The following is a 112,757-nucleotide window of genomic DNA, read 5'->3' as shown; positions in this document are numbered from 1 at the left end:
GCGCTGAATTTCTACACGCGTTCCGCGCTGATCGCGGTCGAGCGTTGCCTGATTCCGTTCGACTGCGATGATTTTTCGCGCCGCGCGCTCTACGCGCTGCTCGACAACGTCAAGGAGATTCAGCAGGACCACAATGCCGCGCTCGAAGTCGAGGGAATCGTGATCAACCAGTTCCAGCCGCGCGCGAGCCTGCCGGTGAAGCTCGTCGAGGAACTCGTCAGCGAGGGGCTGCCGGTGCTGGACTCGCGCTTGTCGGCGTCGGTGAAGATTCGCGAGTCCCATCAGTATGCGCGGCCGATGATTCACTACGATCCGCGTCATAAGCTCACCCAGGAGTTTACGGCCTTGCATCGGGAACTGGCCGGGTAGTCCGGTCGGCGGGGCCGATGCATGCCGCCGGCTCATGACCGGCTTAGGGTCGACTTAGGGCCGACTCAGGTCTCGCTCCAGACCCGCAGCAGATTGTGATAGATGCCGACGAGCGAGCGGCGCGACGCGTTATCGGCGTTCGTCGCGTTGAGCCGCTGGATCGTGTTGTCGAGTTCGAACAGCAGCGCGCGCTGGTTATCGTCGCGCACGAGGCTCTGGACCCAGAAGAAGCTCGCGAGCCGCACGCCGCGCGTGACCGGCACGACGTGATGCATGCTCGTCGCCGGATAGAGGATCGCGTCGCCGGCCGGCAGCTTGACTTCGTGCGCGCCGTAGGTGTCCTCGATTCGCAGTTCGCCGCCGTCGTACTCGTGCGGCTCGGACAGGAACACCGTGATCGACACGTCGGTGCGGACCTTGAGGCCCGAGCGCAGCACGCGCACTGCGCCGTCGATGTGCGAGCCGAAGGTCATGCCGCCCGAGTAGCGGTTGAAATGCGGCACGTACGCGCGATTCGGCAGCGCCGCGCTGATGAAGAACGGATGGCGCTCGGTCGCCGCGAGCACGCGGTCGGCGAGTTCGCGCGTGATGGGCGCTTCTTCGTCGAGCTGCTGGTTCTGCTTGACCTCCGCGCCGTGATAGCCGGCCGTCGCGCGGCCGTCGACCCACGGGCTGTCGGGCGCTTCGAGCGCGCCGCGGATGTAGCGCACGGTGTCGGCGTCGAGCAGGCTGGGAATCCGGATGAGCATGATGATTCCTTTGGCCCGGCCAGGCGGCGCGGCAGCGGCGCGCGCATCCGGCCGGACGCGTTCCGGCCTTAATAGAACCGGTAGTTGAAGGTAGCCAGCAGCGTGCGCCCGATGCCGGGCACCGAGCGTCCGCCGTCGGACGCGATCAGCTGGTCGTAATAGAGCTTGTTGGTGAGGTTCAGCAGGTTGAGCTGAACGTCGTACCGCTTCGTATGATAAGCCGCCATCGCGTCGACCCGAACGTAGCTCGGCACCTTCACGACGTTGTCGGTGGCCGGGTAGCGCGACGACATGTAGATCGGCCCGCCGCCGATTTCCCAATGCTCGACCGGCTGGTACGTGACCCACAGCGTCGCCATGTGGCGCGGCGTGTTCGGCAGCGTATTGCCCTGCGTGCCGTCGAGCGCCTTGACGATCTCGCTGTCGAGATAGGTATAGCCGCCGTAGATCTGCCACTTGCTGCCGAGGCGGCCGGTCGCGCCGATCTGGTAGCCGCGTACGCGCGTGTCGCCGTCGAGCGTATAGGTGCCGTCGCCGTTCTGCGTGCGGGTGTTGCTCTGCTCGATCTGGAACAGCGATTGAGAAATCGACAGATTGCCGTCGAGCAGATCCCACTTGCTGCCGATCTCGTACGACTTGCTGTGTTCGGGCGCGAGGTTCTGCGTGCCCGAGGTCAGCGTGAGCGCTTCGAGCGACGGGTCGAACGACGTGCCGTACGAGAAGTAGTACGACTGCCAGTCGGTGGGCTGATAGATAAGGCCCGTGCGCACGCTGGTGAAGTAGTTCGTCTGGCTGGCGTAGGCCGGCGCCGTCGTCGTGTTGGCGATGCTGGCCTGGAAGCGGTCCCAGCGCACGCCGCCGACCACTTTCCAGTGCTCGCCGAGCGAGATCGTGTCGTTCACGTAGGCGCCGAACGAATTCGCCGACGACTCCGCGAGGTTGTCGAGCGTCTGCACGGAGCCGGCCGGGCGAGGATTGTAGGGCGGGTCGAGCAGCGGCACGATCGCGATCGTGCCGCTGCCCTTCGGCATGCCGGGGCCGGTCACGCGATAACCCTGATTGGTGTAGGTCTCGTGGCCGAGATCGATGCCTGCGACGACCTTGTGCTTGATCCATCCGCTGCCGAGCGTGCCTTCGATATCGGTCGAGTTGTAGATCGAATGATTGTCGATGACGCGGTCGCGGCTCACGAGGCCGACGTAAAGCGACGAGAGCGGCAGGTCGGTGAAGTTGCCCGCCCCGAGTGCCGGCGAGTTGGCGAACGGGCCGGTAAACAGACCCCGCTTCAGGCTCGTTTCGCGGGCGTCGGTGTCGGTATGGCTGAGCTGCGCCTGATTGCGCAGCACGAAGCCGTTTTCGAACCGATGGATGTAGCGGCCCGTCACGGTCTGATTGTCCTGCAGGGTCCGGTCGTCGGTGAAGCCGTAGAAGGTCGAGCGGCCGACCGGCGCGGGCGCGCCGTTGACCGACTGCACGCCGTAGTCGGCCATGTCCCGGTTGTGCTGGATCAGCGCGGACAGCGTGAACTCGTTCGGCGTGCCGATCCCGAAGCTCACGGTCGGCGCGATGCCGTAGTCCTTGCTCGACATCACGTCGCGCGTGCCGTGCAGCGACTGGCCGAACGCGTTGATGCGGAACGCGGACGTATCGGTGAGCGGCTGGTTGAAGTCGACCGAGGTGCGATAGTGGTCGTCGGTGCCGATCGTCGTCGAGACCGAGGCCGATTTCGTCAGGTTGGCCTGCTTCGTCACCTGATTGATGACGCCGCCCGTGGAGCCGCGGCCGAAGTAGAGCGAGGAGGGGCCGTACAGGACGTCGATCGATTCCAGGTCGAAGGTGTCGCGATAGTACTGGCCGCGGTCGCGAAAGCCGTCGAGATAGATGTCGTTGTTGGCGGTGAAGCCGCGCAGATTGATGTTGTTGCCGATCACGCCGCCTTCGGCCGCGCCGATCGTGACGCCCGGCACGTTGCGCAGCGCGTCCGAGAACGACGTGACGCCTTGCGACTGCATCAGTTGCTGGTTGACGACCGTGACCGCCTGCGGAATATCGTGCACGTCGGTCGACACGCCGGTGATGTTCGTGCGGTCGGTCTGGAAGCCGGTGCTTTCCGCATGCCCCGTCACTTGAACCGTAGGCAGCGTCTGCGGCTGGCTCGATGCGCTGTCCGTTGAAGCGGCGGCAGAGGACGAGGCAACCGGGGACGATGCGGCGGCGGGTGTGGCGGTGTTCGTCTGCGCGAAGGCGGAAGTCGCGATGGGCGCGCAAAAGAGACCCATCACCGCAATAGCGAGCGGAGTTTTGGTCAGCATCTGGTATGTCTGGAGTGTGGATTTATTAGCCAACGCCCTGGCCCACGCTTTCCAGACTGCCCTCTGATTCGCCCCAGGGGCGAGTGCTGACGCTGCTGCGCAATGCGGCTTTACGGCGTTGTTGTCTTGGCACTCAACCGGTCTTGCTGGCTGGTCCGGCGTCGCGGGGAGCGACGGGACAACTGGCTTGCAACAGCACCTGAATGAGAATCGTTACTATGCCTTATGTAGTTTCTTAACTCAACAGAAATAATCTTTCATTTTTCTTTCTGTATTATTTCTGCATCATTTTCGCGTGAAGGCGGGTTTATTTCTGAATGGCCGGTTTTAGCGGTTGCATTTTTCAGATTGGATGGTTTTGCTCATGCGCTCTGTCGCGGCTGTTTTGCACATCGCGATGGCGGTGGGCAGCATCGAACCGCCGCCCCATTCATGCGAGGCCGATTTCTCGCATTGCGTGTCGCGGCGTTTTTTCCATGCGGCGATCTTTCTCTCCAGAACGGCTTTGCAGGCTGTCGATGATCCGGCCGTCGCATCCACGATGTGCGCCAGTTTCTGTTCCGCCACGATCTGATCGCGCCATGCGCAGAAATTCATATTGGTCTGGTTGTCGTCGCAATGGGATAAGGCCGCGCCGACCTCGCTCGCGGGCAGGCCGCTGCGCGTCGCGATCTCGCTGACCGGATCGGGGGCGGCGGCCCATGCGGAAGTGCTGATAAACGTCAGCGCGAGGATCAGCGGTTTCATCGCTGGTGTTGCGTGATGAACGGTGCGGCTTCTTCGCGGCGGCGATGGATTAAGCCTGACATGCTCACCACTCGGAGTTGGATGAGAGCAATCTAGCAGACCTTGCAAAGGGAAGCGCGTTTCGCGAACGATTTTGGGCCTTCGCCTATCAAGCCCCCAACGCCACGAACCGCTCCAGATGATGATCCTCATCGCCCAACTGATGATCGATCATCACGAGCCGCTTCGCGTAATGAGCGAGCCGCAATTCCCACGTCATGCCGATCCCGCCGTGCAGCTGGATGCACTCCTGCGCGACCAGCGTGCCGATCCGGCCGATGCTGTACTTTGCCGCCGACACCGCGCGCTCGCGCGCCTTGCGTTCGCCATCGAGCGCGGCGGCCGCGTTGATGACCGCCGAGCGTGCCTGCTCGATCTCGAGCAGCAGATCGGCCATGCGGTGCTGCAGCGCCTGGAAGCTGCCGATCGGCACGCCGAACTGCTTGCGCGTGCGCAGGTATTCGAGCGTGTCGTCTTTGGCGACATCCATCGCGCCGAGCGCTTCCGCGCACAGCGCGAGCACGCCGCAGCTCACCGCGTATTCGAGCGTCGCGAAGCCTTCATCGGCTGAGCCGAGTACGGCGTTCGCGCCGAGCGTGACGTGGTCGAACGTCACTTCGGCAGCACGGCCGCCGTCGATCTTGCGATAACCGCGCACGTTGACACCGGCCGCCTCGCGCGGCACGAGAAAGAGCGTGAGGCCCGCTGCGGCATCGTCGGCGCCGCTCGTGCGCGCCGACACCAGAAAGACCGCCGCCTGCTCGCCATGCTGAACCACGGCCTTCGCGCCGTTCAGGGTCCAGGCATCGCCGTGCCGCTGCGCGCGCGTCGCGCTTACGCGAGCGAGTTCGTAATGACTGTCCGGCTCGCCATGCGCGAGCGCGGCGATACGCGAGCCGTCGATCAATGCGGCCAGCTCCGCTTTCTGCGCCGCGCTGCCGCTGCGCGCGAGCGCGCGGCCGACGATCAGCGTATCGAGAAACGGCTCGACGACGAGCCCGCGCCCCAAGCTCTCGAACACGACGGCGATATCGAAACCGCCGCCGCCGAAGCCGCCGCTCGCTTCATCGAACAACGCGCCGACGATGCCGAGTTCCGCGAAGCGTTGCCACAGTTCAGGGCTGAAGCCATGCGCCGAGCGTGCGATGCGGTCGCGCGTCTCGAAGCCGTATTGTTCGCTGACGAAGCGGTTCAGCGTGTCCGCCAGCATGCGGCGGTCTTCGGTGTGCCGAAAATTCATGACGTGGGTCTCTCAGAGTCCGAGGATCATTTTGGCAATGATGTTCTTCTGGATTTCGTTCGAGCCGCCGAAGATCGACAGCTTGCGATTGTTGAGGTACAGCGCCGCCGCGCTCGCGGCTTCGTCGGGGCCGACCGGCACGCCGTCGAAACCTTCGTGCAGCGCTTCTTCGACGAACGGCTGCGCATAGGCGCCCATCGCGCGGCGCGTGAGCGATGAAATCTCCTGGCGAATTTCGGTGCCGCGAATCTTCAGCATCGAGCTTTCGGCGCCGGGCACGCCGCCGCCCGCGACTGCCGCGATCACGCGCAGGTTGGTCGTCTTCATGTTCTCGAGATCGATCTCGACGCGCGCCATGCGTGCCGCGAACGCTGGGTCTTCGGCGAGCGGGCGGCCATTGCGGCGCTGCTGCGCGGCGATCTGGCGCAGACGGTTGAAGGCGGCCACCGAGAAGCCGACACCCGCGATATTGGTGCGCTCGTACGTAAGCAGATATTTCGCGTAGGTCCAGCCCTTGTTCTCTTCGCCGACGAGATTCTCCGCGGGCACGCGCACGTCGGTGAAAAACACTTCGTTGACTTCATGCTCGCCGTCGAGCGTGATGATCGGCCGTACTTCGACGCCGGGCGTGTTCATGTCGATCAGCAGAAAGCTGATGCCTTCCTGCTTGCGCACATCGGTCGCGGTGCGCACGAGGCAGAAGATCATGTTCGCGTAGTGGCCGAGCGTGGTCCACGTCTTCTGGCCGTTGACGACGTAATGCTCGCCGTGCGCATCCTGGCCGCGCACGGCCGTGGTTCTGACCGAGGCGAGATCGGAGCCCGCGCCCGGCTCCGAATAGCCTTGGCACCACCAGTCGGAGCCGTCGAGAATGCGTGGCAGCCAGCGCCGTTTCTGCGCCTCGCTGCCGTATCGGATCAGCACCGGCCCGAGCATGTTGACGCCGAACGGCACGATGCGCGGCGCGCCGGCCAGCGCACATTCGTTCTCGAAGATGAATTTCTGCACCGCGTTCCAGCCCGGGCCGCCATATTCCTGCGGCCAGTGGTTCGCGAGCCAGCCCTGCGCGTTGAGAATCGCGTGCCACTCGGCCATGTCGTCGCGCGTGAGGCGGCGGCCGCGGTGCACTTTATCGGCGAGACGCCGCGGGAGCTTTTCGCGCAGGAAGGCCAGCACGTCGGTGCGAAACGCTTCTTCTTCGGGGGTGAAGTTCAGATCCATCGCGGGGGTCTTCCATCCATGTTCGTGGGGGCTGATGCGCATTCTGGAGTGGTCAACGTTGATTGACAATGGCATGCCCGATTGACAGACTGTCAAAATTATTTTGACAAAGGCGCCGCGATGGACGTCAATTCCCTGACCCTGCTCGTGGACATTCTCGACGCCGGCAATCTGAGCGAAGCCGCGCGCCGGCTCAAGATGAGCCGCGCGAACGTCAGCTATCACCTGAATCAGCTGGAGCGCTCGATCGGTGTGCAGCTGGTGCGGCGCACGACGCGCCGCGTCGAGCCGACCGAGATCGGTCTGCGCCTCTACGAGCATGGCCGCACGATCCAGAACGCGCTGCTGGCCGCGCGCGAGTCGGTCGCGACGCTCGGGCAAAGCCTGCAGGGCCGCGTGCGGCTGAGCGTGCCGAGCGGCTACGGCCAACTCGTGATGTCCGACTGGCTGATCGCGTTCAAGCGTCTGCATCCGGGCATCGTGCTCGACGTGATGTTCGAGAACCGCGTCGAAGACCTGCTGCGCGATGAAGTCGACATCGCCGTGCGCGTCATGTCCGAGCCGCCGCAGAACCTCGTCGCGCGCGACATGGGGCCGGTCAGATATGTCGCGTGCGCCTCGCCCGGCTTCGCGCACACGCACGGCATGCCCGCGACGCTCGACGACCTGCGCGCCGCGCCGCTGATTAGCGCGGCCGTGATCGGCAGGCAGTTGCGGCTGGCCGCGTATCTGCGCGACGAGCGCCACGAGGTGCTGCTCGAACCGACGATCATCTCCGAGAACTTTCTGTTTTTACGCGAGGCGCTGCTCGCGGGGCTCGGCGTCGGCATCGTGCCCGACTACGTGGTGCAGGACGATCTGCAACGCGGCGCGGTGCTGACCGCGCTCGACGAATGGCGCCTCAGCATCTTCGGCACGCACATGTACATGGTGTACATGCCGAACCGGCATCACACGCGCGCGGCCGCGACGTTCATCGAGTTCATGCTCGCGCAGGCGCACGGCGCGGGCAGGGGCGCCGCCGCGTGAGACGGGCGGCTATGCGCCGAGCTTGCGCCCGAGCGCGGTCCTGAGCATCGGCACGCCGACGCGCAGCAGCTTGCGTACGCCTTCATCGCGGCCGACTTTCTGCACCGCGTTGTCGATCATCGTCTGCATCACGTTGGCCGGATAGAATTCGCCAAACCGGCGGTTCGCGCCGCTCTGCTCGAACACGTGATGCAGGAACGAACCGGCAGGCGGACCGATGCGCTTGAAGAGCGCCATCTTCACGACGCGGTTGTTCCACAGGTGCAGCGTGTACGCGTCGGAGCACAGCGCCGCGCATTCCTCGAAATGGCGCGGCAGGAACGGCTTGTAGTAATCGTCGAAGTGGACCGGGTAGAACAGGCTCTCGGGCAAGCCCGCCTTGACGCCGTAGACCGCGGTCAGCAGGCGCGGGCCGGTGTCGCCCCATTTGATTTCGGTGCCCTGCATCGCCTTGACTCGCTTGAGCAGTTCGTACAGACGCGGCGAGTCGGGATCGAGCCGCAGTATCGCCGTGCAGATGCTGGACGGCGTTTCCTTGCCGATCAGGTCGCCCTTCGCGTTGAGATCGAAATCGCGCAGCAGCAGCATGTCCGTGTCGACCCAGATTTCGTCGGTCTTCGTGAACATCGCGAAGCGGAAATAGTCGGTGAAATGCGCCATCGACGGCACGCCTTGAATCGGAAAGGCGTTCAGCGTGTCGGGCGGCAGAATCGCGCGCGCGTCTTTCGCGCTCACGCCGGGCGGCAGATTGGCGATCGGCTCGTAGCTATAAAGCGCGACCTCGCTGCCATAGAGGGTGAACGATTGCAGACACGCGACTTCGTAAGGGGAGAGTTCCGGGCCGTGCCAGAACGATGCGAACCTTGCCTTGCTCATAAGCCATCCGTGGAAAAATCATCTGGCACGACCAGCCTGGTGGCCTCTCTGGATGCTAGACGCGCGTGGCACAGGTCTGACGTAAAGGGCCGTAATCGCACAGGAGTTGTCGCAAAACGTTGAATCGATCGGTGCGGTGCGAGGGGGTACATGCGATAGGGCGCGGGGGCCGCGCTTCCCCGGACGTAGCCAACGCCCCTGAACACGAGCGCCTGCACGCGAGTCCGCACCGACCCGCGTGCTACGATGCCCAGTCCCACTACGCACGACATCGGAGACCTGGATGCGTCCGGAAAGCGCCGTTCGTTTCGACAAGGAGTTCGCGCCGCGCATCGCCGAGGCGATCGGCGCATGTTTCGCGAAGACCGTGCATACCGAAGTGCTGCCGTATGGCGGGCACGGTCAGCCGACCCGCGTGCGGATTCATGCGACGCCGCTCGATGAACTCGGTTACTACGCGCATCCGCTGAATCTTTACCTGACCTGGGACAGCGACGAAATCGAACGACTGATGGGCGAGCAGGGCACGGCGCGCTTCGCCGGTTATCTCGCCGCGCTGCCGCGCAAGCTCAAGGCGTGGACCCAGGTGCGCGAACTCGATTTCCTCACGCATACGCAGGGCGAACCGGTCGCGCTGCTCGGCGGGCTCGATTTCGAATCGTAGGCAGGGCGCGCCGATCTACGCGCCCGGTTAGGCGCGTGCGTGCATCGGTAATCGGCAATCGGCAGGCCCAATAAAACAACGGCCGCTGCGACATCGATCGCAGCGGCCGTTGTTTTTACCGCGGGACTCGCGTGACGTCGAGCCGCCGTTTAGCTACCCAAAGCCGGATCGCTCATGCTGCTCTTGCCGGTTTCCACGTGACCGGCAAGGCGCCGCGCAAACGATGCATCGGTGTCGACCGTGATCGACAGGTCGTACCAGCCGTGAGCGTTGCGCAGATCGAGGTATAGCTGATCGGTATCGCCGCCGCGCACCGAATGCCGGATCGCATTGTGCGGATCGTACGCATTGACGATCGTGAACTGGCAACGCGCGCTGCCCGTGTTTTCCAGACGCAGTTGCAGATTGCCGTTGGCGACGTCGTAACCCTCGGCGATATCCGGTTGCGCGATCTCCTTGCGTTCCCACCAGCTGCTGCGCGCGACGACCTTGCCCGCGAAGCGGCGCAGGAAGCCGTTCGGACCGTGCACGGTGAAGTCGTAGGTGCCGTCCGCGTTGAGCGGCAAGGTGTCCTGCAGGTGCTTGCCGGCTTCGACCGTATAGCTGAGCGGCGCGGCGGCGCCGTTCGTCACGTAGACGAGGAACACCGCGCCCGCGCGGCCGGTATTGATGAAGCGCATCGTCAGCTTGCCGTTCGAGCCTTCGTCGGCGCGCACGAACAGTTCATACGGCAACGCGCGCGCGGGACGCACGCCGGGCTCCTGCTGCGGCACGGCCTGGGCCGCGGGCGGCTGCGGGATGTAATCCGGATGACGGTTCTGATCGGGCGGCACGTACGAGGTCGTGCTCGGCAGCGACGGCAGGTTGGCGTTCGGATTGCTGAAGTTGAAGGCCGAGGTCAGATCGCCGCACACCGCGCGACGCCACGGCGTGATGTTCGATTCGCCGAGGTTGTGATGTTCGCCGAAACGCTTTTCGATGAAGCGGATCACCGAGGTGTGGTCGAACGTTTCCGAGCAGACGTAGCCGCCTTTCGACCACGGCGAGACCACCAGCATCGGCACGCGCGGGCCGAGCCCGTACGGCGCGGCGGGCGTCTTCGCATCGCCGGGATAGATTTCGTGCGTGATGCTGACGGTCGACAGGCCGTTCGCGCTCGACGCCGCCGGGAACGGCTGCGCGAGGTGATCGAAGAAGCCGTCGTTCTCGTCGTAGTTGATGAGCAGCACGGTCTTGCTCCACACCTCGGGGTTCGACGTGAGAATCTGCAGGACCTGATCGATGTACCACGCGCCGTAGTTCGACGGCCAGTTCGGATGTTCCGAATAGGCTTCGGGCGCGACGATCCACGAGACTTGCGGCAGCGTGTTGTTCTGCACGTCGCGCTTGAGGATGTCGAAATAGCCGTCGCCGTTCGCCGCGTTGGTGCCGGTGCGCGCGTTGTCGTAGAGCGGGTTGCCCGGCTGCGCGTTGCGATACTGGTTGAAGTAGAGCAGCGAGTTGTCGCCGTAGTTGCCGATGTACGCGTTCTGCGTCCAGCCCCACGAGCCGTTCGCGTCGAGCCCGTTGCCCATGTCCTGATAGATCTTCCACGAGATGCCGGCGTTCTGCAGCACCTCGGGGTAGGTCGACCAGCCGTAGCCGAGTTCCGAATTGTCGATCACCGGGCCGCCGCCGCTGCCGTCGTTGCCGACCCAGCCGCTCCACATGTAGTAGCGGTTCGGATCGGTCGGGCCCATCAGCGAGCAGTGATACGCATCGCAGATCGTGAACGCGTCGGCGAGCTGATAGTGAAACGGGATGTCCTCGCGCGTGAGGTAGGCCATCGTCGTCGCGCCTTTCGCGGGCACCCACTGATCGTTGCGGCCGTTGTTCCAGGCCGCGTGCGTGGTGCCCCAGTCGTGCGCGAGATCCTGCAGGAATTGCAGGCCGAGGTTCGGCGCGGTGGGACGGAACGGCAGCACGTAATTGGCGCCGGCGGCATCGGTGGTGAGCGGCTGATACCAGACCGGCTGGCCGCTCGCGAGGTTGATCGCACGCGTGTCGCCGAAACCGCGTACGCCCTTGAGCGTGCCGAAGTAATGATCGAACGAGCGGTTCTCCTGCATCAGCACGACGATGTGCTCGACGTCGCGGATCGTGCCGGTGCAGTTGTTCGCCGGAATGGCGAGGGCGTTGCGGATGCCGGGCGGCAGCATGCTCAACGCGGTGAAGGAACCGGCGGCTTGCGCGGCCGAGCGCAGAAAATCACGGCGATTTTTTGAGGTCATGGTTCTGGCTTTGATCTTCGGTGGAGGAAAGTGCACTGCGAAGATGCACTGTGACGATGCGTCGCGCGCGGAAAGAGTGGCCGCTCACCGCGCGCGGCGCGGAACTCAATCCACGGTGTGGATGACGGGGCTCGCGAGCGGCGCGCGCGACGCATCGGCGGCGGACAGTGCCGTGCCGACGTCGGAAGCGGGGGTCGCGGGAGTCTGAATCGTAAGCGTCGCCGGTGCGGGGTCGGCCGGCGGCGCGGTGGCAAAGCTGTTGTTGCCGACACTGTTGTCGTTGGGGGCGGCGCGCTGTTCGGTCGTCGAGCCGAGCGTGCTCGTGTCGGCGGGAGGGTCGTCGTGGCTGCATGCGGTGCCGAGTGCGCAGAGCGAGACGATCGCAAAAGCATGAGCCAAACCGGGAGCCAAACGTTTGCACGGCAATGCACGACTCAGCTTCGGCACGAAGGGCATGTCACTCTCTCCAATGTGAGGAAGGGACGCCAAGGCATCGATGTGCCGAGGTCAGCGATGCCGCAGCATAATCGCCGATCCGTGTAATTTTTATGAAGTATTGGTAAGGAAGCGGCGCAGCCCTGTGCTGGTGCTGATGTCGATGGCCGCGCCGGTTGCTCTGGTTGCTTCCGTCGCGCGGTTTATCGCTGTGCTGCGATGAATGCCGCGATCGCGTCGTCGAGCGGGGCCGGTGCGTCGCGATGCGGCGAGTGCCCGCAGGCGGCGAGCTTGACGAGCTGCGCATGCGGCACGCGTGCGGCGATCGTGTCGATCTGCGCCATCGTGCCGTAGTTGTCGTCGTGGCCCTGGATCGCGAGCAGCGGCTGGCGAATCGAGGCGAGCGTATCGACAATGCGCCACTGTCTGAACGCGGGATTCAGCCAGATATCGTTCCAGCCATAGAAGGCCGAATCGACGTCGGCGTGGTGGCGCGCGAGCTTGTCGCGCAGGTCGGTGGTTTCGTAGAGCTGCTTCGTTTGCGCGATGCTGGCCACCGAGAGGTCTTCGACGAACACATGCGGCGCCATCACGACCGCGCCCGCGAGTGCCTCGGGATACAGCGCCGCGTAGAGCAGCGCGATCGAGCCGCCGTCGCTATGGCCGATCACCCACATGCGCCGGCGTTGCCGCGCATCGATGCCGAGCGCGTCGAGCAGCGCGGGGAGAATGTCGCGGGCCTGCTCGGTCATGAAATCGACCGGCCATTTCACGTGGGGCGCGCGCGGCGTCGAGAGTCCATAGCCCGGCCGCGAATAGACGAGCCCGCGCAGGCCGAGCCGTTCGCACAAGCGTTGCGGCCAGTCGCGCCACATCGACACCGAGCCGAGTCCTTCGTGCAGGAACAGCGCGAGCGGTGTGTCGTCTGCGCGCTGGGCCGCCGGTTCGTTGAGCCAGCGATACTCGATGCGCAACGCGCCATGCGCCGCGTTCGCGGGCAGTTCGGCAAAGCGGCTCGCGCCGGCGGGCGTAGCGGGAGTGGCAGCCGTTGCGGGGTTCGGCATGAATGGATCACCTTATGACTTATGACTGTTCGCGCAGCTTGAAGCGCTGAATCTTGCCGGTGGCGGTTTTCGGCAGATCGTCGGCGAACACGATGTCGCGCGGATACTTGTGCGGCGCGAGCCGTTCCTTGACGAAGGCCTTCAGTTCGTCGGCGAGTATCTCAGACGGTGCGAACTCGCGCTTCAGGACGACGAACGCGCGCGTTTTCACGAGCCCGCCGTGATCGACGCCGACCACCGCCGCTTCGAGCACGGCCGGATGCTCGACCAGCACCATCTCCACTTCGACCGGCGACACGTACTGGCCGCTCACCTTCAGCATGTCGTCGCTGCGGCCCGCGTAGACATAGCAGCCGTTGGCGAGGCGCCGGTACTTGTCGCCGCTGCGAATCCATTCGCCGAGAAACGTCGCGCGCGATTTCTCGCGATTGTTCCAGTACATGAGCGCCGCGCTCGGCCCCTTGATATACAGATCGCCGACTTCGCCATCGGGCACCGGCTGCCCGGCTTCGTCGCGCAACTCGACCTCGTAGCCCGGCACCGGGCGTCCCGTCGTGCCGTATTCGACTTCGCCCGGGCGATTCGACAGGAAGATGTGCAGCATTTCGGTCGAGCCGATGCCGTCGAGAATCTCGGCGCCGAAGTGCGCGGTGAAACGCTCGCCGACGTCGCGCGGCAACGCCTCGCCCGCCGACGCGCATACGCGTATCGCGACCTCGGCGCGGGCGGGCAGATTCGGCGCGACGAGCATGCTCGCGTAGAGCGTCGGCACGCCGCAGAACACGGTCGGACGATGCTTGACGAGGCGCGCGAAGATGGCATCGGCGGTGGGGCGCTCGGCCATCAGGATCGCGGTCGCGCCGACCGACAGCGGAAAGGTCAGCGCATTGCCGAGCCCGTAGGCGAAGAACAGCTTGGCTGCCGAAAACACCACGTCGCTCTCGACGATGCCGAGCACCGGCTTGCCATACAGCTCGGCGGTCCAGTACAGGTTCGCATGCGTGTGGACCGTGCCTTTCGGCTTGCCGGTCGAGCCCGAGGAGTAGAGCCAGAAGGCGATGTCGTCGCCACTGTTGGCGCAGCCCTTGAGGGCGGGTGGCGCGGCGTCGAGCAGGTCTTCGAAGCGGGCGGCGCCGAGCGAGGTAGTGGGCGCCGCATCCGCCGACGGCTCCGGCTGCGAGCCGATCAACTGGCAGCCGTCTTGATCGATGCTTTCGAGCGCCTGCGCGACGTTCGGCAACAAGGCCGCCGACGCGATCACCGCGCGCGCGTGGCTATGCGTGAGCATGTACGTATAGTCGGCGGCGGTCAGCAGCGTGTTCGCGACGACTGGCACGATGCCGGCGTAGAGCGCGCCGAGAAATGCGACCGGCAGCGACACGGTATCGAGCATCACGAGCAGCACGCGTTCCTCGGGATGCACGCCGAGCGTTCGCAGGGCGCTCGCGCAACGCCGCGCGTGTTGTTCGAGTTCGCCGTAAGTCAGTGTGTGCGTGTCGTCGATATAGGCAGGCTTGTTCGCGCGCGCCTCGTTCAGTTCGAACAGATAGCGCGCGAAATTGAAGAGCGGGGGTGGCGGCGCGGCCGCCTGATGCGCACTCGTTCGCGCGCTCGTTTCCAGCGGGGCTTCCATATTGTCTCCTCCATCGGTGGGCGCGGTCCGGCTGTTTGGCGCTCGTGATCCGCTCGATGCCTGATGCTCGCGTCGCCATGCGCCGCGCTGACGTTGCTGCCGCTATGGCTTGTGCCGTCGCGCCGGCGGTTTTATGTCGCGGTGAATTCGATCGCGCCTTGCGGCAGCAGATACAGCACGAGCGCCCGACCGTTCGCGACCGTCGGACGATGCGCGGAGCCGGGGCCGTACACGCACCAGCCGGCCGGATGGCCGTCGAACGTCGCGCCCTCGGTGAGTGGCATGATCAGATCGATTTCGCCGTGCGGATGCACATGGTGCGGACCGGCGATGTCCTGCATCGCGACGACGTCGACGGAAAAGCCGTGGGTCTCGGGCAGCGCCTTGAAGATGCGCCCGTAGCGGATGCCGCCCGCTTCGCGGTTGCACAGCCAGCCTTCGGCGACGCCGTCGCGGCAGGCCTGGGCGAGTTCGCGGAAAGTCGTGCTGCCGGCCGGCCAGGTGGCGTTCAGCCAGGCCGCGAGCGACGCGTCGAGCGGGCGCCCGTCAAGTTGTGCCGTTACGCCGGCGATCAGGTGCTGGAATTCTTGCGGGGACATGCGAGCCTCCAGAAAAGCGCGTTTACGCAGGGCAGACGTTCCACCGCCGGAACTTTGCTGCATGCGTGCTGCCGCGCTGTCTCCGTTACGCCGCCTGGCCAGCCGGCGGTGTTCTGATATTTCGTGAGCGTTTGTAGTTGAAGCGGCTTTTGATGAAAATTAAACTGTTCATCTAGTGCGTGTCAAGCACTATAGTGCATATATCGAGGTATCGAGGTCGCAAAACATGAATCGAAAATACTCCGCCGCACCGCTGGATGAAGCCGCCGCCGACCCGGCCCGCGCCGAGCGCGGCGAGCGTGAAGAGCGCGATCCGTTTCTGACCGCGATGGGCGAGCGCGTGCGCCTGCTGCGCGCGCGCCGCGGCATGACCCGCAAGACGCTCGCGGCCGAAACCGGCCTCTCGGAGCGGCATCTCGCGAATCTGGAATCGGGCCTCGGCAATGCCTCGGTGCTCGTGCTGCGGCAGCTTGCGGCCACGCTGAACTGCTCGCTCGCCGAAGTGGTCGGCGACGAAACCACGGCGTCCGCCGAATGGCTGCTGATTCGCGAATTGCTGCAAGGACGCGACCAGGCGGCGCTGCAACGCGCGCGCGCGGCGCTGGCCGAGATGTTCGCGCAGGCGCCGCGCGATCCGCACCGCAAGCACCGCATCGCGCTGATCGGCCTGCGCGGCGCGGGCAAATCGACGTTCGGGCGCATGCTCGCGCAGGAGCGCAAGGTGCCGTTCATCGAGCTGACGCGCGTGATCGAACAGCTTGCGGGCTGTCCGCCGTCGGAGATTCATTCGCTGTACGGCGCGAGCGCTTACCGGCGCTACGAACAGCGCGCGCTCGACGCCGTGATCGAGGAGCACGAGCGCGCGGTGATCGCGTCGCCGGGCGGGCTCGTGTCGGAGTCGGGCACCTTCAATGCGCTGCTGTCGCACTGCTTCACGGTATGGCTACAGGCGACGCCCGAGGAGCATATGCGCCGCGTCGTCGCGCAGGGCGATCTGCGGCCGATGTCGGGCAACAACGAGGCGATGGACGACCTGAAACGTATCCTCGCGGGCCGCGCCGAACTATACGGGCGTGCCGACATGAGCTTCGACACGAGCGAGAAGACGCTTGCCGACGCCTATCTGCAATTGCGCGACCGGCTTGCCGCGCGCCTCGCGGCGGAAGCGCCCGACGAGGCGCGGGCCGGCTGAGCGGTCGCTGGGGCGTCAGGGTTTGCACCTAAAAATGCACTAAAATTCTTTACTCGGATATGTTGATGCACTATTGTTCAAAAAAACAGATTCGCATCGTCCAGTCAGGAGACGCCCCATGTCCACAGCACACCCCGCCGTTGCGCCGGCCGCGCGGGTCGACTACCGCACCGATCCCTCGCAGTACCGGCACTGGAAGCTGAGCTTCAACGGTCCGGTTGCGACGCTCGGCATCGATATCGCTGAAGACGGCGGTATTCGCGACGGCTACAAGCTGAAGCTGAATTCGTACGACCTCGGCGTCGACATCGAACTGCACGACGCGATCCAGCGCATCCGCTTCGAGCATCCCGAAGTCAGGACCGTGGTGGTGACGAGCCTGAAGGACCGCGTGTTCTGCTCGGGCGCGAACATTTTCATGCTGGGCCTTTCGACGCACGCGTGGAAGGTCAACTTCTGCAAGTTCACGAACGAAACCCGCAACGGGCTCGAAGATTCGTCGCGCCATTCAGGGCTCAAGTTTCTCGCCGCGGTGAACGGCGCCTGCGCGGGCGGCGGCTATGAACTGGCGCTCGCCTGCGACGAAATCTATCTGATCGACGATCGTTCCTCGTCGGTGTCGCTGCCGGAAGTACCGCTGCTCGGCGTGCTGCCGGGCACGGGCGGTCTCACGCGCGTCACCGACAAGCGCAAGGTGCGCCACGATCGCGCGGATATTTTCTGCACGGTGGTCGAAGGCGTGCGCGGCGAGCGCGCGAAGGCCTGGCGTCTCGTCGATGAAGTCGTGAAGCCGAACCGGTTCGATCAGGCGATCCAGGCGCGCGCGCTCGAACTCGCCGCGCACAGCGATCGCCCAGCCGATGCGCGAGGCGTTGCGCTCACGCGTATCGAGCGCACCGAGCGCGAAGACGGCCTCGGCTATCAAACGGTCGACGTCACGATCGATCGCGCGAAACGCGTGGCGACCTTCACCGCGCGCGCGCCGCAAGAGGTGCAGCCTGCGGACCTCGATGCGATCGTCGCGGCCGGTGCGAACTGGTGGCCGCTGCAATTCGCACGCGAACTCGACGACGCGATCCTGTCGATGCGCACCAACGAACTCGGTATCGGCACGTGGGTGTTCAGGACCGAAGGCGATGCGCGCAACCTGCTCGCGGTCGACGCGACGCTACTGCAGCACAGGGACCACTGGTTCGTGCGCGAAACGATCGGCCTGCTGCGCCGCACGTTCGCGCGCATCGACGTGTCGTCGCGTTCGCTATTCACGCTGATCGAATCGGGCTCGTGCTTCGCGGGCACCTTCGCCGAATTCGCATTCGCGGCCGACCGCACCTATATGGCCGCGCTGCCGGCCAACGAAGACGAGGAACCGGCCATCACGCTGTCGGAAGTCAACTTCGGTCTGTACCCGATGGTTACGCAGCAGTCGCGGCTCGCACGGCGCTTCTATGAGGAAGCCGAACCGCTCGACGCGGTGCGCGCGCTGATCGGCCAGCCGGTCAAGGCCGTCGAGGCCGAGCGCCTGGGACTCGTGACCGCCTCGCCCGACGATATCGACTGGGCCGACGAAATCCGTATTGCGCTCGAAGAACGCGCGGCAATGTCGCCCGATGCCTTGACGGGTCTCGAAGCGAATCTGCGCTTCAATGGCCCGGAGACGATGGAGACGCGCATCTTCGGCCGGCTCACCGCCTGGCAGAACTGGATTTTCAACCGGCCAAACGCGGTGGGCGAGAAGGGTGCGCTCAAGGTGTACGGCAAGGGCAGCAAGGCGCAATTCGACGTATCGCGCGTTTGAGGCGCGTGACGCCCGATTGACCTCATCGCGCCGTCCGCCGATATGCGCTTCTCGCGATTGCAGCTTCTGAACAGGGAACCGACTCAGGGAACCGACCATGTCCACGATCAACTACAGCGAAAAGATTCCGAACAACGTCAACCTCGCCGACGATCGCGCCTTGCAGCGCGCGCTCGAACAATGGCAGCCGAACTTCCTGTCGTGGTGGGGCGATATGGGCCCGGAAGGTTCGCACGGCTACGACGTCTATTTGCGCACGGCTGTCAGCGTTGACACGGGCGGCTGGGCGCATTTCGATTACGTGAAGATGCCCGAGTACCGCTGGGGCATTTTTCTTACGCCGGGCGAGCAGGACCGCAAGATTCACTTCGGCGAGCACAAGGGCGAAGCCGCATGGCAGGACGTGCCCGGCGAACATCGCGCGAACCTGCGCCGCATCATCGTCACGCAGGGCGATACGGAGCCGGCCTCGGTCGAGCAGCAGCGTCACCTCGGTTTGACCGCGCCCTCGATGTACGACCTGCGCAACCTGTTCCAGGTCAACGTCGAAGAGGGGCGCCACCTGTGGGCGATGGTCTATCTGCTGCATCGCTACTTCGGCCGCGATGGCCGTGAGGAAGCCGAAGCATTGCTCGGCCGCCGTTCGGGCGACGACGACAATCCGCGCATTCTCGGCGCGTTCAACGAGAAAACGCCGGACTGGCTCGCGTTCTACATGTTCACGTACTTCACCGACCGCGACGGCAAGTTCCAGTTGTCGGCGCTGGCCGAGTCGGGCTTCGATCCGCTCGCGCGCACGACGAAGTTCATGCTGACCGAGGAAGCGCATCATATGTTCGTCGGCGAGTCGGGCGTCTCGCGCGTGATCCAGCGCACTGCGCAGGTGATGAACGAACTCGGCACCGACGACGTCGCGAAGATTCGCGCGGCCGGCGTGATCGATCTGCCGACCATCCAGCGTTATCTGAACTTCCACTACTCGGTCACGATCGACCTGTTCGGCGCCGATCATTCGTCGAACGCGGCGACGTTCTATAGCTCGGGCTTGAAGGGCCGCTATGAAGAAGGCAAGCGCGACGACGATCATCGCCTGAGCGAGCATGGTTACAAGCTGCTCGACGTGCAGGACGGCAAGCTCGTCGAGCGCGAGGTGCCGATGCTCAACGCGATGAACGAAGTGCTGCGCGACGATTACATCAAGGATTCGGTCGCGGGCGTCGGGCGCTGGAACAAGGTGCTCGAGAAGGCCGGCATCGATTTCCGCATGACGGTGCCGCACAAGGCATTCAACCGGCAGATCGGCACCTTCGCGGGCACGCGCGTGTCGCCCGATGGCCGCGTGATTGGCGAAGCCGAATGGGCCGCCAACGAAGCGAAGTGGCTCGCCACGCCGGAGGACCGCGCGTTCGTTGCGTCGCTGATGGGCCGTGTCGCCGAGCCGGGCAAGTTCGCGAACTGGATCGCACCGCCCGCGATGGGCGTGAACCGTCAGCCCGTCGATTTCGAGTACGTGCGCTTTAACTGAAGCGATGGCGGCAGGCGAAGCACGAGAGGCGCGTTGTATCACCAGGTGGAGGAAGTCATGAACGCTCCAGTGTCGATCGAAGTGTTGCGGCAGCATCTGATCGATCCGGAAATCTGCATTCGCTGCAATACCTGCGAAGAGACTTGCCCGGTCGACGCAATTACGCACGACGACAACAACTACGTCGTGAAGGCCGAGGTCTGCAACGGCTGCATGGCCTGCGTGCCGCCGTGCCCGACCGGCGCGATCGACAACTGGCGCACGGTGCTGAAGGCCGACGCGTATTCGATCGACGAGCAGTTCACATGGGACGTGCTGCCGGAGCAGAACACGATGGCGGTGCCGGCCGAGGAAGCTGCGCCCGCCGCGAGCGACGCCGCCGCCGCCGAAGCGGACGGCATCGAAGTCGATACCGTGCGCGGCGCGGTCGTGCCGCCGTGGTCGGCCGCGAAGCCGTACGTGAATCTCTACACGCACAAGACGCCGACCACCGCGACCGTGGTCGGCAACTACCGGCTCACCGACAGTGCGACGTCGAGCGACATTCATCACATCGTGCTCGATTTCGGCTCTATGCCGTTTCCGGTGCTCGAAGGGCAGTCGATCGGCATTCTGCCGCCGGGCGCCGCCGCCGATGGCCGTACGCATCATGCGCGCCAGTATTCGATTGCCAGTCCGCGCGACGGCGAGCGGCCCGGCTATAACAACGTGTCGCTGACGGTCAGGCGCGTGTCGCGCCAGCATGGCGATACGATCGACGGCGTCTGCTCGAACTATCTGTGCGATCTGAAGAAGGGTGACGTGGTCAACGTGATCGGCCCGTTCGGCAGCACGTTCCTGATGCCGAATCATCCGAACTCGCATCTGTTGATGATCTGCACGGGCACCGGCTCCGCGCCGATGCGCGCGATGACCGAGTATCGGCGGCGCAAGCGTTTGAAGGGCGCGACCGGCAAGCTGATGCTGTTCTTCGGCGCGCGCACCCAGGAAGAGCTGCCTTACTTTGGACCGCTGACGAATCTGCCGAAGGATTTCATCGACACCACGCTCGCGTTTTCGCGCACGCCGGGTCAGGCGAAGCGCTATGTGCAGGACGCGATGCGCGAGCGCGGCCCCGACGTCGCAAACCTGCTGAGGGATGACAACACCTATATCTACGTATGCGGGCTCAAGGGCATGGAAGACGGCGTGCTGCAGGCGTTGAAGGATATCGGCGAGCAGCATCAGCTCGACTGGGAAGCGCTGTGGGCGAAGTTGAAGCGCGAAGGGCGGCTGCATCTGGAGACATACTGACGTCCCGGAATGGCTTCCGGGACGGCGCATCAAACTCTCCGGCGACGCGCGGCAATGCGGGGGATCGCGTCGAATTCATGCGTCGCGGACTCGAGACGCGTTCTTTCTTTGCCGATCTGGCTTTCCATCGTGCCGCCCGGCACCGCTTGCCGCCTGGACCTGCTTCTTGAAAAAAACGACCGGTTTGCTACAGTCGGCCCATGCCGCCCGATAGCGCTCGCCAGCCGGCGCTCTCGGATTTCAATCCGGGCCACCGGCATGGCCAATCTGTTGGAGCCCTCGATGAAGCCGATTCGTTTGCTGGTGCTGGCCGTGCTGCTGCAGGTGGTCGCGAACCCAGTATTCGCCGGCGACAAACTCGCGCAGATCCGGACCTCGGGCGTGTTCCGCATCGGCACGGAAGGCACCTATGAGCCGTACAGTTTTCACGACGACGCGGGCAGGCTGACCGGTTTCGACGTGGAACTCGGCACGGCGATCGCGCAGCGTCTCGGCGTCAAGCCGCAATTCATCGAGGCCCGATGGGAAGGGCTGCTGGCCGGTCTCGACATCGACCGCTATGACGCGGTCATCAACGAAGTCGCCGTGACCGACGAGCGCAAGCTCAAATACGATTACTCCGATCCGTACATCACGTCGCACGCGGTGCTGATCGTCGCCTCGGACAACACGACGATCCAATCCTTCGACGACCTTCTGGGCCGGAAATCCGCCAATACGCCGACGAGCCATCTCGGCCGGATCGCGGCGGCGCACGGCGCGCAGGTGATCCCCACGCACGGCTTCGAGGAATCGATCGATCTGGTCGCCGGGGGGCGCGTCGATGCCACCGTCAACGATTCGCTGTCGTTTATCGACTACAGGAAGCGCATGCCCGGCGTGAGGCTCAAGGTCGTCGCGGTCGATACGTCGGGCGAGGACAGCGGCCAGTCCGCGGTGCTGATCCGCAAGGGCAATCCGAAGCTGCGCGCGGCGCTCAACGAGGCGCTCGCCGGCCTGAGAAAAGACGGCACATATCAGCGGATTTCGCAGAAGTATTTCGGTCGCGACGTGTTTCGTTGAGCGCGTGGCGCCGTTCTCGCGGGTGAGTCGGTGCAATGAAGCGGTGACATGAGCCGGTGAAACGAAGCCGCAATAAAAAAGAAGGGGCGTTGCAATTGCAACGCCCCCTCCCGATACTACCGCGCGCCGCACCGATTACCAGACCGGCACAGCGGACCGGCAACGCACATTACTCACGCGCCTCACACGGTTGCATCGCTCAAGGCCGCTTCGAAGAAGCGCTCCTGCGCTTGCGCATTGGCACGCGCATACGCGCGATTGACACCGCTGATCACCGCGCGGATCGACGCCGTCACGAGGTTCGCATCGACCCCGACGCCGAACGCGCTGCCGGACACCTCGGCGCCGGCCATTTCGGCGATCGCGATCGCGCGGGCGTCGGCGCCTTGCGTGAGCGCGCGTTCTTCGTAGTGCTGGATGCGCACCGGCACGTCGAAGGCATGCATCAGCGCGTCGAGCGGACCGTTGCCCGCGCCGGACAGCACGCGCGCCGTGCCGTTGATTTCGACGTTGAGCTTGATGTGTTCGCGGCCGTCACGCTCCGACAGGCTGTGGCCGATATAGCGGACCGGCTCGGCCGTGCTCACGTATTCCTGCTGGAACAGTTCCCAGATCTGCGCCGGCGTGACTTCCTGGCCGCTCTCGTCGGTGAAGCGCTGCACGGCCGAGCTGAAATCGACCTGCAGACGGCGCGGCAACACGACGCCATAGCTCTGTTCGAGCAGATACGCGATGCCGCCCTTGCCCGACTGGCTGTTCACGCGGATCACGGAGTCGTAGGTGCGGCCGAGGTCGCTCGGATCGATCGGCATATACGGCACTTCCCAGATCGCGTCCGGCTTCTGCGCGGCGAAGCCCTTCTTGATCGCGTCCTGGTGCGAGCCCGAGAACGCGGTGAAGACCAGATCGCCGACATACGGATGACGCGGATGCACCGGCAACTGCGTGCATTCTTCGGCCGTGCGCGCGACTTCGTTGATGTTCGAGAAATCGAGTTCGGGGTCGACGCCCTGCGTGTAGAGGTTCAGCGCGAGCGTGACCAGATCGACGTTGCCGGTGCGCTCGCCGTTGCCGAACAGACATCCTTCGATGCGGTCCGCGCCGGCCATCACCGCGAGTTCCGCGGCGGCCACGGCGGTGCCGCGATCGTTATGCGGATGCACGGAGACGATCAGCGAATCGCGGCGCTTGAGGTTGCGGTGCATCCATTCGATCTGGTCGGCGTAGACGTTCGGCGTTGCCATTTCGACAGTGGCGGGCAGGTTGACGATCGCCTTGTGCTCGGGCGTCGGCTGCCAGATATCGAAGACCGCGTCGCAGACTTCCTTGGCGAATTCGAGTTCGGTGCCGCTGAACACTTCCGGGCTGTATTGCAGTGTGAAGTGCGTGTCGGGCTGCGCGTCGGCGAGACGCTTCATCGTGCGCGCGGCCTTCTGCGAGAGTTCGATCACGCCGTTCTTGTCGAGGCCGAAGACGATCTTGCGGAATTCCGGCGCGGTTGCGTTGTACAGATGGACGATCGCGCGCGGGGCGCCGCGCAACGATTCGAAGGTGCGCTCGATCAGATCGTCGCGCGCTTGCGTGAGCACTTCGATCGTGACGTCGTCGGGAATATGGCCGCCCTCGATCAGCTCGCGCACGAAGTTGAAGTCGGTCTGCGAGGCCGATGGAAACGCGACTTCGATTTCCTTGAAGCCGATCTGCACGAGCGTCTTGAACATGCGCATCTTGCGCTCGGCGTTCATCGGTTCGAAGAGCGCCTGGTTGCCGTCGCGCAGGTCGGTGCTCATCCAGATCGGCGCGCGCGTGATGGTGCGCGACGGCCATTGGCGATCCGTCAAATTGATCGGCTTGAACGAGCGGTATTTGGTAGCGGGGTTCTTCAACATTTTCATCATCCGAGGGTGAGACCGTGGCAGGTGTCGACCGGACGACGAAAACGCGATACTGGGCCGCCGGTCGGAAACCGGGGCTGGGTCAGTTACTGGGGAATCAAGCGGTTGCTTCGGTGTATCAGAGAGAAGCGGACGCGCGCAGCAGCAGACCTAGCCCGGTAGAGCGGGCTAGTAGTAGCGATAGGGTGGTCTGGGCGCGGTACATAGGGCGCAATGGGAACATATTATCGGGATGGAGTCAAGGCTCGTGGCTCGTGGCTCGTGGCTCGTGGCTCGTGGCTCGTGGGGCAGCGGGCAGCGGGCAGCGGGCTTTGCGCCGTGGCGGTCCCGCACCGCGCCGTCTACAGCCCGAATACGACGTGCAACGTATCGTTGTGCACGATCGTCGATACGCCGATCGCGAGCAGGATCGGCGGCAGCAGCGCCGAGCCGTAGCGGCGCACCGGCGCGCCGAGCAGCGGATGCTCGACCAGCCATACGGCGCCGGCGCACCACAGCCCGATCATGACGACGAACACGAGCGATACGAGCGCGTTTTCGCCGGCACCGTGGCTCGCGTACAGCGGCACATAGACGGCGAGATTGTCCGAGCCGTTGGCGATCGCAACGCTGGCGACGGCCCAGCTCGACGAGCCGCGTCCCGCGGGCGCCGGGCTGTGGCGGGCGGCCGGAGCATGCGCGGCGGGCTCGCCCGCATCGGGCTCCGCGCCGTTGTCCTCGCGTTGCGCGCGGGCGGGGCCGAAGCGCTCCCAGGCCTTGCTCAGGCCCACGCCGATCGGCAGGAACCCGAGCAGGCCGACATAGCCCGTCGGCAGGCGCGCGAGCAGCGCGGCGAGCAGCAGTGCCGCCGCGACGAGGATCAGCGAGCCCGCGTACTGTCCCGCGATCACGCGGCGGCGCTCGGCGCCGGCTTCGGTCAGAAACGCGAGCAGGACGAACAGGTTGTCGATATTGGTCGCGGCATAGGCGACGATTGCGAGCAGGACGAGGCTGAACATAAGGAAACGGATCGATACAGGATGGCAAAACCGCGCCGGGCCCAGTGGCCCTTCCGCTGGACGGCAACGCGGCCGACCCACACGATGCCGATGCGATCCGGCGAGGTCAAGCGGCATGCGTCAGGCGGCATGCGTCAGCGCCGGCGGGCGGGGCCGTAAGCTACAATGGCCGACGGCTAAAAAACGGAATGTCGATGAAGATGCGGATTCTCCCTATCGCCTGTGTCGCGACCGCCGCCGCGCTGCTGACGGCCTGCACGATCGCTTCCCGCAACTCGGGCGCATGCGAGCAACTGATGCGAAACAGGCTGGCCGAAACGTCGTCGGATACGCTGCGTGTCGCGCATCGCGGCGTTGCGATTCGCGGCTCGCGCGTGGTGGTCGAAGGCTCGATCGAGCATGTGCCGAGCGCATCCGAAGTGGCCGCCTCGGCTGCGGCCGCGGCGTCGGCTCCGCGGGCAGCCTTGGCACCGGTCATGGCCTCGGCGACGAAGGAAGCCTCGGCTGTCGCCGTGGCGGCCAAGCCTGCGGCGCCCAAAAAGGTCGTGACGCCGGCTGCCGCCGAATGCACGTTCCACGGCGAAGAGCTCGACGTATTCCGCTGGCTCGCGCCCGCGAAGCTCGCGGCACCGGCGGAGCAGGCGGACGGCGCCGCGGGTTGAATCGACGGGAGCGCTGGTGCCAGGGCGGCACCGGTTTCCACCCCAGTCCTCTTTCCTCGCCGCCTCGGCGCTGAATCCGTCAGCGCGTCGGCACGCCTCCTCACTCCCTCAAAATGCGTAATACGGCCCGGCTCCGGCCGCCGTATTACGCGACGCGATTGCCGTATAAACCCGTCGCCCGTAGAAGAACGGCAAGCCCCACGCGAAGCCCTGGCTCGACGTGCCCGCGAGGTTGTCGAACGCGTTGTTCGACGACGCGAACAGCGTGCTCGCATTGCCGACATCGAACGCGACCGTGTTCGACACGCCATTGCTTCCTGCGATCGACGCGTTCGCGGCTTGCGTCGAGCCCGGGCAGTACCAGATGCCGCACAGCGGAAACTGCGACGAGTGGAAGAAGAACCCGTTCGAACCGCTGTCGAGATAGCTCAGCGTATAGGTCTGCCCGCCCGCGGTCGTGGTCACGTAGCCCGTCACCGAATTCGCCTTGATGACGCTCGCGCCGCCGAGCGTGTTGTTCGCCTGCGTGCCGATGCCGAAGATCAGCGAGCCCGACACGCTCGCCGCGCCGGCATCGGCGACGGCGGGCAGGTCGATCACGACGCCGTTGTTGTCGAGCGCGAAACTGCTGACCGGGTTGGTCACCTGCTGAGCGACGGCCTGCGCACTGGCCGTGCAGGTGCCGCTCGTGGTGCAGCTGTAGTACCAGCGCGGCAGCGCGGCGTTCGCGCAGCCGCTGCCGCAATCGACGGGGAACAGGCCCACGCCGAGAATGCCGTTCGAGTGCAGGCTCGTGACCGTCAGCATCGCCGGGCCCGCGTTCGCGCAGTCGGTCGGCGCGGCGGGCAGCGCCGGATCGGCGATCAGATGCACGGGAATCGCGGCGGCGAGCTGGCCGGCCATGCGCACGTCGGCGGTGCGCACCGAGCCCCACGCGTAGCCGCTGCCGAACACCGCGCATTCGCTTGCCATGCCGCCGCCCGATGCCACCGCGGGCAACGTAAAGCCCGCGGGCAGTGCCGACGCGAGAATGCGCAGGCCGTTCGAGCCCGTGTCGACCTGGATGTCGTCGATCGTCGCGCAATTGCTGGTGCCGGCCTGGCAGATCGTGACGCTCGTCGTCAGCATGTTGCGCGTCATGCCGGGCGATACGCCGACCGTGACCGGCTGCACGTTCGCCACGTTCGATTGCGGCACGCTCGTGTTCTGATTCGAATTCGACGTGCCGGCGCTGCTGGGCGAAGACGGCGTGCCGCCTGACGAGCCGGTTCCGGACGGGGTGGACGACGCGTTGTTCGAGCCGCCGCCACCGCCGCAGGCGGCAAGGGCCGCGCAGACGACGAGGGCGAGGGCGTAGACACGGAGAGCGGATTTCATGGCGGGGTGGGCATCGGGTGGGGCTGAAGGGCGGCTGCGCGTTACTGGAGATCGTCGGCCGTGACGCCGGCCGGCAAGGCCGCCGGCAGCCACGCGCGGCCGACGTAGCTGCGCATCGGGCCGCCCGATTCGACGATCACGTCGGGCCGCGCGATCCGCGACGCATGCAGGTTGCCGTTCGCGGACGCCGCGGCCGCGCCCGCCTGATACGAGCCGGCGTACTGGCCGAGTAGCGCGTGCAGGTCCGGCATGGTCGGGCCCTGCCACGTGTAGGCGACGATCTGGCCGGTGCTGGTCGCGTATTCGTTGAGGGTCGTGTTGCCGGCATCGGTCATCGTGCGCACGCGCAGCGCGCCGTTGAGGATCGTGCGCGAGGCCGCCTGGGCGGGCATCGCGCCGCCGAGTTCGGCATAGGCGCCGGTGCTGGCGCAGCACGCGATGAGCGCGAGCGCCGCCGCACGCGCGGACGGATAAAAACGGGCTTTGAACATGGCGTGTATGCCTTGCGGGCGGGGGCGCCCGGGCTTTATTGAGATACGAATGAAAAATAACAGCCGGGTTTGGCTTCCTGTGACGTGCCCTGTCAGGCGCCGCCACACGCAATCTCAAAATAAAGCGGGATGTATTGCTTAAAGCCCTTTCAGAACAAGCGTTTAACCACGACGTAAGAACATTCTTAACGCCGTCTCATGACTGTTAGCGACCGTTAAATTTACCCGATGACAAAGCAAATAGGCGGGAAAAAACGCGAATTTTTTTAGGGAAAGAGGCATGGCGCACAGACATCCAGAACGAGACGCCGCCGGTGCGATGGGTGGACCAACCTGCGGGCAAACCCCAGTTTTTGCACACGCTTGCCCGGGACCGGTAAAATGTTGGGTTGATCCACGGAAACTTGCCGTGGCGTAGCGGAAGGATTCCCCGAACATGACTGATCTTCGTCTTACCAGGCGGTTTGCAGTAATGCTGATGGCGGGCGGGCTGGTTGCCGGCTGCGGCACCTCGTCGCCGAACAAAATCGACTACAAGAGCGACTCCCGGTCGAAGCAGGTATCGCTCGCGGTACCGCCGAACATGATCGACGAGACGTCCGATCAGCGCTCGCTGCCGCCGCAGGGTGGCGAAACCTCGCTGTCCACACTGAAGCAGGTGCAGGCACAGGCGCCGGCGGGCAATTCCGTGGTGGTCGTGCCGCCGGTTCAGGGCATGCATATCCAGCGCGACGGCACCGAAAGCTGGCTCGTGCTCGACAACAGAACGCCGGATCAGGCCTGGCCGCAAATCCGTCGCTTCTGGCAGGAGCAGGGCTTCCTGCTTGTCGTCGACCAGCGCGACAAGGGCGTGATGGAAACCGACTGGAACGAAACCCATGCGCAGATCAACGACGGCCTGATCCGCAACACGCTGTCGAAGGCGATGGGCAACAGCTACGTAAGCTCCGAGCGCAACAAGTTCCGCACGCGTCTCGAAGCGGCGCCGAACGGCGGCACCTACGTGTTCGTGAGCCAGAAGGGCATGCGCGAGGCGGTCACGGGTGCGAACAACGATTCGAGCCAATGGCAGCCGAAGCCGAACGATCCGGCGCTCGAGCAGGAATATCTGAAGCGTCTGATGGCATCGCTCGCGCTGGCCGATTCGCGCGGCGCGGCCGGCACGCCGAACGCCGAGCTGTCGCCGGCGGGCGCGCAAACCGCGCCGAACGCGGCCACGGCGGGCGCCAAGTCGGCGGCGGCTGCAACCGCGGCGCAGAACGTCGTGCTCGCGGCGCAGCAGCCGATGCCCGATCCGGACGCGCAGAATACCTCGGCGCAGTTTTCGTCGACGGAACTCACGCTGGGCGAGCCGTATGACCGCGCATGGCTGCGCGTGGGCCTCGCGCTCGATCGCAGCAACTTCACGGTCAACGACCGCGACGCGACCCGCGGCCTCTACTTCGTGCGCTACGTCGATCCGAAGGATCTGTCGTCGGCCGAGCAGGGTTTCTGGAGCCAGGTGTTCCACGGCAAGAAGGAAAAGGTCGCCAAGGAGTATCGCGTGAACGTGCGCGCGGTGACGCCTAACCAGACGCGTGTCGCCGTCGTCGACGACAAGGGGCAGATCGACGACAGCCAGCAGGCGAAGCAGATCATGAGTCTGATGGCCGACCAGCTGCACTGAGCGACGTTCGCGCGGCGAGGCCGCCGATTCGGAAGACCGCCCGGGTGAATCCCGGGCGGTTTTTTTTCGTCCGTTCGTTTGCCGTCCCGTTGTCCGTTTGCCGTTGCGTCGCCGTCGTATGCGGCGGCTCGCGGTTCATCGCGCTCGCCGCGTCGTCCTGCGCAACCGGTCGAGCCGCGCATGGCTTTTGCTTTTGATCCTGACAGCGACAGTCACCGGCCAGGAGCGGAGCCAGCCATGTTCGACGTGATCCCTTACTGGATGTGGGCAGTGAGCCTGCTCGTTCTTGCCTTGATGTGCGGCGCGGTGTTGAGCGTTCCCGAGCCACGCGAGCGCGGGCGGCCGCTACGACGAATCGCATCGGCGCGGGCGAGGCGGCTGTAGCGTCGACCGGCCCCGCATCCGTCCATGCACGTCCGCGATGCCGGCGTTTTCGCCGTGTGCAGCGCACGTAACGTGACGTTACGTTGGTGACGTAACCCGCGAAGTTCTCCGCCTTGCCGGCCATGCTTCGCTTCCTTTCTGTTTGAAAGAAAAATATCAATATAAATCAGACAGTTGTGGGCATCTGCGAGGGCTTCTCATAGCTGGCACGCAAGCTGCTTTATAAGACTCATGGGGCCGGATGGGATACCCGATGCGCATGCGCGGCGGATTCCACTTGCGTTTCAAATCATTGCGGTGCCGGCGTGCGAACCGGTACCGAGCCCGATAACGGCCTGCGCGTTGCGCGCGGCCCCGGTGGCCCCGTCGCCTATCCTCGTAGGGCGACGGTTTTTGCCCGCACTCCCTGGGAGTGCGGGCTATTTTTTCGTACTCAGGATTTGCAACGTAGCGCCGGATGGCCGAAGCGGCGGGGCGATTGGCACCGCGCGGGCAGGAAAAGAGGCTGCGGACGTCGAAGGCGTGCGGAAACGGGGGGGGCCGGCTAGGCGTAGGCCTGCGGAACTGCCGCCCGGCCGCCCGGCGAAGCCGCACCAGTACCCATGCGCTCAGGTATCGGCGCGCCGCGTTCCTGTCCACGGCAGACGCTTCACGACTCCCGTTGCCAGCGCGGTACCCAGCAGAATCACAGCGCAACCTTCGAGCATGCCCGGCGACACGGCCTCGCCGAGAAACAGCGCACCCCACAGAATGCCGAACACCGGAATCACGAACGTCACGGTAATTGTGCGCGCCGGCCCGATGACCGCGACCAGATGGAAGAACATCATGTACGCGATGCCGGTGCAGGCGACGCCGAGCCCGATCACGGCGCCCCATGCGCGCAGCGAGATCGGCGCGGCGGGCCAGTCGATCACCGCGAGCGGCAGCAGCACGATCGTCGCGCCGAGCATCGTGCCGGCGGCGACGGTCAGCGCATCGACGCCGGTCAGGTAGCGCTTCGTATAGTTCGCGGCGATGCCGTACAGCAGCGTCGCGCCGAGCGCGGCCGCCGCCGCGAGCGCCACGGTCGCAGGTGTGGCGGGCGAGCCGTCGGGCGCCACGATCTGGTCCCACACGAGCATCAGCACGCCGAGAAAGCCGACCGCGAGACCGAGCGTGCGTAGCGTGCTCAGGCGATCGCGCAGCCACAGGAAACCGACCAGCGCGCCCCACAGCGGCGTGCTGGCATTGATCACCGACGTCACGCCCGCCGACAGCGTCAGCTCGGCATAGGCGAACAGGCAGAACGGCGCCGCCGAATTCAGGATGCCGACCACCAGCAACGGCAGCGCGCGCGTGCGCAGCAGCGTGGCGGACTGTTGCAGCGGCCGTCGCGCGAGCAGCACGATGGTGAGAAAGATTGCACCGATGCCGACGCGCAACGCCATCAGCGGCGCCACGCCGAAGTCGTTCACGCCGATGCGGATGAACAGGAACGACGCGCCCCACAGGGCGGCGAGAATCATCAGTTGCAACAGGTTTCTGGCTTTCATTGGAAGGGCGCCGCGCGCGGTTGAGTCGGGACGCCTGAGCATCGTAACAGCGCGATCGTGCGAAACGTTTCAGCGTGGAATGAAACGGCAAGATGCGGGAGAGGGGGCGTCCGGTGAACCCGATCGTAAGCGTTGCGCGGGCACGCGCAAAACGAGCAATTCTCACCGATATGTGAGAAAAACTACGATACGACGGGCGGAGAGGCCGGCCGTGCCCGTGCCGAACCGGCGGGCACGTGAAAAAACATGAGGTAAACCACAGTCTCAGGGGGCCGCGGCCGAAGCGCATCCGCTTCGACGCAGCGCCAGAGCCAGACGTGGACGCAACGCCGGTCAACCTCGACGCGGCGTCGCTGTCACCTCAATGCAACCTCAAGGCAACGTTAATGCAGCGTCAATGCGGAATCATCCACTGCAGGAAATTCTGCTGCGCCCACACGAGCACGCCGAGCAGCACCGTCAGCAGAATCGAATGCTTGAAGGTCTTCGCGAACACGACACCTTCCTTGCCCTTCAGTTCGGTCGTCGCGACGCCGGTCGAGATGTTCTGCGGCGAGATCATCTTGCCCATCACGCCGCCCGACGAATTGGTCGCCGCCATCAGCACCGGGTTCAGGTTGAGCTGGTTGGCCGCCACCACCTGCAGGTTGCCGAACAGGGCGTTGCCCGAGGTATCGCTGCCCGACAGGAACACCGCGACCCAGCCGAGGAACGCCGACACGAGCGGGAAGAACGGCCCGACCGAGGCGACGCCGAGACCGAGCGTGTAGGTGAGCCCCGAATAGTTCATCAGATAGGCGAGGCCGACGATGGTCGCGACCGTCAGAATCGCGATGCGCGTCTGCACCCACGTATCGGCGATCGCCTTGCCGAATTCGCCCGGCGACAGCCGCACGATGAACGCGGTGATGAGCGCCGCGACGAGAATCGCGGTGCCGGTCGCGAGCGGCTGGAAGTCCCACACCGCGCCGTACGGCGTGTTGTACAGCGTGATGAAGACGGCCTTGTCGAGACCGGGCCACGGCACCTTGACGTCGCCGATCGTGAAGATCTTCGCGACGGTCCAGACGATCACGACGACCGACACGATGATCCACGGATACCAGCCCTGCGCGCCGCCGACCTTGCCGCGCACCTCGTTGATGCGGTCGACGTTGACCGCGAACTTCGGATCGACGGCGGGCTTCCAGACGCGCAGGAACGCGATCGTGACGATCAGCGAGACCATCGACGACAGCACGTCGGTCAGGCTGTAGTTCACGTAGTTCGACGCGACGAACTGCGTGAGCGCGAAGCTCGCGCCCGACACGAGCAGCACCGGCCACACGCGCAGCATGTTGCGAAAGCCCGCGTAGACGGCGATCACGTAGAACGGCAGCAGCAGCGCGAAGAACGGCAACTGCCGGCCGACCATTTTCGCGAGCGCATCGGACGGCAGATGCGTGACCGCGCCGAGCACCGTGATCGGCACGCCGAGCGCGCCGAACGCGACCGGCGCGGTGTTGAAGATCAGCGTGAAGGTAAGCGCTTCGAGCGTCGGAAAGCCGAGCATGATGAGCAGCGAACTCGTGATCGCGACCGGCGTGCCGAAGCCGGAAATGCCTTCGAGCAGCGCGCCGAACGAAAAGCCGACCACCACGAGCACGATGCGCCGGTCGTTCGGCAGGTTGTCGATCATCCACAGGCGAAAGGCCGCGAATCGTCCCGAGCGTTGCGCGATGTTGTAGAGCAGGATCGCGGTGAAGACGATCCACATGACGGGCCAGCACGCGAACACGGCGCCCGCGGCCACCGAGTTGAACGCGAGTCCGACCGGAAACTGCCAGATGAAAATCGCTACGACCAGACCGATGACGAGGCCCGCGAGCGACGCCTGCCAGGCTGGCCTGCGGGCCCAGCCGAGCAGCGCGAGCACCGCAATGATCGGCAGCGCGGCGACGAGAAACGAGGGGAACAGCGAGTTGCCGACTGGAGTGAGTAGTTGATGAAACATCACGTCTCCTTCGTTGTTGTTGGGATCGACGCGTGGACTGCGCGTGACGGGCGCGTCGCGGTAGCAGGTAGATGCACCCCGGTGAAACGGGCGTACCGGGCATCGCCTGATTTAAGCGGGTGCTGCATGTGGCTTCCCCAAGAATAGAGCGCTGCGCGGCCGCGTCAAGCCGGGAAAGTACGGGCGTTCGGAATGGCGTGGTGCGATGGTTCACGCATGGCGCATGTCGGGCGCCGGGGGAGAAGATGAATCGCGCTCGATGGGCGCGCGAGGCAGAGCGTGAAGGAAGGCGCCTTCCGGGCGAGGGCGCATGAGCGAAAGCGCGCTTGGCGCGCACAGTACGCCGCGTCGGCAGCGCATGAAAAGCGGCGGGGGCGTGGGCGACTGACGCATGGACGGCGGATCGCGTCCACGCGCCTGCTCAATGGTTGGGAGCCGGGCGCCTGACATGGCCCGGCGTTCCAAACTGCTTCAATGCCAGTGCCGTCCCCACCCGCCGCCCCAATATCCGCCGACGCCGATCGCAATCGACGGCCCGTAATAGGCTGGGTACGGATAAACAGGCGGCGGATAGTACGCGGGATAAGGCGCGACATAAACGGGCGGCGGCGCGGCGACGGCGTAACCCGGCGACGAATTCTGCGGTGCCGTTTGCGGCTGTGCCGGCTGTGCCTGCTGCTGGGCCGAGGACGGATTCGACGGATCGTCCGGCGCGCCCTGCTGGGCCGTGGCCGGCGTGGCGTAGTACGACGAGTAGTACCCGCCCGGATAGTAGCCGGCCGGGTAATAGCAGCCCGACAAGGCGAGCGCGATGGCCGCGCCGCCGCCGAGTATGGCGACGCGACGCGGGAGAGGCGAAAGGGTACGGATGGACGGTGTAGATTCGCGCGGCGGCCACGGACGTGCCGAGCGAATGGTGTTGACGACGCAAGGCTTCATGACACGCTCCTCGATGACCGACGCCGCCATGCGCGGCGTCATTCAGAGGAGCTTACGCTTTTGCGATGGAAGCGCTGTGGCAAAACCGTAACGGCGTATTTCAGTTCATTTCAGCGTCTGCCCGAGGCAAGCGCTGAGGTTTCCGCTGCTGTCGCAGGCGCCCGAAGATAATTCGGTATCCTGTACGAATCGCCGGGTGCTATCGAGTACTATCGGATGCTATCGGGCGGATCACCTGCCGATCTGATTGCCGATCACCCCACCCACCGCCGCGCCGCCGAGCGTCGACAAGCCGCTGCCGCCGATCACGGCGCCGGCTGCACCGCCGACGCCCGCGCCGATCGCCGTATCGCGCGTACGCGCAGACATGCCGCCGCAAGCCGCGAGACTGGCGACGACGGTTGCAATAGCGGCAAGCGAGCCGATGCGATGGATCGTTTTCATGATGCAGACTCCGGGATTCGTTGGACCTGTTCGTTGAACCGGTTCGTGGCAGTGGGGCTCTCCCTGTCCTCGCCCCCGATCGCGGCCGCGCGCGTCGGCGCCGGTTGTGCGAGCCGGGCGGCGACGCGCCGCTTTCGTCAGCGGATGTTTTCCTTCTGCATACCGATTCAGCACGGGGCGTGCCCGCTCTTCCGGCAGACGCAACGAAAAAGCCCGCCATTCAGGCGGGCTTCGATGCTGCGCTTGCCAAGCGACGCGTTCAGTCCAGCGACACGAAACACGAAACACAATGTGCCGCGAGCGAAACCGCTCACTGACGCTGATAAATCTCCGCGCCTTGCTTCATGAACTCGATCGACTTCACTTCCATGCCTTTCTTCAGCGCTTCGTCGTCGGTCACGCCCTGTTGCGCGGCGAACTCGCGCACGTCCTGGGTGATCTTCATCGAGCAGAAGTGCGGGCCGCACATCGAGCAGAAATGCGCGACCTTGGCCGAATCCTTCGGCAGCGTTTCGTCGTGGAATTCGCGCGCCTTGTCCGGGTCGAGACCGATATTGAACTGGTCTTCCCAGCGGAATTCGAAGCGTGCCTTCGAGAGCGCGTTGTCGCGCACCTGCGCGCCCGGGTGACCCTTCGCGAGGTCGGCGGCATGCGCGGCGAGCTTGTACGTGATGATGCCGGTCTTCACGTCGTCCTTGTTCGGCAGGCCGAGGTGTTCCTTCGGCGTCACGTAGCAGAGCATCGCGGTGCCAAACCAGCCGATCATCGCGGCGCCGATGCCCGAGGTGATGTGGTCGTAGCCCGGTGCGATGTCGGTCGTGAGCGGCCCGAGCGTGTAGAACGGCGCTTCGTCGCACCAGTCGAGCTGCAGGTCCATGTTCTCCTTGATGAGCTGCATCGGCACGTGGCCCGGGCCTTCGATCATCACCTGCACGTCGTGCTTCCACGCGATCTGCGTGAGTTCGCCGAGCGTCTTCAGCTCGCCCAGCTGCGCTTCGTCGTTCGCGTCGTAGATCGAGCCGGGACGCAGGCCGTCGCCAAGCGAGAAGGCCACGTCGTAGGCCTTCATGATTTCGCAGATCTCTTCGAAGTGCTCATAGAGGAACGACTCGCGATGATGCGCGAGACACCACTTCGCCATGATCGAGCCGCCGCGCGAAACGATGCCGGTCATGCGGTTGGCCGTGAGCGGCACGTATTGCAGACGCACGCCCGCGTGGATCGTGAAGTAGTCGACGCCTTGCTCGGCCTGTTCGATCAGCGTGTCGCGGAAGATTTCCCACGTCAGGTCTTCGGCCTTGCCGTTGACCTTTTCGAGCGCCTGGTAGATCGGCACCGTGCCGATCGGCACCGGGCTGTTGCGGATGATCCACTCGCGCGTTTCATGAATGTGCTTGCCGGTCGACAGATCCATCACCGTGTCGCCGCCCCAGCGGATCGCCCACGTCATCTTGTCGACTTCCTCGCCGATCGACGACGTCACGGCCGAGTTGCCGATGTTCGCGTTGATCTTCACGAGGAAGTTGCGGCCGATGATCATCGGCTCGCTTTCCGGGTGATTGATGTTGTTCGGAATGATCGCGCGGCCGCGCGCGACTTCTTCGCGCACGAATTCCGCAGTGATTTCAGCGAGGCCGTTCGGGCCGAACGCGCTCGCGCCGAACGCCTGGCCCGGATGCTGGCGGCCCATCATCGCGGCGAGCTTCGTGCCGTTCGGGCCGCTCGTCTTCAGGCTTTCGAGGTACTCGGCGCGGCGCTGGTTCTCGCGGATCGCGATGTATTCCATCTCCGGCGTGACGATGCCCTGCCTCGCGTAGTGCATCTGCGTCACGTTTTTGCCGGCGACCGCGCGGCGCGGCGTGCGATGCAGGCCCGGGAAGCGAAGCTGCGCGGTGGCCGGATCGGCGGCGCGCTCGCGGCTGAAGCTGCTCGACAGGCCGGTGAGCGGCTCGGTGTCGCCGCGCTCTTCGATCCACGCCTCGCGCAGCGCCGGCAGACCCGCGCGGATGTCGATCTTCGCGTCCGCGTCGGAGTAGGGGCCCGACGTGTCGTAGACGTAGATCGGCGGGTTCTTTTCGCCGCCGAAGCTGTCAGGCGTATCGGCCTGGGAGATTTCGCGCATCGGCACGCGGATGTCGGGGCGCGAGCCGGTCACGTAGACCTTGCGGGAATTCGGCAGCGGCGCGACGGCGGCTTCGTCGACATGGGCGTCGGCGGACAGGAACTTCGGGTTGGCGTTCATGCAAATCTCCATGCTAAGCAATGTGGGGCGGCTAAGCAGGAGACCGAGACGGAAGAGGTCGGAAATCGCGAGAGATGAGGCGGTGCAGCTGGAGTGCGAGATCCGTACGCTTCCCTGCGCTGGCATTATCCAGATCAGGTTCAAAGGGTATTTCTCACCCACGTGGCACGGACCTCCAGACACCGTGCGACGCAGGACCCCCGCGTTAGCAGCGCACACGATACACCGGCCGCCCGCTGTTTGGCAACCCATCCAGATAGATCAAGCGAGGGATTGGGTTGCAATCAGACATATCCTATTCTTGTTCTGACACCGTATTGAACAGCGATGGCCGACAGCGAAAAAACGCCCGCGGCTTATCTCGAAAAGCGCCGTTAAAACGCCGTTCAAGCTCCGTTCAAGCGGGTCGACCCATTGCCGTCCAGCCAGGTGCGGCAAGGCGGCTGTCCGGCGCGGCGATTCGCGCGGGGCGGCGTGCGAATGGCGCGAGGCGACTCGCGCCGATTGACAAAAAAGCGAGGTGTGCATGAAAGCGGAAACAGGGCGGTGGCCGGCGTTCGGCAGGAAGGCGGCGGTAGCGGCGTTGCTGGCCGCGCCGCTGGCGGCGTCGGCGGCAACGGGCGGGGTGATCCGGTTCGTCGGGATGGTCGTGGCGCCGCAGCTGGAAATCAGCGCGGATGCCGTGCCCACCGTCGCGAGCGCCGGCGGGGCGGCGGTGGCGGGGCAGGGGCTCGCGCGCACGGTGACGTTCGGCGCGTCGCCGGGCGTCGGCGGCGGCGTGGATGTCGCGCTCGAGGTCAACGGCGATGCACGCTCGCGCGATCTCGTGGCGGCGCGTTTCGTCGACGGTGGCGGGCGCGTGACCGCGGCTCGCGATGGCCGCTATGACGTGGGACAACTGGGCGGCGTGCTGTCGCTCTCGGCGCAGCGCGCCGACGTGGACACGCGTGTCACGGTGGTCGTCAGCTACGAGTAAGCCGCGAGGTCCGTGGCGCCTGCCAGCCGCTGTCGAAAAAAAATAAAAACAGGCTGTCATAACCGGCGGCGCGGTTCGACCAACGTGCAGATTCCTTGTGGAGCACGTCATGTCGACCGCGCGCAGCCGTTCAACGCTTCGATATTGGGTTTTATCTTTCGCGCCAGTTTTCGCGCTGGCGATCTTCCTTTTCAGCGCTGGCGCCGGCAGCACTCGCGCCTACGCAGCCGCTGCCGCCTGCGCGGCGCACAGTCCCGCGCATCGCGTGGCGCTCGTCGAGTTGTACAGCAGCGAAGGCTGCGATAGCTGTCCGCCCGCCGACCGCTGGCTCGGTCAATGGAAAAGCGGCGCGGCCGCGCAGGGCATCGTGCCGCTCGCGCTGCATGTCGATTACTGGAACAGCCTCGGCTGGACCGACCGCTTTGCCCAGCCTCGCTTCACCGAACGTCAGCAGACGCTGACGAAGCTCGCGGGCGCTCACACGGTCTATACGCCGGAAGTGTTCGTCGCGGGTCACGAACTGCGCGACTGGTCGCGGCGCGACTGGTCGCGGCGCGACAGCTTCGCGAGCCGCATCGACCGGCTCGTCGCCGAACCGGCGCAGGCGAGCATCGCGCTTGCGTTGACGCCGCGCATGCCCGGCGCGTTCGATGTCGATGCGCAATTTCGCAGCGCGGCCGCATCCGCCGCAAATCCGTTGAGCGCCTATCTCGCGGTCTACGAAAACTCGCTGATGTCGCAGGTCGGCGCCGGCGAAAACCGCGGCGCGACGCTGCATCACGAGCGGGTCGTGCGGCAGTGGCTCGGTCCCATACCGCTCGTCGCGGGCCATGCGCGGATCAGGCAGGACATCCGCATCGAGGACGCGCCGGCCGATGCTGGCACCAACGCCAACGCCAACGCCAACGCCAACGCCAACGCCAACGCCAACGCCAACGCCAACGCCAACGCCAACGCCAACGCCAACGACCGCTTCGGCGTGGTCGCCTTCGTCGAGAACGACGCGACCGGTGACGTGCTGCAAGCCACCGAACTGGCCGCCTGCCATTGAACACCATCCAGCCACCACTCCGGATTGCCCCATCCGCCTCAGGAGAGTCCCATGTCCACGCCCCACACCTTGCGCGACAGCGCGCCCCCCGCGACCCCGAACCGGCACCGCGCGATCCATCCGCTGTGGGTGCGCGTCACGCACTGGCTCAACGCGCTCGCGGCCATCGTGATGATGCTGTCGGGCTGGCGCATTTACGACGCCTCGCCGATTTTCCCGGCCTTCAGCTTTCCGACCGCGATCACGCTCGGCGGCTGGCTCGGCGGCGCGCTGCAATGGCACTTCGCGGCGATGTGGCTGCTCGTGTTCAACGGACTCGTCTATCTCGCGCTGAATCTCGCGAGCGGCCGCCTCGTGCGCAAGTTTCTGCCGCTGACGCCGCGCGCGGTGCTGCGCGACTTCGTCGCCGCCTTGCGCGGCCGGCTCTCGCATGCCGATCTGCGCGACTACAACGCGGTGCAGAAGCTCGCCTATCTGTTCGCGATCGTCGATCTGATCGTGCTGGTGCTGTCGGGGCTCGCGATCTGGAAGTCGGTGCAGTTTCCGCTGCTGCGCGAGCTGATGGGCGGCTATGACAACGCGCGCATCGTCCATTTCACGGCGATGTCGCTGCTGGCCGCGTTCCTCGCCGTGCATCTGGCGATGGTGGCGCTCGTGCCGCGCTCGCTGCTCGCGATGCTGCGCGGCCGCTGAGCCGCATGCAAGCGCAGGCTCCCGGACAACCCGCAATGACACACCCGACACACCCGACACACCCGAACCACAGCATGCACAACGTTACGGATGGCGAATCATGACCAAGCCCGATGATCGATCCACGCAACGCGGCCTCCAGCGGCTGGACCGCGCCTCGATCCTGCTCGATGCGAAGCGCGAACTCGCGATGCCGTCGCGGCGTCTGTTCGGCAAGCAGTTGCTGACGCTCGGCGGTTTGTCGATGCTGACCGGCTGCTCGCTGACCGACGACGCCTCGGTCAACCGCTTCCTCACCGCCGTCTCGCGCCTGAACGACCGCGCGCAGGCCGCGCTGTTCGATCCGCGGCAACTCGCGCCGACCTACACCGAGACGCAGATCACGCGGCCGTTTCCGTTCAACGCGTTCTACGGCATCGATGACGTGCCGCACGTGGACGGCGCCGACTACCGCCTCAAGGTGAGCGGCCTCGTCACCGGCCAGCGCGTCTGGACCCTGCCCGAGCTGTATGCGTTGCCGCATGCCGAGCAGATCACGCGGCATATCTGCGTGGAAGGATGGAGCGCGATCGGCCGCTGGGGCGGCACGCCGTTCGGCGATTTTCTGCGGCGCATCGGCGCGGATACGAGCGCGAAATACGTCGGCTTCAAATGCGCGGACGACTACTACGAAAGCATCGACATGGCAACCGCGCTGCATCCGCAAACGCTGCTGACGTTCTCGTACGACGGCGAGCAACTGCCCGCGAAGTACGGCTACCCGATGAAGCTGCGCATGCCGACCAAGCTCGGCTACAAGAATCCGAAACACATCGTCGAGATGTTCGTCACCAACACCTACCCTGGCGGCTACTGGGTCGACCAGGGCTACAACTGGTTCGGAGGCTCCTGACGCACGCGTCGGCGGCTTCGGAAATACGCCGGCCCGCGCCGGTTTCGCTTGATTTACCCCCACCCACTGACAAACGGAGTTATCCCATGAAAAAGTTCGTAATCGCAACGATCACGCTCGCCATGCTGGCGGGCAGCGGCGCCGCCTTCGCTCAGGCGAGCGGGGCGATGTCCCACGATTCGATGTCGAAGGACGCGATGTCGAAAGATTCGATGTCCAAAGACAGCATGTCGAAGGACAGCATGAAAAAAGACGCCATGAAACACGACGCAATGAAGAAGGATGGCGGCGCGATGGGCATGAAGCACGAGGCGTCGGGCGCGATGGCCAACTGAGGTCCCGGGCGCGCCTGACCCGTGCTGGCGGTCCCGGCGCGGCAGGCGAAAAAAGCCGGTAAAAAGCAGCCAAAAAAGCAGCAAGAAAGCCGGGTTGATGCGCCCGGCTTTTTTCTGTTGTAACGATGCCAAAAAGTTACGATTCTCCCGAGCGATGCAGTGTGCGCTTACTGCATAATGCGGTGCGCGCCGTATTCGGCGCGTGCCGGCCGCGGCGCTTGCAGCGGCGCCGCGGATCGCGGCCCCATTGGGCACATTGGCGCTATCGGCCCACGGGCCGCGGGGGCCATCCGCATCGCTTTTCCGCTCCATCGACATGTCCGCCAGCTTTGCCCGTCAGACCGCATCGCCGATGCGGCGTCCGCCGTCCCGCACGAGGGAGGGCAGCGCAGGCGCGAGGCTTTTCCCGTGGATACGCTCGACGATGCAGGCGGGCTGAACGCATGTCGTCGCCCCGTTCCGTTTTTTCTCCGCGTCACTGGCCGATCCGTGCGCCGCGCTCGCACAATGGCCAGATCGCGCTCGCACTCGCCGTCGTCTATCTCGTGTGGGGCTCGACCTACCTCGCCGTGCACGTCTCGCTCGGCTCGTTTCCGCCGCTGCTGCTCTCCGGCTTGCGCAACCTGTTCGCCGGCCTCGGCCTGTTCGTGCTCGCGGTGCGCCGCAAGCCGATTCCGCCGAGCTTCGCCGAAATCCGCAACGCCGGGCTCGTCGGCACGATGCTCGTCGGTTTGTCGAGCGGCATGCTCGCCTACGGGATGCGCACCGTCGGCACCGGCACCGCGGCCGTGATGGTCGCCACCGTGCCGCTCTTCGCGAGCGTGATCGCGGCGCTCGCGGGCCGCAAGATCGGCCGAGGCGAATGGTTCGCGGTTGCGCTCGGGCTCGTCGGCATTGCGATTCTGAGCCACGGCGACACCACGCCCGGTTCGGCCGGCGGCAGTCTCGCGATTCTGTGCGGCGCGCTGTTCTGGGCCGGCGGCGCGCATCTGGCCGGGCAACTGAAGCTGCCCTCGGACCTGTTTCTCTCGACCGCGCTGCAGATCGGCCTCGGCGGCGCGGTTTCGACGCTGGTCGCGTGGATCTCGGGCGAGCGCATGCTCGAACTGCATGTGCTGCCGCTGCTCGCGTTTCTCTATCTGATGCTGATCGGCACGATGGCCGCGTACGTCGCGTACGGTTTCCTGATTCGCCATACGAGCCCGATCATCGCAAGCAGCTGCATGTACGTGAATCCGGTCGTGGCGGTCGCGCTCGGTGCGTTGCTGCTTGGCGAGCCGGTTACGCGCTACACGGTGGTCGCGACGATCGTGATTCTCGTGAGCGTCGGCTTGTCGTTCTGGTTCGATTACCGGAAGAAGGGGCGCGCGTGAGGTGTGGGACGGGATTCACGTTCACGCGAGCGTGCTTGACGTAAATTCCGTGCAATGCGCCGCGCATGTCTTTGCGTGTGGCGTGCGTTGCGGGTGGGGAGCATAGGGCGGTGGAGCACGGTGGTGGGGTACGACCGCGGGGGATGACCGCGGGTATGACCGTAGAGTCAGCGGTGGCGCACAGCACACCCGATCGCCATACGCCCCTCGGCCTTCGAGTTGCCTCACCACCCTCAAAGCCGCGCCGCCAGTTCCGCACCCTCGCGGATCGCGCGTTTCGCATCGAGCTCGGTCGCGAGCTTCGCGCCGCCAATCACGTGATAACGCGGCCTACCGTCGCTCGTGCCGCCGGGCGTCGACGGCAGCAACTCGCGCAACGATTCCTGCCCCGCGCACACGACGATCGTCTCGACCTCGAGCCACTCGTCGGCACCCGCGCGCGCGATCTTCAGACCGCGCGCGCCGATCTCGCGATAGTCGACGCCGTCGAGCATCTGCACGCCGTTTCTGGCGAGCGTCGCGCGATGCACCCAGCCCGAGGTCTTGCCGAGTCCCGCGCCGAGCTTGCCGGCCTTGCGCTGCAGCAGCCAGATCTGCCGCGCCGGTTGTGGCGCGGACGGCGGCTTGAGCCCGCCGCGCTCGCGCACCGCGAGATCGACGCCCCATTCGTCGAGCCACGCATCGCGCGGTATCGGCAAGGGCTCGCCCGCGCGATGCAGCAGGAATTCGCTGACGTCGAAGCCGATGCCGCCCGCGCCGATCACCGCGACGCGCGCGCCGACCGGCGCCCCGCGCAGCACGTCCACGTAGGACAGCACATTGGGCCCGTCGATGCCGGCGATCGACGGCCGCCGCGGCACGATGCCGGTCGCGACGACCACGTCGTCGTAAGCGCCGGCGGCGAGCAGCGCGGCATCGGCGCGCGTGCTGAGCCGCACCTCGACGCAATGCCGCTGCAACTGGCTCTGGAAATAGCGGATCGTCTCGCTGAACTCTTCCTTGCCCGGCACGCGCATCGCAAGGTTGAACTGGCCGCCGAGCCTGTCGCTCGCTTCGAACAGCGTCACGCGATGGCCGCGCGAAGCCGCCACCGTCGCCGCCGACAAACCGGCCGGCCCCGCGCCGACCACCGCGATCGAACGCGCGGTCTGCGGACTTGCGAGCGGCCGGTAGAGCAGTTCGGTTTCGCGTCCCGCGCGCGGATTCACGAGACAGCTCGCGCGCTGATTCCTGAACGTGTGATCGAGGCAGGCCTGATTGCAGGCGATGCAGACATTGATTTCGTGCGCGCGGTTTTCGGCAGTCTTCAGCACGAACTCGGGGTCGGCGAGCAGCGGCCGCGCCATCGACACCAGATCGGCCGAGCCGTCGGCCAGCAGCGTCTCGGCGACCTCGGGCGTATTGATGCGGTTCGACGCGATCACCGGCACGTTGACGGCGGCCTTCAGGCGCGCGGAGAGCGAGGCGAAGGCCGCGCGCGGCACCGAGGTCACGATGGTCGGCACGCGTGCCTCGTGCCAGCCGATACCGGTATTGAAGATCGTCACGCCGGCCGCTTCGAGCGCCCGCGCGACCTGCACGGTTTCGTCCCACGTATTGCCGCCTTCGACGAGATCGATCAGCGACAGCCGGTACACGACGATAAAGCGCTCGCCGCACACCGCGCGCACGCGTTCGACGATCTCGCGCGCGAGCCGTATGCGGTTCTCGATGCTACCGCCGTACCGGTCGGTACGCCGGTTCGTGCGCGGGCAGAGGAACTGGTTCAGCAGATAGCCTTCGCTGCCCATGATCTCGATGCCGTCGTAGCCCGCGCGTTGCGCGAGCCGTGCGCAGCGCGCGTAATCGCGCACGGTCTTCGCGATGCCGGCGAGGCTGAGCGCGCGCGGCTTGAACTTCGAGATCGGCGACTTCAGCGCGGACGCCGAGACCACGAACGGCTGGTAGCCATAGCGGCCCGCGTGCAGGATCTGCAGCGCGATCTTGCCGCCCTCGGCATGCACGGCCTCGGTCACGAGCCGATGATTGCGCAGATCGAATACCGAGTTGAGCGTGCCGCCGAACGGCAGCAGCCAGCCCTCGCGATTCGGCGAAATGCCGCCCGTGATGATGAGCCCGACGCCGCCTTTGGCGCGCTCGCGGAAATACGCGGCGAGTTGCGGGTAATGCCAGAAGCGGTCTTCCATGCCGGTATGCATCGAACCCATCACGACGCGATTGCGCAGGCGCGTGAAGCCCAGGTCGAGTTCGGCGAGCAGATGGGGGTAAGACATGCGGGGGACCGTGTAAGTAGGGGAGCCGCTCGCACGATACACCGCGCGCCGGGCCAGGCCGCCGAGGAAAAATTCTAAATTCCGCGAGGCATGAAAAAGCCCGCCGCGGTTTCCCGCGGCGGGCTCATCCTGACCCTGCCCGAACCTCCATTTATGGGTTCTTTTACTTGTTCTGTTCCGCGGAGTTCGTAATGGCGTTGCCGCCCTTCGAAATGTCTTCGCCGGCGCCCGCCACCGTGTTGCAACCGCTGGCAAGCATCGCCGTTCCGGCAAGCACAAGCAAAGCGATCAGTCGAGTCATGAAAGTTCTCCTTGTCGAGAATGCATCGGTTGATGTCGGCCGACCGGCGCCATGCCGGTCGAACAGGTTTCGATCCGGTCCCGAATCAGTCTCGAACCGGCCTCGCACCAGCCATGACTGCATGGTAAGAAAAGGGCGGAGCGCGCGCTGTCGGTCGCGCGGCGATTTTGTTGTAGGCGGGCTCCGGTGTTTGCGTCGGCGTCGTCCTACAGCGGGGCGCGCCTCATGCCGCGGGGCCTTGCCCGACGGGGCCTGGCGACGTGGGCGGCGCGGCGGCCGGCGTGGCTGGGGTGGCCGACTCGGGCGCGGCCACTGCCGCCGATTGCGGCAGATCGACCGATGGCGTCGCCGTGCTGACGCTCGGCATCACCACGTCGATCTCGGTGCCGCCCGGCGTGCCGCGCCGGATGTCGAAGCGTCCGCCATGCGCGGCGACGCGCTGCCGCATGCCGAGCAGGCCGTGCGTATGCGTGCGTGTCAGGTCGGCCGGCATGATGCCCACGCCGTTGTCGCCGATATGCAGCGCGACCTGGCCGTCGTCGACCCGCAAGGCGATCGATACCTTCGAGGCCCGCGCGTACTTCGCCGCATTCGTCAGCGACTCCTGCGCGACGCGAAAGAGCGCGATCTCGGTCTGCTCGTCGAGCTGGACGTCGTCGGCGGGCAGGTGCAGGTCGAGCGTCCAGTTGTTGCGCTGCGCGGCTTCGTCGGCGAGCGTGCGCAGCGCCGTGACGAGCCCGAAATTGGCGAGCACCGTGGGCCGCATGTCCTCGATGATGCGCCGCTTCAGCGCGATGCCCTGGTCGAGATTGGCGAGCGCGCGCCTGAGCTTGTCGGCGAGATCGGGTTCGCTGTCTTCGAGCTTGCGGCGCGCCCATGCGACGTCCATCCGGCACGCGGTCAGAATCGCACCGAGTTCGTCGTGCAGTTCGCGCGCGAGCTGCGTCTTTTCGTTTTCGCTGACCGCCTGCAGGTGCCAGCCGAGCGCTTCGAGCTGACGCGTGCGCTCGTTGACGAGCTGGTCGAGTTCTTCCTGCTGCGTAATCAGTTGACGCTGCGCACGCGTCTGCCGGTCGATCTGGATGCCGAGATCGCGAAACAGCAGGATGAACAGCACGATGTTCAGCGCCGAGAGACCCGCCGCGCACAGCGTCGAGAGCCGCTGATCGGCGCGGCTCGCGGCGAGCGCATGCTGCGCGCGGCGCTCCTCGTCGTCGCGCAGCAGCGCGAGCGTGCTGTCGATTAGCGACGCGCCGGCGGGATTCAGCCTGGCTGCCGGCCCGCAGGCGCCAAGATCGAGCTGATGCGGCGCCGCCTGTTGCAGCGCAGTTGCGCCCGCACCGATGCGCGCGTCGATCAGCGCGACGATCTGCGTGAAACTCGCAAGCTCGGCGCTGTCGGCGCGGCTGTCGCGATAGAAGCGCTCCAGTTGCCGCGTGTTCTCGCGGATGCGCGCGGCGCTCGCGCAAAAGGCCTCGGCGGAAGCCATGTCCTGCGTCAGCAGAAAATGATTCTGCTGCGCGGCGAGCCGCGACAGTTCGCTCGCGAGCGTGCTCAACCGCACGGTGACGTCGCGTGCTTCGAGCGCGGTTTCGTACTCGGCCGCGATGCGCTGGCGTGCGGTTTCAAGAATCACGAGACCGCCCACCGTGATGACGATCGCGACCGTCATCGCGATGGCCCAACTGCGCTTGCGCATCCAGTCGGCGAGCCGCGCCGTGACGCGAGGGCGGCTCAGTTCCGGCGCGTTCTGTGCGTTCTGCACGTTCGACACATTCGGCTCCTCGGATCGGGATCGGCTTCAACAGCGACTTCGATATCGGCCTCGATATCGCACTCGCCCGGCGGCGCAGCGCGGCTCGCGTAACGCGGACGTAAGCCGATGTAAGCGGATTCTCACACGAAAAACGGCGAGCGTCGGAGTGCGCCTGCGCGCACCGCCCGATACGATGGACCCGACCATTCGCTCAACGTTTCGTTTCAGGAGGGAGCCATCATGTTGAAGTGGGCGCTGTTCTTTGCCGTCGTGGCCGTGATCGCCGGTCTTCTCGGATTTACCGGTATCGCGGCCGGCGCGGCGGCCATCGCGAAGTTCCTGTTCTTCGTGTTCGTCGTGCTGTGCGTGGTGTTCCTCGTGCTCGGCTTCGTGATAACGAAAAAGATAGTCGACTAGCGCGGCGGGCGAGCGATTTGCTTCGCAGACCCAACGTCGATACAAGGGAGAACCGTCATGCTTCACTATGCCATCGTCTTCTTCGTGATTGCGATCATCGCCGCAGTGTTCGGCTTTACCGGCATCGCGGCGGGTGCGGCCGAGATCGCGAAGATTCTGTTCTACATCTTTCTGGTCGTATTCGTGGTCACTTTGCTGCTCGGCGTGTTCCGAACGTAGCCGAAGCGGGCGCGGTTCGTGCTCAATTCGTACGTGACGTGCCATTTCCCCACAACAGTCCAAGGAGAAATTCGATGACGAAACAATCCGCCGCCCAGAGCGGGGCTGCCCAGTCCGACGGTCCGTTCGTGATGGACCTGCAGAAGATTCGCGACGACGCGCGCAAGCACATCTCGGACGGTCCGGTCACCGCGACCTACGGTGCCGATCGCAAGATCGTGCTCAAGCTGCTCAACGATGCGCTTGCGACCGAAATCGTTTGCACGCTGCGCTACAAGCGCCATCATTTCATGGCGAAGGGCATCAATTCGGAAGCGGTGGCGGTCGAGTTCGCCGAGCATGCGGCCGAGGAGCAGGAACACGCGGACCGCATCGCCGAGCGTATCGTGCAGCTCGGCGGCGAACCCGATTTCGCGCCGGACGGCCTGAAGAAGCGCGCGCATTCGGAGTACAAGGAGGGCGCGAGCCTGACCGACATGATTCGCGAGAACCTGATTGCCGAGCGCATCGCGATCGATACGTATCGCGAGATCGTGCGCTATCTCGGCGAGAAGGACGTGACCACGCGCCGTCTGCTGGAGGAAATCCTCGCGGTCGAGGAAGAGCATGCCGACGATATGGCCGATCTGCTCGAGGGACGCGATTAGCGGATAGTGTGGATGGGCAGCTTCGATGGCTGCAACAAGGGCGCGCGGGTGGGCCGGGTCGCGTGAGTCAGCATGAATTCGCGCGATCCGGCGCGAGGGATGCAAGGCGGTGAGGTGCATGAACCCGTCCGCGTATTTCGGCCAGGCCACGTGCCTGGTCATTACAATGTCCGTTTCGGAGCGATCTCCTTTGCACGGACACCCAACCGATGATTCGAGTGCTGATAGCTGACGATCATGCGATCGTCCGAGGCGGTTTCAGACAGTTCGTCGCCGACGAGCCGGATATGTGCGTGGCCGCCGAGGCCGCCACCGGCGAGGAGGCCATCAATCTCGTGCGCGAGCAGGCATTCGACGTGGTGCTGCTCGACATCGCGATGCCCGACAAGAACGGCATCGACACCTTGCGCGTGATCCGGCAGGTGCGCCCCGAGCAGGGCGTGCTGATTCTTTCCGGCTATCCCGAGAGTCAGTATGCGATCAATCTGCTGCGCGCCGGCGCGAACGGTTATCTGAACAAGGACTGCGAGCCCGAGGAAATCGTGCGGGCGATCCGCTCGGTCGCGCGCGGACATCGTTACCTGTCCGAAGCGGTTGCCGATACGCTCGCCGACAATCTCGACAAGACCGCCGCGGGGCGGCCGCACGAAGCGCTGTCGGAGCGCGAATTCCAGATCTTCTGCAAGCTCGCGGCCGGACGCTTGCCGACCGAGATCGCCGAGGAATTGCATCTGTCCGTGAAAACCGTGAGCACGTATCGTGCGCGCGTGCTGGAGAAGATGCGGCTCGCGAACAACGCGGACCTCACGTATTACGCGATCAAGAACGGTTTGATCGAATGAGGGACGATCGAGACATGCCGATGAACCGCGAACCGAAGTCCGTTGCCGAGCCCGCCCGCCGCGCGCCGCTGCGCGTGCTGCTGATCGAGGATTCGCCGCTGATCCGCCGCAGCCTCGTGGAGGCGATCGATTCGTCCGGTCTGCTGCGGGTGGCCGCTTACGCCGATGCTGCCGATCAGGCGATCGCGCTGCTCGGCGACGAAACCTTCGACGCGGTGATTATCGATCTGCAACTGAAGCAGGGCTCGGGCGTGCCGGTGCTCGCATACCTGCAGCGCGAGGGGCTGATCGATGCGATGTTTGCCGCGGTGCTGACCAATCACGCGCTGCCTGCGTATCGCGCGCGCTGCGAGCAGTACGGCGTGCGCCACTTTTACGACAAATCGTTCGAGTTCGACCGCGTGCTCGATGCGTTGCAGGAATATGCGCTGGGGCGCGGCGATCCGCGCACGGCCGGGCGATGAGCGCTGCAACCCCGGCAAAACCTGACGAACCGAATGGGCCTCCATGTTCGAGCAATACCTGAAGCGCTGGAATCTGACGATCGATGGCGATCCGTTTACCTCGCGCAGCGGCAACCTGCTCCCGGTCCGTCAATACGGGGTGGCCGCCATCCTCAAGCTGTCGTCCGAGGCCGAGGAACGGGCGGGCAGCCGCCTGATGGTGTGGTGGGGCGGCGAGGGCGCGGCGCCGGTGCTGGCTCACGACGGTGACGCCTTGCTGATGGCGCGTGCGCAAGGTTCCGCCTCGCTCGCGCAAATGGTCGAACAGGGCCGCGATGACGACGCCACGCGCATCTTATGCGCAACGGTCTCGCAGTTGCATCGGCCGCGCGCCGCGCCGCTTCACACGCCGCTGCCCGCGCTGGTTCCGTTGACGCAATGGTTCGATGCGCTGTTGTGCGCGGCTCCCGCGCATGGTGGGATTGTCGGGCTCTGCGCCCAGACCGCGCGCGAACTGCTGGCGGCACCGCGCGACGTCACGGTTCTGCACGGCGATATTCACCACGGCAATGTGCTCGACTTCGGACCGTCCGGCTGGCTCGCGATCGATCCCAAAGGTTTGTACGGCGAGCGCGCGTTCGACTATGCCAACCTCTTCTGCAACCCCGACGGCGAGCGCGCATTGGCACCAGGCATCTTCAGGCGCCGCATCGAGTTGGTTGCCGATGTCGCCGGTATCGAGCCGCGGCGACTTCTGCAGTGGGTGCTTGCGTGGACGGGTTTATCGACGGTCTGGATGCTCGAAGACGGCGAAGATGGCGACGATGCAGGCAGCAGACTCGAAATAGGCAAGCTCGCGGCAGCCGCGCTCGGCATCGTCGAGTGAATCTTCAGATATAAACGAGTGTGCATTTCACGGAGCCAATGCCATGCAACTGCTGGATCACGTGTCGATTGGCGTGCCGGATCTTCAGACGGCGCGACCCTTTTACGATGCCGTCATGGCCGCTCTGGGGGCGCGCAAGGTTTATGACGAGCCCACTGCGCTCGGTTACGGCGAGCGCTGCAGCGGGGACGACACGGTATCAACCTGTCTGGCGATATATCTGGACCCCGGCGAAATAACGCCGAACAAACGCCATTGGTGTTTCAAGGCGCCGTCCCGCGAGCATGTGGACGCGTTTTACCAGGCCGGACTGTCGGCGGGCGGACGGTCTGACGGAGAGCCGGGACTAAGGCCTCACTACCATCGGGATTACTACGCGGCGTTTCTCGTCGACCCCGCTGGCAACCGCGTCGAGGCCGTGTGTCATGCGGCTCCGTCAGCGAGTCGAGTCCCGTGACAGGCCGAGTCCTGTTGCCACCATCCCCGCTTCATCGCTTCTTCGAGCATCCCAAGCGTGAGCGCGCGGCCACCGAGTGATTCGCGTGCCCTCGCGCTAAACAGGGATTTCAATGTCGTTGCCGCGACGTCGCGTTTGCGCATGGCTGCCGATGGAACGTAGCAGGTCACGTTGAAATCCCGCAGATCGACACGGAACCGTTCGGACCACGCGCGCATCGTCTCTACGATCTTCGCGGGTTCCCAATCGAGATCGTGATAGAGGTCCATGTCGCGGGTCAGCTTTTCGTCGAGAGGCAACGCAGCGGGTGTTCGCATTTCCCGTATGAATTGATCGAAATCGAGCCACGCATCGCTCATTACAGGCGGTCTTCCTGCCAATGGCTCATCAGCCTTGCGCGCAGCAGCCCGCAATCAATGCCCGGCCCGCGCCGGCAAACTCAAATGATTCCACGCGGCCAGCGCCGCGAACACGAGGCCCGCGATACTCACGCCGATCCAGCCGAACATGGGCCAGACGATCGCGCTGACGCCCGAGCCGAGCGTGCCGCCGATGAAATACGCGACCATGTACACGGTATTCACGCGGCTGCGCGCTTCGGGCTTCAGCGCGTAGATGCGCGACTGGTTCGAAATCTGCGCAGCCTGCACGCCGACGTCGAGAATGATCACGCCGATCACGAGTCCGACGAGGCTCTTCGCCGATGCGCCGAACACGACGAATGCAATCGCGACGAGCACGATCGACAGCGTGACGACTGCGCGCGGTCCGCGCCGGTCGGAGAACTTGCCGGCGAGCGGCGCGGCCATCGCGCCGGCCGCGCCGACGATGCCGAACAGTCCCGCCGCCTGCGGTCCGAGATGAAACGGCGCGCCCGCGAGCAGCAAGGCGAGCACCGACCAGAAGATGCTGAACGCGCCGAACATCGCCGCGCCGGTCAGCGAGGCTTCGCGCAGCGCGCGATGCCCGGTCACGAGATGCCACATCGACACGAGCAGCTTGCCGTACGGCAGCGTCGAGGTCGGCTGGCTCTTCGGCAAACGCAGGACGATCACGACCGCGAGCACCAGCAGCGCGACGACCGACATGCCGAACACCGCGCGCCAGCCGAAGTATTCGCCGACGATGCCCGCCGCGGTCCGCGCGAGCAGAATGCCGAGCAGCAGGCCGCTCATCACCGTGCCGACCGCCTGGCCGCGCTCGGCCGGCGGCGCGAGTTCTGCCGCGAACGGCACGGCCTGCTGTGCGATCGTCGCGAGCACGCCGATCGCGAGACTCGCGACGATCAGCACGGAGAGCGTCTGCGCGGTTGCCGCGACGACGAGCGCGATGCACATCGCGGCGATCTGCAGCAGGATCAGCAGACGCCGGTCGAAGCGGTCGCCGAGCGGCGCGAGCAGCAGCATGCCGGCCGCGTAGCCGAGCTGCGTGACGGCCGGCACCGCGCCGACCCACGAGGCGCCGCCCGGAAACGACTGGCGCAGGTTGTCGAGCAGCGGCTGGTTGTAATAGATGTTGGCGACCGAGATGCCGGCGATCGTCGCGAGCAGCAGCAACAGGCCGCGCAGAGAGCGGGCGGAGGCGGGAGCGGAGGTGGAGGCGTCGGGAGTGGACATGACTCAGGCAGGAGCAACGGACCGGCCCATGCGCGGTCCTCGAGCGTGCCGATCATACCGGAGCGAGGCGGATCGTGCTGACGGGCGGCCCACGGTCCTGGGCGAGACACGGGCCGCGCGGACACGAGCGGGCCACGGCGCGCCGGAGCCGGGGGCGCTAAAGCCGGGGCGCGAGGCTGGCGCGCGATCCCGCCTCGGGTCGTTGCGGACTGTTTCGGACGTCGCTCCGATGACGCTTCCATGACGCGCGGCAAGGGCTCGATTGTCGTGCGCTCGCGTCGGCGCATCGGGATGACGTATCGATTTGAAGCGTCGATTTGAAGCATCGGGACCCGGCATCGAAAGGACGCATCGAAGCGATGCATCGAATCCCGGTGCATCAGAGCGCCGACCTCGGTCGCTCGACTCGCCGCCGTCGTCGTCGAACATCATCAAACGTCATCAAACGTCATCAAACGTCATCAAACGTCATCAAACGTCATCAAGCGGATAAGGCCCGTCGGCGGCCTCGACATACGCATGATGCGTCACGATGCCGGTCGCCGGATCGTAGCGATGCAGCGCATAGGCGGGCGGCTCCATCACGAACATCGACGGCGCATCCTCGCGCAGATCGAGCGTGACCTGGTGCGCGGGCGCCGGAATCGCACACGCGATCGTGCCGCCGAAGCGCACGTACATCGGCCGATGCACGTGTCCGCAGATCACGCGCTCGACGTTCGGATGACGCGCGATCAACGCGGCGAGCTTGTCCGATGCCGCCGGATCGAGCCGCATCTCGTCCATGTGCTCGATACCGCAGGCGAACGGCGGATGATGCAGCGCGACCACGACCGGTTTGGCGCTTGCCGCGTCGAGCTGCTGCGCGAGCCACGCGAGCCGCGTATCGCACAGCATGCCGCCGCTTGCGCCCGGCACCAGCGAATCGAGCGCGATCACGCGCAGCGGGCCGACGTCGAGCGCGTACTGTACGAACTCGCCGCCGCCGTGCAGTTCCGCGCGCTCGGGAAACGCCGCGCGCAACGCGCCGCGTTCGTCGTGATTGCCGACTAGCAGGAAGTAGGGGATGTCGAGCGGCGCGAGCAGCGTCTTCAGGTGTTCGTACTGTTGCGGGTCGCCCTGATCGACGAGATCGCCGGTCATGATGACCGCGTCGGGACGCGGCACGAGCGCATTGAGCGCGGCGACGCAGCGCGCGAGATACGGCGCGGTATCGATGCGGCGGTAGGCGAGCTCGCCGGGCCGCTTGATGTGCAGGTCGCTGATTTGAGCCAGTAGCATGGGGAATCCTCGGTGTGGCGCGCCGGAAGCCGGCGCCGCTTCCATTACGATAATGCAATCGGCGCGTGCGGTTCGATCGAGACTTGCGGCAGGTGTCGTCGTTGCGGCCGATGTGCGGACCGCGCCGGCGCGAGTGCTGCTGCCGCGTTGAAATCGACTTCGCACTATCGGGAGCGTTTGTGACCGGCGGATGAAGCCGGAAAGCCGGATGGGGCAGCGGGTTTGTCGTGAGAATACGGCTGGATTGCCGGCGGATTGCCGGCGGATTGCAGGTGGATTGGCGAGCGGCTACAGTTCGCCCGCTGCGCTTTTTGGCGTGCCCGTCACGCAATGGTAGAATTCGCGACCGCGCGTGGTCGCGACCCCTGCCGGGGTGATGAAATTGGTAAACATAGCGGACTTAAAATCCGCCGCCTCACGGCTTACGGGTTCAAGTCCCGTCCCCGGCACCACAATGCCAGCAAGGGTTTCGCCGATTCGACCCGCGCAAGCCCTGTCTCATTGGTATGGGTTTTTTGCCCTGAACCGGATTTTCCGGCCCCGTCCTCTCTTGCCCGATCTTTTCAGTCGCCGCTGCCGATTTTTCTGTGCGAGTTTCTGCTCGCGTGATATCGACGGACGTCACCGCGTTCGGCGACGAAGCAGTGCAGCCTATGGACGATTGTGTCGATCCGCCAGTCGCTAGTTTCTACCGCCATGTTTCCGCTTGACGCGCCCCAGACACGCTAGCTCTCCGCCCGTTCGGCCGGATGCGCAGCGAGCCATGCCGATTCGGCATCGTCAAAGAGCCTCGATCGCGTGAGAAAGCGCAGACCCGTAGGACGCTCCAGCGAAAACATGCCGCCGTTGCCGGACACGCAATCGATGATGAGCTGCGTGTGCTGCCAGTACTCGAATTGCGATTCGCTCATGTAGAAGGGCACGCCCGCAAGGGTGCCGAGTTTCACGTCCGAGCCGCCCACCATGAACTCATTGGCTGGAAAGCACATGGGCGCACTGCCGTCGCAACAGCCGCCCGATTGATGAAACAGCACGGGACCGTGCTCGGCGACGAGTTGTTCGATCAGCGCGATCGCGGCGGGCGTTGCGACGACACGCGGCACTTCGTCGGCCATGGCGAGTACTCCCTGGCGATGGCGCCTCGCCGTGCATCATGCGGCGGCGAGGCCGGGACCGTCACTCAGAAGAATCCGAGCGGCTTGTCGCTATAGCTCACCAGCAGATTTTTCGTCTGCTGATAATGGTCGAGCATCATCTTATGGTTTTCACGTCCGATGCCCGACTGCTTGTAGCCGCCGAACGCAGCATGCGCGGGATAGACGTGATAGCAGTTGGTCCACACCCGGCCCGCCTGGATCGCGCGGCCGAAGCGATAGGCGCGCGTGCCGTCGCGTGTCCAGATGCCGGCGCCGAGGCCGTACAGCGTGTCGTTGGCGATATGCAGCGCTTCTTCCTCGGTCTTGAACGTCGTGACTGACACGACCGGCCCGAAGATCTCTTCCTGGAAGATCCGCATCTTGTTGTGGCCGCGGAACACCGTGGGCTTCACGTAGTAGCCGTTCTTCAATTCGCCTTCGAACGCGTTGCGCTCGCCGCCCGTCAGGCATTGCGCGCCTTCCTGCTTGCCGAGATCGAGATACGAGAGAATTTTCTCCAGTTGTTCCCGCGACGCCTGTGCGCCGATCATGGTCTTCGGATCGAGCGGATGTCCCTGCGCGATCGCGCCAACACGCTTGAGCGCGCGTTCCATGAAGCGGTCGTAGATTTTCTCGTCGATCAGCACGCGCGACGGACACGTACACACTTCTCCCTGATTGAGCGCGAACATCGTGAACCCTTCCAGCGCCTTGTCGAGGAAGCTGTCGTCGTGCTCCATCACGTCGGCGAAGAAGATGTTCGGGCTCTTGCCGCCGAGCTCCAGCGTCACGGGAATCAGGTTCTGGCTCGCATACTGCATGATGAGCCGGCCCGTGGTGGTTTCACCCGTGAAGGCCACCTTCGAGATGCGCTTGTTCGAAGCAAGCGGCTTGCCGGCTTCGAGACCAAAGCCGTTCACCACATTCACGACGCCGGGCGGCAGCAGATCCTGAATCAATTCGATCAGCACGAGGATCGAGGCCGGAGTCTGCTCGGCGGGCTTGAGCACGACGCAGTTGCCGGCCGCGAGCGCGGGGGCGAGCTTCCACGTCGCCATCAGGATCGGGAAATTCCACGGAATGATCTGGCCCACCACACCGAGCGGCTCGTGGAAGTGATAGGCAACCGTGTCGTCGTCGATCTGCGAAATGGCGCCTTCCTGGGCACGGACCGCGCTGGCGAAATAGCGGAAATGATCGATCGCGAGCGGAATGTCGGCCGCCATGCTTTCGCGCAATGGCTTGCCGTTGTCGATGGTCTCCGCCACGGCGAGCCGCGTGAGATTGGCCTCGATGCGCTCGGCGATCCGGTTCAGCAGATTCGCGCGGTCTGCCGCCGAGGTGCGGCCCCAGGCGTCCTTGGCCTTGTGCGCGGCGTCGAGCGCGAGTTCGACGTCGGCTTCGCGCGAACGGGGGATGGACGTGAAGGGCTCGCCCGTGATCGGGGAAATATTGTCGAAGTACTCGTTGCCGACGGGCTTGAGCCACTGCCCGCCGATGAAGTTCTCGTACTGCTTGCGGAAGGGATATTCGGTGGTGAGGTACTGCAGTTCTGCGTGGTTCATGGGTGTATTCCTCGCATGTCGACGGGACAGGTGTACCGCTCCGTTATATCCTGAGAAATATTACGCCTCTCCACCGTAAGGATTCGAAGTTTCGATTTTGCGACGCACAACGGAAGCGTCGCCGGACGGTGGCAAGGCTTGCCGTCAGCGGCGTCAGGGCCTCAATACGCGGGTTTCGATCCGGAGAAGGCGTTTGACGTGACGTGGCGCGGGCAGAAGATCCGCGCCCGAGAACAGGATGGGGGCGCCGTCATCGGGATCGAGCGGCACGCCGTCGCACTCGTACGCAACCACGACTTGCCGCCCCACCAGCGTGTTGAACAGTTCGTGCCACGAGAAGGTGACCGCGTAGCCATCGTGGCCGACAGCGATGAAGATCATGCGCTTGAAGTCGCCATCCGCGTCGCAGCGCAATTCGGCCTGCCTGAGCAGATCGGTCAGCAGGACCCCGCGATACGGCGCAACGGTGCGGATAAAGCGGTTCGTGGTGTAGCAGCGCAGATCGAATGGAGCACAGGTCACGTCCGGATATTGCCTGAGATCATCGAGCGAGAGCGTCAGGGGGCGAACCACATTGCCGGTGAGGAAGAGCGTGCCCGTGGAAGAGGCGACATCGGCTGAGGCGTGGTCGGTTTGCGCAGCATTCATCTGGAACTCTCCGAGGCAGACCAGGCGAGCGAACTGCCCGCTATAACTGACCGTATATTACGCTGGGCTGCGCATCCTCGTCATTTTCGCGGGAGTATGGTGGTTATGCCGTGCCGTTTATGCATTGCGCCGTGCGCCGAACAGGGGCGCCGCGCATGTAGGGGAAGATCAAGGGGAGATCAGTCGCGGCGTATCGAAGTCATTGCGCAAGAGAGCATCAGCCCCGCCGTTTCGCTTGCCAGGGCAAAATCGGGCATCACGATTTCACGGAAGTAGGCCTTGAGCGCGCTCAGGGCAATCCGGTCACGCGAGCAGATGGACGCGCTGATGGCATCGCCGCGCGAGGCAAGCGTGCCGGCCGGCACGACTTCCGCGACGAGGCCCCATTCGCGAGCGGTCTTTGCATCGATGGTGTCGGTCAGATAGATCATATGCGCCGCCGCTTTGGGGGGCACGCGATGTCGCAGCACCGACCACACCAAAGTGGGCGGCAGGTTCTTCTGCAGTTCGGGCAGACTGAAGCGAGCCTCTGCCGATGCGATGGCGAGATCGCAGGCCGCAACGAGCGCGCAACCGAAACCCTGAGCGTCTCCCTGCACCTCGGCCAGCACCGGAATCTCGCTTTCATGCAATGCGCGGTAGACGCCGAGGATCGGATCGGCAATCGCGCGGCGAAACTGCTCCGGACTCGCGACCGGTTGCGAGGGCGGATTCGCTGCTCGACCGCCGCAAAAACTGGCACCTGTCGCGCTGATCCGGATGAGTTTCACGGCGGGGTCGCGACCCGCGGCGCGAATCGAATCCGCTAGCGCACCCAATCCGTTCAGGCTCAGCGTATTGCCGCTGTCGGGCTGCGCAAACGCAATACGGCATTCGCTGCCGATTCTGGAGACGCTGAATTCGGTGATGAGATTCATCTGCTCACGCTCGAGAGGTTCGTGCACGGCAAGCCGTGCTTGCAAGGTAGGCCGTTACAGCGCGACGAGACGCGTTGCGGATAATTCGAACCGCGACATCGACGCTTCGTGCGTTCCGTTCATGCAGCGCCAGAGATAGAACAGTTCGATAAAGCCGGCGATGTTATGCGTGTCGTGCACGTCATCGTCGTCTGCCGGGAACGTGCCGTCATCGTGAAAGCCTGCTAGCCCGTCATTCTGCGCAGGCCGCGTTTTGCGTTGCTGCCCGATACCGCTTCCCGTTTCAAGGTGCCAATCCATCGTTCTTCCTGGTGGAGAAGGGAGAAGGGCGGTGCGCGAGCGCCGCCGGCCTCTGTTTGTCAGATGGCGCGCGTTTCGCCGCCGTCGATATCGAGAATGGAGCCCTGCGCGAACGATGCCGCCGCCGATGCCATGAATGCCACCGCCTGGCCTATTTCGTCCGGAGAGCCGAAGCGGTTGATGCCGCATTCCTTGAGCAACCGGTCCGTGGCGACATCGGGGGTCACGCCGGCGTTCTGGGCAATGCGCTGGATGTTGCGTTCAAGGCGGTCGGTTCTGATACGCCCGGGATTGACTGCGCACACGCGGACGCCATCGCGTTTGCCGATATCGGCCATCGCTTTCGTGAAGTTGATCAGCCCGGCATTGACGACGCCGCCAATCGTGAACTCGCCGATTCCGGTCCATGCGCCGACGCCGACGATGTTGACGACCGTGCCCTGCGTCTGCGCGAGATGCGGCCATGCCGCGCGCGTCATGCGCACGTAGCCGTGCAGCTTGAGCGCGAGACCGTCTTGCCAGTCGTCGTCGGTCAATTCGAAGAAGTCGCCGCGCTGGGTCGCGCCCGCGTTGTTCACGAGCAGATCGAGACGCCCGAACCGGGCGAGCGTTTGCTCGACCACGGCGGACGCGGCCGTGCGCTCGCGCAGGTCGCAAGCGACGGTCAGCACGTCGACGCCGCTGTGTTCGCGCAAGGCGGCGGCGGTCGCGTCGAGCTTCGCGGCATCGCGTGCGACCAGCGCGAGCTGCATGCCTTCCTGTGCGAGCTGGCGCGCGACGCCGGCACCGATGCCGCGGTTCGCACCGGTGACGATCGCGACCTTGTCCTTCAGATTCAATTCCATGCTGTCTCCTGGGGGACGTGCTTTGTTTTTTTCAACCGCGACCGCGATTCATTCGATCTGCACCATCACGCGCGCGTCGACGATCTTGACCGGAAACGCCCGCAGATCTTCGGTCAACGGCGCGCACATCGCCTTGCCCGTGCGCACGTCGAAGCGTCCCTGATGCAAGGGGCACTCGATTTCGCCGTCTTCGAGAAAACCGTCGCACAGCCGGGCATGTCCGTGTGTGCAGATGTTGTCGGTCGCGTACACCTCACCGTCGATCGAATACAGTGCGATTTCGCGCCCGCCCGCCTTGACGGCGACGACGTCGTCGGCGCGCAGATCGGCTTGCGCCGCTACGTCGATCCAGCCTTCTGTCATGGAAATGTTCTCCTGATTGAACCTGTGTGTTGGGATGGGTGATGTCACGCCGGTTGCGTGGCGATTGGGGGTTGCGTGAAGAAAGCGTCGGCGTAGATGCGCGAAGGATCGAGCCCTCTCGCGACGAGCGCCGCCGTCACGGCGTCGACCATCGGCGGCGAACCGCACACATAGCCGCGAAAATCGAGCAGATCATCAGCGCCTGGCCAGTCGGCGGCGATCGCGTCGGGAACGAGTCCCGCGCGATGCCCTTCCTGCGCGGGACCGCTCGCGACGACGATTTGCACGAGCAGATTCGGATAGCGTCGTTGCAGATCGGCAAGCGTTTGTGCGCCATACAGGTCTTCTTCGGAACGCACGCCGAAGTACAGATGGACCGGCCGGCGATTGCCGGCTTCGAGCGAAGCACGCGTGATCGACAGCACGGGCGCGAGCCCCGTGCCGCCGCCGACGCAGATGATCGGGCCGTCGTGAGTGCGGCGCAGATAGGAGGTGCCGAGCGGGCCGCCGATCCGCGCGGTATCGCCGGGCCGCAGCACGTTAGCGACATGCCGGCTGACAGTGCCGCCCGGGACGATGCGAATGTGGAATTCGAGCAGATTGTCGCCTTCGACGGAAGCCATCGAATAGGGCCGTTCGAGTCCGGGCCCGAACTGCAGCGTCGCGAATTGACCCGGCGAAAACGATAGCGGGCGGTTCGTGCGAAAACGCACGATGCGCACGTCATGCACGGGCGCCTCGATGGACTCGACCGTGCCCTTCAGAATGCGCGCGGGATGCACGACGATCTCGTCGGGCTCGGGGATGGCGATGGTGCAATCGCCCGTCAGCGAGGCCTGGCACGCGAGCACGGTTTGCGAGGGCGAGTCGATGTGCTCGCTTCCGACTTGCAGCGACCCGTCGATCAGCGTGCACCGGCAGGTGCCGCAGCGGCCCGCGGAGCAGCTATAGGAAATCGGTACGCTCGCCTGCCGCAAGGTGTCGAGCAGATTGTCGCCGGATGCGAAGCCGATCGACTGTCCGGTGGGTTGCACGTGCAACTGCATGAATGTCTCCGCCTCTAGATCTGTTTTTGGCGATCTTAAGCGGGAGACTGTCAGGCAGGAACTACGTGCCCGGAATGGACGATATTCGCACGCTGAATATGTGCGTGACCCGGTGCACCGGTCCGTCTCACGGCAGCGGCACGGTCTGCTCGGTCGGCACGTGCGGCGCGCCTTCGCTGAACGTGTCGAACATCATCGAGCGCAGCCACTGATTGGCGGGATCGCGATGATATTTGGCGGACCAGAATACGTTGAGCGGGATCGCTTCGAGCTTGATGGGCATCGGCGCCCACGCGAGATCGAACGGCACGATGCTGCGGTTCACGAGCCGCCCCGGCAGTGTCGCGATCAGATCCGTCTCGCTGAGAATATGGCCCACTGCCGCGAAGTGCGGAATCCGCAGCTTCACGTTGCGGCGCACGCCGAGGCGCTCCAGGTCGTGTTCGATCATCATGTGCCCCGTATGCGCGGCCAGCACCACGAGGTGATCGGCCTGCCCGAACTCTTCGAGCGTCACGCCGCCCTTGTCGAGCGGATGGCCCTTGCGGAACGCGCAAACGTACTGGCTCGACGTGAGGCGGCGCTGAAACATGCCGGTGTTCAGGTGGGGCAGCCAGCCGATGGCGAGATCGACGGCGCCCGTTTCGAGCTCGTCCTTCAGATTGGACTCGTCCTTGCGGACCGTGCTGATGGATACGTTCGGCGCGAAGCGTTCGAGCGCGCGCATCAGGTTCGCGAGGAAGTCGATTTCGCCGATATCCGTCATCGCAATGGTAAAGCTGCGATCGCTCGTCGCCGGATCGAAATCCATCTCCAGGTTGACGACGCCCTGAATCAGCCGCAACGCTTCGTTGAGCGGGCCGGCCAGCCGCTCGGCGTAGGGCGTGGGCTGCATGCCGCGGCCCGTGCGCAGCAGCAGATCGTCGCCGAGCAGCGCGCGCAGCCGGTTCAGCGCATTGCTCATGCCGGGCTGCGACATGCCGAGATTCTCCGCTGCCTTCGAGACGCTCTTTTCCCGCACGAGTTCGGCAAGTACCAGCAGCAGGTTCAGATCCAGATTGCGTAATTCCATCAGTCTCGCCCCCGATATTGCTGGCGATTATATCGTGCATTCGCGGGCCTTTATTGGTCGGCGGCGAGCTCTCGCCGATCATGTTTCCAGCAACAACGACAGGAGACAACGCATGAGCATGGAATCCGTTCCGATTTCGTTCGTTCATAAATGGAAGGACGAAGGATCGAGCCGCATCCCGTTCTGGGTCTATACCGATGAGTCGGTTTATCGCCGCGAACTCGAGCGAATCTTCTACGGCAAGCACTGGAACTACGTCGGCCTCGAAGCCGAATTGCCGAACCACGGTGATTTCAAGCGCACCTGGGTCGGCGAGCGCTCCGTCATTCTGGCGCGCAACGAAGACGGTTCCGTCAGCGCGGTGGAGAACATCTGCGCGCATCGCGGCGCGGCATTCTGCCGTGAACGCACCGGCAACCGCAAAGAGTTCCTGTGCCCGTATCACCAGTGGACGTACGACCTCAAAGGCAATCTGACGGGCGTGCCGTTCCGACGCGGACTCAAGAAGGACGGCGAAATACGCGGCGGCATGCCGGCCGATTTCAAACCGGCCAATCACGGCTTGAACAAGCTCAAGGTCGCGGTACGTCACGGCGTGATATTCGCGTCGTTCGATCACGACGTGGAGCCGCTCGAAGACTATCTCGGTCCGCAGATCCTGCCTTACTTCGACCGCACGTTCGACGGCCGCAAGCTGAAGATTCACGGTCACGCGCGCCAGCGCATTCCCGGCAACTGGAAGTTGATGCAGGAGAACATCAAGGACCCGTATCACGTCGGTCTCCTGCATACCTGGTTCCTGATGTTCGGCCTGATTCGCGGCGATCAGAAGTCGCGCATCGTGACGGATGCACATGGCCGGCACGGCGCGATGGAGTCGACCCGCGAGGCGACGGGCAAGGGCGATGTCAGCGAAGGCCTGCACAGCTTCAAGGACGACATGCACCTGAACGACGAACGCATTATCGACATCGCGCAGGAAGACTGGTGGAACGGCCCCACGGTCGTGATGCTGACGCTCTTTCCCAATCTGATCGTGCAGCAGCAGTCGAACAGCATGTCGATGCGGCAGATCATTCCGCGCGGCACGGGGGCGTTCGATTTCGTCTGGACGCACTTCGGCTTCGAAGACGACGACGCCGAGATGGAGACGCGCCGGATGCGCCAGGCCAACATGTTCGGCCCGGCGGGCTACGTCTCCGCGGACGACGGCGAAGTGCTCGAGTTCTGCCAGGAATCGTACGACAGCGGCGATAGCGGGCGCGTGACGATTGCGGAGCAGGGCGGACGCGACTGGAGCGAATCGACCCACACGATTACCGAGAACGTGCTGCGTGGCATGTACGCGTACTGGCGCAAGTTGATGGAGATCTGACCCATGCAGCACACCAATCCGCAAATGGACCTGCTCGACGTGATGGCGTTGCACAGCGAATACAGCGCGTGCGTCGATGCGGGCGAGTTCGATCGTTGGCCTGATTTCTTCGTCGACGACTGCGACTATCGCATTCAGGCGCGCGAGAACTTCGACGCGAAGCTGCCGCTTTGCATCATGTGGCTCGAAGGCAAGGGCATGTTGCGCGATCGCGTCTACGGGGTGCGTGAAACGCTTTATCACGATCCCTACTATCAGCGGCACATCGTCTCGGCGCCGCGCATTCTCTCCGCCGACGCCAACGAGATTCACGCCGAGGCGAACTATCTCGTGCTACGTACGAAGCGCGACACGTTTTCCGAACTCTTCAACGTGGGCCGCTACATCGACACGCTCGCGCGCACGCCGGACGGCCTGAAGTTCAGGACGCGCGCCTGCGTATTCGACAGCGAGTGGATTCGCAACTCGATCATCTACCCGATCTGAGCCGGCAGGCTCCGAAGGAAACGTCACGATGAAATACGTCAAGCTGGGCAACAGCGGCCTCGCCGTTTCCCGCATCGCGCTGGGCATGATGTCTTATGGAACGCCGCAATGGCGGCCGTGGATACTCGACGAAGCCGCATCGCGTCCGATCGTGCAACGCGCGGTCGAACTCGGGATCAACTACTTCGATACCGCCGACATGTATTCGGCGGGACAGTCCGAAGTACTGACGGGCCAATTCGTGCGCGAATTCTGCCGCCGCGACGAAGCGGTGATCGCGACGAAGGTGTTCTATCCCGTCGAGATGGCGTTCAAGGGCGGTGCCGTGGGCGGGACGAAACCGCCGAAGCAACCCAACTCGGACGGCCTGTCGCGCAAGCGCATCCTGCATGCTGTCGACCAGAGCCTCGCAAGGCTCGGGACCGACTATATCGACCTGTACCAGATCCATCGCTTCGACTACGAGACGCCGCTCGAGGAGACCATGGAAGCGCTTCACGACATCGTGAAGGCCGGCAAGGTGCGCTACCTGGGTGCAAGCAGCATGGCGGCATGGCAGTTCGCCAAGGCTCAGCAGATCGCACGCGAGAACGGCTGGACGCCGTTCGTCAGCATGCAGAACCACTACAACCTCGCGTATCGCGAGGAAGAGCGCGAAATGATTCCGCTGTGCCGCGATCAGGGTGTCGCGGTGATTCCGTGGAGTCCGCTCGCGCGCGGATTTCTTTCCGGCCGCCGCAAGACGGACGCGGCGGTACAGGATTCGACGCAAGACTCGACGCAAGACTCGACGCAAGACGCGGCGACCCTGCGGGCAAGAACCGACGACGTCGCGCAGAAGTACTACTGCCGGGACAGCGATGCGCGTGTGCTGACCCGACTGGGCGAGCTTGCCGCGCGCCGAAACCTCAGTCACGCGACGCTCGCGTACGCCTGGCTTTTGCACAAGAACGTGACGGCACCCGTGATCGGCGCAACGCAGCAAGCTCATGTGGAGGACGCCGTCGCGGCAATCGACGTGAATCTGTCCGCCGACGAGATCGCGGAACTCGAAGCGCCTTATGAGCCGCATCCTGTGATCGGTCATAGCTGACGGCTTGACCGCAACGGCACTGCACACCACGTACCACGCACCGCGGGAAAAGAAACGATCCCGTCGATGCTTCGCGTGGGGCCGCTTGCGGCGCAGCCCGCCTACGTGGGCGACATAAAAAGAATCAAGGAGACAATCGATGCAACACCCCGCAGGGTCACCCGGGCAACGCCCGTCCGGTGTCACGCCGGGCGGCGCGGCGCTGCAAGCCTGGTATCGCTCGCTCAATCGTCAGCAGTGGAATGCGCTATGCGCGTCGAACCTCGGCTGGCTGTTCGATGGCTACGAAACCTACACACTGATCCTGACGGTCGGCATCGCGCTGCGCCAGTTGCTCGAGCCGGCGATGCAGGCGCAGATTCCCTTCTATGCGGGCCTCGTGATCGCGCTGACGCTGCTGGGCTGGGGCGTGGGCGGTCTGATCGGCGGCGTGCTGACCGATTACATCGGCCGCAAGCGGATGATGATGCTGGCGATTCTCGCCTATTCGCTGACCACGGGCCTGAGCGCATTCGCGTGGAACTGGGAGTCGTTCGTGGTGCTGCGCCTGATCGTCGGTCTTGCGATGGGTTCGGAGTGGGCCACGGGCACGGCGATGACGGCCGAACTCTGGCCGGACCGCCATCGCGGCAAGGGAGCGGGGCTCATGCAGTGCGGGCTCGGCATGGGCTTTTTCGTCGCGTCGCTGGTGTGGCTCTTCATGAGTCAGGCGGGCGAGCTTGCGTGGCGCTATATGTACCTGCTCGGCGTGCTGCCCGGCCTTGTCACCTTGTGGATGCGCTCGAATATTCCGGAGTCCGAGCAGTGGGAGCGCGTCAATGACGATCGCAAGAGAATCCGTGGACTCAAGCGTCAAGGCGGCGCGGTATCGAGCCACGAACAGGCGTTGAGCCGCTTTACGCTCGTCGATCTGTTCTCCGAACCGACCTTGCGGCGCCGTACTTTGATCGCGGTATTCATGTCGCTGACGACGACGCTCGGCTGGTGGGGCATTTCCACCTGGGTGCCGCCTTATATCGGTTCGGTGGCTGCGCACGCGGGATTGTCCGCGGCGCGCTGGGCGAGTTTTGCGGGCATGGCATACAACGTCGGCGCGATTGCGGGCTATATCGGGCTCGGTTTTCTCGCCGATGCCTATGGCCGCAAGCGCGTGACGTTCCTGTTCTTCGGCATGGCGCTCGTCATGACGCCCGTGCTGTTCATGTGGACGCACGACATCGGAATGCTGCTGCTGGTCTCGGCCGTGACGGGCTTCTTCAGCCTCGGTCAGTACACGTGGATGCCGACCTGGTTGCCGGAGCTCTATCCGACACGCATCCGCGGCACGGCGATCGCGTTCTGCTTCAACGTGCCGCGTTTGCTCGCATGGTCGGGCCCGCTCGTCGCGGGCACGCTGATCGCGCGCTTCGGCGGCTACGGCCACGCCGCCGTGACGGTGGGCTTCATCTATCTCGTGGGGTTGTCGCTCACGCCGTTCCTGCCGGAAACCGTCGGCAAACCGTTGCCCGAGGACGTGTAACGCGCCGTCGCTCCGCACCGGTCACAGGGATGCAAGCCGGTGCTTCAGACAATAGAAGAGGAGACCTTGGACAATGAGAAAACGAACTCTGGCGCTGCTTGCGTCGAGCATGCTGGCAACCGGCGCCTATGCGCAAAGCAGTGTCACGCTTTACGGCAGCATCGATGAAGGCATCACTTACAACACCAACAACATGGGGCACGGCACCGCGACGCTTGGCCCGGTTGCCGTGCCCGATTTCTTCGGACTGCGTGGCGTGGAAGATCTGGGCGGCGACCTGAAGGCGCTATTCGCCTTGCAAAACGGCTTCAAGTCGAATACGGGCCAAGGGACGATTGCGGGTCAGGCGTTCAGCCACTTTTCATGGGTCGGACTATCCAGTTCCCGTTTCGGTACGCTGACGCTGGGCCGTCAACTGGATCTCGCCGCGGACGCGTTGCGCGTCAACTCGAATGGCAGCCTGCAATACACGTTTTATCTGTTTCATCCGGCTAATCTCGACAATCTGGGAATCGTCGGCGATTCGATCAACAATTCCGTGAAGTACACGACGCCGTCGTTCGATGGATTCACTGCTAGCACGCTGTACGGTTTCGCCGATTCCACCACGCAACCGGGCCGGGTGGTAAGCGCGGATATCGTCTATGCCTAGGGGCCGTTGCGTGCGTCGGCCGTCTACAGTAGCTGGCGCAATCACGCGATTGCGCTGGTATCGGGGCTCGGCCTGACGTCGTTTCTTGGGCAGCCGCTGGCGGGGGGGCAGACCTTCGTCGCGCGAAAGCAGGATATTTTCGGCTTGTCGGCGTTCTACAAGGCCACACCCAGATTCGACCTGCACGGCGTGTTGACACAGGTGAATCTTTCGACGGACACCCAATCGGCTCGTATGAGAACCGCGGAACTCGGTGCGGACTATCACGCGACGGCGGCCAATACCGTGACGGTTGGCGGTTACCTTTCGTGGCTTTCGGGCACGCGCTATGCCGAACTGGGTATCGGCAACGTCTACGCACTTTCCAAAAGGACCGTCGTGTATGCACAGGTGACCTATCAGCATGCCGATGGCGTCGGCAATGCGGCGATGCCATTGCTTGCGCCGTCGGATAGCCCGAATCAGACCGCGTTTCGTATCGGCGTGCATCACTTCTTTTAACGGGTATGCATCGTGCGAATACAAGGGATTTCCCCAGGCCGGGACGGCGGTGGAAGCCGCCGATGCGACGCATCGGATACCTGATCGATTTTGTCCGATCATTTCAACGAAATCTTTTTGCAAGGGATCGGACGCCGAGCCTTCATATCCCGATGCTCTAATCTATTCGCCGCGTAGTCCCCGCATCCCGATGACATGCGCACACCGGTGTACGCCAGTGCGAATCTGATCGTTGCCCGCGCAGGCTTCGTGGTCATCCCCAATCAATACGAATTCAGCGAGGAGCACGACATGCAATGGCGCCATCTAGCACTTGGTTTACTCTCCGTCTCGGCATTCGCATCGACCGTTGCATGGGGCGATAACGACGATCATGGCCGGAACGACCGGCATGACGAGATTCGCACGGCTACCCCGATCAAGCATCTGGTCGTGATCTACGGCGAGAACGTATCGTTCGACCATTACTTCGCGACTTACCCGCAGGCGGCCAACCTGCCGGGCGAGCCGGCATTTCACGCGCAGGCCGGCACGCCGCAGGTGAACGGTCTGTCCGGCGCCTTGCTGACCAACAACCCGAACGCCACGAATCCGGGTAACGGCACGGCGGCATTCAATCCGTTCCGTCTCGACCGCACGCAGGCGGCCACGGCCGACCAGAACCACGCCTATACGGCCGAGCAGCAGGCTTACGACAACGGCGCGGCCGATCTCTTCCCGGAATACACGGGCAATGGCACGACCGGCGGGATCGGCGCATTCGGCACGAAGGGCCAGGTGATGGGCTACTTCGACGGCAACACGGTGACCGCGTTGTGGAATTACGCGCAACGCTTCGCGATGAGCGACAACGCCTACACGTCGACCTACGGCCCTTCGACACCGGGTGCGCTCGAAGTGGTCGCGGGGCAGACCAATGGCATGAAGATCGTGGCGACGACGAAGCAGCCCTCGGTCGCGGGCTCGTACTACGTCAATGACGGCCAGAACGGCTTCACGATGATCAACGACGTCGACCCGGGCTACGACACCTGTTCGAGCAAGACCGATTCCGCCATGATGACCGGCAAGAATATCGGCGACCTGCTGAACACGCGCAACATCACCTGGGGCGGCTTCATGGGCGGCTTCAACCTTTCCACGGTGAACAGCAACGGCACGACCGGGTGCCTGCGCAGCACGATGTCGCCGGTCGTCGGCGCGGCGACGGCCGACTATATTCCGCACCACAACTGGTTCCAGTACTTCGCGTCGACGTCGAATCCGCAGCACCTGCGCCCGAGTTCGATGGCGGCGATCGGTCACAGCACGGAGAAGGACGGTCGCACGCCGGACCCCGCCAATCACCAGTACGATACCGACGACTTCTTCAACTCGGTGAGCGCGGGTAATTTCCCGGCGGTCAGCTTCCTCAAGGCCCCGGCCTACCAGGACGCTCACGCCGGCTATTCGGACCCGCTCGACGAGCAGGCTTTCGTCACGAAGGTCGTCAACTTCCTGCAGCAGCAGAAGGACTGGGACGATACGGCCGTGATCGTGGCGTGGGACGACTCGGACGGCTGGTACGACCATGCCTATACGTTGCCGACGAGCGCGTCGTTCGATTCGGTCGCCGATCAGCTGAATGGCTCGGGAATCTGCGGCACGGGTTCGGCGCGCAACGGTGTGAACAACAAGCCCGTGAACGGCCGCTGTGGTCCGGGCACGCGCATTCCGTTCGTCGTGATCTCGCCGTGGGCGAAGCAGAACTTCGTCGACCATACGCAGATCGACCAGACGTCGGTGGTCCGCTTCATCGAAGACAACTGGCTTGACGGTCAACGTCTCGGCGGCGGCTCGTTCGATGCGAGCGCGGGCAGCATCATGGGCATGTTCGACTTCGATCGCCGCGGCGAGGGCCGCTACAAGCACCCGCTCTTCCTCGATCCGCAGACGGGCCTCGTCGTCGACAAGGCACCCAAAATCTGACGCTGTGCAGGCTGCCCTGATACCGATATGACGGTATCGGGCAGCCGTGCAGGACGATCGGACTTCGGCCGGTCGCGCTCGACGCAGGTCCGCGACCGGCATGACGAGCGCTTGCCGTTCCCCACTTCGAGCCAGTCTGTTCGCTGGCTCGATTTTCTATTTGTCGACGCCAGAATCCTCACCATGAGTCTTCGTTCGAACTCCGTATCGGTGTCCAATCTGCAGGCAAACCAACAACCGGGCCCGGCGGATGTGCCGCGGACCGTACGTCGCTTTCTACTATCAATGGCCGTCCTTGTCGTGCCGGGTGTGTTCGCGGCAGCCGCCCATGCGGTCTCGAATCCCGGGCCGATGCCTGCAAGCGCCGGCGAAGCCGTGGCCAATTTCACGGGGGACAATCCTCACCCCGTGCATCTGGTGCGTCCGGCCGAGGCGCCGCTGAGCGCGGTCGCGATGCTCGGCAAGCAACTCTTTAACGACCCATCGCTTTCCGCATCGGGGAAACAGTCGTGTGCCTCGTGTCATAGCGCGCAGCATGCGTATGGGCCGCCGAACGGCCTGTCGGCGCAGATCGGCGGCCCGCATATGAATCTGGCCGGCTACCGTCCGCCGCCCTCGTTGGCCTATCTCTACCGGCAGGCGCCGTTCAGCATTGGGCCCGATCAGGCTGACGTGGATACGGCGGTCAACTTGAACGATGCGGCCAGCGCCGCACAGGGCGTGCAGCGCGCCACGAAAACGGCGGGCGTCGCGCCCGCCGCGCCGGCGATAGTGCCGCAAGGGGGCCTGTTCTGGGACGGCCGCGCGGACTCGCTGCAGCAGCAGGCAGACGGGCCGATGCTGAATCCCGTTGAAATGGCTAACAGCAGTACTGACCAGATCGTGGCCAAGCTGGAACATTCGAAATACGCGAGCACGCTCAGGCAGCTATTTGGCGCCAACCTCTTCAGCAACCACGAACTCGCGCTTTCCGAAGCAATGTTCGCCATCGGCCGTTACGAGTTCGAGGACGCGTCCTTTCATGAATTCACGAGCAAGTACGATTACTGGCTCGAAGGCAAGGCTCGCCTCAGTCAGGCCGAGTTGCGCGGGCTGAAGCTTTTCAACGATCCCGACAAGGCGAACTGCGCGGGCTGCCATCTGAGCCAGCCGACCAAGGACGGATTGCCGCCGCTCTTTACCGACACGCAATACGAAGCGCTCGGCGTGCCGCGCAACCGGGCACTGCCCGCCAACAGGAATCCGAAGTTTTACGACCTCGGGGTCTGCGGCCCGTTTCGTACTGATATCGCGCAGCAGACGCAGTATTGCGCGATGTTCCTCACGCCGACGCTGCGCAACGTCGCGACGCGCCATGTGTTCTTCCACAACGGCGTCTATCACGACCTCAGACAGGTGATGGATTTCTATAACCTGCGCAATACGAATCCGGCCAGAATTTACCCGAAGAATGCCGCGGGCAAGGTCGAGAAATACGACGACATTCCGGTGAAGTACCAGGCCAACGTCGACGTGACGGACGCGCCGTTCGACCGCAAGATGAGCGACAAACCGGCGATGACGGACCAGGATATCCGCGACATCATCGCCTTTATGAAGACGCTGACCGACGGGTATAAGCCGTCGGGCAACTAGCGCGAGGTGCGTGTGCGACGCCGCGCCAGCACACTCAGCGATTCGTTCAGGGCCTGCGCGTCGATGCCGCGTGTGATGAAGACGATGCGCGTGCGCCGGTCCGCTCCCGGCCATGCCGGCAGCAGTTGCGGCGGCTGGAACAGGTGCTGCACACCGTGGATCACCATCGGTTGTTTGGGGTGTTCGGCAAGATGCACGATGCCTTTGACGCGCAGCAGGTCCGTGCCGCGCAGGGCGATCACGGTATCGAGCCAGTGGGCGAAGCCTTCGCGTGACAGTGGCTCGTCGCGCACGATGACGAACGAGCGAATGTCGTCGCGGTGCGTCGGTGGCGCATCGGATGTCGCATTCGCCGGGCGGGCGGCCAACCGGTAAAACGGTGCCTGTTCCGCCGGGGCGGTTCCGAAGTCGGCGCGAGAATCGGAGCAAGGAGCGGAACAAGAAGCGGCGCGCATCAGCCCGCGCAGCGCGTGCGGCTGCATGACCGGATCGGCGTGGCACGCAGCCTGCGGGTTCAGCGCCGCGAGGCGTTCCAGCAGGGCGGCGGGCGGTACGCCATTCAGCAGGTCGAGCTTGGTGAGAAACAGCGCATCGGCCACCGCCACTTGCCGCGCGGCCTCGGGCTCGCGTTCGAGCGTCCCCGAGCCCAGTATCGCGTCGACCGTGCAGGCCACACCGGCCAGCGCAAAACGCTCGCGCACCGCCGCGTCGCCCATGAGCGTGCGCAGGATGGGCCCGGGGTCGGCCAAGCCGCTCGTCTCGATCAGCACCTGGCGCAGCGCCGGCTCGTTGCGCGTGCTGAGGCGCACGAGTGCTTCGACCAGATCGCCGCGCACCGCGCAGCACAGGCAGCCGTTCGCCAGCAGCACGGTATCTTCGGTCGTACTGGCGATCAGGTCGTGGTCGATGCCGACCTCGCCGAACTCGTTGACGATGACGGCCGTGCCGTGCAGGTCCGGCAGGGCCAGCAGGCGGTTGAGCAGGGTGGTTTTGCCGCTGCCGAGAAAGCCGGTGAGGACCGTCACCGGAATCCGTTCGCCCGCGGCCGGCGAGGTGGCCAGCAAAGCCGAAAAGTGTCCGCCCGGCAGGCTCATGGCGAAATCTCCTCTAGCGCACGGTTGCTGGTTTCGATCATGTATTTGGAGGTCAGCAGTCCCACCACGGTCGCCGCCGCGAACATCAGGAACACCACGCCGATGCCTTGCGCCGATAGCACCACGCCCACCACGACCGGCGCCACCGCCGAAGCCACGCGCAGCCAGGAGGTGGCCAGGCCGGTTCCGATGGCGCGCATCCGGGTCGGATAGATCTCGGGCGTGTAGAGGTAGAGCAGCACGGTCGTGGTGCCCATCACCGCATAGGCCGACGAGGCCAGGATCGCCACCGACCACGGGCTTCTCGCTCCGAGCGCCGCCAGCAGGGCGAGCAGCGCGCCGCTGACGAGGAAGCACGCGCCGGTCCAGCGGCGGCGGCCCACGCGGTCCACCAGCAGCGCGCAGACCAGCACCGCGCAGGTGCTCAGCACGTTGGTGATGGAGGCCATGCGCAGCGACTGCTGCAGCGGCAGGTGATACACGGTCCGGTACAGCGTCGGGAGCCAGTTGTTGATGCCGTTGGCGACGAAGTACGACGAGGCCCACAGTACCCACACCACCAGCGTGCGAGGTAAGTACACCGGCGAGAACATTTCTTTCCACGATCCCTTTTGCGGCGTGCTCGACTGTTGCACGTCGATCAGCGCTTGCAGGCGCGCCTCGATCTCGGCGTGATCGCGCTGCGGGTCGAGGCTGCGGCGCGGCGTGCTGGATTCCAGCCCCGCGATCACGGCGTCGGCTTGCTCGAAGCGGCCTCGCGCCGCCAGCCAGCGCGGCGATTCCGGCAGCCGGACCATGAACAGCAGGATCAGCAGCCCGGGAATGCCGCCCACGAGGAACATATAGCGCCAGCCGAAGGTCGGCACCACGAATGAACCGACCTGGGCCGCCGCGAGCAGGCCCAGCGGGAAGATCAGTTCATACAGGATAAAGAAGCGCCCGCGCCCCTTGGCCTGCGACAGCTCGTTGATATAGGCCGCGGCGATCGGCACCTCGCCGCCCACGCCGATGCCCTGCAGGAAGCGCAGCGCGAACAGCATCGGGAAGTTGCCGGCGAAGGCGCAGGCGATGCTCATCGCTGACATCAGCGCCACGGCGATGGAAATGCCGGGCACGCGTCCGGCCCGCTCGGCGAGCCAGCCGAAGAACAGCGCGCCGATCACCTGGCCCGCATAGCCCGCCGCGATCAGGAAGCCCACCTGCGCATGGTTCAGATGCCATAAGCTCACCAGCACCGGCAGCACGAAGGCCAGTGAGAGTGCGTCGAAGGCGTCGAAGAAGGTGGCGCTGCCCATGACAATGCGCGCCCTCGTGTGCCAGCGGCAGAACGGCACATTTTCGATGCGAAACAGCAACCGGGCTGTTCGCTGCGCGTCGGTCAGGCCCGACACCGCGGCGATCGCGTCCGCTTTCATGAAGTTGTCTCCTTGGCGAGGCGCGTGCCCCGCGCTTTTTTGTGTGCTTCGGCGAGGTCAGCCGGCCGTGCCCGATCCGTGCAGCTCGGCGAAAGAGTGCAGGGTGCGTTCGAGCCGCGGGATCAGCCAGTCGGCGACGGGGGGCGGAACGCGTGCTTCCTGTACGTCTTCGAGCAACTGACGTAACGGTTGCGTGCCGACATCCGTGGCACCCGTGGCACCCGTGGCATGCGCGCTGCTCTGGCGAGCGCGGAACCAGGCCGCGACTTCGGCCTCGTCGCAGCGCTCCCCACCGTCCTGCAGGTAGTCCACGATGTCGAGTTCGAAGTCTTCCAGCCGCAGGCTCACGCCGCCGGCGCCGCACGCGCAGGCCGCGCCGAGAGCGACATGGCGCAAGGCCAGGGCGCTCCACAGGTCGAGCAGACGGCCGGCGCGCGCGGACAGGTCATCGGTCACGGCGGCACTCACTGTCCGGCCCACGGAAGGTCGGTCGAGCCGTTGACGCCGTGGCCGGTGCCGCTGCGCAGCGCGCTCGTGGCCTCGTGATCGACGCCGCCGTTGGAGTCCAGCGCGACCTTGTAGACTTCGCGTGCCACCCGCGCGCTGACGTAGCCTTCGCGCACGTCCTCGGCCACCTTGTCCACCTCGCGTTCCAGCGGGTCGCCGAAGCCGCCGCCGCCGCCCGACAGCATCTTGTACGCGTCGCCGCGTTCCAGCCGCACGTTGAAGATCTTGGCGTTCGCGTGGTCGGTCTTCCACTCGCCCTTGTGGCGCACCGCGAGGCCGTTGCCCATCGCGTCGCCGCCGCCTTCGAGCCCCCACGGCTTGCAGTGCACGCGATCGATCCGCGTCGTGACGGTGAACGGCGAGAGCGCCTGCACGACCATCTCCGCACCCAGTCCGCCGCGATGCTTGCCGGCGCCCGCCGAGTCCTGGCGGATCTCGTACTTTTCGACCAGCACCGGGTACTTGGCTTCGAGCTGCTCGGTGGGGCTGTTGTGGGTATCGCCGTCGTTGATGCAGACCGTCACCGAGACGCCGTCCTCTTTGCTCTTGGCGCCCCAGCCGCCGCCGAGCGGACCGATGCCGACGATGAAGAGCCGCCCGTCTTCCGGTGAGATGCCGTGGATGTTCGGGAATACCAGGTCCGCGTGGTGGCCGGCAATCGAGCGGTCCGGAATCGCGGGCGCCAGCGCCTTGAAGATGGTGTCGATCACCGTCATCGGGAACGTCATCCATACGCGCATCGGATAGGGCCGCTCGGCGCTGATGACCGTGCCCATCGGCATGATGACCTTGAGCGGCCGGAAGCTGCCGTCGTTGACCGGGTAATCGGTCGGCGTGGTCAGGCACTTGTAGGCCACCTGGGCGCAGGCGATGCCGGTGGTAAAGCCCGAGTTGTAGAAGCCGCGCACCTGTTTGGAGACGTCCGACAGGTCCACCGTCATCTCGTCGCCGCTGACCACGACCTTTACGCGGATCGGGATGCGCTTGCCGATTTCGAGCCCGTCGTCGTCCATGAACGATTCGGCCTCGTACACGCCATCGGGAATCGACAGCGTGTTCTTGCGCGCGACGGCCTCGCTCGAATCCATGATCTGCCGGATCGAGCTGTTCACCGCGTCGGCGCCGTAGCGTTGCAGCAGTTCCACGTAGCGGCGCTCGCCCGTGGTGATCGCGGTGATCTGCGCGCGCAGGTCGCCGAGCGCGCGCTCGGCGAGACGCACGTTCATCGCGATGATGTCCACGAGGTCCTGGTTGACCACGCCGTCGCGCTGATACTTCATGATGGGGATCTGGATCCCCTCGCTGAAGATGTCGGTGGTGACGTTGCCGAGCGTGCCGCCCACGTCGAGCCAGTGCGCCATGCAGCAGGTGAAGCCTTCGAGCTGGCCCTCGTGGAACACCGGCATCGTGAACGTGAAGTGGTTCAGATGGCTGCCCGTCGTATAGGCGTCGTTGGTGACGAGGATGTCGCCCGGCTTGATGTTCTCGTAGCCGAAGTGCCGGATCTTGGCTTTCACGGTCTCGGACATGCCGCGAATGAACATCGGCAGCCCGAGACCGATCGAGACCGTGTCGCCTTCCTTCGTGAACAGCCCCACCGTGAAATCGAGCGCTTCGTAAATGATCAGGTTGTAGGCGGTGCGGGTCAGGTTGGTCTTCATCTCCTCGGTGACCGCATAAAGGCCGTTGCGAATGATCTCGACGGTGACCGGATCGACGGTTTTCGATTCGTTGGGGGTACTCATGTTCTGTCGCTCCCGATGGCGATTTGCAGGTTGCCGAGTTCGTCCACGCGCAGCGAGTCGCCGGGCTGTACGACGGTGGTGGAGGCGTGCTCCTCGATCAATGCCGGGCCCGCGATCTCGTTGCCCGACAGCAGGCGGTCGCGGATATAGACCGGCGTGCTGGCCCAGCCCGTGGAGCGGAAATACACCGGCTTGACCGCGCGCACCGCGAGCGCGTCCGGCGTTGCCGTGCCTTGTTCGACGCTGTGCTTCGGCGGTTTTTTCATGGTGCCGAGCACCGTCACGCGCAGGCTCACGAGGTCGGCGGGCTCCTTCGGTGCCGAGGTGCCGTAGCGCACCTTGTGCAGTTCGTCGAACTGCCGCTTGATTGCCGCGCGGTCTCTGGATTCGAAGAAGGCCATCGGCAGATCCACCGTCACCGCATGCTCCTGGCCCACGTAACGCATGTCGGCCGCGCGCTCGATGACGATGCCGTCGGCCTGCACGCCGGACTGCGCCAGCGCGGCACGGCCTTCGTCTTCCATGCTCCGGTAGGCCGCTTCGATTTCATCGAACGAGACGTCGTTGAGCTTGCGGAACACCGAGCGGACGTAGTCGTAGCGGAGATCGGAGAACAGCATGCCGTAGGCGGAGAAGTAACCGGGCGCGTATGGAATCAGCACGCGGCGAATCCCGATCTCGCGTGCGATGGCCGAGGCATGCAGCGGACCCGCGCCGCCGTACACCACCATCGTGAAGCTGCCGGCGTCGAGGCCGCGCTCGGTGGTCACGGCCTTCACCGCATGCGACATCTGCGTCACCGCGATGCGCAGAATGCCGTCGGCTGCCTCGGTCGGTTCGAGCCCCAGCGGGCCGGCGACGCGCCCGGCCATCTGGCGCGTGCAGGCTGCGAGGTCCAGCTTGAGTTCGCCGCCGAGAAAGTGCTCGGCATCGAGCCGGCCCAGCAGCAGGTTGGCATCGGTCACGGTCGGTTCCTCGCCGCCCCGGCCATAGGCCACCGGTCCAGGCATGGAGCCCGCGCTTTGCGGGCCCACGCGCAGCGCATGGCCGGTTTCCACACGGGCGATGGAACCGCCGCCGGTGCCGACTTCGTGGATATCCATCATCGGAATCTGGATCGGCAGGGCGCGCTCGTAGCCGCCGATCAGCGCCGAGCCGGTCGTCAGCGGCCGCCCCTCGCTGATGACGCCGGCCTTGGCCGTGGTGCCGCCCATGTCGAAGGCGATCGCGTCGCCCATGCCGAGTTGCGCGCACAGCGCCTGAGCGCCGATCACGCCCGCGGCCGGCCCGGATTCGAGCATGCGTACGCAGCCGACCTTGGCATGCTCGACCGGGAACAGGCCGCCGGTGGACTGCACGATATAGAAGTCGCCGTCGAAGCCCTTGCCGGACAGATGATTCTCCAGTTCTCCGAGGTAGGCCGAGACGCGCGGACCGACATAGGCATTGGCCACCGCGGTCGACACGCGCTCGAACTCGCGGTATTCCTGACTCAACTCATGCGAGGCGCAGACGAACGCCCCCGGCATTTCTTCCTGCAGGATCTGCTTGACCCGCTGTTCGTGCGCCGGGTTGCGATACGAGTGCAGAAGCAGCACCGCGACGGCTTCCACGTGCTGTCCGCGCAACTCGCGCGCGAGTTCGCGCACGGCGGCTTCGTCGAGCGGCTTGTGCAGGCTGCCGTCCGCGCGCAGGCGCTCGGCCACCTCGTAGCGCAGCGAGCGGCGCACGAGCGGCTGGTGCTTGTTGAAGAACAGGTTATAGGCGTCGGGCCGGTTGACACGGCCGATTTCGTAGATGTCGCGGAAGCCTTCCGTAATCAGCAGCGCCGTGTTGGCGCCGTTGCGCTCCAGCAGCGTGTTGATTGCGATCGTGGAGCCGTGCAGAAACAGGTGGCCGTCGCGCCAGTCGATATTCGCGCTGTCGATGGTGGCCTGAATGCCCTTGACGAGTTCGCCGTGAGTCGAGAGCGCCTTGCCGAACAGCAGCTTGCCGGTGGTTTCGTCGAAGGCGGCCATGTCGGTGAAGGTGCCGCCGATGTCGACGGCGATACGCAGCTTGCCGCCTGCGGCGCTTGCCGCATCGGATGTCTTTGCCATGATGTTGACCAGGTTGGAGATGAGGCGCGTCAGTTCGCAACGGCGACGCGGTTACGCAGGATGCCGAGGCCGGTGATCTCGACTTCGACGGTGTCGCCGTCCTTCATGTACGCAGGGGGCTCGCGGCGATCGCCCACGCCGCCGGGCGTGCCGGTCGCGATCACGTCGCCGGGCGAAAGCGGCGTGAAGGTCGAGATGTATTCGACGAGAACGGGGATGTCGAAGATCAGGTCGCCGACGCTGGCGTGCTGCATCACGTTGCCGTTGACGCGGGTTTCGAGCGTCAGCGCGGCGACGTCGGGCACTTCGTCGGCCGTCACGAGGTGAGGGCCGAATGCGCCGGTGCCGGGGAAGTTCTTGCCGGGCGTGAACTGATGCGTGTGGCGCTGCCAGTCGCGCACCGACACGTCGTTGAAGCACGCATAGCCGGCGATATGGTCGAACGCTTGCGCCTTCGGAATGTAGCGGCCGCCCTTGCCGATCACGAAGGCCAGTTCGCCTTCCCAGTCGAAGCGCTCCGAGAACGACGGGCGGAGCACGGCGTCGTCGTGGGCGACCAGCGTGTCCGTGAAGCGCAGGAACAGCGAGGGGTGCTCGCTGTCGGCGCGTTTGGTCTCGGCCACGTGGGACTTGTAGTTCAGGCCCACGCAGATCACCTTGCCGGGGTTGGGGATCACCGGCAGCGGCTGCGTGGCGCTGGCGGCCACGCGGCGGCCCTGGCCGGTGGCGCATTGCTGGAGTGCTTGCAGTGCATCGTTGTGAAGCACGGCGCGCAGGTCGGGGTGCTGGTCGAGGAAGGATTGGGGCGGGACGAGGTAGTCGCTGCCCTCTACGCATCCATAGGTGGCACGGCCGTCGAGCAGGAAGCTGGCGAGTTTCAAGGTTGTCTCCTTCGTAGTGTTGGAAGCACTATAAAAATCCGCCCGTCTTCCGCCTAGACAGAGATCGGAGATGACAGATATGCTTGGAGAGTGATATCCGATGAAGGTGGGCCCGATGAACCTCGACAGCGTTCGCCTGTTTCTCGAAGTGGCCGATGCCGGCAGCCTGAGCAAGGTGGCGGCGCGCCGGCAGACCGTGCAGTCGCACATCAGCCGGCAGGTTGCCGACTTCGAGGCGAATTGCGGGGGGCGGCTGTTCCACCGCACCGGCCGCGGCGTCGTGCTGACCGAACTCGGCGAGCGCGCGGCTGCCCGGCTGCGCATCTGGCTGCACGAGACGGAACAGTTGACCGAAGAGATGCGGGCCGATGCCGGTCACGTGATGGGCGAGGTGCGGCTCGGTATCCTGCCTTCGGCCGCGCATCCGCTCATGACACGTCTTTTTGCGCGGCTGCAGGCCCAGCATCCCGGGATTCGCCTGAGCATCGCGGAAGCCCAGGGGGCGGAGCTCGATAGCATGCTGGACGGCGGCACGGTCGATCTGGCGATCCTGTTCCGTTTCCGGCGCCCGAGTGGCCGCGAAGAGAAACTGCTGTGCGAGGCCCACACTTACCTCGTGTCCGCGCCGGGCGATCCGCTGACGCGCGAAGCCACACTCGATTTCATCCGCCTGCGCGACTTGCGGCTGGTCTTGCCGAGACGGCCCGGCCAGTGGCGCCAGGCGCTGGACGAAACCGCGCGCGGCCTCGGCTTCCGGCTGGAAGCCGTGGTCGAGGCCGACTCGCTTACCGCGCAGAAGGAACTGGTGGCCAATACGCCGGGTTTGTATGCGGTACTCGGCCCTTATGCTTTTGCCGCGGAAGTGCAGCGCGGGCAGTTGCAGGTCTGCCAGGTCGTCAAGCCGGACCTTTGCCGCCATGTCGTGCTGGCGCTGCCGCGCCATGGCAAATTTTCCGCGGCCTGCCGTGTGGTGGCCGACGCGGTGCAATCGATCATTGCCAGTTGGGAGCACCAGCTAACCGAGCCGGTCAAGCACCAATCCGTCGAGCGCGGTAAAGGCAAAAAGGTTCGTTCGTGAAGGGTTGATGGCCGCCGGCAATGGCGCAGGCGGCACTGTTCAGGATTCCGGCGTAGTGGGGGCCGAGGCGCCGGCCCGCAGAGATCAGAACGTGTGTCTCATGCCAACGCCGTATGTGCTGCCGGACGGCTTTGACGAAATTTTGTCGTACGAGTAGGCCGCGTAAACGTCTGTGCGCTTCGACAGGTTGTAATCGTAGGCGACCGATCCCGTGTTGTGGACCGTGTCGTTGTCATGTGGCGCACGCTGTCTGGTGATGGCCCATTCGGCGAGAATCACCGACACGGCAGTCACGGGAATCGACAGGCCCGCCTGATAGGTATGCGACCCGACCTGCGCGGTGGTGGTATTGGTCGTTTGTAGTGCGCCGTAGAACTTTGCGAAGTTGGCGTTGTAGGTCGCGCCGGCGAGATACAGATACTGCTCGGCGCCCGGTGCGGTTATCGCAGCGCGCACACGCTGCGCGGAGAGCGCGACTTGCACGGGGCCGTTCTCGTAGTTCAGATGCAGACCGAGATTGTCGCGCCCCTGAGAGCCGGTGGCGCTGCTCACTCCGTATTGCACCGCGCCGGTCAGCCCATGGAACGAGGGGCTGTAATAGCCGACCACATTGTCCCAGACCGTATCGCCGATCACCGTATTGTTGTACGCGGCGGTGTACGACTGAACCACCAGCGGAGAAAAGACGACCGACGCGCCGAACGGATTGAGGAGAATCTGATTGGTGTAGGTCTGGGTGGTCTGTTCGCCGAGCTTGAGCGTGCCGTATGGGGTCGAGAACCCGACGTAGGCGTTGCGCGAAAACAGGCCATCGGTGGCGTTGCGTCCCATTTGCCCGGTGTTGGGACGGAAGAAGCTTTCCAGCACGAAGATCGCGGCATTGCCGCCGCCCAGGTCCTCGCGGCCGCGCAATCCCCAATACGACGTGGTCAGTCCGCCGCCGCCGGCCTGAACCGTTCCATGCGGTGTCGTGCTGACTTTCGACTGGTCGATGTACATGCCGATCAGGCCATACAGATCGACTGACGACGATCCACCCGAGAAGGATTGGGCGTGCGCGGTATGACTGAGCAAGGCCAGTGATGCGGCCATGAAGCAGCTTGCGCGCTTGAATCCGCGCGCCGTGGTTCGTTCGAGTCTGTACATCGATTCAGTCTCCTGATTAATTATTTTTTGAACGCAAGACATCGTCGCGAAGGGGATCAGCGTTCGCGCAATGGCAGCCATCGTCAGATGGGATGGGGTGCCGACTAGGTCATCGGCGTCCTCTGTCTGTTTCGGTTCGGTCTTCTGGTTCGCGATGGACGGCCGGTCGGCGCATGGCAGTGGTCATGCGCTGATGCAGGCGCTCATGCGAGTCCCGGATGCGCGTCTCGATGGGCGAGCGAAAGCAGTTTATGAATCACCGTGCCGTGCGGGTAGGTGCAGGTCGGTGATGTCAGATATGCCTGAGGGGAGATGGCTGGCATCAGCCGGCTGTTCTGCTTGCGCGGCGGCGCTCGATGGCGGAGAGGGCGCTGCGGGCGTCCCTAATCTTGCTGGCATCTTGCCGGCGGCTGCGTCGGCCAGGCCCGTGCTGGCGACCGACGTTCACCCTGCGTCGCAAAGCTTACGGTTCGTGTACCGGCCGCCCGCCACGAAAGTTGCGGGCAGCAAACTGCCGGATGCCGCCGGCACACCCGCTTCCCCGATGAAACTTTTTCATGCCCCCCATGAAAGATCGTCGTTTGCGGCGCGCGGTTCGCGCCCGCAATATCAGGCCCACGAAGACCTTCCCCTCTCTCACCGAACGGATTCCCTCACGATGACTGCCTCAATCGAACGCGATGCCGTGTCGTCGCACGTGAGCGTGCGCGACGGTACGCGCATCGGCTATAGCCTCTACGGACAACGCGACGGCGTGCCGCGCGTCGTGCTGCTTCATTCGCTCGCCATGGATCGCGCGTTCTGGCAGCCGGTGGTCGAACGCCTCGTGCCGCATGCGGCGGTGCTCGCGCTCGACTGCCGCGGGCACGGCGCGTCGGACAAGCCGGCCGGCCCGTACACGGTCGCACAGTTCGCCGCCGACGTGCGCGACGTCGTGACCGCGCTCGACTTCGGCGGCGTGCTGATCGCCGGCGCGTCGATGGGCGGCTGCGTGTCGCTCGAATTCGCGGGCACGTACCCGGAGCTCACGCGTGCGGCCGGCCTGATCGACACGACGGCCTGGTATGGCGAAACCGCGCCGAAGGATTGGGACGTGCGCGCCTCGAAGGCCGAAAAGGAAGGGCTCGCCGGGCTGGTCGAGTTCCAGACCACCCGTTGGTTCGGTGACGAGTTCCGCGCGACCCACAAGGACGTCGTGCAGCGCTGCGTCGATACGTTCCTGCGCAACGAGGTCGCCGCGTTCGCCGCGACCGGCCGGATGCTCGGCGCCTACGACGGCCGCGCGCAAATGGCGAAGGTGCGCGTGCCGACCTGCGTGATCGTCGGCGAGGAAGACTATGCGGCGCCGCCTGCGATGGCGCGTGCGCTGCACGAAGGCATCGCCGGCTCGACGCTGACCGAGGTGCCGAAGGCGCGCCACCTGACGCCGCTCGAAGTGCCCGAACTCGTCGCGAACGAACTGCTCGCGCTGATCAAGCGCATCGCGTAGGTGCGTCAAATAAGTGTGTCAAATAAGCGCGTCGCATCAGAGCCTCACATAAACGCATCACAACCGGATTTGCATTAAGGAAGGGGGGCCGAATGGCGCCATTCGAATTCGCTACACCGCGCTCGCTGCAGCAGGCGATCGCGCTTCTGGATCCCGAGGACCCGGACATCCGCCCGGTCGGCGGCGGCACGGCGATCATGCTGATGATGAAGGCCGGCGTGCTGCGCCCGACGCGGCTCGTCAGCCTGCAGGACGTGGAGCCCGAGCATTCGCGGATTTCGATCGGCGGCAACGGCGAACTGCAGATCGGCGGCCTGACGCGGCTCGCCGCGCTCGAACATTCGCAGGAAGTCCGCGAAGGCTGGCCGCTGCTCGCGCGCACGCTGCGCACGCTGTCGAACGTGCGGGTGCGCAACGTCGCGACGCTCGGCGGCAATCTCGCGCATGCCGATCCGCACATGGACATGCCGCCGGTGCTGAGCGCGCTCGGCGCGAGCGTCACCGTGACGGGCCCCGCCGGCGAGCGCACGCTGCCGGTCGAGGAACTCGCGACCGGCTACTACGAGACCGTGCTCGCGCGCAACGAACTGATCTCGAAGGTGACGGTGCCCGCGCAGGCCGGCCGTCCCGCTGCCTACATGAAAGTGACCACGCGTGCCTCGCACGACTGGCCGGCGCTCGGCGTCGCGGTCGTGCTCGACATGCAGGGCGAGCGGATCGGCAACGCGAGCGTGATCGTCGGCGCGGCGACCGACCGGCCGACGCGTCTCGTCGACGCCGAAGCGATCCTGCGCGGCGCGCTGCCGGATGCGGCGACGCTCGCGCGCGCCGGCGAGGCGGGGGCGGCGTCGCTCGACATTGTCGGTGATCCGCACGGCTCGGCGAGCTACAAGAAACATCTGCTGACTGTCTACCTCGGACGCGCGGTGCGCATCGCGCTGGAGGCGGCTCGCAACAAGGAGCAGGCATGACCATCATCGAAACCGCGCCGCTCGAAACCGGCGCCGCGCCGCGTCAGGTCGGACGCGGCATCAACCGGCTGGAAGCGAACGCCAAAGTGACCGGGCGCGCCGGCTATATCCATAACGTCTCGCTGCCGCGCATGCTGCACGCGAAGATTTTCCGCAGCACGGTCGCGCACGGCCGCATCGTGTCGATCGACACGAGCGCCGCGCGCGAGGCGCCGGGCGTATTCGCGGTCTATACCGCCGACGACATTCGCCGCGTGATTCCGGAGCCGTTCTTCGGCCCGGCGTTTCACGACCAGCCGATCCTCGCGGTCGACAAGGTGCTCTATATCGGCGAGCCGGTCGCGGTGGTGCTCGCGAGCGATCCGCATGCGGCCGAGGAAGCGACGCACCTGATCTACGCCGAATACGAAGAACTGCCGGCGGTGTTCAACGAAGTCGAGGCGGCGGCTTCCGACATTCACGTGCATGAAGAGCTGAAGCCGGCCGGCACGTTTCCGGACCTGAAGCATCTGGCGGGCCGCCAGGCGACCAACGTCGCGCTCGACTTCCGCGTGCGTCGCGGCGACGTCGATGCCGCGTTCGCGCAGGCCGCCCACGTATTCGACGATACCTTCACGACGCAGCAGGTCATGCACGTGCCGCTCGAGCCGATCGTGACGGTCGCGGAACCGGGCGAGAACGCCGGCACGCTGACGCTGCATACCGCGTCGCAGAGCCCGTCGTTCGTGCGCATCGAGATCGCGCGGCTGCTCGGCTGGGCGGAAAACCGCGTGCGCGTGCGCGTCGGCCTGCTCGGCGGCGGCTTCGGCGCGAAGCTCTACATCAAGGTCGAAGCGCTCGCGGCGGCGCTCGCGCTGCTGACGCGCCGTCCCGTGCGCGTCGCGCTGACGATGGAAGAGCAGTTCTTCACGATCACGAAACACGCCACCACCTTCCGCATGCAGACCGCCGTCTCGGCGGACGGCCGCATCACGGGCCGGCGCTGCGAAGTGTGGTGGAACGGCGGCGCGTATGCCGACATCGGCCCGCGCGTCACGCAGAAGTCCGGCTTCACCGCGAGCGGCCCGTACGACATCGACAACGTGTCGATCGACTCGTATCAGGTGTACACGAACCTGCCGCCGGCCGGTGCGTTCCGCGGCTTCGGCATTCCGCAGATGGTGTGGGCGTACGAGAGCCACGCGGACATGATTGCGCGCAAGCTCAAGCTCGATCCGGTCGAGTTCCGCCGCCGCAATCTGCTGCGCGACGGCCAGCCGCACGCGACCGGCACCGTGATGCGCGACGCCGCGCTCGAACTGGTGCTCGACCGCGTCGCTACGCGCATGAACTGGAGCGCGCCGTTCGAACGCGGCAGCGGCGTGGTGCGCCGTGGCCGCGGCGTCGGCATCGGCTTCAAGGCGCTGGTTGCGCCGACCACCTCGGTCGCGATGGTGAGCCTGTCGGCCGACGGCAGCTGCACGGTCTATTCGAGCACCGTCGACATGGGCCAGGCCTCGGACACCGCGATCGCGCTGATGGCCGGCGACGTGCTCGGCATCGACGCGGAAAAGATCAAGGTGATCCGTCCCGACACCGATTCGACGCCGTACGACATGGCGACGCTCGGCTCGCGCTCGACGTTCCACATGGGCCACGCGGTGCGCCTCGCGGCCGAGGACGCGCGCGCGAAGCTGCGCCAGCTCGCCGACGAACTGGGCGTGCCGGCCGACGAACCGGCGCGCGCGGGCGATCTGCTCAAGCGCAAGTACGGCATGCAGGCGGGCAACATCGTCGGCATCGGCAGCTTCATTCCGCCGTACACGAAGCCCGATCACGAGACCGGCCAGTCCGACAACATCACGCCGAACTGGATGGTGGGCGGCACCGGCGTCGAAGTCGAAGTCGACGTCGAGACCGGCCACTTCAAGATCGTGCGTTTCGAGAACGTGGTCGATTGCGGCACGCCGATCAATCCGAAGGTCGTCGATACGCAGATTTCGGGCGCGGCGATCATGCAGCTCGGCATCACGATGTTCGAGCGCATGGAGTTCGATGAAGTCGGGCAGCTGCGCAACGCGTCGTTTGCCGAGTACAAGATTCCGGGCATCCACGACATCCCGCACCGGATCGGCCGCGAGACCGTCGACGCGTATCAGTCGAACGGGCCGTTCGGCGCGAAGGGCGTCGGCGAGAGCTCGACGTTCGGCGTCGCCTCGGCGATTGCCGAGGCGATCGAAGACGCCGTCGGCGTGCGCATCAAGACGCTGCCGATCACGCCCGAAGCCGTGTACCGCGCCATCTGCGCGGCACGCAACGAACCGCTGCCTGAGGAATGACCATGAGCGAGACCCTGATTAACCTCGAATTCACGCTGAACGGCGAGCGCGTGCGCGCCAACGTCGCGCCCCATCTGACGATTCTCGAAGTGCTGCGCAACGAGTTCGGCCTGTACGGTGCGCGCGAAAGCTGCGGCCAGGGGCTGTGCGGCTGCTGCACGGTGCTCGTGAACGGCGAGAGCGTGTCGGGCTGCCTGTACCTCGCGGCGATGGCGAACGGCGCCGAAGTCACGACCGTCGAGCATCTCGATGCGAACGGCGCGCTCGATCCGATCCAGCAGGCGTTCATCGACTGCGGCGCGTTCCAGTGCGGCTTCTGCACCTCGGGCTTCCTGATGATGAGTCGGCAACTGCTCGCCGAGAATCCCGATCCGACCGAGGCGGAGATTCGCCACTACCTGTCGGGCAATCTGTGCCGGTGCGGGGCCTACCCGGAGATCATCGAGGCGGTGAAGCTCGCCGCGCAGCGCCGCAAGGAGACGGCGTCCGCGTAAACCGCCCGCACGCGCGACAACAAGAACATCCGCACGTGCTGCATCGGGCGGGAGCCGGCGCCGGCGCGCCGCTTCCCGCCACTCCCCGCCGTTCCCGGAGACAACCACCCATGCCTTCTTCCGCCAACGGACGCGGCGAGCGCGCCCGCGCGACTCCGCCATCCGCGGGCAGCGCACCCGCGCCCGTCTGGTATCGCTCGATCAACCGCCAGCAGTGGAGCGCGCTGATCGCGTCCAATCTCGGCTGGTTTTTCGACGGCTACGAAACCTATGCGCTGATCCTCACGGTCGGCGGCGCGCTCGCGCAACTGCTCGCGCCGTCGCTGCATCCGCAGATTCCGTTCTACGCCGGCCTCGTGATCGCGCTGACGCTGCTCGGCTGGGGGCTCGGCGGCCTGATCGGCGGCGTGCTCGCGGACTACATCGGCCGCAAGCGCATGATGATGTTCGCGATCCTCGCGTATTCGCTGACCACGGGCCTCTCGGCGTTCGCGTGGGACTGGCTCTCGTTCGCGATGCTGCGCTTCGTCGTCGGGCTCGCGATGGGCTCCGAGTGGGCGACCGGCACCGCGATGACCGCCGAAATCTGGCCCGACCAGCATCGCGGCAAGGGCGCGGGCCTCATGCAATGCGGGCTCGGCACGGGCTTCTTCGTCGCCTCGTTCGTGTGGCTCTTCATGAGCCACAGCGGCGAACACGCGTGGCGCTATATGTACCTGATCGGCGTGCTGCCGGGACTCGCGACGCTGTGGATGCGCTCGGGTATTCCGGAATCCGAACAATGGGAACGCGTCGATCGCGAACGCCGCGAGTCGCTCAGGCGCAAGCGCGCCGGCGAGCGGCTCGGCGAAGACCAGCAGGCGCTCGCGCGCTTCACGCTGCTCGACCTGTTCGCCTCGAAGGAGCTGCGCCGCCGCACCGTGATCGCGGTGCTGATGTCGCTGTCGACGACGCTCGGCTGGTGGGGCATCTCGACGTGGGTGCCGCCGTATATCGGCTCGGTCGCCGCGCATGCGGGCCTTTCCGCGCCGACGTGGGCGAGCTATGCGGGTATGGCGTACAACGTCGGCGCGATCGCCGGCTATATCGGCCTCGGCTTTCTCGCCGACGCTTTCGGCCGCCGCCGCATCACGTTCCTGTTCTTCGTGATGGCGTTCGTGCTGACGCCGGTGCTGTTCCTGTGGACGCACGAGATCGCCGTGCTGCTCGCGGTCGCGTGCGTCACGGGCTTCTTCAGTCTCGGGCAATATACGTGGCAGCCGACGTGGTTGCCCGAGCTGTACCCGACGCGCGTACGCGGTACCGCGATCGCGTTCTGCTTCAACGTACCGCGTTTTCTCGCGTGGACCGGGCCGCTCGTCGCCGGCACGCTGATCTCGCGCTTCGGCGGCTACGGCCACGCGGCGGTGACGGTCGGCTTCATTTACGTGATCGGCATCGTACTCGCGCCGTTTCTGCCCGAGACGCGCGGCCAACCTCTTCCTGAACAGGTGTGACTATCATGCAATTCATCCAGTCGAAAGACGTGCCGCCGCCCGGCGGCCACTACTCGCAGGCCGTGACCGCCAACGGTTTCACGTTCGTCTCGGGGATGCTGCCCGGCCCCGGCGTCGCCACCGACGGACCCGACAACTTCGAGCGCCAGGTGCGCGCGGTGCTCGCGCATTGCGAGAACGTGCTGAAGGCGGCCGGCAGCGACATGCGCGACGTCGTGCAGTGCATCGCCTATATCGTCGGCATCGACTATTGGCCCGAGTTCAACCGGATCTACGCCGACGTGTTCGGCGATCACAAGCCGGCGCGCGCGGTCGTGCCGGTGCCGGAACTGCATCACGGCTTTCTCGTCGAGGTGCAGATGGTGGCCGTGGCGCGGAACTGACGGCGCGTACGCGAGGAGCGAGGAGAGAGGCGATGGAGAGTATCGACGTCGAGGTGCTGCGGCATTGCGTCGACTGGCTCGGGCGCGGCCACCGCGTGGTGCTCGCGACGGTCACGCGCACGTGGGGTTCGAGCCCGCGGCCGGTCGGCGCGATGCTCGCGCTGCGCGACGACGGCGTCGTATGCGGTTCGGTGTCGGGCGGCTGCATCGAGGACGACCTGATCGACCGCATGCGCCGCGCGCCGCTCGTCACGCATTTGCCGGAGCGCGTGACCTATGGCGTATCCGCCGACGAAGCGCGGCGCTTTGGCCTGCCGTGCGGCGGCACGATGGAACTGGTGCTGGAGCCGCTTGATGCCGACGCGCAGGCCGACGCGCAGGCGCCGGCCGGCATCGGCACGCTGGCAGCGCGCATCGGCGGCGGCGAACGGGTGGCGCGCGAACTCGATCTGGCGAGCGGCCGCGCGCGGCTGCGGCCCGCGCGTGCCGACGAGCAGTTGCGTTGCGACGCGCATACGCTGACGACCGTGCATGGGCCGCGCTATCGGCTGCTGCTGATCGGCGCGGGCGATCTCGCGCGTTTTCTCGCGACGATCGCGGTGGGCCTCGGCTATCAGGTGACGGTCTGCGATCCGCGTGAAGAGTATGCGGACGACTGGGACGTGCCGAACGTGCGTCTCGTGCGCACGATGCCCGACGATACGGTGCTCGCGATGAAACTCGACGGCCACAGCGCGGTGGTTGCGCTGACACACGATCCGAAGCTCGACGATCTCGCGCTGATCGATGCGTTGCAGACCGAAGCGTTCTACGTCGCCGCGATCGGCTCGCGTTCGAATAGCGCGAAGCGGCGCGAGCGTCTCAAACTGTTCGACGTCAGCGAGGCGCAGCTCGCGCGCTTGCGCGGTCCCGCGGGACTGTCGATCGGCAGCCGCACGCCGCCGGAGATCGCGGTGTCGATCGCGGCCGAGTTGACCGCGGCGAGGAATGGTGTCGCCGCGCGGACGCCTGTCGAGCGCGAAAGGGAAACGCGGGCGTACGAGCCGGACGAAGCCGTGTGTCCGGCGCTGCTCGAACTCGAAGCGGCCGGTTGACTCACGCGCCGTTCGTCGTGCTTCAGGTCGCCGTACTTCAGGGTTTGCCCGAGTGCGTGAATGTCCACCACTCGCGGCGCAGCGCGTCGCGCAGAATCTTGCCGCGTGCGTTGCGCGGCAATTCGTTCACCAGATAAATCTGGCGCGGCTGTTTTTCGCGCGGCAGTTTGGCGCGGCACAGCGTGACCAGTTCCGCGATCTCGATCTTCATGCCCGGATGCGGCACCACGAAGCACACGGGCTCCTGTCCGTAGATCGGATCGGGCACGCCGACCGCCACCGCGTCCTGCACGGCGGGATGTTCGAGCAGCAGGTCCTCGATTTCCTGCGGCAGCACCTTCACGCCGCCGCGAATGATCAGATCGTCCATGCGGCCCGAGACGACCACGAAGCCTTGCGTGTCGATGCTCGCGACGTCGCGCGTGGCGAGCGGCGCGCCGCGGATCGGCTCGATCCGATGCGCGTCGTTCAACAGGCCGAGTGCGAGTTTCTCGCCCGCGACGACCACCTGGCCCGGCGTGCCGGGCGCGCACGGCGCACCGTTCGGGTCGACGACCGAGAAGCCGATATGCCCGACCGGATAGCCGACTGTGCCGAACTTGCGGCGCGTATAGCGGTTGCCGCACATCCATCCCGCTTCCGACGACCCGTACAGGTTCAGCACGCGAATCCCGTAGTGCGCCTCGAAGCGCGCCCATTGCACGGTCGACAGCGGCGCGGTGCTGCAGGTGATCGCGCGCAGCGACGCGAGCTTGCCGCCCTCGATGTCGACCGGCGCTTCGAGCAGCAGGTTCAGCACGGTCGGCACGCCGGCGCTGACGCTCACGCGATGCGTGGCGATCCACTGTGCGAAGCGGCTGCGCGAGAAGCTGCGCGCGACGCACAGCGTCGAGCCGAGTTGCAGGAACGGAATCAGGCTCAGGATCTGCGCGGAATACCAGTCGAACGAGCGGTATTCGAGCGTGCGGTCGTCGGCCGTGAGCGCAAGCAGGTCGATGGTATCGAGGCCGTTGTACCAGTAGCTCGCATGATCGTAGACGACGACCTTCGGCACGCCCGTGGTGCCGGATGTGCAGCACATCGCGGCGATTTCGTCGATGCCGCCGGGTTCGTCGGTGTCGGGTAGCGGCGTATCGTCGTCATGGTTCGATGCCGTGGCGAGGGGCGTGGTCACGAAGCGCAGTTGCGCTTGCGGGTCGTCCACATTCGTGTCCACATCTGCATCCGCATTCGCGGGCCACGCGCCAAAGCGCACGATGCGCGCGCCGCTCGTGGGCAGGACGGTTTCGTCCGCGTGCTCAGCGATCAGCACGAACGCGGGATCGATGCGATCGAACACGCGCTGTGCGCCGTGCGCGCCGAGGAACGCGACATCGAGCGGACAGACGATCGCGCGCAGCCGCCACAGCGCGAGCCACAGCAGCAGCTTCTCGATGCCCTCGCTGCCGGCCAGCACCACGCGCGCGCCGCGTGTGACGTTTGCGCGTTGCAACTGGCGCGCGAGCGCATCGACGTACTGCGCGAGTTCCGTGAAGTCGATCGACAGATTGCGCTCGACGTCGACGAGCGCCGTCTTGTGCGGCGTGCGTTGCCGGTGCGCGTCGAGCAGCGCGCCGACGCGCGCGAACGGCAACGCGACGGTCATGCGGTCTCGGTGCGCGCGGGGCGGGCCGCCACCGGTTCGGCGAGCGTCTCGAGCGCCCATTCGCGGAATAGCTCGACTTTCTTGAGCTTGGCCTTGTCGATTGGCGAGGCGATGAAATAGGCGGAATTCGATTGCACGCGCACGTCGAACGGCGCGACCAGCGCGCCGCTCGCGAGATCGGCATCGACGAGCGGCGAGCGGCCGATCGCGAGTCCGACGCCATTGACCGCCGCCGCGAGCGACGTCAGTTGCAGATGGAACACCGCTTCGCCCGCGAATTCGACGGGCTCGCGCACGGCCGCTTCGAGCCAGCTAGGCCAGTCGTCCTGGTACATCGAATAGAAGTAGGTGCGGATCTGCCGGAAGCGCGCAAGACCCTCGGCAATCGTATCGAATGGTCCGGCTTCCGCGAGCGCGCCCGGCGCGCACACGGGGAAAAACGTCTCGCCGTGCAGGCGGTCGGCGCGCACCGAGGCCCAGCGTCCCGAGCCGTAGCGGATCGCGACGTCGTAGCTGTTGCGCTTGAATTCGTCGAAGTTCGAGCTGGTCGCGAGGTGTACCGTGATGTCCGGATGCCGGCGCTGGAAGTCGGGCAGCTTCGGAATCAGGCACTTGATCGCGTAGGTCGGCAGGCTCGCGACCGTTAGCACTGCGCTCGGTTTTTTCTTGCGTGCGCGGTCGGTCGCCATCGACAGCAGATTGATCGCCTCGTGTACCGACTGCAGGTATTCGCGCGCCGCTGGTGTTAGCGAGAGCACGTTGCGACGGCGTACGAACAGTTTGATGTCGAGCCGCTCTTCGAGCGTCTTGATCTGATGGCTGATCGCGGTTTGCGTGAGTTCGAGTTCCTGCGCCGCGCGCGTGAAACTGAGGTGCCGCGATGCCGCTTCGAACGCGAGCAGGCTCTGCAGGGATGGGATGTACGGTCTCATGCGATGTCAGGCCGGATCACATTCGGAAGGTCGGATTATAGTCGGTTTGAGATTAACGTACGTAGCGGTGCGCACACAAGACGGAGCGCGAAGACGCAGCGCGCGCGCCGCGGCGAGGCTGCCTCGCGAGGGGGGATAATCGCGCACGGCAGAGCATGAAAGAAACTCATCCCCTCTATGAAAGAGGATCGTTTGCACGATGTGCATCGATGCTGCAATGTTGCGCCTACGATGCCGCGCTTGAGCCACTTTCACGCGGACGACCCCACAGAACCGGTATCAGCGAGATCAAGGAGACAACACCGTGAGTCAAACGGCGAAAGCCCATTCACTGGACCTGCGCGCATGGCTCGACGAGGCGCGCGCGCTCGGCGAATTGACGGAAGTATCGGGCGCGGACTGGAACCTCGAACTGGGCGCGATCAGCGAGCTGAACGTGAAGAAAGAGCGCCCGAGCGCGCTGCTTTTCGACGATATCCCAGGCTATCCCAAGGGTTTTCGCGTAGCGACCTGCACGACCGCGAGCCCGGCGCGCCTCGCGTCGATCCTGCGCCTCGCCGGCGGCGAATCGCACAAGGCGCTCGTGCAGACGCTGCGCGGCAAGCCCAAGCAATGGCAAAGCCAGGCCGAGGGGTACGACCCGGTCGTCGTGAACGACGGCGCGGTGTTCGAGAACGTGCAAAGCGGTGACGACGTCGACCTGTTTTCGTTTCCGTCGCCGCTGTGGCATGAAAAGGACGGCGGCCGCTATATCGGCACCGGCTGCATGGTCGTCACGAAAGACCTCGACTCCGACTGGATCAACGTCGGCACCTATCGTGTGATGATTCACGACCGCAATCACGTTGGCCTCGACATGATTCCGGGCAAGCACGGCGCGATTCAATACGACAAACATATGAAGGCCGGCAAGCCGTTTCCGGTCGCGATCGTGATCGGCTGCGATCCGCTCGGCTACCTCGTGTCGGGCATCGAAGTGCCGTTCGGCATGTGCGAGCTGAACTACATCGGCGCGATTCTCGGCAAGCCGGTCGAAGTCGTGAACGGCCAGTTGACCGGCCTGCCGTTCCCGAGCGCCTCGGAGATCGTGATCGAAGGCTATGCGCATCCGGGCGACGAGCGTATCGAAGGGCCGTTCGGCGAATTCCACGGCTATTACCCGGGCAAGGCGGAGACCGCGCCGGTCGTCACGATCGAGCGGATTTACTACCGCAACCAGCCGATCATCATGGGCAGCCCGCCGGCCAAACCGCCCAACGACTACTCGTACTCGAAGGCGGTGATGCGCTCGGCGCTGCTCGTCGACGCGTTGCAGGCCGCCGGCGTGCCCGACGTCGAAGGCGTGTGGGCGCACGAGATCGGCGGCGCGCGCATGTTCAACGTCGTGTCGATCCGCCAGCGCTATGCGGGCCATGCGCGCCAGGCCGGGCACATCCTGAACCAGTGCGGCGTCGGCGCGTATATGTCGCGCTACACGATCGTGGTCGACGAAGACATCGATCCGTCGAATCTGCAGGAAGTGATGTGGGCCGTCGCGACGCGCTCCGATCCGGACCTCGACATCGACATCATCAAGCGCGGCATGGGCTCGAAGAACGATCCGATGTCGATCGCGTATCCGTACAAGGCGCCGTTCAATTCGAAGGCGATCATCGACGCCTGCCGTCCGTACGACTTCATCAAGGAGTTTCCCGAAGTGGCCGAGGCGAGCAAGGAATTGCAGGAAAAGGTCCGCGAAAAATGGCGGCACGTGCTCGACTGAGCATGCGCGAGCCGCAATGAACGCGGCGCCGGGAGCCGGCGCCGCCACCACCCGTCATACCGGTTCTCCCATATCGCGCCCATGAGGCCGGCGAGAGAGCCTGTCGTCCGCAGTACAAGGAGATTTGCAATGGAACTGACCGGCGAACGCATTTTGCCGCTGCCGCGCGAGCGCGTCTGGGACGCATTGAACGACCCCGAGATACTGAAGGTATCGGTGCCCGGCTGCGAGTCGCTCGAACGCGTCGACGACACGCACTACAAGGTCGTGATGGCCGCTGCCGTCGGGCCCGTGAAGGCGCGCTTCAACGGCAAGCTGACGCTCACCGATCTGCGCGCGCCGGAAGCCTATTCGCTGAGCTTCGAGGGCTCGGGCGGCGCGGCCGGCTTCGGCAAGGGCACCGCGCAGGTCGAACTGGCGCCGGAAGGCAGCGGCACGAAGCTCGTGTATCGCGCGAATGCCCAGGTGGGCGGCCGGCTCGCGCAGGTCGGCGCGCGGCTGATCGACGGCGTCGCGAAGAAGATGGCCGAAGAGTTTTTCGGGCGCTTCACCGAAGCGCTCGCACCGGAGATGCCGGCCGAGGCCGTGGTTGACGGCAGTGCCGACACGGCAGACGCTGCAGCCGCCGGGGCAGCGCAAAGTACCACGCCGCATGCGGCCGCCACGGCCGCGGTGGCATCGAGCGCGCGCGCGGCGGGCGGCGGCAGCAGCAAGCTGTGGCTATGGGCAACACTCGGCGTGGTGGTGGCCGTGGCTCTCGTGTACGCCTTCCATTGATGCACTCTTCACCGGCGAGTCCACGATGCACGATCTGACTTCATCTGAGCACTCGCGCGGCAACCGGGCACGCCGCATCGTCGTCGGCATCAGCGGCGCGTCGGGGGCGATCTACGGTGTGCGGTTGCTCGCGATGCTGCGCGCGGCCAACGTCGAGTCGCACCTGGTGGCGAGCCGCTCGGCCCAGATCACGCTCGCCGACGAACTCGGCATGACGCTCGCCGACGTGAAGCAGCTCGCCGACGTGCATTACCCGAATGCCGACATCGGCGCGGCGATCGCGAGCGGTTCGTTTCGCGTCGACGGGATGGTCGTCGCGCCGTGCTCGATCAAGACGCTCTCGGAGATCGCGACCGGCTGCACGAGTTCGCTGCTGTCGCGCTCGGCCGACGTGATGCTGAAGGAGCGCCGCCGTCTCGTGCTGATGGTGCGCGAAACGCCGCTGCACGCGGGGCATATCCGCAGCATGGGCGCGGTCACCGAGGCGGGTGCGATCGTCTATCCGCCGGTGCCCGCGTTCTATGCGAAGCCGGCGTCGCTCGAGCAGATGGTCGATCAGACGCTCGGCCGCGTGCTCGACCTGTTCGACATCGATACCGAAGCGGTGCGCCGCTGGCAGGGTCTCGCCGATTCGTTCGCGGGCGCGCGTGGCGCCGAGGCCGACTGAGCGGCGGTAGCACGGATGGCACAAACGACGACATAAGCGACGGTACAAGCGACGGATTCGGTCCGCCACTCAACCGGGACAGCAGAACAACGATTACTGGAGACACAGATGCGGGACAGCAGAGTCTTAAATGCGCAGGCGGGCTCGCAGCCCACGCCGCGCGACAACATGGCCGGCAGCGCGGAGGCGGCCGCCGCCTCCGGCCAGCAGGCGGCCGAACTGCTCGCGCGCATCGAAAGCGTGCCGTTTTCGCGCTGGCATACGAAGGCGCGCGTCGTGATCGGCAGTTCGACGTTCTTCGATGCGTTCGACGCGCTCTCGCTCGCGTTCGTGCTGCCGGTGCTGGTCGGCCTGTGGCAGATCAAGCCGCTGCAGATCGGCTTTCTGATCGGCGCGAGCTATATCGGCCAGTTCATCGGCGCGCTCGTGTTCGGCTGGTACGCCGAGCGCTCGGGCCGGATTCGCAGCGCGACGGTTTCGATCGCGATCATGTCGGTGATGAGCCTCGGCTGCGCGCTGTCCGGCAACATTCCGATGCTGCTCGCGTGCCGCTTCATCCAGGGCATCGGCGTCGGCGGACAGATGCCGGTCGCGGCGACGTACATCAGCGAACTGTCGAATGCGCACGGTCGCGGCAAATATTTTCTGCTCTACGAAATGCTTTTCCCGGTCGGCCTGATGGCGGCGGGGCAGCTCGGCGCCTGGCTCGTGCCGGCGGTCGGCTGGAAGGTGATGTTCTGGATCGGCGCGGTGCCGGGCCTGATGATCGCGTTCTTCGTGTCGCGGCTGCCGGAGTCGCCGCGCTGGCTGATCGGCAAGGGACGCTACGCGGAAGCCGAAGTGGTCGTGCGCAGCATGGAAGCGAGCACGCCGCGCCGCATCCTGGCGGCGGGCGGCCCGAAGGTGAGCGCAGCGAAGCTCGCGCCGACGGGCAAGAAGGCCGGCTGGCGCGAACTGCTTTCGCCGTTCTATCGCGGCCGCACGCTGATCGTGTGGGTGCTGTGGGCGACGGCGTTCTTCATTGCGAACAGCCTGAACAACTGGCTGCCGACACTGTATCGCACCGTCTATCAGTTGCCGTTGCAATCGGCCTTGCGCGCGGCGTCGATGACCAACATCGCCCAGGTCGTGCTGCTGCTCGTGTGCGCCTATTCGATCGACCGCATCGGCCGCCGCAACTGGACGCTCGCGGCGTTCTGCGCGGGCGGCGCGCTGTCGGTCGCGCTGGGCCTGTTCGCCGCCCACAGCGTGTGGGGCGTGATGGTGATGGGCACGCTCACTTACGGGCTGATCGGCTCGATCAACGCGGTGCTCTATCTGTACACGCCCGAGGTCTATCCGACGCGGATGCGCGCGACCGGCACCGGCCTCGCGACGTCGTGGCTGCGGCTCGCGTCGGCGGTGGGCCCGACGCTCGTCGGTCTGCTCGTGCACACCGAGGGCACCGGTTCGGTGTTCCTGATGTTCGCGGCAGTCAGCGCGGTCGGCGCCCTGGCCGCGACGGGCATGATCGAAACGCGCGAGCGCAGCCTCGAAGAGATCGCGCCCTGATCCGAGTGCGTATCCGCACTGAGTGAGCTTGTATCTGAGCTGTACCTGAGCCGTACCGGCGCCGCCCTGTCGCGCGGCGCCAGCCATACCCCTACCCCGAAAAAAAGAATCTGCCCGCCCCGTTGCCGCAACGGGGCGCGGCAGCGCGCGCTCGCGCGCAACCCCGGCGGCGATGCCACGACATCGTCCGCCGATGCACAACAACGATCTGGAGACTCTCGCGATGACAAGGAAGAACGGCAGCCGGTTGGCGAAGTACGCGCGCATGGCGCTCGGCATGGGTTTATTGACGGGGGGCGCGGCGTACGCGCAATCGTCGGTGCAGTTGTACGGGATCGTCGGCACGTATGTCGGCAGCGTCAAGCACAGCAGCGGGCCGGCGGCCGCGGTCACGCTGGGCGGCGGCGGCCTGACGACGTCGTTCTGGGGGCTGCGCGGCTCCGAGGATATCGGCGGCGGCAACTCGGTGGAGTTCGCACTCGAAAGCTTCTTCCAGCCGAACACGGGCGCGATGGGCCGCACGCCGGCCGATCCTTTCCTGTCCCGCAACGCGTACGTCGGCGTGTCGACGCACTACGGCAAATTGTGGCTGGGCCGGCAGACGAACCCGACCTACATCAACATGCAGTTGCTGAACCCGTTCGGCGCGTCGGTGGTGTTCTCGCCGATCGTTCTGCAAACCTTCGTGGCGACGTTCAACAACACGGTGATCGGCGACACCGTCTGGGACAATGCCGCGCAATACCAGACGCCGAATCTGGCCGGGCTCACCGCCTCGGCAATTTATGGGTTCGGCGGCGTCGCGGGCGCGAACGGCATCGCCAATCTCGGCTTGCACGCGAAGTACGTGAACGGGCCGTTCCTCGCGGCGGTGTCGTTGCAGCGCGTGCGCACGCCGGTTACCGCGCCGGTGTCCGAGCAGGACATGTGGATGGGCGGCATGACGTACAACTTCAACATCGCGAAAGTCTATGCGCTGGCCGAGGGGGCGCAGACCTACGGCAAGCCGGCGAGCGCGCACACGTACATGCTGGGTCTGTCGGCGCCGATCGGCGTGGGCTCGGTGCTCGCCGAGTGGGCGCGCACGACGCGCAGCGCGCCGCTCAACGTGCGCACGATGCGTAACACGGGCTCGATCGCCTACGATTACCCGCTGTCGAAACGCACCGACGTGTATCTCGTGGGCATGTACGACAAGACGAGCGGCTACGGTTCGGCGACGACGACGGCATTGGGTCTGCGGCACGCATTCTGAGCGTGCCGTCGTGCCGATTCAGGGACTTCGAACTCACGGAGCAAATATGGCAATCGATCAGACCGTCGTGTCATCTTTCACGCCTACGGGCAAGGTGCGCGCGTCGATCAATCTCGGCAATCCGATACTCGCGAACCAGGACCCGGTGTCCGGCGAACCGGTGGGTGTCTCGGTCGATCTGGCGCGTGCGTTTGCGACGCGCCTGAACGTCGAACTGGAACTGGTGGTATTCGATGCGGCGGGCAAGTCGGTGCAGGCGGTCAGCGACGAGCAGGCCGACTTCGGTTTCTTCGCGATCGATCCCCTGCGTGGCGAGAAAATCGCGTTTACCGCGCCGTATGTGCTGATCGAAGGCTATTACCTCGTGCGCGACGATTCGCCGATTCGCTCGAACGAAGAGGTCGATCGTGCGCATAACCGGGTGGTGGTCGGCAAGGGGAGTGCGTACGATCTGTTTCTGACGCGCGCGTTGAAGGACGCGCGGATCGTGCGCGCGCCGACTTCGCCGACTGTGGTGCAGACGTTCGTCGAAGAGCAGGCGGAAGTGGCGGCGGGCGTGAAGCAGCAACTCGAAGCGGACGCGCGGCAAGTTGGCGGATTGCGGTTGCTCGGCGAGCGCTTCATGGTGATTCAGCAGGCGATGGGTGTGCCGAAGAGTCGCGGCGAGGGCGCGGCCCAGGCGTTGCGGGCGTTCGTCGAGGAGATGAAGGCGTCGGGTTTTGTCGCCGAAGCGCTGGCGCGGCATCGGATCGGTGGGGCGTCGGTGGCGCCGTTGGTGGGGTGATTGGAGAGGCACCTGCCGTTGCTGAGGTTGGCGGCGGCAGGGGCATCAATTGCTGTGTATTGGTGGTTTTTTATCGTCTCATGCGGGAGTGCCGCCAAAGTCTCATCAGGATCGAGTACGCCATGATGGTAACGATCAGGTCGATGAGCATCATGGAGAGGATATAGAACAGTTCGTAGTCGGCAACGCCGAATGCTTCTGAGATCACGATTAAATAGTGTTGCTGCTGCAATGTCATTGGCATCGGGTAGGTGTGGACGTACCGGATTGCCAAGAAATATAAGGTACAGAACAGCAGTACTTTGGTGGTTTTACGGACAAGTTTTGCCATTTGCAATTGTCTTGTTCCAGCCATGTAGTGCGCTGGCTGTGAATCAGCGCGCTACATGGCGGAGATTTTTTATTTCTTCTTGCGGTAGTGCAGCCAAAGTCTCAGCAGGATCGAGTACACCATGATGGTAACGATCAGATCGATGAGCATCATGGCGAGGATATAGAACAGTTCGGTATCGGCAACTCCGAATGCGTCCGAGATCACGATCAGTTCTTGTTGCTGCTGCAACGTCATTGGAATCGGATAAGTGTGGACGTAGCGGATCGCTAAGAAATACAGTCCACAGAACAGCAGCACCTTGGCGACTTTACGGGCAAGTGTTGCCATTTGTAATGACCTCGATCCAACCATATGCATGTATGTCTGAGTTGCCAACCCGGATAGTTCCAGTTCGCAGCAGCGCTTGTCGAAGATTGTGGAAGTCCACGCGGCTTTGCAGTGTGATGCATCCGTACGAATGCCCACCTCCTCCGGCCGGATGTAGCCTGAAATTGCCGCGTCTCACACCGTTCACCCACGTCCAGTCATCAATCAAATTATCGTTCCTGTACAGCGCGAACCAATCAGTATGGCGAGTTGGAGCACCGAGAGCAGCGTTCCATTTGTCTTTGAAATAGGCCTCCGCTTTTGAACCGAAGCCGCCACTAGGCCGATCGATGATCCAATATTTCCCGGAGGGCAAAGGTCCATTATTTGCTATAGCAGTGCATCCCCCTCGGTTGCGGTAAATACCATCGCCCGAGAACGCTGGAAACGACCCGATACCCTTCATGTCCAGATGCAAAACCGGCTTGTTATCAACAACGAATTTTCCCTGTAACGGCATAGATTCCTCGAAAGTGACGATCGCTCTATCAGAGAAGGCGAGCCTTGTCTGAAGGAAGCGTTCGCTACGCTGCCACAGTGATGCAGGGTCGTGAAGGGACGCAAGTCAAGGAAAGATACGAATTAACAATAATTAAAGAATACGTAGCAAATATCAAAACGTTCCCATACGTATCTTGAAATTGGCCGGAGCGTTGCTTCACTGTTTTCCTGGATCAGTTAGAAAGCCGAAGGGGAGTCGACTGTCTCCGCTTTCAGAGTTGTCTGATTCCAATGGGCATCTTTTTTCGAATCATAGCTTCCAGCGTGTGTCCTCATGTGATGTGGTACATGTATGACGCATGCAAGGCGATACAGTCTGGACGATCTCTTGACTATTGGCGGCGGTTACTCTCAGTGCAGACTGGGGTGTTATGGCAGATACAGTTGAATTTGATATCAGAGAAAATATTGCGAAATAGCATGCGAAAACGCAATTACATCGCGCTCGTCATGGGTCTTGCCCTATTGATTGGATCGATATCGGAAATCAGATCGAATCTGGATTTCATTCGAACATCGACTACAACCCAAGGCAAGGTTATCCGACTGAACCACGGCGAACGACATCCCGAGATCGCCTTTGTGACACAGAGCGGCAAGCAAATTACATTTCCCGCAAGTTTTATTTCCGCGGATGTCGGCGATTCCGTTGCGGTTCGCTACGACCCGGCTCTGCCACGAGAAACGGCACAAATTGACCGATTCGCCGGCATCTGGTTCGGGGCGATCATGTTGAGTACCCTCGCGGTTGTATTTCTGTATGCAGGCTGGACAGGGCAGGAATTCAGGGGGCGCTATGGGTAACCCTGCTAATATCCACCCGGCAAAAAAACCGTCCTCTTTCATGCTCCCGCTCAAATACCTGACCGGCTACCCCGCGCCTCTACAGGAGAAGGTCAGAACCCTGATCGCCGCCGATCAGCTCGGCGCCTACCTCGCGCGGAAATATCCGAACACGCACGACGTGCAGACCGATCGCGCGCTCTACGCGTATTGCGCCGAACTGAAACGCGAACATCTGCGCAGCGCCGAGCAGATCGACAAGGTCACCTACGACAGCAAGCTCGACATCGTACGGCACGCATTGGGTCTGCACACGAGCATTTCGCGCGTGCAGGGCGGCAAGCTGAAGGCGAAGAAGGAAATCCGCATCGCGTCGCTATTCAAATCGACGGCGCCGGAATTTCTGAAGATGATCGTCGTGCACGAACTCGCTCATCTGAAGGAGAGCGATCACAACAAGGCGTTTTATCGTCTGTGCGAGTTCATGCAACCGGGCTACCAGCAGATCGAATTCGACCTGCGGCTTTATCTGACCCATCGCGATCTGACGAAGAAGACAGCTTGACGCGCGCGCTTTGTGCACATGTCGTGCACGCGTGGCACGCATAACGAGTCCGCAGGCCACACGCCCCAAACATCGAGCGGCACACCTCAAGCCGCCACCTCAACCACCGAAGCCGTCAGCAATACCGGAATCGACTTCGAAGTCGGCGTGCCCGCGCCATCCGCCACGGAAGAAAGCGGCACGAGCGGATTCGTCTCCGGATAGTACGCACCGAGGCAGCCGCGCGGAATGTCGTATTCGACGAGCAGGAAGCCATCCACGCGACGCTCGATGCCATCGGCCCATACGCTCGTGATATCGACGCGCTGGCCGGCCGCGAACCCGAGCATCGCGATATCGGCCGGATTGGCGAACAGCACACGCCGCTGTCCGTACACGCCGCGATAGCGATCGTCGAGACCGTAAATCGTCGTGTTGTACTGATCGTGCGAGCGCGTGGTCATCAGCGTCATGAGCCGTTCGCCATGTTGCTTGCGCGCCAGATGAATCGGCGTATCGAGCGCGATCGCGTGAACGAGGAATTGTGCCTTGCCGCTCGGTGTTTTCCAGATGCGCTCGCGCGACGCCACGCCGAGATGGAAGCCGCCGGGCTTCTTCAGGCGCTCGTTGTAATCGGCGAAACCGTCGATCACCTGCGCGATGCCGTCGCGAATCAGCGCGTAGTCGGCCGCGTGCGCGAGCCAGTCCACCTTGGCGCTGCCCAGGGTCGCATGCGCCATGCGCGCGACGATCGCCACTTCGGAGAGCAGATTATCCGAGGCCGGTTGATTCATGCCATACGAGATGTGCACCATGCTCATCGAATCCTCGACGCTCACGCCCTGCGGCACGCCGTTCTGCAGATCGATCTCGGTGCGCCCGAGCGTCGGCAGAATCAGCGCATCGCGGCCATGCACGAGGTGGCTGCGGTTCAGCTTGGTCGTGACGTGCACGGTCAGATCGCAGGCGCGCATCGCCTCCCACGTGCGCGGTGTGTCGGGTGTCGCGATCGAGAAATTACCGCCCAGGCCGATGAACACTTTCACCTGGCCGTCGAGCATCGCCTGAATCGTGTTGACGACGTCGAGCCCATGCTCGCGCGGCGGTTCGAAATCGTAGACCGCGCCGAGCTTGTCGAGAAACGCGTCGGTTGGCTTTTCCTCGATGCCGACCGTGCGGTCGCCCTGCACGTTCGAGTGGCCGCGCACCGGGCACAGCCCCGCGCCGCGCCGGCCGATATTTCCGCGCATCATCATCAGGTTCGACAGCATCTGCACCGTCGCGACCGAGTTCTTGTGCTGCGTGAGGCCCATGCCCCACGTCGAGATCACCGCGCGGCCACGCGCGTAGATGTCGGCGAGCTTCAATACATCTTCGAACGGCACGCCCGCTTCGGCGACGATCGTGTCCCAGCGCTCGGCGCGCAGATCGTCGGCGAACGCTTCGAAGCCGACCGTGTGTTCGGCGATAAAGCCGACGTCGAGCACGCGTTCGAGGCCCGAGGCCAGCGCTTCGTCGTCGAGTTCGATGATGCGTTTGGCGACGCCCTTGATCAGCGCGAAGTCGCCGCCGACCTTCGGGCGGATGAACACCGAACTGATCTTCGTGCTGCCGAGCGTGAGCATTTCGACCGGATGCTGCGGGCTCGCGAAGCGTTCGAGCCCGCGCTCCTTGAGCGGATTGATCGACACGATCGTCGCGCCGCGCTTCGCGCATTCGCGCAGTTCGCCGAGCATGCGCGGATGGTTGGTGGCCGGATTCTGGCCGAAGATCAGCAGCGTATCGGCGTGCTCGAAGTCGTCGAGCGTGACCGTGCCCTTGCCGATGCCGACCGTATGCGGCAGGCCACGGCTCGTCGCTTCGTGGCACATGTTCGAGCAGTCGGGGAAATTGTTGGTGCCGTACATGCGCACGAACAGCTGATACAGGAACGCGGCTTCGTTGCTCGCGCGGCCCGAGGTATAGAACGCAGCGCGATCGGGATCGCCGAGCTGCTGCAGATGCCGCGCGATCAGCTCGAACGCTGCGTCCCAGCCGATCGGCACGTAGCGATCGGAGCGCGCGTCGTAGACGAGCGGATCGGTCAGACGGCCGTGTTGTTCGAGTTCGAAGTCCGATTGCGCCATCAGTTCGGCGACGCTGTGCTGCGCGAAGAACGCGGGCGTCACGCGCTTGCCGGTCGCTTCGGCGGCCACGGCCTTTACGCCGTTCTCGCAGAACTCGAAGGTCGAGGCATGCTCGCGATCGGGCCAGGCGCAGCCCGGGCAGTCGAAGCCGTCGGGCTGGTTCTGCTTGAGCAGCGTGCGGTAGTTGCCGCCCGCCACTTTTTCCTTGAGCAGATTGAGCGCGACGTATTTGAGCGCGCCCCAGCCGGCGGCGGGGTGCTTGTAGGGCTCGATGCGTGGTTCGATGCTGGCTTCGTTCTTCTTCATGACGGGGCGATGGAGCAGGCTTGGGGGCTTTTCGGGCCGATAGTCGCAAGCGTACTGTGTTCCCCCTGAAGGCGGCGGATACAGAAAATCGGAAAGAATAGGAGTACAGTTGCGCAAGCCTGATCGCGGTGCGCGTGCCGGCGTTTTCCAGGCCCTGTGAGCCTCGCAAGCCCCGCGACTCCTTCGCCCCCTTCGACTCCACCGTAACCCCCTTGAAGCTCTACGAAAAACTCGCCGACGAAATCACCGAAGCCGTGCGCCGCGGCGTGTTCGCGGCCGGCGAGCGGATTGCCTCGGTGCGCCAGGCGAGCCAGCAGCACGGCGTCAGCATCAAGACCGTGCTGCACGCGTATGCGTTGCTGGAGAGCCGCGGCATCGTCGAGACGCGGCCGCAGTCCGGCTATTTCGTGCGCGACGCGGCGGCGAAGGCGCTCGCGGTGGCGCCGGCTGCGTCGTCCACCGCGGCGCGCGAGGGCCGCAAGTCCGCCGCGCCCGCGCCGGTGCCCGCCACGGTGGACGTGAGCCGCCTCGTGCTGTCGACGCTGCGCAGCATCCGCGCGCACGACGCCGTGCCGTTCGGCTCGCCGTATCCGGACCCGTCGCTGTTTCCGTGGCGGCGCATCAACCAGTACGCGAACGCGATCGCGCGGCGTCACGCGAGCTGGAACCTGATCGACGACTTGCCGCCGGGCAATCCCGAGCTGATCCGGCAAATCGCGCGGCGCTACGCGGAAAACGGCCTGCCGGTCGATCCGGGCGAGATCGTCATCACGCTCGGCGCGACCGAGGCGATCAACCTGAGCCTGCAGGCGGTTGCCAAACCGGGCGACACGGTCGCGGTCGAATCGCCGACCTACTACGCGATGCTGCATGCGATCGAGCGCCTCGGCATGCGCGCGCTCGAAATCGCCACGCATCCGCTCGACGGCATCGACCTCGACGCGCTTGCCAAGGCGATCGGGCGGCAGAAGATCGCCGCCTGCATGGTGATGCCGAACTTCCAGAATCCGCTCGGCTTTTGCATGTCCGACGAGCGCAAGCGGCAACTGGTCGAACTGCTGGCCGCGCACGAGATTCCCGCGATCGAGAACGACGTCTACCAGGAACTGTATTTCGGCGACACGCGGCCTTCCACGCTGAAGACCTTCGACACAAGAGGGCTCGTGCTGCACTGCGCGTCGTTTTCGAAGAGCCTGACCGCGTCGTACCGGATCGGCTGGGCGCTGCCGGGGCGTTATCGCGCGCAGGTCGAGAAGCTCAAGTTCCTGAACACGCTGACGACGCCGTCGGTGCCGCAGGTCGCGGTCGCCGATTATCTGCGTCACGACGGCTACGACCGGCATCTGCGGCACGTGCGCAAGGTGTACCGGCAGCAGGCGCGCATCATGACGGCGCTCGTGCTGCGCTTCTTTCCGGCTGGCACGCGCGTGTCGGCGCCACAGGGCGGCTACGTGCTGTGGGTCGAACTGCCGGGCCGGATCGATTCGATGCGGCTCTATCAGGCCGCGCTCGCGCGCGGCATCACGGTGGGGCCCGGGATGATGTTTTCGACGCGCAACGATTTTCGCCACTTCATCCGGCTCAACTACAGCTACCCGTGGACCGCGCAGGCCGAGGCGGCGTTGAAGACGCTGGGGGAACTGGTGGCGGGGATGAGCTGAGCGCGCGCGGCAGGATCGCGAGCGTGGCGAACGACCGGCCCGCGAATCGGGCGACCCAGGAACGACTTACGAACGACCCACGAAGGAGACACGCATGGATGATGACGATATCGACCCGCAGCTCGCCGCGATACTCGCGCAGCTATGGCGCGCGCACCGGGAAACGCCGGGGCGCGCGTGGTCGCTCGCGAAGCTGTCGAAGCAGGCCGACGTACCGATGAGCAGTTTGCGGCGCCACCTGACCGCGCTGTCGGGCGGCGGTCTCGTCGATACCGCGTTCAACGAGGACGGCACGGGCACAGTGTGTCTGAGCGAGTCGGGCGAGGGCTTGTGCGCGCAGTTGTTCGGCGACGCAGAGGGTGAGGGCGGCGATGCCGACAGCAGGGATGCGGACGACGGCGGTGCCGCCGCCGAGGACGACGCGCCTCGGCCGCCGAGCCTGCATTGATATGTTTCACGGTTTGGTGCGACCCAGTGTGACCTGGTACGACGCAGTGCGATCCAGTATGACCTGATGCGACCCGGCGCGTCCCCGCGCGTCGGATCAAAGCCCACTCAAAGCTGACTCATCCCGCCATCGACGATGATCTCGCTGCCGACGATGAACGCCGACTCCGGCGCGGCCAGATGCAGCACGGTCGCGGCGATTTCCTCGGGCATGCCGAAGCGGCCGAGCGGCACCTGGCCGACGATCTGCGCGGCGGTGGCCTCGAGCGCGGCCGCGTCGAGGCCAAGCTTGCCGTAGAGCGGCGTGCGCACCGGCCCAGGGCTCACCACGTTCACACGTACGCCGCGCGGCAGCAACTCCGCCGATAGCGTCTTCGCGAGCGAAATCAGCGCGGCCTTGCTCGCCGCATACACGGACGAGCCCGGCATGCCGATATGCGCGTTGATCGAACCGTTGATGACGATCGACGCACCCCGGTTCAGCAGCGGCAGCAGCGCCTGGATCTGGAAGTACGCGCCCTTGACGTTGGTGTCGAAGCTCGCGTCCCACAGCGCTTCGTCGACGTCCGCGAACGGCGCGAATTTCGCGCTGCCCGCGTTGATGAAGACGGCGTCGAGCCGCACGCCTTGCGCGTCGACTGCGGCGGCCAGTTCGCGCGCCGCCGCGAGCGAGCCCGCGTCGTTGCGGATCGCGATCGCCCGTTCGCCGAGCGCGTTTTTGGCGGTGTCGAGCGCGGCGGCGTCGCGGCCGGTGATGACGACGCGAGCGCCTTCGCGGGCGAACGCTTGCGAGGCCGCGAAGCCGATGCCGCTGCTGCCGCCGGTGACGAGAATCGAGGTGTTCTGGAAGCGGGTCATTTCATTTCTCCGAAACAGTGTGAGGGGTTGGTAGGAGTGATAATGCGCGTCGCGGACGCGCTTGCCGTACCACTTCCTCGATGCACTCGTTCGAAGATATCGAACATGTTGTGGAGCGCGGGCCGGGTGCGATTGGGAAGGCGATTCGGAAGGCGATCCGGATGCGATTCGGGGTACAGGCCGGGAGCGGTTCCGGAACGATCCGGGAGCAGGTCGGGCGAAATCGAGGGGCCGCTGCAGGGCCACTTCAGGGTTGATTCAGGCCCATTTCAGGTCCGCTTCCATGCCGCGATAGCCATTTGCCGCCGCCGTCGTCGGAAAACGCCTGGCGACGGGTGACTTGCCTGGGTGCTTTCCAGTACAGTTGGCCCACGGTGCCGTCGAGCGTCGATTGCGCGGCGGCCTCGCGGATCGATGCGCCGCGTGCCGCCTCGCGAGGCGTGCGGGCGAAGCGTTGCCGTCGGGACCGGGCGCCGCGCCATTGTCATACGACGGGTGCAACGTCTATATATAAGTAGGGGCATATAGGGCGGCTGGCGGGAAGCGGCCGTCCAGACTGGGGGAAGGAACAGGAATGACACAACGATTCGTTCTGGGCCTGTCGGTCGCGGCGGGCCTGCTGGCGTTGCCGGTCGTGGCGAGCGCGCAGTCGCAGGCCTACACGACGAGCCGGGTCAACGTGCACGCCGGCCCTGCGGCCGATTATCCGATCGTCACGCAATTGCCGGCCGGCGTTCCGCTTACGGTCATGGGCTGCCTCGGCAACTTCCACTGGTGCGATGTCGCCGCGCCGAATCTGCGCGGCTGGGTCTTTGCAGCGCGGCTCAGTGTGCCGTATCAGGGCGGCAATGTGCCGTTGGTGAACTACGGCACCGTGATCGGTCTGCCGATTGTGGGCTTTGCGATCGCCGATTACTGGGGCAACTATTACCGCAGCCGGCCCTGGTACAGCCAGCAGTCGCGCTGGGCTCACCATCCGCCGCCGACAGTGCGGCGGCCGCCGTGGCATGCTGGACCAGGCGGCCCGCCACCGGGCAATGCAGGCGGACGACCACCGGGTGGACCGCCACCGGGCAATGCAGGCGGACGACCGCCGGGTGGCTCGCCACCGGGCAACGCAGGCGGCCGTCCACCCGGCGGCCCACCACCGGGTAATGCAGGCGGACGACCACCAGGCGGCCCGCCACCAGGCAATGCAGGCGGACGACCACCCGGCGGTCCGCCACCGGGTAACGCAGGCAGCCGTCCACCCGGCGGCCCACAGGGCAGCGGCGGTGGCCGACCTTCGGGCGGCGGCGGTCCACAAGGCCCCCAAGGCGGGGGCGGCAACCGCCCACCCGGCAGGCAGCAAGGCGGTGGCGGAGGCGGCAACAACTGAACCGGCCCGCGCACCGCGGCGAAGACACCGGGCGCGCCGGATAGGCGAGGCTTCCGGCATTCCCCGCCCGGCCTCGCGCATAGGCGACGCATTGCAGATATTTCGCACCGGTCTCTCGTAAACCCTGGTGCGCGGCGGACACTTATTTGCCGATGTTGGGTTGGGGGGCGCAACCATGATTTGCGAAGCGACATCACGTGGCACGACGGCAGCCTCTCCAGAGGGCTCCCGCTACCGGGCCGAGCGAGCCGAGGAACTGCTCGCCTCGGAGCGCAGCGTATTGCGGCTCATCACGTGCAACACGCCGTTGCCGGAACTGCTCGACGAGGTATGTCGCCGCGCCGAGGCGCTGCTCGGCGAAGGCGCGTCCTGCTCGATCCTGCTGCTCGACGCCGACGGCGTGCACATGCGCGTCGGCGGCGCACCGTCGCTGCCGCCCGCGTACAGCGCGGCGGTCAACGGCATTGCGATCGGCCCGCGGGTCGGTTCGTGCGGCACCGCGATGTACGGCCGGCGTCTCGTCGTCGTCGACGACATCGAAACCGATCCGCTCTGGGAAGGCTTCCGCCATCTCGCCCGGCCGTACGGTCTGCGCGCGTGCTGGTCCGTGCCGTTCGAAAACGACGCCGGCGTCGTGCTCGGCGCGTTCGCGGTCTATTACCGCACGAGGCGGCGTCCCACTCCCGAAGAAGAGGCGATGCTGCACGATATCGGCGGCAGCGTCGGCCTCGCGGTCCATCAGGACGCGATGGCGCAGCGTCTCGCGCGCAGCGAGGAGCGGCACCGGCTCGTCGTCGATCATCTGAGCGAGGGCATCGTCGTGCAGTCGCGCGCGGGCATCGTGCTCGCCTGCAATCCGAGCGCGCAGCGCATGCTGCGCGCGACGCCGCAGATCGTCGGTTGCCGCATCGATACCGTGATGACGCGCTCGTTCAACGAGGACGGCTCGCTCATCCACGAAACGCAGCGGCCGGTTACGCAGGTCTTCGCGACCGGCAAGCCGCTGCTCGGCGTGACGATCGGCGTCGAGCTGATCGGCGGCGAGGTCGTGTGGATCACCGAGAACGTCGTGCCGATCATGCGGCCCGGCGAGAGCGAGCCGGATTCGGTGCTGATCTCGTTTACCGACATCGGCCCGGTGCGCGAGGCGCAGCGCCAGCTCAAGTTTCTCGCCACGCGCGACTCGCTCACGGGCCTCTACAACCGCGCCTATCTGACCGAGCGGATGCGCGACCTGTTCGAACCGCAGGGCCACGGCAACGGCGGCGACGGCACGTTCGAGCCCGCGGGCGTCGCGGTGCTGTTCGTCGATCTCGACAGCTTCAAGAAGGTCAACGACACCGCCGGCCACGAAGCTGGCGACGCGCTGCTGTGCAGCGTTGCCGAGCGGCTGTCGGCCTGCGTTGGACGCGGCGACACGCTCGCGCGCGTCGGCGGCGACGAATTCGTGATCGTCGTCAGCGCGTATGGCGACACGAGCGAGCTGATCGCCCTCGCGCACCGGATTCTCGACATGATCGCGGTGCCGTTCGCGGTGGCCGGCAACGAGTACTACCTCGGTGCGTCGATCGGCATCAGTCTCTTTCCCGAGGACGGCCAGGACGTCGCGACGCTGATGCGCAACGCCGACTCGGCGATGTATCACGCGAAGCAGCGCGGCCGTAACAACTTCCAGTTCTTCACCGCCGAGCTGAACCGGCATCTGCAGCGGCGCTTCACGATCGAGCAGTCGCTGCGCCGCGCGCTCGCCGCCGACGAGCTGAGCCTCGTGTACCAGCCGATCGTCGATAGCCAGGACGGCCGCACGATCGGCGCCGAGGCGCTTTTGCGCTGGTACAACGGCGAGCTCGGCAACGTGTCGCCGGGCGAGTTCATTCCGGTCGCGGAGGACGCGGGGCTGATCGGCGAGATCGGCGACTGGGTGCTCCAGCGGGCCTGCGAGCAGGTCGCGCAATGGCGGCGCACGCTCGCGCCGCATCTGATCGTCGCGGTGAACCTGTCGCCGCGGCAATTCAACGACGGTCTGCTCGAGCGCATCGAGCGCTGTCTCGCGCAGTCGGGGCTCGAGCCCACCGCGCTCGAACTCGAGATCACCGAGCGGCTGCTGATGAGCGACAGCGACACCGTGCTGCCGATGCTGAGCGCGCTGAGCACGATGGGCGTGCGCATTTCGGTCGACGATTTCGGTACCGGCTATTCGTCGCTGTCCTATCTGAAGCGCTTTCCGCTGCATAACCTGAAGATCGACCGCTCGTTCGTCGCGGGGCTGCCCGACCATCGCGACTCGATCGCGATCACGCAGGCCGTCGTGGCGATGGCGCACTCGCTCGGCATGAACGTGACGGCGGAAGGCGTCGAGACCGCCGAGCAGGCGGCGTTTCTGCGCGCGATCGATTGCGACAAGCAGCAGGGCTATCTGTATAGCCGGCCGGTCGGCGCGAGCGCATACGCGCGCGGCCTGGGCGATGCGCAGACGAGCGGCATGGCGAAGGCGTACTGAGGTGTCCTGACGCGGCCTTCAGCGTCCTGACGTGCCGCGGGCGCTTCTGCCGCCGGGCCCGGCACATGGGCGGCGGATGCTTCGGCTTTGCCGTGCGCGATTGTTCTGATTGACGAACAAGTGACTTCGTGTTGCCGGTATTTATCGACGGCGGCGCGCTCCCTAGAATGCTTCCATCGAAACGTAATCAGGCGTGGTGCCGAAGCGGCGCCGCGCGATGGGGGTCGTCATGTCGGAGTTGATCAGAAACCAGCTTTACCGGCCATCGGTCGTGCTGCCGATGGTCGCGCTCATGCAGGTGATGGTGTCGCAGGACTTCAATCTCGGCCAGGTGGGCTGGGTGTTCGCGGCACGCGGAGCACAGGCCGCGCTGCAACGTTCGCGCGCGCTGCTTTGCGCGGTACATTGCCACGCATGACGGGCGCGGCTCGAATAGGCTTCGAGCCTGCGCGGTAGTTCATGCAGCAGTCCATGCAGTGTTCATGTAGTCATCCCGATTAATCCTCGCGGTGGGCGGATGGTGGTCCGCAAGGCAGCGCTCGCCGGGCGGCATGGTTCAAGGCGTAAGATGCTACGGACCTGCACCCAGCCCCGGGAGACGTGCCATGCCACAGCATTTCGACGCAGTCGTGATCGGTACGGGACAGGGCGGTGCGCCGTTGGCCGTGCGCCTTGCCCGAAGCGGCCGCCGAACCGCCGTCATCGAACGCGCGGAGTTTGGCGGAACCTGTGTGAACGTCGGCTGCACGCCGACCAAATCGTATGTGGCGAGCGCCCGCGCGGCGCATGTCGCGCGCCACGCGGGCGAACTCGGCGTGCAGGTGGGTTCGATCAACGTCGATCTCGCGGCGGTCAAGGCGCGCAAGGACCGGATCATCGGCGAGTCGCGCGGCGGCGTCGAAAAATGGCTGCGCGGCACCGAAAACATGACCGTATTCAACGGTCATGCGCGCTTCACCGGCGCGCATACGCTCGCCGTCACCGGCCTCGACGGCCAACTGCTCGCGGAACTGGGCGCCAACGAAATCTTCATCAACACCGGCACGCGCGCGGCCGTGCCGCCGCTCGACGGCATCCAGCGGATCCCGTACTACACGAACTCCACGCTGCTCGAACTGAGCGAATTGCCGGATCATCTGGCGATCGTCGGCGGCAGCTATATCGCGCTCGAATTCGCTCAGGTGTTTCGCCGCTTCGGCAGCCGCGTGAGCGTGCTCGTGCGCGGCGAGCGCGTGCTCAATCGCGAGGACGCGGATTGCTCGGAGTCGGTGCGCAAGGTGCTCGAGCGCGACGGCGTCGAGTTTCATTTCGGCGTGCAGCCGACGCGGGTCGAGCCGCATCCGCATCGCGCGAACGAGGTTTGCATCGGCTTCGAGCAGAACGTGCCGGCGCTCGAAGCCTCGCACCTGCTGTTCGCGACCGGCCGCAAGCCGAATACCGACGACCTCGGCCTCGACGCCGCCGGCATCGGAACGGACCGGCACGGCATGATCGCCGTCGACGGCCAACTGCGCACGAACGTGCCGGGCGTCTGGGCGATCGGCGACGTCAATGGGCGCGGCGCTTTCACGCATACCTCCTACGACGACTATCAGATCGTCGCGGCCAATCTGCTCGACGGCGGCTCGCGCAGCGCCGACACGCGGATCATGGCGTACGCGGTGTTCGTCGATCCGCCGCTCGCGCGCGTCGGCCTGTCGGAAGAGGACGTGCGTCGCAGCGGCCGGCAGGCGCTGATCGCGACGCTGCCGATGTCGCGCGTGGGCCGCGCGCGCGAGCGCGGTGAAACCGACGGCTTCATGAAAGTGCTCGCCGACGCGCACAGCCGGCAGATTCTCGGCGCGGCGATTCACGGCATCGAAGGCGACGAGGCGATCCACACGTTCATCGACATCATGACGGCGGGCGCACCGTATCCCACGCTGCAATTCGCGATGCACGTGCATCCGACGATCAGCGAACTCGTGCCGACCCTGCTCGACGGTCTCAAGCCGATGCCGTGAGCGCGCCCGCGAGCGCCGCGGACGGAATTGCCCACGACCGGCGCGGCAGCCCATCTCGCGCGCATCGACAAAGCCTTGCCGCGTCGCCGATAATCGGCAACGGCGCGGCTCGTCCGTCATGCGCGGGCGGGCTGTGCGCTCAACCGCATTCATCTCGGGGACTCGCAGCATGGGCAAGGGACGCGTCGAAGCCTTCAGCGATGGCGTAATCGCCATCATCATCACGATCATGGTGCTCGAACTGAAGGTGCCCGAAGGCCACGATCTCGCGGCGCTGCGCCCGGTCATTCCCGTGTTCTGCGCCTACGTGCTGAGCTTCATCTACGTCGGCATCTACTGGAGCAATCACCATCACATGCTGCATGCGGTGCAGAAGGTCAACGGCAAGGTGCTGTGGGCCAACCTGCATCTGCTGTTCTGGCTGTCGCTGCTGCCGGCCGTCACGCACTGGCTCGGCGAAAGCCATCTGGCCGCGTGGCCGAGCGCGCTGTACGGCGTCGTGCTGTTCATGTCCGCGATCGCCTATTTCTTCCTGACCCGCACGCTGATCCACGAGCACGGCCGCGACTCGACGCTCGCGAGAGCGCTCGGCGGGGACTTCAAGGGCAAGGTCTCGGTGGTTCTCTATCTGCTCGGCATCGGGCTCGCGTTCGTCGAGCCGTGGGCGTCGGCCACGCTTTATGCGCTCGTCGCCGCGTGGTGGCTCGTGCCGGACCGGCGTATCGAGCATCTGCTGGAGGGCTGAGCATGCTGCTCGCGCTGAAGCTCGTGCTGGTGCCGGCGTTTCTTGCCGCGCTGACGGCCGCCGCGCGGGCGTGGGGGCCGTCGGTCGCGGGATGGCTCGCCGGGCTGCCGGTCGTCGCCGGACCGATCGTGCTGCTGCTCGCGCTCGAACGCGGGCCGGGGTTCGCGGCGCAGGCATCGGTGGCGTCGATTGCGGCGATCGTCGCGGCGGAAGCGTTCAATCTCGCGTATGCGTGGACCTGCCGGCGCTTCGGCTGGCCGGTTGCGCTGGTCGCCGGCCTGGCCGGCTGGTTCGGCTCGG

The 112,757-nt window shown here is 65.1% G+C and carries 104 protein-coding genes, 1 tRNA gene, 1 pseudogene and 1 riboswitch (1 of these 107 running past the window's edge); of the genes and pseudogenes, 57 read left to right on the top strand and 49 right to left on the bottom strand.

Annotated elements, in window-relative coordinates; genetic code table 11:
- On the top strand, window positions 1-369 hold the 3' end of the coding sequence (locus tag F3J20_RS09565) for a ParA family protein (RefSeq protein ID WP_167043499.1). It extends 396 nt beyond the left edge of the window; only the last 369 of its 765 coding nucleotides appear in the window; its start codon lies off the left edge, out of view; the stop codon is at window positions 367-369.
- A gap of 65 nt (window positions 370-434) precedes the next feature.
- Here F3J20_RS09565 and F3J20_RS09560 read toward each other — a convergent pair whose 3' ends face one another.
- The 5 genes from F3J20_RS09560 to F3J20_RS09540 form a co-directional block, all read right to left on the bottom strand.
- The gene (locus F3J20_RS09560) at window positions 435-1,118 is read right to left on the bottom strand and encodes a Fe2+-dependent dioxygenase (RefSeq protein ID WP_167043497.1); all 684 of its coding nucleotides are present in this window, start codon (window positions 1,116-1,118) and stop codon (window positions 435-437) included.
- A 68-nt stretch (window positions 1,119-1,186) separates the two neighbouring features.
- Window positions 1,187-3,430: a TonB-dependent siderophore receptor gene (locus F3J20_RS09555; RefSeq protein ID WP_167283270.1), complete on the bottom strand. Its 2,244-nt coding sequence runs from the start codon at window positions 3,428-3,430 to the stop codon at window positions 1,187-1,189.
- Between the two features lie 327 nt (window positions 3,431-3,757).
- The gene (locus F3J20_RS09550; RefSeq protein ID WP_167283269.1) at window positions 3,758-4,177 is read right to left on the bottom strand and encodes a lysozyme inhibitor LprI family protein; all 420 of its coding nucleotides are present in this window, start codon (window positions 4,175-4,177) and stop codon (window positions 3,758-3,760) included.
- Window positions 4,178-4,325: 148 nt separating this feature from the next.
- A complete protein-coding gene (locus F3J20_RS09545; protein WP_167283268.1) occupies window positions 4,326-5,456 on the bottom strand; it encodes an acyl-CoA dehydrogenase in 1,131 nt (376 codons plus the stop codon).
- A gap of 12 nt (window positions 5,457-5,468) precedes the next feature.
- Window positions 5,469-6,677 carry an acyl-CoA dehydrogenase family protein gene (locus F3J20_RS09540; protein ID WP_167283267.1) on the bottom strand — a complete coding sequence of 403 codons (1,209 nt, stop codon included), beginning with the start codon at window positions 6,675-6,677 and terminating at the stop codon, window positions 5,469-5,471.
- A 120-nt stretch (window positions 6,678-6,797) separates the two neighbouring features.
- Here F3J20_RS09540 and F3J20_RS09535 point away from each other — a divergent pair, with 120 nt between their 5' ends.
- The gene (locus tag F3J20_RS09535; RefSeq protein WP_167283266.1) at window positions 6,798-7,706 is read left to right on the top strand and encodes a LysR family transcriptional regulator; all 909 of its coding nucleotides are present in this window, start codon (window positions 6,798-6,800) and stop codon (window positions 7,704-7,706) included.
- 9 nt (window positions 7,707-7,715) lie between these two features.
- Here F3J20_RS09535 and F3J20_RS09530 read toward each other — a convergent pair whose 3' ends face one another.
- Window positions 7,716-8,582, bottom strand: coding sequence for a hypothetical protein (locus F3J20_RS09530; protein WP_167043488.1), 867 nt, complete (start codon window positions 8,580-8,582; stop codon window positions 7,716-7,718).
- Window positions 8,583-8,865: 283 nt separating this feature from the next.
- Between F3J20_RS09530 and F3J20_RS09525 the strand changes: the two genes are divergently transcribed.
- Entirely contained in the window at window positions 8,866-9,246 is a 381-nt protein-coding gene (locus F3J20_RS09525) for a DUF5594 family protein (protein ID WP_167283265.1), read from the top strand.
- Between the two features lie 149 nt (window positions 9,247-9,395).
- Here F3J20_RS09525 and F3J20_RS09520 read toward each other — a convergent pair whose 3' ends face one another.
- The 5 genes from F3J20_RS09520 to F3J20_RS09500 form a co-directional block, all read right to left on the bottom strand.
- A complete protein-coding gene (locus F3J20_RS09520; protein ID WP_167283264.1) occupies window positions 9,396-11,516 on the bottom strand; it encodes a phospholipase C, phosphocholine-specific in 2,121 nt (706 codons plus the stop codon).
- 105 nt (window positions 11,517-11,621) lie between these two features.
- Complete coding sequence (locus F3J20_RS09515) at window positions 11,622-11,972, bottom strand: hypothetical protein (protein WP_167283263.1); 351 nt, start codon at window positions 11,970-11,972, stop codon at window positions 11,622-11,624.
- Window positions 11,973-12,154: 182 nt separating this feature from the next.
- A complete protein-coding gene (locus F3J20_RS09510) occupies window positions 12,155-13,015 on the bottom strand; it encodes an alpha/beta fold hydrolase (RefSeq protein ID WP_167283262.1) in 861 nt (286 codons plus the stop codon).
- A 19-nt stretch (window positions 13,016-13,034) separates the two neighbouring features.
- The gene (locus F3J20_RS09505; RefSeq protein WP_167283261.1) at window positions 13,035-14,648 is read right to left on the bottom strand and encodes a benzoate-CoA ligase family protein; all 1,614 of its coding nucleotides are present in this window, start codon (window positions 14,646-14,648) and stop codon (window positions 13,035-13,037) included.
- Between the two features lie 131 nt (window positions 14,649-14,779).
- Complete coding sequence (locus tag F3J20_RS09500) at window positions 14,780-15,247, bottom strand: DUF4863 family protein (RefSeq protein WP_167043476.1); 468 nt, start codon at window positions 15,245-15,247, stop codon at window positions 14,780-14,782.
- Window positions 15,248-15,473: 226 nt separating this feature from the next.
- On the opposite strand from F3J20_RS09500, the gene F3J20_RS09495 reads away from it, so the two are divergent.
- The 5 genes from F3J20_RS09495 (at window position 15,474) to F3J20_RS09475 (ending at window position 22,117) form a co-directional block, all read left to right on the top strand.
- Window positions 15,474-16,439 carry a helix-turn-helix transcriptional regulator gene (locus tag F3J20_RS09495; RefSeq protein ID WP_167043474.1) on the top strand — a complete coding sequence of 322 codons (966 nt, stop codon included), beginning with the start codon at window positions 15,474-15,476 and terminating at the stop codon, window positions 16,437-16,439.
- 118 nt (window positions 16,440-16,557) lie between these two features.
- Complete coding sequence (boxC, locus tag F3J20_RS09490) at window positions 16,558-18,237, top strand: 2,3-epoxybenzoyl-CoA dihydrolase (RefSeq protein ID WP_167283260.1); 1,680 nt, start codon at window positions 16,558-16,560, stop codon at window positions 18,235-18,237.
- Window positions 18,238-18,334: 97 nt separating this feature from the next.
- Complete coding sequence (gene boxB, locus F3J20_RS09485; RefSeq protein WP_167283259.1) at window positions 18,335-19,762, top strand: benzoyl-CoA 2,3-epoxidase subunit BoxB; 1,428 nt, start codon at window positions 18,335-18,337, stop codon at window positions 19,760-19,762.
- Between the two features lie 57 nt (window positions 19,763-19,819).
- A complete protein-coding gene (boxA, locus tag F3J20_RS09480; protein WP_167283258.1) occupies window positions 19,820-21,055 on the top strand; it encodes a benzoyl-CoA 2,3-epoxidase subunit BoxA in 1,236 nt (411 codons plus the stop codon).
- 282 nt (window positions 21,056-21,337) lie between these two features.
- Complete coding sequence (locus F3J20_RS09475) at window positions 21,338-22,117, top strand: amino acid ABC transporter substrate-binding protein (protein ID WP_167043466.1); 780 nt, start codon at window positions 21,338-21,340, stop codon at window positions 22,115-22,117.
- Window positions 22,118-22,299: 182 nt separating this feature from the next.
- Here the strand turns inward: F3J20_RS09475 and leuA are convergent, their stop codons facing one another.
- Together leuA and F3J20_RS09465 are read right to left on the bottom strand one after the other, a co-directional pair.
- Window positions 22,300-24,006: a 2-isopropylmalate synthase gene (gene leuA, locus F3J20_RS09470; protein ID WP_167283257.1), complete on the bottom strand. Its 1,707-nt coding sequence runs from the start codon at window positions 24,004-24,006 to the stop codon at window positions 22,300-22,302.
- A gap of 347 nt (window positions 24,007-24,353) precedes the next feature.
- Window positions 24,354-25,010 (bottom strand): cadmium resistance transporter, encoded by a 657-nt coding sequence (locus F3J20_RS09465; protein ID WP_167283256.1) that lies wholly within the window; start codon window positions 25,008-25,010, stop codon window positions 24,354-24,356.
- A gap of 194 nt (window positions 25,011-25,204) precedes the next feature.
- On the opposite strand from F3J20_RS09465, the gene F3J20_RS09460 reads away from it, so the two are divergent.
- Entirely contained in the window at window positions 25,205-25,672 is a 468-nt protein-coding gene (locus F3J20_RS09460; RefSeq protein ID WP_167283255.1) for a hypothetical protein, read from the top strand.
- A gap of 108 nt (window positions 25,673-25,780) precedes the next feature.
- Here the strand turns inward: F3J20_RS09460 and F3J20_RS09455 are convergent, their stop codons facing one another.
- The gene (locus F3J20_RS09455) at window positions 25,781-27,049 is read right to left on the bottom strand and encodes a DUF3443 domain-containing protein (RefSeq protein ID WP_167283254.1); all 1,269 of its coding nucleotides are present in this window, start codon (window positions 27,047-27,049) and stop codon (window positions 25,781-25,783) included.
- Between the two features lie 41 nt (window positions 27,050-27,090).
- Window positions 27,091-27,540: a DUF2844 domain-containing protein gene (locus F3J20_RS09450; protein ID WP_167043456.1), complete on the bottom strand. Its 450-nt coding sequence runs from the start codon at window positions 27,538-27,540 to the stop codon at window positions 27,091-27,093.
- A gap of 436 nt (window positions 27,541-27,976) precedes the next feature.
- Here F3J20_RS09450 and bamC point away from each other — a divergent pair, with 436 nt between their 5' ends.
- Entirely contained in the window at window positions 27,977-29,206 is a 1,230-nt protein-coding gene (gene bamC / locus F3J20_RS09445; RefSeq protein ID WP_167043454.1) for an outer membrane protein assembly factor BamC, read from the top strand.
- Window positions 29,207-29,443: 237 nt separating this feature from the next.
- Window positions 29,444-29,590, top strand: a complete 147-nt coding sequence (locus F3J20_RS09440; protein WP_167043452.1) for a hypothetical protein — start codon at window positions 29,444-29,446, stop codon at window positions 29,588-29,590.
- Window positions 29,591-30,198: 608 nt separating this feature from the next.
- On the opposite strand, the gene F3J20_RS09435 is transcribed toward F3J20_RS09440, so the two are convergent.
- The 5 genes from F3J20_RS09435 to thiC all read right to left on the bottom strand — a co-directional run bounded on the left by F3J20_RS09435 (window position 30,199) and on the right by thiC (window position 36,743).
- Window positions 30,199-31,125 (bottom strand): DMT family transporter, encoded by a 927-nt coding sequence (locus F3J20_RS09435; protein ID WP_167043450.1) that lies wholly within the window; start codon window positions 31,123-31,125, stop codon window positions 30,199-30,201.
- Window positions 31,126-31,519: 394 nt separating this feature from the next.
- Window positions 31,520-33,118 carry an L-lactate permease gene (locus F3J20_RS09430; RefSeq protein WP_167043448.1) on the bottom strand — a complete coding sequence of 533 codons (1,599 nt, stop codon included), beginning with the start codon at window positions 33,116-33,118 and terminating at the stop codon, window positions 31,520-31,522.
- Between the two features lie 471 nt (window positions 33,119-33,589).
- On the bottom strand, window positions 33,590-34,057 hold the full coding sequence (locus F3J20_RS09425; RefSeq protein ID WP_167283253.1) for a hypothetical protein: 468 nt from the start codon (window positions 34,055-34,057) through the stop codon (window positions 33,590-33,592).
- A gap of 231 nt (window positions 34,058-34,288) precedes the next feature.
- A complete protein-coding gene (locus tag F3J20_RS09420; protein ID WP_167043444.1) occupies window positions 34,289-34,501 on the bottom strand; it encodes a glycine zipper 2TM domain-containing protein in 213 nt (70 codons plus the stop codon).
- Window positions 34,502-34,811: 310 nt separating this feature from the next.
- Window positions 34,812-36,743, bottom strand: a complete 1,932-nt coding sequence (gene thiC / locus F3J20_RS09415) for a phosphomethylpyrimidine synthase ThiC (RefSeq protein ID WP_167283252.1) — start codon at window positions 36,741-36,743, stop codon at window positions 34,812-34,814.
- A gap of 93 nt (window positions 36,744-36,836) precedes the next feature.
- Window positions 36,837-36,955: riboswitch (TPP riboswitch) on the bottom strand.
- Window positions 36,956-37,269: 314 nt separating this feature from the next.
- Between thiC and F3J20_RS09410 the strand changes: the two genes are divergently transcribed.
- From F3J20_RS09410 to F3J20_RS09385, 6 genes are all read left to right on the top strand, one after another.
- A complete protein-coding gene (locus F3J20_RS09410; RefSeq protein ID WP_167283251.1) occupies window positions 37,270-37,719 on the top strand; it encodes a hypothetical protein in 450 nt (149 codons plus the stop codon).
- Window positions 37,720-37,828: 109 nt separating this feature from the next.
- A complete protein-coding gene (locus tag F3J20_RS09405) occupies window positions 37,829-38,770 on the top strand; it encodes a DUF1223 domain-containing protein (RefSeq protein WP_167283250.1) in 942 nt (313 codons plus the stop codon).
- A gap of 51 nt (window positions 38,771-38,821) precedes the next feature.
- Window positions 38,822-39,463 carry a cytochrome b/b6 domain-containing protein gene (locus tag F3J20_RS09400; RefSeq protein ID WP_167283249.1) on the top strand — a complete coding sequence of 214 codons (642 nt, stop codon included), beginning with the start codon at window positions 38,822-38,824 and terminating at the stop codon, window positions 39,461-39,463.
- Window positions 39,464-39,563: 100 nt separating this feature from the next.
- Window positions 39,564-40,355, top strand: coding sequence for a molybdopterin-dependent oxidoreductase (locus tag F3J20_RS09395; RefSeq protein WP_167283248.1), 792 nt, complete (start codon window positions 39,564-39,566; stop codon window positions 40,353-40,355).
- 86 nt (window positions 40,356-40,441) lie between these two features.
- Window positions 40,442-40,690, top strand: coding sequence for a pentapeptide MXKDX repeat protein (locus tag F3J20_RS09390; protein ID WP_167043430.1), 249 nt, complete (start codon window positions 40,442-40,444; stop codon window positions 40,688-40,690).
- 443 nt (window positions 40,691-41,133) lie between these two features.
- Window positions 41,134-42,063 carry an EamA family transporter gene (locus F3J20_RS09385; protein ID WP_167043428.1) on the top strand — a complete coding sequence of 310 codons (930 nt, stop codon included), beginning with the start codon at window positions 41,134-41,136 and terminating at the stop codon, window positions 42,061-42,063.
- A gap of 233 nt (window positions 42,064-42,296) precedes the next feature.
- On the opposite strand, the gene F3J20_RS09380 is transcribed toward F3J20_RS09385, so the two are convergent.
- The 3 genes from F3J20_RS09380 to F3J20_RS09370 all read right to left on the bottom strand — a co-directional run bounded on the left by F3J20_RS09380 (window position 42,297) and on the right by F3J20_RS09370 (window position 46,402).
- Entirely contained in the window at window positions 42,297-44,336 is a 2,040-nt protein-coding gene (locus F3J20_RS09380; RefSeq protein WP_167283247.1) for an NADPH-dependent 2,4-dienoyl-CoA reductase, read from the bottom strand.
- 163 nt (window positions 44,337-44,499) lie between these two features.
- Window positions 44,500-44,637 carry an entericidin A/B family lipoprotein gene (locus F3J20_RS09375; RefSeq protein ID WP_167043424.1) on the bottom strand — a complete coding sequence of 46 codons (138 nt, stop codon included), beginning with the start codon at window positions 44,635-44,637 and terminating at the stop codon, window positions 44,500-44,502.
- Window positions 44,638-44,860: 223 nt separating this feature from the next.
- Window positions 44,861-46,402 carry a sensor histidine kinase gene (locus F3J20_RS09370; RefSeq protein ID WP_345889856.1) on the bottom strand — a complete coding sequence of 514 codons (1,542 nt, stop codon included), beginning with the start codon at window positions 46,400-46,402 and terminating at the stop codon, window positions 44,861-44,863.
- Between the two features lie 231 nt (window positions 46,403-46,633).
- Between F3J20_RS09370 and F3J20_RS09365 the strand changes: the two genes are divergently transcribed.
- The 7 genes from F3J20_RS09365 (at window position 46,634) to F3J20_RS09335 (ending at window position 50,304) form a co-directional block, all read left to right on the top strand.
- Entirely contained in the window at window positions 46,634-46,810 is a 177-nt protein-coding gene (locus tag F3J20_RS09365; RefSeq protein WP_167043422.1) for a DUF1328 family protein, read from the top strand.
- Between the two features lie 57 nt (window positions 46,811-46,867).
- A complete protein-coding gene (locus F3J20_RS09360) occupies window positions 46,868-47,029 on the top strand; it encodes a DUF1328 family protein (RefSeq protein ID WP_006052455.1) in 162 nt (53 codons plus the stop codon).
- A 74-nt stretch (window positions 47,030-47,103) separates the two neighbouring features.
- A complete protein-coding gene (locus tag F3J20_RS09355; protein ID WP_167283246.1) occupies window positions 47,104-47,676 on the top strand; it encodes a ferritin-like domain-containing protein in 573 nt (190 codons plus the stop codon).
- Between the two features lie 209 nt (window positions 47,677-47,885).
- Complete coding sequence (locus F3J20_RS09350) at window positions 47,886-48,518, top strand: response regulator transcription factor (RefSeq protein ID WP_167283245.1); 633 nt, start codon at window positions 47,886-47,888, stop codon at window positions 48,516-48,518.
- A gap of 14 nt (window positions 48,519-48,532) precedes the next feature.
- Window positions 48,533-48,982 carry a response regulator gene (locus F3J20_RS09345; protein WP_205299260.1) on the top strand — a complete coding sequence of 150 codons (450 nt, stop codon included), beginning with the start codon at window positions 48,533-48,535 and terminating at the stop codon, window positions 48,980-48,982.
- Window positions 48,983-49,025: 43 nt separating this feature from the next.
- Entirely contained in the window at window positions 49,026-49,847 is an 822-nt protein-coding gene (locus F3J20_RS09340) for an aminoglycoside phosphotransferase family protein (protein WP_167283243.1), read from the top strand.
- Window positions 49,848-49,890: 43 nt separating this feature from the next.
- Window positions 49,891-50,304, top strand: a complete 414-nt coding sequence (locus F3J20_RS09335; RefSeq protein ID WP_167043412.1) for a VOC family protein — start codon at window positions 49,891-49,893, stop codon at window positions 50,302-50,304.
- Here F3J20_RS09335 and F3J20_RS09330 read toward each other — a convergent pair.
- The 3 genes from F3J20_RS09330 to F3J20_RS09320 all read right to left on the bottom strand — a co-directional run bounded on the left by F3J20_RS09330 (window position 50,271) and on the right by F3J20_RS09320 (window position 53,201).
- Complete coding sequence (locus tag F3J20_RS09330; RefSeq protein WP_167283242.1) at window positions 50,271-50,663, bottom strand: DUF1493 family protein; 393 nt, start codon at window positions 50,661-50,663, stop codon at window positions 50,271-50,273. The two genes, F3J20_RS09335 and F3J20_RS09330, sit on opposite strands and share 34 nt — an antisense overlap.
- A 54-nt stretch (window positions 50,664-50,717) precedes the next feature.
- Entirely contained in the window at window positions 50,718-51,920 is a 1,203-nt protein-coding gene (locus tag F3J20_RS09325; RefSeq protein ID WP_167043408.1) for an MFS transporter, read from the bottom strand.
- Between the two features lie 471 nt (window positions 51,921-52,391).
- Complete coding sequence (locus tag F3J20_RS09320; protein WP_167283241.1) at window positions 52,392-53,201, bottom strand: phosphodiesterase; 810 nt, start codon at window positions 53,199-53,201, stop codon at window positions 52,392-52,394.
- Window positions 53,202-53,568: 367 nt separating this feature from the next.
- Between F3J20_RS09320 and F3J20_RS09315 the strand changes: the two genes are divergently transcribed.
- A tRNA-Leu gene (locus tag F3J20_RS09315) sits at window positions 53,569-53,653 on the top strand.
- A 273-nt stretch (window positions 53,654-53,926) separates the two neighbouring features.
- Here the strand turns inward: F3J20_RS09315 and F3J20_RS09310 are convergent.
- The 9 genes from F3J20_RS09310 to F3J20_RS09270 all read right to left on the bottom strand — a co-directional run bounded on the left by F3J20_RS09310 (window position 53,927) and on the right by F3J20_RS09270 (window position 61,093).
- The gene (locus tag F3J20_RS09310) at window positions 53,927-54,316 is read right to left on the bottom strand and encodes a DUF779 domain-containing protein (RefSeq protein WP_167043404.1); all 390 of its coding nucleotides are present in this window, start codon (window positions 54,314-54,316) and stop codon (window positions 53,927-53,929) included.
- Window positions 54,317-54,381: 65 nt separating this feature from the next.
- Window positions 54,382-55,902: an aldehyde dehydrogenase gene (gene adh, locus F3J20_RS09305; RefSeq protein WP_167283240.1), complete on the bottom strand. Its 1,521-nt coding sequence runs from the start codon at window positions 55,900-55,902 to the stop codon at window positions 54,382-54,384.
- A 153-nt stretch (window positions 55,903-56,055) separates the two neighbouring features.
- Entirely contained in the window at window positions 56,056-56,550 is a 495-nt protein-coding gene (locus F3J20_RS09300) for a molybdopterin-dependent oxidoreductase (RefSeq protein ID WP_167283239.1), read from the bottom strand.
- A gap of 179 nt (window positions 56,551-56,729) precedes the next feature.
- A complete protein-coding gene (locus tag F3J20_RS09295; RefSeq protein ID WP_167283238.1) occupies window positions 56,730-57,467 on the bottom strand; it encodes an enoyl-CoA hydratase/isomerase family protein in 738 nt (245 codons plus the stop codon).
- 54 nt (window positions 57,468-57,521) lie between these two features.
- Window positions 57,522-57,767, bottom strand: coding sequence for a hypothetical protein (locus tag F3J20_RS09290; protein ID WP_167043396.1), 246 nt, complete (start codon window positions 57,765-57,767; stop codon window positions 57,522-57,524).
- Between the two features lie 59 nt (window positions 57,768-57,826).
- Window positions 57,827-58,612, bottom strand: coding sequence for an SDR family oxidoreductase (locus F3J20_RS09285; RefSeq protein ID WP_167283237.1), 786 nt, complete (start codon window positions 58,610-58,612; stop codon window positions 57,827-57,829).
- A gap of 48 nt (window positions 58,613-58,660) precedes the next feature.
- Window positions 58,661-58,975: a non-heme iron oxygenase ferredoxin subunit gene (locus F3J20_RS09280; protein WP_167043392.1), complete on the bottom strand. Its 315-nt coding sequence runs from the start codon at window positions 58,973-58,975 to the stop codon at window positions 58,661-58,663.
- 44 nt (window positions 58,976-59,019) lie between these two features.
- Window positions 59,020-60,021, bottom strand: a complete 1,002-nt coding sequence (locus F3J20_RS09275) for a 2Fe-2S iron-sulfur cluster-binding protein (protein ID WP_167283236.1) — start codon at window positions 60,019-60,021, stop codon at window positions 59,020-59,022.
- A gap of 127 nt (window positions 60,022-60,148) precedes the next feature.
- Window positions 60,149-61,093 carry a LysR family transcriptional regulator gene (locus F3J20_RS09270; protein ID WP_167043388.1) on the bottom strand — a complete coding sequence of 315 codons (945 nt, stop codon included), beginning with the start codon at window positions 61,091-61,093 and terminating at the stop codon, window positions 60,149-60,151.
- Between the two features lie 118 nt (window positions 61,094-61,211).
- On the opposite strand from F3J20_RS09270, the gene F3J20_RS09265 reads away from it, so the two are divergent.
- The 8 genes from F3J20_RS09265 (at window position 61,212) to F3J20_RS09235 (ending at window position 70,322) form a co-directional block, all read left to right on the top strand.
- A complete protein-coding gene (locus F3J20_RS09265) occupies window positions 61,212-62,468 on the top strand; it encodes an SRPBCC family protein (protein ID WP_167043579.1) in 1,257 nt (418 codons plus the stop codon).
- 3 nt (window positions 62,469-62,471) lie between these two features.
- Complete coding sequence (locus tag F3J20_RS09260; RefSeq protein ID WP_240159017.1) at window positions 62,472-62,954, top strand: aromatic-ring-hydroxylating dioxygenase subunit beta; 483 nt, start codon at window positions 62,472-62,474, stop codon at window positions 62,952-62,954.
- Between the two features lie 28 nt (window positions 62,955-62,982).
- Window positions 62,983-64,047, top strand: a complete 1,065-nt coding sequence (locus tag F3J20_RS09255) for an aldo/keto reductase (protein ID WP_167283235.1) — start codon at window positions 62,983-62,985, stop codon at window positions 64,045-64,047.
- A gap of 139 nt (window positions 64,048-64,186) precedes the next feature.
- On the top strand, window positions 64,187-65,566 hold the full coding sequence (locus F3J20_RS09250) for an MFS transporter (protein WP_167283234.1): 1,380 nt from the start codon (window positions 64,187-64,189) through the stop codon (window positions 65,564-65,566).
- 73 nt (window positions 65,567-65,639) lie between these two features.
- Complete coding sequence (locus F3J20_RS32050; RefSeq protein WP_240162744.1) at window positions 65,640-66,218, top strand: porin; 579 nt, start codon at window positions 65,640-65,642, stop codon at window positions 66,216-66,218.
- Window positions 66,219-66,224: 6 nt separating this feature from the next.
- Window positions 66,225-66,719: a porin gene (locus F3J20_RS32045; RefSeq protein WP_240162743.1), complete on the top strand. Its 495-nt coding sequence runs from the start codon at window positions 66,225-66,227 to the stop codon at window positions 66,717-66,719.
- Between the two features lie 291 nt (window positions 66,720-67,010).
- Window positions 67,011-68,687, top strand: a complete 1,677-nt coding sequence (locus tag F3J20_RS09240; protein ID WP_167043575.1) for an alkaline phosphatase family protein — start codon at window positions 67,011-67,013, stop codon at window positions 68,685-68,687.
- A gap of 285 nt (window positions 68,688-68,972) precedes the next feature.
- A complete protein-coding gene (locus F3J20_RS09235; RefSeq protein WP_240162742.1) occupies window positions 68,973-70,322 on the top strand; it encodes a cytochrome c peroxidase in 1,350 nt (449 codons plus the stop codon).
- Here the strand turns inward: F3J20_RS09235 and F3J20_RS09230 are convergent.
- Genes F3J20_RS09230 through F3J20_RS09205 form a run of 6 tightly spaced genes read right to left on the bottom strand, consistent with a single transcriptional unit; the run spans window position 70,319 to window position 78,063 of the window.
- Complete coding sequence (locus tag F3J20_RS09230; protein WP_167283232.1) at window positions 70,319-71,416, bottom strand: GTP-binding protein; 1,098 nt, start codon at window positions 71,414-71,416, stop codon at window positions 70,319-70,321. The genes F3J20_RS09235 and F3J20_RS09230 overlap by 4 nt on opposite strands.
- Entirely contained in the window at window positions 71,413-72,831 is a 1,419-nt protein-coding gene (locus tag F3J20_RS09225) for an MFS transporter (RefSeq protein ID WP_167043376.1), read from the bottom strand. Before F3J20_RS09225 ends, F3J20_RS09230 begins: the two co-directional genes overlap by 4 nt.
- 57 nt (window positions 72,832-72,888) lie before the next feature.
- The gene (locus tag F3J20_RS09220) at window positions 72,889-73,287 is read right to left on the bottom strand and encodes a hypothetical protein (protein WP_167283231.1); all 399 of its coding nucleotides are present in this window, start codon (window positions 73,285-73,287) and stop codon (window positions 72,889-72,891) included.
- Between the two features lie 8 nt (window positions 73,288-73,295).
- The gene (locus F3J20_RS09215; RefSeq protein WP_167283230.1) at window positions 73,296-75,083 is read right to left on the bottom strand and encodes a hydantoinase B/oxoprolinase family protein; all 1,788 of its coding nucleotides are present in this window, start codon (window positions 75,081-75,083) and stop codon (window positions 73,296-73,298) included.
- Window positions 75,080-77,182, bottom strand: a complete 2,103-nt coding sequence (locus F3J20_RS09210; protein ID WP_167283229.1) for a hydantoinase/oxoprolinase family protein — start codon at window positions 77,180-77,182, stop codon at window positions 75,080-75,082. The genes F3J20_RS09215 and F3J20_RS09210 overlap by 4 nt, the downstream gene beginning before the upstream one ends.
- A 29-nt stretch (window positions 77,183-77,211) precedes the next feature.
- Complete coding sequence (locus F3J20_RS09205; RefSeq protein WP_167283228.1) at window positions 77,212-78,063, bottom strand: fumarylacetoacetate hydrolase family protein; 852 nt, start codon at window positions 78,061-78,063, stop codon at window positions 77,212-77,214.
- Window positions 78,064-78,178: 115 nt separating this feature from the next.
- On the opposite strand from F3J20_RS09205, the gene F3J20_RS09200 reads away from it, so the two are divergent.
- Entirely contained in the window at window positions 78,179-79,141 is a 963-nt protein-coding gene (locus F3J20_RS09200) for a LysR family transcriptional regulator (protein WP_167043573.1), read from the top strand.
- Window positions 79,142-79,225: 84 nt separating this feature from the next.
- On the opposite strand, the gene F3J20_RS09195 is transcribed toward F3J20_RS09200, so the two are convergent.
- A complete protein-coding gene (locus F3J20_RS09195) occupies window positions 79,226-80,368 on the bottom strand; it encodes a porin (protein WP_240162741.1) in 1,143 nt (380 codons plus the stop codon).
- A gap of 577 nt (window positions 80,369-80,945) precedes the next feature.
- Here F3J20_RS09195 and F3J20_RS09190 point away from each other — a divergent pair.
- From F3J20_RS09190 to F3J20_RS09160, 7 genes are all read left to right on the top strand, one after another.
- Window positions 80,946-81,776, top strand: coding sequence for an alpha/beta hydrolase (locus F3J20_RS09190; protein WP_167283227.1), 831 nt, complete (start codon window positions 80,946-80,948; stop codon window positions 81,774-81,776).
- Window positions 81,777-81,868: 92 nt separating this feature from the next.
- Window positions 81,869-82,747 (top strand): xanthine dehydrogenase family protein subunit M, encoded by an 879-nt coding sequence (locus tag F3J20_RS09185; protein ID WP_167043362.1) that lies wholly within the window; start codon window positions 81,869-81,871, stop codon window positions 82,745-82,747.
- The gene (locus tag F3J20_RS09180; protein WP_167283226.1) at window positions 82,744-85,065 is read left to right on the top strand and encodes a xanthine dehydrogenase family protein molybdopterin-binding subunit; all 2,322 of its coding nucleotides are present in this window, start codon (window positions 82,744-82,746) and stop codon (window positions 85,063-85,065) included. The genes F3J20_RS09185 and F3J20_RS09180 overlap by 4 nt, the downstream gene beginning before the upstream one ends.
- A 2-nt stretch (window positions 85,066-85,067) precedes the next feature.
- Window positions 85,068-85,559 (top strand): (2Fe-2S)-binding protein, encoded by a 492-nt coding sequence (locus F3J20_RS09175; protein WP_167043359.1) that lies wholly within the window; start codon window positions 85,068-85,070, stop codon window positions 85,557-85,559.
- Window positions 85,560-85,669: 110 nt separating this feature from the next.
- Entirely contained in the window at window positions 85,670-87,055 is a 1,386-nt protein-coding gene (locus F3J20_RS09170) for an MFS transporter (protein ID WP_167043357.1), read from the top strand.
- Between the two features lie 5 nt (window positions 87,056-87,060).
- Window positions 87,061-87,438 carry a RidA family protein gene (locus tag F3J20_RS09165; protein WP_167283225.1) on the top strand — a complete coding sequence of 126 codons (378 nt, stop codon included), beginning with the start codon at window positions 87,061-87,063 and terminating at the stop codon, window positions 87,436-87,438.
- A 32-nt stretch (window positions 87,439-87,470) separates the two neighbouring features.
- Window positions 87,471-88,532: an XdhC family protein gene (locus tag F3J20_RS09160; RefSeq protein ID WP_167283224.1), complete on the top strand. Its 1,062-nt coding sequence runs from the start codon at window positions 87,471-87,473 to the stop codon at window positions 88,530-88,532.
- Window positions 88,533-88,569: 37 nt separating this feature from the next.
- On the opposite strand, the gene F3J20_RS09155 is transcribed toward F3J20_RS09160, so the two are convergent.
- Both F3J20_RS09155 and F3J20_RS09150 read right to left on the bottom strand, forming a co-directional pair.
- On the bottom strand, window positions 88,570-90,177 hold the full coding sequence (locus tag F3J20_RS09155) for a fatty acid--CoA ligase family protein (RefSeq protein WP_167283223.1): 1,608 nt from the start codon (window positions 90,175-90,177) through the stop codon (window positions 88,570-88,572).
- Window positions 90,174-91,109, bottom strand: coding sequence for a LysR substrate-binding domain-containing protein (locus F3J20_RS09150; protein WP_167283222.1), 936 nt, complete (start codon window positions 91,107-91,109; stop codon window positions 90,174-90,176). Before F3J20_RS09150 ends, F3J20_RS09155 begins: the two co-directional genes overlap by 4 nt.
- 304 nt (window positions 91,110-91,413) lie before the next feature.
- Between F3J20_RS09150 and F3J20_RS09145 the strand changes: the two genes are divergently transcribed.
- From F3J20_RS09145 to F3J20_RS09120, 6 genes are all read left to right on the top strand, one after another.
- Complete coding sequence (locus F3J20_RS09145; RefSeq protein WP_167043348.1) at window positions 91,414-92,871, top strand: UbiD family decarboxylase; 1,458 nt, start codon at window positions 91,414-91,416, stop codon at window positions 92,869-92,871.
- A 129-nt stretch (window positions 92,872-93,000) separates the two neighbouring features.
- A complete protein-coding gene (locus F3J20_RS09140) occupies window positions 93,001-93,648 on the top strand; it encodes a carbon monoxide dehydrogenase subunit G (RefSeq protein WP_167043346.1) in 648 nt (215 codons plus the stop codon).
- 25 nt (window positions 93,649-93,673) lie between these two features.
- The gene (locus tag F3J20_RS09135; protein ID WP_167283221.1) at window positions 93,674-94,315 is read left to right on the top strand and encodes a UbiX family flavin prenyltransferase; all 642 of its coding nucleotides are present in this window, start codon (window positions 93,674-93,676) and stop codon (window positions 94,313-94,315) included.
- 108 nt (window positions 94,316-94,423) lie between these two features.
- Window positions 94,424-95,866: an MFS transporter gene (locus tag F3J20_RS09130; protein WP_240162740.1), complete on the top strand. Its 1,443-nt coding sequence runs from the start codon at window positions 94,424-94,426 to the stop codon at window positions 95,864-95,866.
- A gap of 223 nt (window positions 95,867-96,089) precedes the next feature.
- Window positions 96,090-97,121: a porin gene (locus tag F3J20_RS09125; protein WP_240159012.1), complete on the top strand. Its 1,032-nt coding sequence runs from the start codon at window positions 96,090-96,092 to the stop codon at window positions 97,119-97,121.
- 46 nt (window positions 97,122-97,167) lie between these two features.
- Window positions 97,168-97,905 (top strand): ABC transporter substrate-binding protein, encoded by a 738-nt coding sequence (locus F3J20_RS09120; protein ID WP_167043340.1) that lies wholly within the window; start codon window positions 97,168-97,170, stop codon window positions 97,903-97,905.
- 70 nt (window positions 97,906-97,975) lie between these two features.
- Here the strand turns inward: F3J20_RS09120 and F3J20_RS09115 are convergent, their stop codons facing one another.
- The 3 genes from F3J20_RS09115 to F3J20_RS09105 form a co-directional block, all read right to left on the bottom strand.
- Window positions 97,976-98,236: a hypothetical protein gene (locus tag F3J20_RS09115; RefSeq protein ID WP_167283220.1), complete on the bottom strand. Its 261-nt coding sequence runs from the start codon at window positions 98,234-98,236 to the stop codon at window positions 97,976-97,978.
- 69 nt (window positions 98,237-98,305) lie between these two features.
- On the bottom strand, window positions 98,306-98,566 hold the full coding sequence (locus F3J20_RS09110; protein WP_167283219.1) for a hypothetical protein: 261 nt from the start codon (window positions 98,564-98,566) through the stop codon (window positions 98,306-98,308).
- Complete coding sequence (locus F3J20_RS09105; RefSeq protein ID WP_345889855.1) at window positions 98,547-99,011, bottom strand: DUF2778 domain-containing protein; 465 nt, start codon at window positions 99,009-99,011, stop codon at window positions 98,547-98,549. The genes F3J20_RS09110 and F3J20_RS09105 overlap by 20 nt, the downstream gene beginning before the upstream one ends.
- 515 nt (window positions 99,012-99,526) lie before the next feature.
- Here F3J20_RS09105 and F3J20_RS09100 point away from each other — a divergent pair.
- Complete coding sequence (locus tag F3J20_RS09100; protein ID WP_167283217.1) at window positions 99,527-99,910, top strand: DUF3592 domain-containing protein; 384 nt, start codon at window positions 99,527-99,529, stop codon at window positions 99,908-99,910.
- A 40-nt stretch (window positions 99,911-99,950) separates the two neighbouring features.
- Complete coding sequence (locus tag F3J20_RS09095; RefSeq protein WP_167283216.1) at window positions 99,951-100,454, top strand: M48 family metallopeptidase; 504 nt, start codon at window positions 99,951-99,953, stop codon at window positions 100,452-100,454.
- A gap of 86 nt (window positions 100,455-100,540) precedes the next feature.
- Here the strand turns inward: F3J20_RS09095 and F3J20_RS09090 are convergent, their stop codons facing one another.
- Entirely contained in the window at window positions 100,541-102,865 is a 2,325-nt protein-coding gene (locus F3J20_RS09090; RefSeq protein WP_167283215.1) for an FdhF/YdeP family oxidoreductase, read from the bottom strand.
- Window positions 102,866-103,077: 212 nt separating this feature from the next.
- On the opposite strand from F3J20_RS09090, the gene F3J20_RS09085 reads away from it, so the two are divergent.
- Complete coding sequence (locus tag F3J20_RS09085) at window positions 103,078-104,526, top strand: PLP-dependent aminotransferase family protein (protein WP_167283214.1); 1,449 nt, start codon at window positions 103,078-103,080, stop codon at window positions 104,524-104,526.
- 94 nt (window positions 104,527-104,620) lie between these two features.
- Window positions 104,621-104,974: a helix-turn-helix domain-containing protein gene (locus F3J20_RS09080; RefSeq protein WP_167283213.1), complete on the top strand. Its 354-nt coding sequence runs from the start codon at window positions 104,621-104,623 to the stop codon at window positions 104,972-104,974.
- 107 nt (window positions 104,975-105,081) lie between these two features.
- Here F3J20_RS09080 and F3J20_RS09075 read toward each other — a convergent pair whose 3' ends face one another.
- The gene (locus tag F3J20_RS09075) at window positions 105,082-105,831 is read right to left on the bottom strand and encodes an SDR family oxidoreductase (RefSeq protein ID WP_167283212.1); all 750 of its coding nucleotides are present in this window, start codon (window positions 105,829-105,831) and stop codon (window positions 105,082-105,084) included.
- Window positions 105,832-106,405: 574 nt separating this feature from the next.
- Here F3J20_RS09075 and F3J20_RS09070 point away from each other — a divergent pair.
- The 6 genes and pseudogenes from F3J20_RS09070 to F3J20_RS09045 form a co-directional block, all read left to right on the top strand.
- Window positions 106,406-107,209 (top strand): SH3 domain-containing protein, encoded by an 804-nt coding sequence (locus F3J20_RS09070; protein WP_167283211.1) that lies wholly within the window; start codon window positions 106,406-106,408, stop codon window positions 107,207-107,209.
- Between the two features lie 175 nt (window positions 107,210-107,384).
- Window positions 107,385-109,709, top strand: coding sequence for an EAL domain-containing protein (locus tag F3J20_RS09065; RefSeq protein ID WP_167283210.1), 2,325 nt, complete (start codon window positions 107,385-107,387; stop codon window positions 109,707-109,709).
- A gap of 229 nt (window positions 109,710-109,938) precedes the next feature.
- Window positions 109,939-110,127, top strand: coding sequence for a hypothetical protein (locus F3J20_RS09060; RefSeq protein WP_167043313.1), 189 nt, complete (start codon window positions 109,939-109,941; stop codon window positions 110,125-110,127).
- A gap of 187 nt (window positions 110,128-110,314) precedes the next feature.
- Window positions 110,315-111,712 carry an FAD-containing oxidoreductase gene (locus F3J20_RS09055; RefSeq protein WP_167283209.1) on the top strand — a complete coding sequence of 466 codons (1,398 nt, stop codon included), beginning with the start codon at window positions 110,315-110,317 and terminating at the stop codon, window positions 111,710-111,712.
- Window positions 111,713-111,881: 169 nt separating this feature from the next.
- Window positions 111,882-112,457: a TMEM175 family protein gene (locus tag F3J20_RS09050; RefSeq protein WP_167043309.1), complete on the top strand. Its 576-nt coding sequence runs from the start codon at window positions 111,882-111,884 to the stop codon at window positions 112,455-112,457.
- A 5-nt stretch (window positions 112,458-112,462) separates the two neighbouring features.
- A pseudogene (locus F3J20_RS09045) lies at window positions 112,463-112,757 on the top strand (hypothetical protein); the annotation flags it as partial.

The organism is Paraburkholderia sp. Cy-641 (assembly GCF_011752945.1).
Classification (GTDB): Bacteria; Pseudomonadota; Gammaproteobacteria; order Burkholderiales; family Burkholderiaceae; genus Paraburkholderia.
Note: the sequence above shows the minus strand (reverse complement) of the source record. Positions and strands in the feature narration are given on the sequence as shown.

What these genes read in the sequence shown, in the direction of transcription:
- F3J20_RS09560 (WP_167043497.1), bottom strand. Translation starts at nt 1,118, where the DNA reads ATGCTCATCCGGATTCCCAGCCTGCTCGACGCCGACACCGTGCGCTAC.
- F3J20_RS09555 (WP_167283270.1), bottom strand. Translation starts at nt 3,430, where the DNA reads ATGCTGACCAAAACTCCGCTCGCTATTGCGGTGATGGGTCTCTTTTGC.
- F3J20_RS09550 (WP_167283269.1), bottom strand. Translation starts at nt 4,177, where the DNA reads ATGAAACCGCTGATCCTCGCGCTGACGTTTATCAGCACTTCCGCATGG.
- F3J20_RS09545 (WP_167283268.1), bottom strand. Translation starts at nt 5,456, where the DNA reads ATGAATTTTCGGCACACCGAAGACCGCCGCATGCTGGCGGACACGCTG.
- F3J20_RS09540 (WP_167283267.1), bottom strand. Translation starts at nt 6,677, where the DNA reads ATGGATCTGAACTTCACCCCCGAAGAAGAAGCGTTTCGCACCGACGTG.
- F3J20_RS09535 (WP_167283266.1), top strand. Translation starts at nt 6,798, where the DNA reads ATGGACGTCAATTCCCTGACCCTGCTCGTGGACATTCTCGACGCCGGC.
- F3J20_RS09530 (WP_167043488.1), bottom strand. Translation starts at nt 8,582, where the DNA reads ATGAGCAAGGCAAGGTTCGCATCGTTCTGGCACGGCCCGGAACTCTCC.
- F3J20_RS09525 (WP_167283265.1), top strand. Translation starts at nt 8,866, where the DNA reads ATGCGTCCGGAAAGCGCCGTTCGTTTCGACAAGGAGTTCGCGCCGCGC.
- F3J20_RS09520 (WP_167283264.1), bottom strand. Translation starts at nt 11,516, where the DNA reads ATGACCTCAAAAAATCGCCGTGATTTTCTGCGCTCGGCCGCGCAAGCC.
- F3J20_RS09515 (WP_167283263.1), bottom strand. Translation starts at nt 11,972, where the DNA reads ATGCCCTTCGTGCCGAAGCTGAGTCGTGCATTGCCGTGCAAACGTTTG.
- F3J20_RS09510 (WP_167283262.1), bottom strand. Translation starts at nt 13,015, where the DNA reads ATGCCGAACCCCGCAACGGCTGCCACTCCCGCTACGCCCGCCGGCGCG.
- F3J20_RS09505 (WP_167283261.1), bottom strand. Translation starts at nt 14,648, where the DNA reads ATGGAAGCCCCGCTGGAAACGAGCGCGCGAACGAGTGCGCATCAGGCG.
- F3J20_RS09500 (WP_167043476.1), bottom strand. Translation starts at nt 15,247, where the DNA reads ATGTCCCCGCAAGAATTCCAGCACCTGATCGCCGGCGTAACGGCACAA.
- F3J20_RS09495 (WP_167043474.1), top strand. Translation starts at nt 15,474, where the DNA reads ATGAATCGAAAATACTCCGCCGCACCGCTGGATGAAGCCGCCGCCGAC.
- boxC (WP_167283260.1), top strand. Translation starts at nt 16,558, where the DNA reads ATGTCCACAGCACACCCCGCCGTTGCGCCGGCCGCGCGGGTCGACTAC.
- boxB (WP_167283259.1), top strand. Translation starts at nt 18,335, where the DNA reads ATGTCCACGATCAACTACAGCGAAAAGATTCCGAACAACGTCAACCTC.
- boxA (WP_167283258.1), top strand. Translation starts at nt 19,820, where the DNA reads ATGAACGCTCCAGTGTCGATCGAAGTGTTGCGGCAGCATCTGATCGAT.
- F3J20_RS09475 (WP_167043466.1), top strand. Translation starts at nt 21,338, where the DNA reads ATGAAGCCGATTCGTTTGCTGGTGCTGGCCGTGCTGCTGCAGGTGGTC.
- leuA (WP_167283257.1), bottom strand. Translation starts at nt 24,006, where the DNA reads ATGTTGAAGAACCCCGCTACCAAATACCGCTCGTTCAAGCCGATCAAT.
- F3J20_RS09465 (WP_167283256.1), bottom strand. Translation starts at nt 25,010, where the DNA reads ATGTTCAGCCTCGTCCTGCTCGCAATCGTCGCCTATGCCGCGACCAAT.
- F3J20_RS09460 (WP_167283255.1), top strand. Translation starts at nt 25,205, where the DNA reads ATGAAGATGCGGATTCTCCCTATCGCCTGTGTCGCGACCGCCGCCGCG.
- F3J20_RS09455 (WP_167283254.1), bottom strand. Translation starts at nt 27,049, where the DNA reads ATGAAATCCGCTCTCCGTGTCTACGCCCTCGCCCTCGTCGTCTGCGCG.
- F3J20_RS09450 (WP_167043456.1), bottom strand. Translation starts at nt 27,540, where the DNA reads ATGTTCAAAGCCCGTTTTTATCCGTCCGCGCGTGCGGCGGCGCTCGCG.
- bamC (WP_167043454.1), top strand. Translation starts at nt 27,977, where the DNA reads ATGACTGATCTTCGTCTTACCAGGCGGTTTGCAGTAATGCTGATGGCG.
- F3J20_RS09440 (WP_167043452.1), top strand. Translation starts at nt 29,444, where the DNA reads ATGTTCGACGTGATCCCTTACTGGATGTGGGCAGTGAGCCTGCTCGTT.
- F3J20_RS09435 (WP_167043450.1), bottom strand. Translation starts at nt 31,125, where the DNA reads ATGAAAGCCAGAAACCTGTTGCAACTGATGATTCTCGCCGCCCTGTGG.
- F3J20_RS09430 (WP_167043448.1), bottom strand. Translation starts at nt 33,118, where the DNA reads ATGTTTCATCAACTACTCACTCCAGTCGGCAACTCGCTGTTCCCCTCG.
- F3J20_RS09425 (WP_167283253.1), bottom strand. Translation starts at nt 34,057, where the DNA reads ATGAAGCCTTGCGTCGTCAACACCATTCGCTCGGCACGTCCGTGGCCG.
- F3J20_RS09420 (WP_167043444.1), bottom strand. Translation starts at nt 34,501, where the DNA reads ATGAAAACGATCCATCGCATCGGCTCGCTTGCCGCTATTGCAACCGTC.
- thiC (WP_167283252.1), bottom strand. Translation starts at nt 36,743, where the DNA reads ATGAACGCCAACCCGAAGTTCCTGTCCGCCGACGCCCATGTCGACGAA.
- F3J20_RS09410 (WP_167283251.1), top strand. Translation starts at nt 37,270, where the DNA reads ATGAAAGCGGAAACAGGGCGGTGGCCGGCGTTCGGCAGGAAGGCGGCG.
- F3J20_RS09405 (WP_167283250.1), top strand. Translation starts at nt 37,829, where the DNA reads ATGTCGACCGCGCGCAGCCGTTCAACGCTTCGATATTGGGTTTTATCT.
- F3J20_RS09400 (WP_167283249.1), top strand. Translation starts at nt 38,822, where the DNA reads ATGTCCACGCCCCACACCTTGCGCGACAGCGCGCCCCCCGCGACCCCG.
- F3J20_RS09395 (WP_167283248.1), top strand. Translation starts at nt 39,564, where the DNA reads ATGACCAAGCCCGATGATCGATCCACGCAACGCGGCCTCCAGCGGCTG.
- F3J20_RS09390 (WP_167043430.1), top strand. Translation starts at nt 40,442, where the DNA reads ATGAAAAAGTTCGTAATCGCAACGATCACGCTCGCCATGCTGGCGGGC.
- F3J20_RS09385 (WP_167043428.1), top strand. Translation starts at nt 41,134, where the DNA reads ATGTCGTCGCCCCGTTCCGTTTTTTCTCCGCGTCACTGGCCGATCCGT.
- F3J20_RS09380 (WP_167283247.1), bottom strand. Translation starts at nt 44,336, where the DNA reads ATGTCTTACCCCCATCTGCTCGCCGAACTCGACCTGGGCTTCACGCGC.
- F3J20_RS09375 (WP_167043424.1), bottom strand. Translation starts at nt 44,637, where the DNA reads ATGACTCGACTGATCGCTTTGCTTGTGCTTGCCGGAACGGCGATGCTT.
- F3J20_RS09365 (WP_167043422.1), top strand. Translation starts at nt 46,634, where the DNA reads ATGTTGAAGTGGGCGCTGTTCTTTGCCGTCGTGGCCGTGATCGCCGGT.
- F3J20_RS09360 (WP_006052455.1), top strand. Translation starts at nt 46,868, where the DNA reads ATGCTTCACTATGCCATCGTCTTCTTCGTGATTGCGATCATCGCCGCA.
- F3J20_RS09355 (WP_167283246.1), top strand. Translation starts at nt 47,104, where the DNA reads ATGACGAAACAATCCGCCGCCCAGAGCGGGGCTGCCCAGTCCGACGGT.
- F3J20_RS09350 (WP_167283245.1), top strand. Translation starts at nt 47,886, where the DNA reads ATGATTCGAGTGCTGATAGCTGACGATCATGCGATCGTCCGAGGCGGT.
- F3J20_RS09345 (WP_205299260.1), top strand. Translation starts at nt 48,533, where the DNA reads ATGCCGATGAACCGCGAACCGAAGTCCGTTGCCGAGCCCGCCCGCCGC.
- F3J20_RS09340 (WP_167283243.1), top strand. Translation starts at nt 49,026, where the DNA reads ATGTTCGAGCAATACCTGAAGCGCTGGAATCTGACGATCGATGGCGAT.
- F3J20_RS09335 (WP_167043412.1), top strand. Translation starts at nt 49,891, where the DNA reads ATGCAACTGCTGGATCACGTGTCGATTGGCGTGCCGGATCTTCAGACG.
- F3J20_RS09330 (WP_167283242.1), bottom strand. Translation starts at nt 50,663, where the DNA reads ATGAGCGATGCGTGGCTCGATTTCGATCAATTCATACGGGAAATGCGA.
- F3J20_RS09325 (WP_167043408.1), bottom strand. Translation starts at nt 51,920, where the DNA reads ATGTCCACTCCCGACGCCTCCACCTCCGCTCCCGCCTCCGCCCGCTCT.
- F3J20_RS09320 (WP_167283241.1), bottom strand. Translation starts at nt 53,201, where the DNA reads ATGCTACTGGCTCAAATCAGCGACCTGCACATCAAGCGGCCCGGCGAG.
- F3J20_RS09310 (WP_167043404.1), bottom strand. Translation starts at nt 54,316, where the DNA reads ATGGCCGACGAAGTGCCGCGTGTCGTCGCAACGCCCGCCGCGATCGCG.
- adh (WP_167283240.1), bottom strand. Translation starts at nt 55,902, where the DNA reads ATGAACCACGCAGAACTGCAGTACCTCACCACCGAATATCCCTTCCGC.
- F3J20_RS09300 (WP_167283239.1), bottom strand. Translation starts at nt 56,550, where the DNA reads ATGAATGCTGCGCAAACCGACCACGCCTCAGCCGATGTCGCCTCTTCC.
- F3J20_RS09295 (WP_167283238.1), bottom strand. Translation starts at nt 57,467, where the DNA reads ATGAATCTCATCACCGAATTCAGCGTCTCCAGAATCGGCAGCGAATGC.
- F3J20_RS09290 (WP_167043396.1), bottom strand. Translation starts at nt 57,767, where the DNA reads ATGGATTGGCACCTTGAAACGGGAAGCGGTATCGGGCAGCAACGCAAA.
- F3J20_RS09285 (WP_167283237.1), bottom strand. Translation starts at nt 58,612, where the DNA reads ATGGAATTGAATCTGAAGGACAAGGTCGCGATCGTCACCGGTGCGAAC.
- F3J20_RS09280 (WP_167043392.1), bottom strand. Translation starts at nt 58,975, where the DNA reads ATGACAGAAGGCTGGATCGACGTAGCGGCGCAAGCCGATCTGCGCGCC.
- F3J20_RS09275 (WP_167283236.1), bottom strand. Translation starts at nt 60,021, where the DNA reads ATGCAGTTGCACGTGCAACCCACCGGACAGTCGATCGGCTTCGCATCC.
- F3J20_RS09270 (WP_167043388.1), bottom strand. Translation starts at nt 61,093, where the DNA reads ATGGAATTACGCAATCTGGATCTGAACCTGCTGCTGGTACTTGCCGAA.
- F3J20_RS09265 (WP_167043579.1), top strand. Translation starts at nt 61,212, where the DNA reads ATGGAATCCGTTCCGATTTCGTTCGTTCATAAATGGAAGGACGAAGGA.
- F3J20_RS09260 (WP_240159017.1), top strand. Translation starts at nt 62,472, where the DNA reads ATGCAGCACACCAATCCGCAAATGGACCTGCTCGACGTGATGGCGTTG.
- F3J20_RS09255 (WP_167283235.1), top strand. Translation starts at nt 62,983, where the DNA reads ATGAAATACGTCAAGCTGGGCAACAGCGGCCTCGCCGTTTCCCGCATC.
- F3J20_RS09250 (WP_167283234.1), top strand. Translation starts at nt 64,187, where the DNA reads ATGCAACACCCCGCAGGGTCACCCGGGCAACGCCCGTCCGGTGTCACG.
- F3J20_RS32050 (WP_240162744.1), top strand. Translation starts at nt 65,640, where the DNA reads ATGAGAAAACGAACTCTGGCGCTGCTTGCGTCGAGCATGCTGGCAACC.
- F3J20_RS09240 (WP_167043575.1), top strand. Translation starts at nt 67,011, where the DNA reads ATGCAATGGCGCCATCTAGCACTTGGTTTACTCTCCGTCTCGGCATTC.
- F3J20_RS09235 (WP_240162742.1), top strand. Translation starts at nt 68,973, where the DNA reads ATGGCCGTCCTTGTCGTGCCGGGTGTGTTCGCGGCAGCCGCCCATGCG.
- F3J20_RS09230 (WP_167283232.1), bottom strand. Translation starts at nt 71,416, where the DNA reads ATGAGCCTGCCGGGCGGACACTTTTCGGCTTTGCTGGCCACCTCGCCG.
- F3J20_RS09225 (WP_167043376.1), bottom strand. Translation starts at nt 72,831, where the DNA reads ATGAAAGCGGACGCGATCGCCGCGGTGTCGGGCCTGACCGACGCGCAG.
- F3J20_RS09215 (WP_167283230.1), bottom strand. Translation starts at nt 75,083, where the DNA reads ATGAGTACCCCCAACGAATCGAAAACCGTCGATCCGGTCACCGTCGAG.
- F3J20_RS09210 (WP_167283229.1), bottom strand. Translation starts at nt 77,182, where the DNA reads ATGGCAAAGACATCCGATGCGGCAAGCGCCGCAGGCGGCAAGCTGCGT.
- F3J20_RS09200 (WP_167043573.1), top strand. Translation starts at nt 78,179, where the DNA reads ATGAACCTCGACAGCGTTCGCCTGTTTCTCGAAGTGGCCGATGCCGGC.
- F3J20_RS09195 (WP_240162741.1), bottom strand. Translation starts at nt 80,368, where the DNA reads ATGGCTGCCATTGCGCGAACGCTGATCCCCTTCGCGACGATGTCTTGC.
- F3J20_RS09190 (WP_167283227.1), top strand. Translation starts at nt 80,946, where the DNA reads ATGACTGCCTCAATCGAACGCGATGCCGTGTCGTCGCACGTGAGCGTG.
- F3J20_RS09185 (WP_167043362.1), top strand. Translation starts at nt 81,869, where the DNA reads ATGGCGCCATTCGAATTCGCTACACCGCGCTCGCTGCAGCAGGCGATC.
- F3J20_RS09180 (WP_167283226.1), top strand. Translation starts at nt 82,744, where the DNA reads ATGACCATCATCGAAACCGCGCCGCTCGAAACCGGCGCCGCGCCGCGT.
- F3J20_RS09175 (WP_167043359.1), top strand. Translation starts at nt 85,068, where the DNA reads ATGAGCGAGACCCTGATTAACCTCGAATTCACGCTGAACGGCGAGCGC.
- F3J20_RS09170 (WP_167043357.1), top strand. Translation starts at nt 85,670, where the DNA reads ATGCCTTCTTCCGCCAACGGACGCGGCGAGCGCGCCCGCGCGACTCCG.
- F3J20_RS09165 (WP_167283225.1), top strand. Translation starts at nt 87,061, where the DNA reads ATGCAATTCATCCAGTCGAAAGACGTGCCGCCGCCCGGCGGCCACTAC.
- F3J20_RS09160 (WP_167283224.1), top strand. Translation starts at nt 87,471, where the DNA reads ATGGAGAGTATCGACGTCGAGGTGCTGCGGCATTGCGTCGACTGGCTC.
- F3J20_RS09155 (WP_167283223.1), bottom strand. Translation starts at nt 90,177, where the DNA reads ATGACCGTCGCGTTGCCGTTCGCGCGCGTCGGCGCGCTGCTCGACGCG.
- F3J20_RS09150 (WP_167283222.1), bottom strand. Translation starts at nt 91,109, where the DNA reads ATGAGACCGTACATCCCATCCCTGCAGAGCCTGCTCGCGTTCGAAGCG.
- F3J20_RS09140 (WP_167043346.1), top strand. Translation starts at nt 93,001, where the DNA reads ATGGAACTGACCGGCGAACGCATTTTGCCGCTGCCGCGCGAGCGCGTC.
- F3J20_RS09135 (WP_167283221.1), top strand. Translation starts at nt 93,674, where the DNA reads ATGCACGATCTGACTTCATCTGAGCACTCGCGCGGCAACCGGGCACGC.
- F3J20_RS09130 (WP_240162740.1), top strand. Translation starts at nt 94,424, where the DNA reads ATGCGGGACAGCAGAGTCTTAAATGCGCAGGCGGGCTCGCAGCCCACG.
- F3J20_RS09125 (WP_240159012.1), top strand. Translation starts at nt 96,090, where the DNA reads ATGACAAGGAAGAACGGCAGCCGGTTGGCGAAGTACGCGCGCATGGCG.
- F3J20_RS09120 (WP_167043340.1), top strand. Translation starts at nt 97,168, where the DNA reads ATGGCAATCGATCAGACCGTCGTGTCATCTTTCACGCCTACGGGCAAG.
- F3J20_RS09115 (WP_167283220.1), bottom strand. Translation starts at nt 98,236, where the DNA reads ATGGCAAAACTTGTCCGTAAAACCACCAAAGTACTGCTGTTCTGTACC.
- F3J20_RS09110 (WP_167283219.1), bottom strand. Translation starts at nt 98,566, where the DNA reads ATGGCAACACTTGCCCGTAAAGTCGCCAAGGTGCTGCTGTTCTGTGGA.
- F3J20_RS09105 (WP_345889855.1), bottom strand. Translation starts at nt 99,011, where the DNA reads ATGAAGGGTATCGGGTCGTTTCCAGCGTTCTCGGGCGATGGTATTTAC.
- F3J20_RS09100 (WP_167283217.1), top strand. Translation starts at nt 99,527, where the DNA reads ATGCGAAAACGCAATTACATCGCGCTCGTCATGGGTCTTGCCCTATTG.
- F3J20_RS09095 (WP_167283216.1), top strand. Translation starts at nt 99,951, where the DNA reads ATGCTCCCGCTCAAATACCTGACCGGCTACCCCGCGCCTCTACAGGAG.
- F3J20_RS09090 (WP_167283215.1), bottom strand. Translation starts at nt 102,865, where the DNA reads ATGAAGAAGAACGAAGCCAGCATCGAACCACGCATCGAGCCCTACAAG.
- F3J20_RS09080 (WP_167283213.1), top strand. Translation starts at nt 104,621, where the DNA reads ATGGATGATGACGATATCGACCCGCAGCTCGCCGCGATACTCGCGCAG.
- F3J20_RS09075 (WP_167283212.1), bottom strand. Translation starts at nt 105,831, where the DNA reads ATGACCCGCTTCCAGAACACCTCGATTCTCGTCACCGGCGGCAGCAGC.
- F3J20_RS09070 (WP_167283211.1), top strand. Translation starts at nt 106,406, where the DNA reads ATGACACAACGATTCGTTCTGGGCCTGTCGGTCGCGGCGGGCCTGCTG.
- F3J20_RS09065 (WP_167283210.1), top strand. Translation starts at nt 107,385, where the DNA reads ATGATTTGCGAAGCGACATCACGTGGCACGACGGCAGCCTCTCCAGAG.
- F3J20_RS09060 (WP_167043313.1), top strand. Translation starts at nt 109,939, where the DNA reads ATGTCGGAGTTGATCAGAAACCAGCTTTACCGGCCATCGGTCGTGCTG.
- F3J20_RS09055 (WP_167283209.1), top strand. Translation starts at nt 110,315, where the DNA reads ATGCCACAGCATTTCGACGCAGTCGTGATCGGTACGGGACAGGGCGGT.
- F3J20_RS09050 (WP_167043309.1), top strand. Translation starts at nt 111,882, where the DNA reads ATGGGCAAGGGACGCGTCGAAGCCTTCAGCGATGGCGTAATCGCCATC.